The organism is Streptomyces sp. MS19 (assembly GCF_047200595.1).
Lineage (GTDB): Bacteria > Actinomycetota > Actinomycetes > Streptomycetales > Streptomycetaceae > Streptomyces.
This window is the reverse complement of sequence record NZ_JBJZOH010000013.1, coordinates 1-111256: the sequence shown is the minus strand read 5'-3', so window position 1 is coordinate 111256 and position 111256 is coordinate 1. Positions and strand designations below refer to the sequence as shown.

The window sequence follows — 111256 nt, the reverse complement described above, 5'->3', positions numbered from 1 at the left end:
AGACCGCCGCCCTCCCCGGCAGCGCCGACCCCGCGTTCCTCGGCGACGCCGCGCGCTGGAACCCGGAGGAACTCCTCGTCGCCGCCCTCTCCCAGTGCCACATGCTCAGCTACCTCGCCCTCTGCTCGCTGCGGAAGGTCGTCGTCACCTCCTACGAGGACGCGGCGAGCGGCACCATGGACGAGACGGGCGGCGCGGGCGCGTTCACCGAGGTCGTGCTGCGGCCGGTGGTGACGGTCGCCGAGGCGCACATGGCCGAGACGGCGACGCGGCTGCACGGGCCCGCGTCCGAGAGCTGCTTCATCGCCGCGTCCGTCAACTTCCCCGTCCGCCACGAGCCGGAGATCCGGGTCGCCGGGCGGTGACGAGCAGGACCGCCCCGCGCGGCCGGATCGTCCGGGGCGGGCAGGGCGTCGCGCGCACGGCGCCCCAGGCCCGGAGGAACGCGGCGGCCTCGGCGGTCGTCGCGCCGAGCCGCAGCCGCGACGCCAGGGCCGTGACGGCGATCGCCTCGTGGCCCGCGCCGGTCAGGAGCCGCGCGATCCGGTCCCGCCCGGCGGGCGACGGCACGCCGGGCGCGCCGCGGACGTCCACGCGCGGCAGCTCGTTCGCCGCCGGGTCGCCCGGCACGGCGAACGCGGCGGCCGGGCCGGCGGAGACATCACGCCGTCGCGGCTGAGGGTGATGCCGAACCCGCCGTCGGCGAAACGGTGTGTCTGCGCGTCGCCGCGCGCGGACGCCACGTTCCGCACCGCGCGCCGCGCCGCCGTCTCCCGGGTGTGGGCGAACGGGGGCCCGGCGATGTCGGTGCCGACCGCCTCGCCCGCCGGGGCGGCGGCGGACAGCGGCTCGTCGCACCAGCCACCCGCCACCTCGTGACGGGCGTCGTCCGCGACCCGGTCGAAGCTCACCGGGCGCGCGCGGTGGCGGCGTGGGCGAGCAGTTCGTCCACGGACCACTGGTCGGAGGCGTGCGTGCCGTGCTTGGCCGCGACGACCGTGCCGTCCGGGGCGATCAGGAAGTCGCCGGGGAGGCCGAGCCGTCCGCCCTCGGGGCGGGCGACGGGCGGCCGGCGGCGGCCGAGCAGCACCGGGCCGAGGTCCCGCAGCACCCCGTACGCCATGGCGGGCCAGGCGCGCGGGCTGAGCACGGAGCGCGCGCCGCGTTCGATCCCGAACTCGCGGTAGAGCGCCTGCTCCGGATCGGCGACCAGCGGGAACGGCAACCCGTCGGCGTGCGGCGCGAGTTCGGACTCGGGAGAGTGGAAGACCACGACCTCCCGGATGCCCGCGGCGGTGATCTCGCCGTGCCGCGTCGCGATGGACCGCAGGTGCAGGTTGCAGACCGGGCAGCCCGCGAAGCGGCGGAACTGGAGGTGCACCAGCTTCCCGTCCCGCGCCGGGACGGCGATGCTCCCGCCGCCGAGCGCCGTCAGCTCGCGCGGGGCGACGACGGAGCCGGGCCCGGGGGGCGGGGAGGGGTGGAGTGTGGGCATGCGTGATCGGTCCCTTCGCTGGGCACGAGGCGTAAGCGTGCGACGTACGCCTAACGGGACGCTATGAGCGTACGGGGTACGCTGTCAAGGCGATGCCACGACCCCGTTCCCTCACCCCCGCGCAACTCGCCGACGCCGCGCTCGCCGTCCTCGACCGCGACGGCACCGGCGGCCTGACCATGCGCGCCGCCGCCGCCGAACTGGGCATGTCCACGATGGCGGTCTACCGGTACGTCGCCGACCGCGCCGAGCTCGAACGCCTCGTCGTCGACCGCGTCCTGCGGGACATCGACGTGGCGCCGCCGCCCGGCCTGCCGTGGGACCGGCAGGTGGCCGCCCTGATGGAACGGGTGCGGGCCGCGGTGGGCGAGCACCCCGGGGCGGTGCCGCTGCTGGTGACCCACCGGCAGTCCGCGCCGGGCGTGTGGCGCTGGTCGGAGGCGGTCCTCGGCGTGCTGACCGGGACGGGCCTCGGCGGCGTCCGGCGCGTGGCCGCGCTGCGCGCGCTGACGAGCTACCTGGTCGGCGCTCTCCAGAACAACCGGCTCGGCCCGCTCGCGGGACCCGGCACCGGCGTCCTCGCCGCACTGCCCGCGGACCGCTACCCGCTGCTGGCCGCCACGGCCGCCGACGCGGGGCGCCTCCCGGCGGACGAGGAGTTCGCCCGGGGCCTCGACCTGCTCCTGCGCGGCCTGCGCGCCGAGACGGACGACCGGCCCACCTGACCCCGCCGCGCGCCCGGGTACGGCTCCGGCCGCCACAGCGGCCGTGGACTCCAGGCGCGCGGCCGGCCGCCGCGCGGCCTGCCCGCTCGCCGACCGGCGCTGGTTCCTCCCCGGACCGCGCGCCGCGCCGCATCCGAGCCGTCGTCCACCCGTGTCCCGGGCGGCACCGCACGCCGCCGGCGTTCGGTCGCACTGCTCGTCCCCGCCCGCCACGGCGCCGACGCTGTGGGTTCCCGGCACGCGAAGGTCCCGGCCGGTCCCGGCCCGGCTGTCACGCGGCCTGCGCGCCCACCCGGCCTGCCGCCCGCCCGCGCCTGAGCGCAGCCCCGGACAGCTCCTGCGCCCCGCCCGCCACGGCGGCCGAGGACCCCGAGCGCCCGGCGGGCGGCTTCTCCGCCGCGACTGCCTGTACGCGCTGCCGCCCGCCCGCGCCCGAGCGCAGCCGGACGTCCCGGGCATCACGGCTGCGTTGCTCCCGGAGCCGACAGCCTCGCGGCAGACGCCGGAGGGCCTCCGGCACACGAGACTGCCCAGCCGCCTGCGTCTTCACCGGGTACGGCTGTGCTGCGCAGGCACGGGCCCCCGCTCCTCGGCGCCTCCCGCCCGGGTGGCGACTCGTCCGGGCAGGGCGGTGCCGGACGCGGGGCACGTCGCGTCCGTTCACGGACCGGAAAGGATCGCGCCGTTCGATCTTGTGTACGGCCTCGCGGTCGGGCCGCTCGTCTTTCGTCCGCTCGCCGGGGGCGCGGGCCGGTTCCCGTCGGGGGCCCCGGCGGCGGGTCGGCGACGGCGCGTGCCGCGCGGCAGGAACGCGCGCGCGATGCGTCCCGGGCCAGGACGCGGTCACCCGCGCGGCGGCGTACCCTGGAACCCCCCGGTCGGTGCTCCCGCCGGGCTTTCGTGTTGCCCGCTCTGTCCATCTTTTGTCCATTTCCGGGGACGGAAAAGCTCTGATGTCTCTCGCCGGTCTGCTCGCCGCCGTCTCGCACGAGCCGACGCTCGCCGAAGCCGTCGCCGCCACCGGCGACGCCGCCCGCCGCAACGTGGATCTCGTCGGCCCGCCCGCCGCACGGCCCTTCGCCCTCGCCGCGCTCGCCCGCGGCACCGGCCGCACCGTCCTCGCGGTGACCGCCACCGGCCGCGAGGCCGAGGACCTGGCCGCCGCGCTGCGCTCGCTGCTGCCCCCGGACACCGTCGTCGAGTACCCGGCCTGGGAGACCCTGCCGCACGAGCGCCTGTCGCCGCGCGCGGACACGGTCGGCCGCCGCCTCGCCGTCCTGCGGCGCCTGGCCCACCCGCGCGCCGACGACCCGGGCGCCGGTCCCGTCTCGGTGGTCGTCGCCCCGATCCGCTCGGTCATTCAGCCGCAGGTCAAGGGCCTGGGCGACCTCGTCCCCGTCGAGCTGCACACCGGCACGAGCGCCGACCTGCCCGCCGTCACCGAGGCGCTGGCGGCCGCCGCCTACAGCAGGGTCGAACTGGTCGAGAAACGCGGCGAGTTCGCCGTGCGCGGCGGCATCCTCGACGTGTTCCCGCCGACCGAGGAGCACCCCCTCCGGGTGGAGTTCTGGGGCGACGACATCGAGGAGATCCGCTACTTCAAGGTCGCCGACCAGCGGTCCCTCGAAGTGGCCGAGCACGGCCTGTGGGCCCCGCCCTGCCGCGAACTGCTCCTCACCGACGACGTGCGCCGCCGCGCCGCCGAGCTGGCCGTCGCCCACCCCGAACTGGTCGAACTGCTCGGCAGGATCGCCGAGGGCATCGCCGTGGAGGGCATGGAGTCCCTGGCGCCCGTCCTCGTGGACGACATGGAACTGCTCCTCGACGTCCTCCCCGCCCGGTCGATGACGGTCGTCCTCGACCCCGAACGCGTCCGCACCCGGGCCGCCGACCTCGTCGCGACCAGCCAGGAGTTCCTGCACGCCTCCTGGGCCGCCGCCTCGATGAGCGACACCGGCGAGGCGCCGATCGATGTCGGCGCCGCGTCCCTGCGCGGCCTGGCCGACGTGCGCGAGCACGCCGCCGCGCTCGGCATGCCCTGGTGGTCCGTGTCCCCCTTCTCGCAGAGCGTGGACGCGGGCGAGGCCAGCGACCTGCCGCCCGAGCCGGGCGGCGGCGACGACGGCGCGACGGGCGACGACACGCTCCGCCTCGGCCTGCGGGCCGCCGAGAGCTACCGCGGCGACACCGCCCGCGCCCTCGCCGACACCAAGGGCTGGCTCGCCGACGGCTGGCGCGTCGTCTACCTCACCGAGGGGCAGGGCCCGGCCAGCCGCACCGTGGACATCCTCGGCGGCGAGAACATCCCCGCCCGCCTCGACCCGGTGCTGCCCGCCGACCTCGGCCCGTCCGTCGTGCACGTCTCGTGCGGCGCGGTCGAGCACGGCTTCGTCGCCCCGGCGCTGCGGCTCGCCGTCCTCACCGAGACCGACCTCACCGGCCAGCGGGCGGCAGGCCGCGAGGGCGCCAGGATGCCCGCCAGGCGGCGCAAGACCCTGGACCCGCTGACGCTGGAGGCGGGCGACTTCATCGTCCACGAGCAGCACGGCGTGGGCCGCTACATCGAGATGGTCCAGCGGACGGTGCAGGGCGCCACGCGCGAGTACCTCGTCGTGGAGTACGCGCCGGCCAAGCGCGGGCAGCCGGGCGACCGGCTGTTCGTCCCGACGGACCAGCTCGACCTCGTCACCAAGTACGTGGGCGGCGAGGCGCCCTCGCTGCACCGGCTCGGCGGCGCCGACTGGACCAAGACGAAGGCGCGCGCCCGCAAGGCCGTCAAGGAGATCGCGGCCGACCTCATCAAGCTGTACTCGGCGCGCATGGCCGCCCCCGGGCATCCCTTCGGCCCCGACACGCCCTGGCAGCGCGAGCTGGAGGACGCGTTCCCCTGGGCCGAGACGCCCGACCAGCTGACGACCATCGCCGAGGTCAAGGAGGACATGGAGAAGTCGGTCCCCATGGACCGGCTGATCTGCGGCGACGTCGGCTACGGCAAGACGGAGATCGCCGTGCGCGCGGCGTTCAAGGCGGTGCAGGACGGCAAGCAGGTCGCCGTGCTGGTGCCGACGACGCTGCTGGTGCAGCAGCACTTCGGCACGTTCTCCGAGCGCTACGCCCAGTTCCCCGTGAACGTGCGCCCCCTGTCGCGGTTCCAGTCCGAGAGCGACGCGCGGGCGACGCTCGAAGGGCTGCGGGACGGGTCGATCGACGTGGTGATCGGGACGCACCGGCTGTTCTCGTCCGAGGTGAAGTTCAAGGACCTCGGCCTCGTCATCGTGGACGAGGAGCAGCGGTTCGGCGTGGAGCACAAGGAGCAGCTGAAGAAGCTGCGCGCCAACGTGGATGTCCTCACCATGTCCGCCACGCCCATTCCGCGCACGCTGGAGATGGCCGTCACCGGCATCCGCGAGATGTCCACGATCACGACGCCGCCGGAGGAGCGCCACCCGGTCCTCACGTTCGTCGGGCCGTACGAGGAACGGCAGATCGGCGCCGCGATCCGCCGCGAACTGCTGCGCGAGGGCCAGGTCTTCTACATCCACAACCGCGTCGAGTCCATCGACCGGGTCGCCGCGCGCCTGCGGCAGATCGTGCCGGAGGCGCGGATCGCCACCGCGCACGGCCAGATGAGCGAGGGCGCGCTGGAACGGGTCGTCGTGGACTTCTGGGAGAAGCGGTCCGACGTGCTGGTCTCCACGACGATCGTCGAGTCCGGCATCGACATCTCGAACGCGAACACGCTGATCGTCGAGCGCGGCGACATGTTCGGCCTCTCGCAGCTCCACCAGCTGCGCGGCCGCGTCGGGCGCGGCCGGGAGCGCGGCTACGCGTACTTCCTGTACCCGCCGGAGAAGCCGCTGACCGAGACGGCGCACGAGCGGCTCGCCACCATCGCGCAGCACACCGAGATGGGCGCGGGCATGTACGTCGCCATGAAAGACCTGGAGATCCGCGGCGCGGGCAACCTCCTCGGCGGCGAGCAGTCGGGGCACATCGCGGGTGTCGGCTTCGACCTGTACGTCCGCATGGTCGGCGAGGCCGTGGCGGACTACCGCGCGGCGCTGGAGTCGGGCGAGGGCGGCGAGCCCGACGAGACGCTGCTCGAAGTCAAGATCGAGCTGCCCGTCGACGCCCATGTGCCGCACGACTACGCGCCGGGGGAGCGGCTGCGCCTCCAGGCGTACCGCGCCATCGCCGCCGCGAACAGCGAGGAGGACATCCGCGCCGTCCGCGAGGAACTCACCGACCGGTACGGGCCGCTGCCCGAGGCGACGGAGAACCTGCTGCTCGTCGCGGGGCTGCGGATGCTGGCCCGCTCCTGCGGCGTCACGGACGTCACGCTCCAGGGCAGCCGCATCCGCTTCTCGCCGGTGGACCTGCGCGAGTCGCAGGAGCTGCGGCTGAACCGGGTCTACCCCGGCTCGGTCGTCAAGCGGTCCACCCAGCAGGTCCTCGTGCCGAGGCCGACGACCGCCCGCATCGGCGGGAAGCCGCTGACCGGGCGCGACCTCCTCGCGTGGACGGGCGAGTTCCTCACCACCATCCCCGGTTCCTGACCGGGACCTGCCGAGCCGCCCCCCGCCGCCGCGCGCGGGGGCGGTCGCCGTACGCCGGCGGTCCATGGACACCGCCACCCCCCGTGGTCCTTCGCCCTGGTCGTCGGGCTGCTGACGCTCACTCCCGGACTCGGCACCGCCCTCATCCTCCGCACCGCCGGACTCGGACACCGCAGGCGTGCCTGAGGTGTCGTCCCCGGCACAGGGACCGGAACGTTCGCGCGGGGCGCGCTCACGTCGCCCGGCGTGACCCGCGCCGCTCACCGCCTCGCAGGTCGCGTACACCCGCCTGCGCCGGGCAGACGCGGCGTACCTCGTCCGGCTCGGCGTCCGCGGGCACGCCGGCCGGCGGTTTCCGTCAGGGCGCCCTGACGAACCTGCTGAACTCCGAGGCGGGCGTCTTCCACGCCGCCGTCCCGCCGCGGTTCATCCCGCCGGGCACACCCCACTGCCTGATGTACCTGCCGCTCACCTCCGTCCACATCGTCCTCGGCCTGGGCTGGTCGTCCGTGCCGGTCGTCCGTGCCGGTCGTCCGTGCTGGTCGCGTGCGCGCGGGGCCCGCGCCAGGCGCGGCGCTCGACAGGGTCACCGGCTCCGCCATCGCCGCCTTCCGCGTCCGCCTCGCCGCAGGCGGCACCTGACGACCGGCGTGCCCCGCGCCCCCGCGGTCAGTCCGCCTCCTCCGCGGCGACCTCGGCCAGACCGTCGAAGGTGCGGTCGAGTATCGCGCGCCGCTCGGCCCGGTACTCGGGCGTCGGTTCGAGCCCGTCGATCGTCCGCTCCCACACCGCCACGTACCGGCGCCGCCACTCCTCCACCACCGCACGCCCCGGCAGGGCCCCCGCCCCGTACCCCGCACGGGCGAGGACGGTCAGCAACTCCACGTTGCACGGCACGACGACGCCCCCGTACTCGTCCGGCTCGATCCCCACCGGATCGCCCGCCATCGCCGCGACGACCTCGTCCACCAGCCGCCCGATCACCCTGGCCAGATGATCGGCCGCCGTGTCGTTGTCGAAGTTGCCGCTGTCCCACGTGCCCATGACTGCCTCCCCACAGAACGCCGCCGCATGTCCGCACCGGCTCTCCCACGTGCCCCCATGGAAGCAGGTGCCACTGACAACGGCGCCTGACATGCGAGCCGGTCAGGCGGCGCCGAGCGAGCCCGCGAGGGTCCGCAGCCTGGCCGCCTCGGCGGGCGTCACGGCCGGATTGCCCAGCCGCACCGCGACGGCCTCCCGCATCGCCGGGCCCGGATCGGCGCGCGACCCCGCCCGCAGGCCCCGCAGCAGCGCCCGGCGCCCCAGCCGCACACCGCGCCACGGGATGTCGGACGTCCCCACCGTCACCAGCGTCATGGCCAGGTCGGCCGCCGGGTCGCCCGCCGCCGCGTCACGCCAGTCGATCACCACGGGCCCGCGCGGCGTCAGCACGACATTGCCCGGATGGAAGTCCAGGTGCAGCACCCGCTCGTCACCCGCCCCCGCCGCGCCTTCCCGCAGCCACCCCGGGGCGGGTATCCGGTGCAACCGGTCGTGCAGCGCGCCCAGTTCACGCCCCACCGCCCGCGCACGCCACGGCCGCGCCGCCAGCACGTCCAGCATCGTCGGCCCGAAGAGCCGCTCCAGCACCATGTCCGCGCCCGCCACACCGTGCACGCGCGGCACCGGGAAGCCGCACGCCGCCAGGTGCGCCATCACCCGCGCCTCACGCTCGGCCGACCCGCCGCGCCGGTAACGCCGCAGCACGCGCTCCCCGTCCAGCGCGTACACGTCCGCGTCCCGTCCGGCGGCGATCAGTTCCATGCGGGCCAGTATGCGCCCGCGCAGCTCAACGGGTACGGGCCCGCCGCCGCGCCGTCTCGGCCACCGCCGTGTTCACGGCCATCACAGCCGCCAGCACGACCGCCGCCGCCGTGTGCCCCCGCGCGTGCACCCCCCAGGCTCCCCCGCCGAACACCAGCGCCTTCACCGCCAGCACCCCCGCCAGCGGCAGCCGCACCCGCGCCCTCGGCGCCGCGAACAGCCCCCACAACACCACCCCGGCCAGCGGCAGCCCGATCCCGAGCGCCGTACGCGCCACCACGCCGCCGTCCGTCCCGAAGCCCCACCAGGCCAGGCACCCGATCGCCACCAACTCCAGCACGAACGCCAGCACCTCGTTCAGCGTCACGTACCAGGGCCCCTCCAGCACGGGCCCCCCGTCGCGCGCCGTCATGACGGATCCCAGCTGAGCAGCCGCACCTTCGCCACCGTCCGCACATGCCGCCGCATCGCCGTCGCCGCCGGACCGGGCCGCCCCGCCGCGATCGCCTCCCGGATCGTCCGGTGCTGCGCCAGCGAACGCGCCGGACGGCCCGGCTGCCGCAGGGACTCCGTCCTGCTCTCCGCGATCTGCTCGGCGATCGACCGCATGAACTCCGCGAGCAGCGCGCTGTGCGCCGCCGCCGTCACCGCCGCGTGGAACAGCCGGTCGCCCTCCACGCCGTGCCCGCCCCCGGCGATCTCGCGCTCCATGTGGTCGAGCGCCGCCGCCATCGCCGCGAGGTCGTCCTCCGTGCGGCGTTCGGCGGCGAGTTCGGCGAGCTTCGTCTCCAGCGCCTCGCGCGCCTCCAGCACGTCGGGCAGCCGCCTGCGGCGTTCCATCAGCCGCTCCACGGGCTCCGCGTCGAGGCTGTCGCCGACCAGGTACGTGCCCCCGCCGTGCCGCACCTCGACCAGGCCCTGCACCTCCAGGACGACGATGGCCTGCCGCACCGACGCGCGGCTCACGCCGAGGCGCTGCGCCAGCTCGCGTTCGGGCGGGAGCCGGTCGCCCGCGCGCAGTCCGCCGTCCGCGACATGGCTCCGCAGCCGCTCCACCACCTGCTCGTAGAGCCGCGTGCGCGCCATCGGGCGCAGGGAGTCGTCAGTCACCCGGGCAGCGTAACACCGCGTCACAACCCGGGAGGTGGCCGGGTGGCCGGACCAATTCCGTCCCGCGTATTGACGGTGGCGCGCCCGACACCCACTGTGGTTCAGCCACTTGGCCAATTCCGGCCGGAGGGAGAGAGCCGCCGTGTCCCCGGAACTGATCTCGATACTCGTCCTCGCCGTCGTCTTCGCCGTCGCGACCACCCGCTCGATCAACATGGGCGTCCTCGCGTTCGCCGCCGCCTTCGGTGTCGGCGAACTCGTCGCCGACCTCGACGCGGACGGCATCTTCGCCGGATTCCCCGGCGACCTGTTCGTCGTCCTGGTGGGCATCACCTACCTGTTCGCCATCGCCCGCGCCAACGGCACGACGGACTGGCTGGTGCGCGCCGCGATCCGCCTGGTCGGCGGGCGCATCGCCCTCATCCCGTGGGTGATGTTCGTGATCACCGCGGCCCTGACGGGCATCGGCGCGCTGTCCCCGGCCGCCGTCGCCGTCGTCGCGCCGATCGCCCTCGGCTTCGCGCAGCGCTACGGCATCAGCCCGCTCCTGATGGGCGGCATGGTGATCCACGGCGCGCAGGGCGGCGGCTTCTCGCCGATCTCCGTCTACGGCTCGATCGTCAACGGCATCATGGACCGCGAGGGGCTGCCGGGGAACGAGCTGGTCCTCTTCCTCGCCAGCCTCGTCGCCAACCTCCTCATCGCCGGCGTCCTGTTCGTCACCCTCGGCGGCCCCCGCCTGTCAGGACGCGAGGACGACACGCCGCGCGACGCGGACCAGGAGGACGACGGCGCCACCGGCCTCACCCCCGCCCGCGCCGCGACGCTCGCCGCCCTCGCCGCGCTGGTGTTCGCCGTCCTCGTCCTCGACCTGGACGCGGGCCTGACCGCCGTCACCCTGGCCGTGGTCCTCAACATCTTCTGGCCCGACGAAGGGCGCCGCGCCGTCTCCGAGATCGCCTGGTCCACCGTCCTGCTGATCTGCGGCGTCCTCACCTACGTGGGCGTGCTGGAGGAGATGGGCACGATCACCTGGGCCGGCGACGCGGTCGGCGACATCGGCGTCCCCCTGCTCGCCGCCGTCGTGCTGTGCTACATCGGCGCGCTGATCTCGGCGTTCGCGTCGTCCGTCGGCATCATGGGCGCGCTGATCCCGCTGGCCGTGCCGTTCCTCGCGCAGGGCGAGATCGGGGCGGTCGGGATGGTCGCGGCGCTCGCCGTCTCGGCCACCGTCGTGGACGTCAGCCCCTTCTCGACCAACGGCGCCCTCGTCCTGGCCGCCGCGCCCGAGGACCGGCGGGAACGGTTCTTCCGGCAGCTCATGATGTACGGAGGAGCCGTGGTGGCGGTCGTGCCCGCCGCCGCGTGGCTCGTCCTCGTCGTCCCAGGACTCGGCTGATCCCCACCCACGGGAGGAACGAACGTGACCCCGCTGCTGCCCACCCTCTCCGCCGCCGTGCCGCCGGACCGCCCGGCCGCGCGCTTCGACGGCCTGACGCTCAGCCACGCGGCGCTCACCGGGGCCGCGCGCGCCGTCGCGGAGGGGCTCACGCCCGGCAGGCCCGTCGCCGTCTGGGCCACGCCGTCGCCCGAGACGGTCGTCGCCGTCGCCGCCGCGCTGCTGGCCGGGGTGCCCGCCGTGCCGCTCAACCCCAAGTCGGGCGACGCCGAGCTGGCCCACATCCTCGGCGACAGCGCCCCCGCCGCCCTCCTCGCCGCCCCCGGCGCCGGGCTCCCCGGCCCCGCCGCCGCCCTGCCCCGTACGGACGTGGACATCTCCGCCCGCGCGCCCGGCACCCCGTACCCCGAACCCCCCGACGAGGCCCCGGCCCTGATCGTCTACACCTCCGGCACCACCGGCCCGCCCAAGGGCGCCGTCCTGCCCCGCCGCGCGATCCGCGCCAACCTCGACGCCCTCGCCGACGCCTGGCGGTGGACGCGCGACGACGTCCTCGTGCACGCGCTGCCCCTCTTCCACGTCCACGGCCTGATCCTCGGCGTCCTCGGCCCGCTGCGGCGCGGCGCCGCGTTTCACCACCTGGGCCGCTTCTCGCCCGGCGCGGCGGCCGAAGCGCTCGCGGGGGAGGGGACGATGCTGTTCGGCGTCCCCACCATGTACCACCGCATCGCCGCCGAACTGGACGCGGACGAACGCCTCGTCCGCGCCCTCGCCGGCGCCCGCCTGCTCGTCTCCGGCTCCGCCGCGCTGCCCGCTCCCGACCGGGAGGCCATCGCCCGCGCCACCGGACGCCGCGTCGTCGAGCGGTACGGCATGACGGAGACGCTGATGAACACCTCCGTGCGCCTTGACGACGCGGACGCGCCCCCCGGCACGGTCGGCACGCCCCTCGCGGGCGTCGAGCTGCGCCTGGTGGACGACGCGGGGGCCGAACTGCCCCCGGACGACCCGGAGTGCGTCGGCGAGATCCAGCTGCGCGGGCCCAGCCTCTTCACCGGCTACCTGAACCGCCCCGACGCCACCGCCGCCGCGTTCGCCCCCGGCGGCTGGTTCCGCACCGGCGACATGGCCACGCGCGACGCCGACGGCCGCGTCCGCATCGTCGGCCGCCGCGCCACCGACCTCATCAAGAGCGGCGGCCACAAGATCGGCGCCGGGGAGATCGAGAACGCGCTGCTGGGCCATCCCGGCGTCCGCGAGGCCGCCGTCACGGGGGAGCCCGACCCCGACCTCGGCGAGCGGATCGTCGCCTGGATCGTCCCCGCCGACCCCGCCGACCCGCCCGGCGCCGACGCGCTCGCCGGACACGTCGCCGCGCTCCTCGCCCCGCACAAGCGCCCGCGCGTCGTCCGCTATCTGACGGCCCTGCCGCGCAACGACATGGGCAAGATCCTGAAGCGGTCCCTTCATGCCTGAGCCCGGCGCGCGCGCCGCCGCGCACGCCGTCGCGGACGGCTTCCGCGACCTGCCCGCCGCACCACCGCGTACGCCCGGCCCGCCGGACGGCCCGATCGGCTGGGCCGGTTACGACGCGGCCCGCGCCGCCGCCGCGCGCCGCACCGGCGAGGCGGAGTCGGTGGTGTGCGGCACGGCGCGGATCGGCGGGCGTGACGTCGTGCTGGTCTCGTTCGAGTTCGGCTTCCTCGGCGGCTCGCTCGGCGAGCGCACCGGCGACCTGCTGGCCGCCGCGCACCGCACCGCGCGCGAACGCCGCGTCCCCCTCGTCTCGCTGCTCGCGACCGGCGGCAGCCGCATGCAGGAGGGCATGCGCGCGCTGGCGCAACTCCAGCGCCTCACCGCCGAGTCGGCCCGTACGCGCGCCGCCGGGCTGCCGCAGGTCGCCGTCGCGCGCGACCCGACGACGGGCGGCGGCTGGGCCGTCCTCGGCGCGGGTGCGGACGTGGTGCTCGCCGTCGAGGGGGCGCAGATCGGCTTCGCCGGTTCACGGGTGCGGCCGCCCGGCGCGGACCCGGCGGCGTACACGGCGCGCGCCCAGTACGCGGCGGGGCACGTGGACGCCGTCGTCGCGCCGGACGAACTGCCCGCCAGGCTCGGCCGCCTGGTCGCCCTGCTCGCGCCGCCGCATCCGCTCGCCCCCGTGGAACCGCCTGGCTCGGGCACCACCGCGCCCGCCGAACTGCTGCCCCGCAGCGGCTGGGAGGCCGTGACCAGGGCGCGCGCGGCGGGCAGGCCCCGCGCGGACGCGTACCTCGACGCGTACTTCGACGTCCGCGAGCCCGTCAGCGGCGACCGCTGCGGCGGCACCGACCCGGGGATGCTGTGCGGCTTCGGCAGCCGCGCGGGCCGTACGGTCGCCTACGCCGCGCAGCGCGGGACGCGCACCACCCCGGCGGGCTACCGCACCGCCGCCCGCCTGATCCGGCTCGCGGGGCGGCTCGGCGTGCCGGTGCTGACCCTGATCGACACCCCGGGCGCGGCCAACGGGCCCGAGGACGAACGGGCGGGCGCGGGCCCGGCGATCGCCGAGGTGTTCACGGCGGTGGCGACCTCGCCGGTGCCGGTGACGGGGCTGCTGGTCGGCGAGGGCGGCTCGGGCGGGGCGCTGGCGCTGGCGCCGCCGGGCAACACCTGGGCGGTACCGGACAGTTACTTCGCGGTGATCGCGCCGGAGGGCGCGGCGGCCATCCTCAAGCGGACGCCGGACGAGGTTCCCGCGACGGCCGACCAGTTGCGCCCGCGCCCGCAGGACCTGGCGGCGCTCGGCGTCACGCGCGGGACGGTCGGGCCCGTTGTCAGTGCCATGCGCCACGATGGGGCGTATGAATGACGCCGACGCCCCGGACAGCCCGGTGGGGACCGAACCGCTCGTCGCCGCCTGGCGCGGCATCCTCGACGCGCCGGACAAGTCCTGGGCCCTGTTCGCCCACGGCACCTGTGTCGTCCTCGTGCGGCCCGAGGAGGACCTGACGCGCCAGGCCGTCCGGATACTGGGGGAGTTCGGCCCCGTGCAGGTCGGCTCCCCTGCGGCCGACTTCGGAGTGATATCCCTCGGCGAGGGGCGCGGCTGGGTCGTCACCGGCCACCACCCGGACGTCCTCACGTACGTGGCGCCCGACGACGCGGCGACCGGTCCGGACGGCTCGGATCTGAGCATCGGCCTGCACGGCCGCACGCTCCGCGATCTGGACGGTGCCCAACTGCGCCTCATACACGTGGAGGACAACCGCCCGACACCCGGCGTCTGACGCCCTCCGGGGACCCGCCAGCCCGACGACACCCGGCGCGGTACACGGTGACGACCGTTCTGCGCCGACGTACACGGCGGTCGGCGAGCCCGTTCGTCAATGCGGGCCGGGGTCCCGGCCGCTTGCTGCGCGACCTGGGCGGTGCCGAACTGCGCGTCATACAGGGTGGGGGACAACCGCCCGGCACCCGGCGCCCGATCCCTCCGGGACCCCGCCTGCGCCACGACATCCGGCCTGGTCGTTGGCGGAGTGGTGCCCGGCCGTCACGCGGCGGTCGGCGAGGGCCGTTCCGACCCGCGGGTCGGATGGCACGGCCGTTCACCGTGCGACTCGGACGGCGCTGAACTGCGCCTGCTCCGGGCGGGGGACGACTGTCCGACACCTGGACCTGGCGTCTTCCGGAGCCGCTTGCCCGGCGCGCCCGGCGCGTGGCTGTCGGCGCATCCGGTCAACGTGCCGGTGTGCCACCGCGCGGAGGATACGGCGCCTCGCGACGCACGGCGCCCGGTGGCGTGAACCCGCGACGGGATACGCGGACCACCGGTCCGGCGCGTGGCGTCAGCCGCCGCCCGGCGGCTGACGCGGTGCCCCGTGAGGCCCACAGGCGCCCGCGCCCGCGTCCGCGCGCACGGACGCAGGGCGGCGGGACACGGGGGTCCCGCCGCCCTGCGTGGGCCGGTGCCGCCGCGCGGCGCGGCGGTGTTCGGAGCGCGGGGGTCAGAACGTGAGGGTCCAGGTCTCGCCGTTGCTCTCGAAGTCGTCCATGTCCTCGACCAGGACGTTCAGCGCCGCCGCGTCGGCGGGCGCGTCGAAGGCGAACTGCCCGGTGGCCGTCTGACCGGCCGGGAGCGCCCCGCCGAAGCCGGACCCCATGGTCTCATCGAAGATCTCCTCCGCCTCCACGCCGTCGTCACCGGCCCGCGCGGTGACCAACAGCATGTCGGTGTCGTACACCTCGGAACCGGAGTTCTCCACGGTGACCGTCACGGCGTACGCGCTGTTGCCCTCGGTGTGGCCCACGGCGTACTCGTCCGGCGTGTAGGGCTCGGGCGCCGAGACGGTGACGGTCACGTCGCCGTCGAACGGTACGCCCTCGCCCGCGCCGTACGTGCCCCCACCCGCCGGAGCCTCCTCCTCGGCGGCCGCGTCGCCGGTGTCCTCGGCGGCGTCGGCGTCCTCGGAGGTCTCCGCCCCGGCCTGCTCCTCGTCCTCCTGGCCCCCCGACTCCGAGCCCGAAGTCTCCTGCGCAGAAGCGGAGTCGCCGTCGTCCTCGCTGGAGCACGCCGTCAGCGCGCCGCCCATGGTGAGCGCCGCCACGGCGATCGCGGCAACGGCCGTCATCCGCTTCCTGGTCCTGACCATGTCAGGTTCCCTCCCTCAGTCAACGCCGACCCCCTCGGGCCGACGGGTCAATAAAAACATGACCTGTGAACCGAGTCAACGGGCAAGTCTGTGAACGGCCTTCGCCGTGCTGTGTATCGAAAACCCCGGAACTGTGGGTAAGGTCGTCCCACCGCGCAGCCGACAGGAGGCAGTCACGTGCCGGGCCACACCTCGGAGGTCACCGCAGCCGGTATCGCCCGGCTCGCCGGAGTAGGACGGGCGGCGGTGAGCAACTGGCGCCGCCGCTACGACCACTTCCCCCAGCCCGTGGGCGGCACGGAGACCAGCCCCACGTTCGCCCTCCCGGAGGTCGAACGCTGGCTCCGCGCCCACGGCAAGCTCGCCGAGGTCCCCCTGCGTGAACGCCTCTGGCAGCTCGTGGAGTCCGACCGCGACGGGCCGGCCGCCGCCGTCGCCCGCCTCGGCGACCAGCTCCTCCAGCACGGCGACCGCCCCCCGGACGGCGCGGACGAGGCCGCCGACGCCACCGCGCGCCTGGCCGCCGGGACGAGCCCGGCCGAGGCGTTCGACTTCCTGCTGGGCCGCCATCTCGACGCCGCCGCCCGCCAGCTGACGCTCACCCCGCCCGACGTCGCGTCCCTCATGGCGGCCCTCGCCGGCCCCGCCGACTCCGTCTACGACCCCGCCTGCGGCCCCGGCACCCTGCTCGCAGCCGCCCGCTGTGCCGACGGCGCCCCGCCCCCCGAACTGCACGGCCAGGACGCCGATCCGCTCCTCGCCCACCTCTGCGGACTGCGGCTCGCCCTGCACGGCAGCCACAGCGTCCACGTCCGCCCCGGCGACACCCTGCTCGCCGACGCCTTCCCCCGACTCGCCGCCGACGCCGCGCTGTGCCACCCGCCGTTCAACGAACGGCACTGGGGCCACGCCGAGCTGTCCTACGACCCGCGCTGGGAGTACGGCCTCCCCGCCCGCACCGAGTCCGAACTCGCCTGGCTCCAGCACACCCTGGCCCGCCTGCGCCCCGGCGGCACCGCCGTCCTCCTGATGCCGCCCGCCGTCGCCGCCCGCCGTACCGGCCGCCGCCTGCGGTCCACCCTCCTGCGCCGCGGCACCCTGCGCGCCGTCATCGCCCTGCCCACCGGCGCCGCCCCGCCGCACAGCCTGCCCCTGCACCTCTGGGTCCTGCGCAAGCCGGACCCCACGGCCCCCTCCATGGCCGCCGAACCGCGCCTGCTGGTCGTCGAGACCGGCAACGTCACCTCCCGCGCCCCGGGCGCCCGCGCCGGTGACGGCCTCGACTGGCCCGCGCTGCACCGCACGGTCCTCGCCGCCTGGAGCGCCTTCGACCGCGACGGCGACCTCCCCGCGCGCCCCGGTGTGCACCGCGCCCTGCCCGTCATCGACCTGCTGGACGACGAGGTCGACCTCACCCCGGCCCGCCACTTGCCCCCACCCGGGCACACCACCGGCGGCTCCGCCCTCACCGCCGTGCAGCGCGACCTCCAGGAGACCCTGCGCCGCACCCTGGAACTCGCACCGGTGCCCGTACCCCCGGGCGACGTCCCCGTGGGCGCCCCGCACTGGTCGACGGTCACCGTGGGCGAACTGGCCCGCTCCGGCGCCCTCGAACTCCACCCCACCGACCCACCCCCCACCCGCCCCGGCGACATCCTGGTCCCGCTGTTCCACGACGGCAGCGCCGCCCCGTACGTCGTCCCCGACAGCGACGCGGGCACCACCCCCGAACGCCACACCGGCCTGCTGCGCCCCGACCCCACCGCCCTCGACCCGTGGTTCCTCGCCGGATTCCTGCGCGGCAGCGCCAACACACGGCAGGCCAGCAGCTACGCCTCCTCCGCCGGACGCATCGACCTGCGCCGCCTCAAGGTCCCCCGGCTCCCGCTGCCCCTGCAACGCCGCTACGGCAGCCGCTTCGCCGAACTGGCCGCCTTCGAGAACGCCCTCGCCCAGGCCGCCGAACTCGGCCGCCGCCTGGCGCAGGGCACCGTGGACGGACTGACCGAGGGCACCCTCCCACCCGGCGGCGACGGACCCTGAACGGCGCCGGGCGGGGACGGCTATCATCCAGATCCGCGGTGCCCGACATGTCGCACCGCTCGAACGGATACCCGATGGGGGTGCGATGTACGGTCCGCCCACGGCCCCGCCACCGCCCGGCCGGGACGTCCGGGCCGAGGCCCTGCGGTGGATCTTCGCCGCGGTCCCCCTGCTGTCGCTCGGCCTGCTCGCCTGGGTGCCGTTCATCCACCTGGCGAGCCGCCGCGGACGCCGCTCCGACTGGCGGTACGCCGCGCTCTACGGGGCGCTGTCCGTCGGCGAGGTGATCCTGCTGGTGACGATCCCCGACGGTGACGACGGCAACGCCGGCGTCTTCGGCGGCGCCTACGTCATCGCGCTGATCCTGGGCGCCTGCTGCCACGCCGCCGTCACAGGCCACCTGCCCCGCCACACCCCCCACGCGCCGCAGCAGACGCCCCTCCCGGGGCCCTACGGGACGCACCACCCCGCGCCGCCCCCCACCCCCACCCCCGCGACCCCCACGTACCCCCGCATGCACCAGGTCGCCTCCGAACTGGACGAACTGGGCGAGTACCTGCGCCGTCAGGAGGGCCGGTGACCTCCCCCCGCCTCCTCGCGGGCCGCTACGAACTGACCGAGCCCCTCGGCAAGGGCGGCATGGGCGAGGTCTGGTCCGGCCGCGACACCGCCCTGGGCGGACGCCGCATCGCCGTCAAGCTCCTCGACGCCGAACGCCTCGCCGACGGCTCGGGCCACGGCGACGCCGAAAGCCTGCGCCACCGCTTCCTCCGCGAGTGCCGCGCCACCGCCCGCGTGGACCACCCGGGCCTGGTCGTCGTCCACGACGCGGGGCAGGACGGGGCCGAACTCTTCCTCGTCATGCAGCTCGTCGACGGCTCCGACCTCGCCGACCACCTGGCCGAGCACGATCCGTACCCCTGGCCCTGGGCCGTCGCCGTCCTCGCGCAGCTCTGCTCCGCGCTCGCCGCCGTGCACGCCCTCGGCATCGTCCACCGCGACCTCAAGCCGGGCAACGTGATGGTCCGCCCCGACGGCCGGATCACCGTCCTCGACCTGGGCATAGCCGCCGTCACCGACGACACCGACGAGGCGCGCCTCACCCGGACCGGCACCCTCCTCGGCACACCCGTCTACATGGCCCCCGAGCAGGCGGTCGGCGGCAGTCCCGTCGGCCCCGCGGCCGACCTGTACGCGCTCGGCGCCATCGGGTACGAACTGCTGGCCGGCCGCGTCCCGTTCACCGCGCCCAACCCGGCGGGCCTCCTCTACAAGAAGCTGCACGAGGAGCCCGTCCCCCTCGCCGGGCTGCGCCCCGGCCTCCCCGCCGGGCTCGCCAACCTGATCCACCAACTGCTCGCCAAGGACCCCGCCGACCGCCCCCGGAGCGCGGCCGCCCTCTTCGTCCCCCTCGCCGAACTCCTGCACACCGCGGGCCCCGGCACAGGCACAGGCGCGGACAGCCCGCTGGACCCCACACGCCCGCTGCGCCACCCGCTGGCCCCCTGGCCGCCCCGCCACGCCGCGCCCGACCTCGCGGCGAGCCTGGAGGAGATCAAGCAGCTGCTGGCCCAGGCCCGTTACCACGAGGTCGCCGACCTGCTGCGGCGCACGCTCCCGGCCGCCGCGCAGCGCTTCGGCGAGACGTCACCGGTCGTGCGCACCCTGCGCAAGCAGTACGCCGCGACCCTGCTGGACACCGCCCAGTACGAGCGCGCCCTGCCCGAGATACGCCGCCTCGCCGACGACCTGACCGCCGACCGCGGCCCGTACGACCCGCTGGTGCTCCAGCTCAGAGCGGACGAACAGCTCTGCCTGCGCCACCTGGGCCACTGAGGCTCCCCCGCCAGGACTCGAACCTGGACTTACGACACCAAAAATCGCAGTGCTGCCGATTACACCACAGGGGATGGCAACGCCCGCCAGAACGGCCCCAACCACCCGCCGCCCGCCGGACACCCCACACTATGCCAGCCCAGCCCCCCTCCACGCGACGGCCGGACGGCCCCGCCGCGGCCCCGCGCACCCTCCTGAGAACGAGCCGATCCCGCCCGTAGGCTGGTCGGCATGAACACTTCGGGGGAGGAGACCACGGCCGGTGGGGGGTACCGGCTGTGGTGGTGGACGCGGCGCCGCAGCGCGGCGCTCGACATAGGGCTCGCGCTGGCGTCGGCCGCCGAATGCGTCATACAGGGCCTGAACTTCGCACAGCGCACGGGCCTGCCGCCCATACTGGTCGCGCTGTTCGGCATCGTCGCGGGCAGCACGGTCGTCATCCGCCGCAAACGCCCGCTGACCGTCATCCTCGTCGCCATCGCCATCCTCCCCACGACGATGGGCGACGTCCTCACCGTCGTCGGCCTCTACACCCTCGCCACCACGGACGCGCCCCGCCGCCTCGTCGGCGCGCTCGCCGCGGCGGAGGCGGCGGGCTCGTTCGCCGTCACCCTGCTGCTGCTGAAGCAGGACCCGGGCCTGGACGCGCAGCCGATGCCCGCCTGGTTCCGCCCGCTGGTCGCGGGGATCTTCGCCGTCGTCCTCGTCGTGCCGCCCGTGCTGCTCGGCATGTACGTACGGGCCAGGCGGCGGCTCGTCGAGTCCCTGCGCGACCGCGCGGGCGGGCTCGAACGGGAGCTGGTCCTCCTCGCCGAGCGCGCCGAGGAGCGCGCCGAGTGGGCCAGGGGAGAGGAACGCCGCCGCATCGCCCGCGAGATGCACGACGTGGTGGCGCACCGCGTCAGCCTGATGGTGGTGCACGCCGCCGCGGTCGCCGCCGTGGCACCCAGGGACCCGGAGCAGGCCGCGCGCAACGCCACCCTCATCGGTGACATGGGCCGCCAGGCTCTCACCGAACTGCGCACGATGCTCGGCGTCCTGCGCGCCGCGGACAAGCCCCTCGTCGCCGCCCCGCCCCGCCCCGCGCCCACCGACCCGCCCGCGAACCCCGGCCCCCAGGCCGTCCCGCCACCGGAGGGCCCCGCGCTCGACGGGCTCGCCGCGCTGATCGACGAGTCGCGCGCGGCGGGCATGTCCGTGGACCTGTCCGTGGAGGGCGAGCCGCGCGGCTACGCCGAGCCGGTCGAGTCCACGGCCTACCGCGTCGTGCAGGAGGCGCTCACCAACGTCCACAAGCACGCGGCGGGCGCCGTCGCCCGCGTCCGGCTCGCGCACCGCGACGGCGAGGTGGCCGTGCTGGTGCAGAACGACGCCCCGGCCGGCGCGCAGGTCCCCGGCGCGCGCCTGCCGAGCGGCGGGAACGGCCTGCTCGGCATGCGCGAGCGCGTCATGGCGCTCGGCGGCGGCTTCGTCTCGGGACCGACGGACGGCGGCGGCTTCCGCGTCTCGGCCGTCATCCCCGACCGGCGGGAGCCGTCCGGTGCCTGAGCCGCGCTGCCCGGCCGGCGGGGGCGCGCCGCCCGCGCTCTTCGACCCCGCCTTCGCCACCGACCCGTACCCCGCGTACGCCTGGCTGCGCGCGCACGCGCCGGTGCACCGGGCGACGCTGCCGAGCGGTGTCGAGGCCTGGCTGGTGACGCGCTACGCCGACGCCCGCCGCGCGCTCGCCGACCCGCGGCTCAGCAAGAACCCGGCGGCGCACACCGCAGAGGCCCACGCCAGGGGCCGCGTCGGCATCCCGGGCGAACGCGGCGCCGGCGTCATGACGCACCTGCTCAACATCGACCCGCCCGACCACACGCGGCTGCGGCGCCTGGTGTCCGCCGCGTTCACGCCCCGGCGCGTGGCGGCGTTCGAGCCCCGCGTGCGCGAGCTGACGCACGCCCTGATCGACGGGTTCGCCGCGCGCGGCTCCGCCGACCTGATCGACGACTTCGCCTTCCCGCTGCCCATCCTCGCGATCTGCGACCTGCTGGGCGTCCCGCGCGAGGACCAGGACGACTTCCGCGCGTGGGCCGGGATGATGCTGCACACCACCGGCAGGCGCGGCGGCGTCGGCCGCGCCGTGAAGCGGATGCGCGCGTACCTGGCCGAGCTGATCCACCGCAAGCGCGCCGGCCTCGGCGACGACCTGATCTCCGGGCTCATCCGCGCCTCGGACGACGGCGAGCAGCTCACGGAGGAGGAGGCCGCGGCCATGGCGTTCATCCTCCTGTTCGCCGGCTTCGAGACGACGGTCAACCTCATCGGCAACGGGCTGCACACCCTGCTGCGCGCGCCGGGCCGACTCGACGCGATGCGCGGCCTGTTCGCGGCGGACGCGGCCGACGGCGGCGACCGCGCCGCGCGCGCCGTCGAGGAACTGCTGCGCTACGACGGGCCGGTCGAGCTGGCCACCTGGCGGTTCGCCGACGAGCCGCTGACGCTCGGCGGGCAGGCGGTGGAACGCGGCGACCCCGTCCTCGTCGTCCTCGCCGCGGCCGACCGCGACCCGGCGCGCTTCACCGACCCCGACCGCCTCGACCTCACCCGCGCCGACAACCCGCACCTCGGCTACGGGCACGGCATCCACTACTGCCTGGGCGCGCCCCTGGCCCGCCTGGAGGCCCGTACGGCGTTCGAGATCCTGCTCGCGCGGCTGCCCGACCTGCGCCCCGGCGGAGACTGGTCGGCGCTGCGCTGGCGCGGCGGCCTCATCATGCGCGGACTCCGTTCCCTGCCCGTGGAGTTCGGACCGGCGGGAATGACCCCGCGTCAATAGTGTGATCCGCGCGTGATCTCTGTGGGATCGGCTTGTGATCGAGTGGTGGGGAGGGCTAGGTTCCCCTCAGCCGCAACAGTGTTCGTACATGTTCGTTCAGGGAGGCCCTACAAAATGCGCTCGGGGACTGGTCGTCAGCGACGTCCGTGGCAGGTCAGGGACGGCGGTGCCGGGGCGGCGGCAGCCGGGAGGGCGGGCGCCCGGCGGTTCGCCGCGCGGGCCGGTCTCCGGCCGGAGTACCGGGAGGACTACGGCGACGACGTCGACTGGGCCGAGGAGGCCGAGGAGGCACAGGCCGAGGAGGAGATGGGCGGTCCCGAGGAGTCGGCCGCGCCCGTCTCCGCGCACGGGCGCCGCGCGCTGCGGGGGGCCGTCCTCCCGTTCCGCCGTGGCGCGGCCGCCCGTCACAAATCAGACATGGGAGGCGATACCGTCGCCATCTCCCCGCGTCGCCGGACGTACTTGAGGTCCGCCGCGGCCTGAACGGCGCGCTGCCCGGGGCGGGGTCCGTGGGGGCGTGCGGGGTGTGAGCATCGTCTCTCCCGCCTTCCATTCCGCCCCTCTCGTCCCACCTGTCCGATTGCCGCATGACCTGCGCGGATTCAGGGTGTTCGCGGTCGCGACGCGGTATTGCGGCGATCTTTACCGATCTCGGACGATCTTGATCGTTCTTGAATCGTTAGGCGACGTGTGTTTAGTGTCCTGCGCCCGGTTCACCGCCGGGCGCCCGGACCGACCACGCCGAATCCTGCCCCGGTCCGGGGGACCACCACCGCACCACCGCGGGCAGGAGCGGGGGACCCGAACCCGCGACCCGGCGGCCGTCATGGCCGGGCCGCGGACGCCGCGCCGTACGCGCACCGTACGGAACGGCTCGGGGTGAAGTCCCGGACGCCGCAGGGCATCCGGGGCCGGGCACTCACCAGCCCGAACCCGACAGCTCACCTCGCAGGCGTCGGTGAGAAGGAACGTCATGCGCTTCTCCTCCGCAAAGGGCCGCCACCGCCGTCCGGGCAGGCCCGTACGGTTCGCCGCCGCCGCCGGTGTGACCGGCGCGGCCCTCGCCGTGCCGCTGATCGGCGCCACCGGCGCCAGCGCCGCCTCCGTCGACACCTGGGACGCCGTCGCCCAGTGCGAGTCCGGCGGCGACTGGTCCATCAACACGGGCAACGGCTACTACGGCGGCCTTCAGTTCTCCGCGTCCAGCTGGGCGGCGGCCGGTGGCACGCAGTACGCCGCCAGCGCCGACCAGGCCACCAAGGAGCAGCAGATCGCCGCCGCCGAGAACCTGCTCGCCATGCAGGGCCCCGGCGCCTGGCCGGTCTGCGGCGCCCAGGCCGGGCTGTCCGCGGGCGGTCCCGCCCCCGAGCTGGGCGGCAGCGAGCCGGCCCCGGCCGAGGAGGCCCCCGCGCCCGTCGAGGAAGCGCCCGTCGAGGAAGCCCCCGTCGTGCGGCAGGCCGCCCCCGCCGCCACCGGCGACTACACGGTCGAGCCGGGCGACACCCTGTCGGCCATCGCCGCCGCCCACGACACGACCTGGCGTCAGATCTACGCCGACAACCAGGACGTGATCGGCGACGACCCGGACCTGATCCTCCCGGGCCAGCAGTTCGTGCTCTGAGCCGTCCGCCGCGCGCGGAGGGTACAGGCCCGGTGCCCGGGGGGCGCGCGACCCCCGGGCACCGGGTTTTCTTCACTGGATAAACAAAAAGCTGGCGCCCCCGTTGAGCTGCGAATTCGTCGGATGTTCAGCCGGGCCTGGCGAGCTGAGGGGCGGTGGCGGCCCACGGGCCGGTTAGGCTCAGAGGGCTCGGGCGCCGAGAAGCCCCGCGCCCAGCAGCCGCACCAGGCCCCGTGACAGAAGGAGACCCACGTGCCGTCCATCGACGTCGTCGTCGCCCGCGAGATCCTGGACTCGCGAGGCAATCCCACGGTCGAGGTCGAGGTCGGCCTCGACGACGGCAGCACCGGCCGCGCAGCGGTGCCCTCCGGTGCCTCCACCGGCGCCTTCGAGGCCCTCGAACTGCGGGACGGCGACCAGAGCCGCTACCTCGGCAAGGGCGTCGAGAAGGCCGTCCTCGCCGTCATCGAGCAGATCGGCCCCGAGCTGGTCGGCTACGACGCCACCGAGCAACGCCTCATCGACCAGGCCATGTTCGACCTGGACGCCACCGCCGACAAGTCGTCCCTCGGCGCCAACGCCATCCTCGGCGTCTCCCTCGCCGTCGCGCACGCCGCGTCCGAGTCCCGCGACCTGCCGCTCTTCCGCTACCTCGGCGGCCCCAACGCGCACCAGCTCCCGGTGCCGATGATGAACATCCTGAACGGCGGCGCGCACGCCGACTCCAACGTGGACATCCAGGAGTTCATGATCGCCCCGATCGGCGCGGAGTCGTTCTCCGAGGCCGTCCGCTGGGGCGCCGAGACCTACCACACGCTGAAGAAGGTCCTCAAGGAGCGCGGCCTCGGCACCGGCCTCGGCGACGAGGGCGGCTTCGCGCCGAGCCTCAGCTCCAACCGCGAGGCGCTCGACCTCATCGTCGAGGCCATCCAGAAGGCCGGCTACACCCCCGGCCAGGACATCGCGCTCGCCCTCGACGTGGCCGCCACCGAGTTCTTCTCCGACGGCGTCTACACCTTCGAGGGCAAGGCCTACACCGCCGAGGAGCTGACCGCCTACTACGCGGAGCTGGTCGACGCGTACCCCCTCGTCTCCATCGAGGACCCGCTGAGCGAGGAGGACTGGGACGGCTGGCAGGCCCTCACCGCAACCCTGGGCCACAAGGTCCAGATCGTCGGCGACGACCTGTTCGTCACCAACCCCGAGCGCCTCCAGCGCGGCATCGACGCGGGCTCCGCCAACGCGCTGCTCGTCAAGGTGAACCAGATCGGCTCCCTCACCGAGACCCTCGACGCCGTCGAGCTGGCCCAGCGCAACGGCTTCAAGTGCATGATGTCCCACCGCTCCGGCGAGACCGAGGACGTCACCATCGCCGACCTCGCCGTCGCCACCAACTGCGGCCAGATCAAGACCGGCGCGCCCGCCCGTTCCGAGCGCGTCGCCAAGTACAACCAGCTGATGCGCATCGAGGAGATCCTCGACGACGCCGCCGTGTACGCGGGCCGCACCGCCTTCCCGCGCTTCCGCGGCTGACCCGTACGGCACCCGGCGGGCACGACATACGCCCGCCACCACCCGTCCCCAGCGCCCCTCCCCGCCCTCCGTCCCGTACGGTGGCGGGGACGGACGCACGGACGAGACGGCGACACGGCAGGGCCGGGACGGGAGGCGACGTGGCCGCGGAGCGCGACCGGTTCTCCACCGCCACCAGACTGCGGGCGCTCGGCGAACAGGCCGCCGCCCGCGTCTACCAGGCGCAGACCCGCAGGCTGACCCCCCGGCCCCGCCGTGTACGCCTCACCGGCCGCGCGGCCGTCCTCGCGCTGGTGATCTGCTCCCTCGTCGTCGCCCTCGCGTACCCGCTGCGGCAGTACATCCAGCAGCGCTCCGAGATCGCCGACCAGCGCCGCCAGGCCGAGGAGGCGCGCGACCGCGTCGCCGAGCTGCGCGACGAGAAGGCACGCTGGCAGGACGACGCGTACGTCCAGCGGCAGGCCAGGGAACGCCTCCTGTTCGTCCTGCCAGGCGAGGTCGGCTACGTCATCCCCGACCCGGGCGACACCGCCGGGGCGGACGAGGGCGAGCGCCTGGAGAACAGGGGCGCCGCCGGGGAGCGGCCGTGGCACGAGAAGATGTGGGAAGGACTCGACCGCGCCGACGGCGCGGACGCCACACCGTGACCGCCGCGCGCGGCACGGCGGGACGGGTCCGCGCCCCCGACGAGCCGTGACCGGAGAGTTCCCCGTGGAGACGACACCCACCGCCCCCGACGCCGCCGACACCGCCGTCGTGCGCGCCCAGCTCGACCGCCCCCCGCGCGGGCTGCGGGCCGTCGCCCACCGCTGCCCCTGCGGCAACCCCGATGTCGTCGAGACCGCCCCCCGGCTGCCCGACGGCACCCCGTTCCCCACCACGTACTACCTGACGTGCCCCCGCGCCGCGTCCGCCATCGGCACGCTGGAGGCGGGCGGCGTGATGAGGGAGATGACGGCCAGGCTCGCCGAGGACCCGGAGCTGGCCGCCGCCTACCGCGCCGCCCACGAGGACTACATCGCCCGGCGCGACGCCATCGGGGTCCTCCCCGGCTTCCCCAGCGCCGGGGGCATGCCCGACCGCGTGAAGTGCCTGCACGTCCTCGTCGCGCACTCCCTGGCCGCCGGGCCAGGCGTCAACCCGCTGGGCGACGAGGCGCTGGCGATGCTGCCCGAGTGGTGGCGCAAGGGGCCCTGCGTCCCGCGTGGGGCCGCCGACAGCAGCAGCACGGGTACAGGAGAGGACCTTCCCGCATGACGTCCGTCGCCGCCATCGACTGCGGCACCAACTCGATCCGCCTCCTCGTCGCCCGCACCGACCGGGACACCGGACTGCTCACCGACCTGGACCGGCGCATGGAGATCGTGCGCCTCGGCCAGGGCGTGGACCGCACCGGGCGGCTCGCCCCGGAGGCGCTGGAGCGTACGTTCGCCGCCTGCCGCGCGTACGCCGACGCGATCCGGGCGCACGGCGTGCCGCCCGAGCGGGTCCGCTTCGTCGCCACCTCGGCGACGCGCGACGCGGCCAACCGCGACGACTTCACGCGCGGCGTGCGGGAGATCCTCGGCGTCACGCCCGAGGTCGTCACGGGCGACGAGGAGGCCGCCCTGTCGTTCACCGGCGCCACCCGCGAACTCGCCCGGGACACCTACCTGGTGACGGACATCGGCGGCGGCTCCACCGAGTTCGTCCTCGGCGCGGGCGGCGTACGGGCGGCGCGCAGCGTGGACATCGGCTGCGTCCGGCTCACCGAGCGCCACCTCACCGGGGACGACGGCGCCGTCGCCGACCCGCCGTCCGCCGCGCAGGCCGCCGCCATGACGGCCGACATCGACGCCGCCCTCGACCTGGCCGCCGAGCGGGTGCCGCTCACCGAGGCGGGCACGCTGGTGGGCCTCGCCGGGTCGGTCACCACGGTCGCCGCGATCGCCCTCGGCCTGACCGCGTACGACCCGGGCGCCATCCACCACGCGCGCATCGGCGTCGGCCAGGTCGGCGAGACCACCGACCGGCTGCTCGCCGCCACGCACGCGGAGCGCGCGGCGATCCCCGTGATGCACCCGGGCCGCGTGGACGTCATCGGCGCGGGCGCGCTGATCCTGCGCCGCGTCATGGAGCGCACGGGCGCCTCGGAGGTCGTGGTGAGCGAGCACGACATCCTGGACGGCATCGCCTACGGCGTGGCCGACCGCGCCTGACGCGCGGCCGGCGTCACCGGCCCGCGTTCAGAGTCCCCGGTACGCATCGCGCCGGCCGCCCACCTTGACGTCCAGGACGAGGAGTTCGTCGTCCTGGACGCGGTAGGCCACCCGGTAGGCGCCGACGCGGAGCCGGTAGAGGCCCGAGGGGCCGGCGAGTCTCTTGATGTCCGCGTCGGCACGGCGCGGGTCGTCGCCGAGCGCGGTCAGCGAGGTCAGGATGCGCATGGCGTCGAGCCGGTCGACCGCTCGGAGCTGCCGCTGGGCCGCCGGTGTGAACCGGAGGGTGTACTTCACGCCGCGTCGTCGCCGGTGCGCTCGGCGAACAGCTCTGCCAGTAGCTCTGCCATGGACACGGTGGGCTCTCCGGCGGCGAGCTCGGCCTCCGCTTCCCGGGCCAGCAAGAGGTCGGCCGCCTCCTCGACGGCGTCGAAGTCGGCGATCGGCACCAGCGCCGCCACCGGCACGCCATTGCGCGTGATCACCGTCGGGGTCCCCTGCTCGGCCAGGTTGATGTGGTCGGCCAGGTGGGCGCGGGCTTCCCGGACAGTCGCGGTGTTGTCTGCCATGCAGCAAGTGTACGCATCATTGTGTACACGCAGGTGACGGCCGTGGAGCGTGGAAGCCGACCGCTTCGGTCGGGGATGCGGGCTCGCCCCCCCTCGTATGGCGCGCTCCGGAGGCATGGCCGCAGGTCGGAAGCCGGTTGGTGGGCGAGCGCGGCCCGGAGCGCGGAGGGGAGTGCCGACACCGGGCGGCCGCCCCGCCGAAAGGTTCGTGAACTTTTTCACATGGGATCGACCCCACAAGGGTGGTGAAGGGGTCGCAGGCGGGTCCCGGTGGCCGGAAACCGCCGCTGGGTGGGCCGGTTCCCTCCCCGGGCCGCCGGACCGCGCGCGGGGCGGCGGGGGAGCGCCGACTGCCCCGGTGCGCCTGGCGCACCGGCCGCGAGCTGCGGCGTTCGTCCGGTTACGGCCGCACGCGCGCCCCCTGCCCCGCCGCCGTCGACCGCCTGGCGCGGATGGCGGGCGGAAAAGGGGGCGCAGTGTAGCAGAACGACACCCCATGCTTGTGAAGCCCCTCACGAGCTACCCCCCTGGGCCGGGTGGATACTCGATGGCATGAGCACCACGGAGCGTCCCCGAATTCTCGTCGTAGGCGGCGGGTACGTCGGTCTGTACGCAGCCCGCCGGATCTTGAAGAAGATGCGGTACGGCGAGGCGACCGTCACCGTCGTCGATCCGCGTTCCTACATGACGTACCAGCCCTTCCTCCCCGAAGCGGCAGCAGGAAGCATCTCCCCGCGTCACGTTGTGGTGCCGCTGCGCCGGGTGCTCCCCAAGGCCGAGGTCCTCACCGGCCGTGTCACCTCCATCGACCAGGACCGCAAGGTCGCCTCCGTGGCGCCGCTCGTCGGCCGGCCGTACGAGGTCCCGTTCGACTACCTGGTGGTCGCGCTCGGCGCGGTCTCCCGTACGTTCCCCATCCCCGGGCTCGCCGAGCAGGGGATCGGGATGAAGGGCGTGGAGGAGGCCATCGGCCTGCGCAACCACGTCCTGGAGCAGCTCGACAAGGCCGACTCCACCACCGATCCCGAGATCCGGCGCAAGGCGCTGACGTTCGTCTTCGTCGGCGGCGGTTTCGCCGGCGCGGAGACGATCGGCGAGGTCGAGGACATGGCGCGCGACGCCGCCAGGTACTACCCGGGCATCACCCGCGAGGACATGCGGTTCGTGCTCGTGGACGTCGCGGACAAGATCCTCCCCGAGGTCGGCCCGAAGCTCGGCGAGTGGGGCCTGGAGCACCTCGCCGCGCGCGGCATCGAGATCCACCTCAAGACGTCGGTCAACTCCTGCGTGGACGGCCACGTCGAGCTGAGCAACGGCGTCACCGCCGACTCGAACACCATCGTCTGGACGGCCGGGGTCAAGCCCAACCCGGTGCTCGCCCGCTACGGCCTCCCGCTCGGCCCGCGCGGCCACGTGGACACCGAGCCGACGCTCCAGGTGAAGGGCACCGACTCCATCTGGTCGGCCGGCGACAACGCCCAGGTCCCCGACCTCGCGGCCCGCGCCGCCGGTGTCGAGAACGCCTGGTGCCCGCCGAACGCCCAGCACGCCCTGCGGCAGGCCAAGGTCCTCGGTGACAACGTCATCTCGGGGATGCGCGGCTTCCCGCAGAAGGACTACAAGCACGCGAGCATGGGCGCGGTCGCCGGTCTGGGCCTGCACAAGGGCGTCGCCGCGATCAAGCTCGGCAAGCTGACCTTCCGCTTCCGCGGGCGGCTCGGCTGGTACATGCACCGCGGCTACCACGGCCTGGCCGTGCCGACGTGGAACCGCAAGATCCGCGTCTTCGCGGACTGGACGCTCGGCCTGTTCCTCAAGCGCGAGGTCGTCTCGCTCGGCGCGATGGAGCGGCCGCGCGAGGAGTTCCACGAGGCCGCGGCGCCGGTGACGGCCGCCGCCGAGCAGAAGCGGCTGGCCGCAGCGCCGGCCGAGGCCGACGCGAAGTCCACCGTCAAGGCGGGCTGACCAGGCGTCAGAACGACCCGGGAGGGGGCGGTACGGCGGAAGCCGGACCGCCCCCTCCGCCGTGCGCGCCTCCACGGCGACGGGCGCTTTTCCTACTTTTTACCCTCCCCTTGTGCCACGTTTTGTACCGCTTTATTACGCCTCGGGCGTTAATACCTGCGGAATGCACCTGCCTCCCCGGGCGTTTCTGGATCGCCTGACTCTCCGGGCTGAACAGAATCAGACTGTTCCCTTTTCTGGAGGTGTGTCCGTATGCCCGCTGCTCAACGGCTGGCCGCACTCATCGAACAGGTACTCGGCGGCCCACTCCCCGTCCGCCTGCGCGCCTGGGACGGCAGCGAGGCCGGGCCGCCCGGGACCACGGGACCCGTCCTCGTCGTACGGCACCGGCGGGCCCTGCGCCGCCTCCTCTACCGGCCGGGCGAACTGGGCCTGGCGCGCGCCTGGGTCGCGGGCGAACTGGACGTCGAGGGCGACCTGTACGAGGCGCTCGACCGCCTGACCTCGCTCGCCGCGCGGCGCCCTCCGCTCGCCCCCGCCGCCCGACTCGCCCTCGCCCGCGACCTCGTCCGCCTGATCGGCCCGGTCGTCCCCGTCCCGCTGCCCCCGCCGCCCGAGGAGGTGTCCCGGCGCGGCGGGCCGATGCACTCCCTGCGCCGCGACCGCGCCGCCATCAGCCACCACTACGACGTGGGGAACGACTTCTACGAGCTGGTGCTCGGCCCCTCGATGGTCTACTCGTGCGCCGTCTTCGGCACGGAGGACACCACCCTGGAGGAGGCCCAGGCCGCCAAGCTCGACCTCGTCTGCCGCAAGCTCGCCCTGCGCGAGGGGCAGCGGCTGCTCGACGTCGGCTGCGGCTGGGGCTCGATGGCGATCCACGCGGCGCGCGAGTACGGGGTGCGGGTCGTCGGCATCACCCTCTCGGAGGAGCAGGCCGCCTACGCGCGGGAACGCGCCCTCAAGGAGGGCCTGGAGGACCGTGTCGAGATCCGCGTCCAGGACTACCGCGAGACGGCGGACGGGCCGTTCGACGCCATCTCCTCCATCGGGATGGCGGAGCACGTGGGCGCCGCGCGCTACCAGGAGTACGCCACGCGCCTGTTCGGCCTCCTGCGCGAGGGCGGGCGGCTCCTCAACCACCAGATCGCCCGCCGCCCGTGGCAGGACGAGGGCGCCTACCGCATCGACCCGTTCATCGACGCGTACGTCTTCCCGGACGGCGAGCTGGCGCCGGTCGGCACGACGGCCGGGCTGCTGGAACGCGCGGGCTTCGAGGTCAGGGACGCCGAGGCGCTGCGCGAGCACTACGCCCTGACGCTGCGGCAGTGGGTGCGCAACCTGGAGGCGGGCTGGGGCGAGGCCGTGCGCCTGACGAGCGCCGGGCGGGCGCGCGTCTGGCGGCTGTACATGGCGGCCTCCGCGCTCGCCTTCGAACGGGGGCGGATCGGCGTGAACCAGATCCTCGCCGTGCGTCCCCCGGCGGACGGCGCGTCGTCACTGCCACTGCGCCCCCGCGCCTGGGTGGAACGCGCCGCCTGACCGGCTGCCCGACGGGGACGGCGCGGCCCGGCCGCGCCGTCCCCTCCGTCCTGGCGGTCAGTCGGCCTTGATGGCCTCCAGCATGTTGAGCCGCGCGGCGCGGCGGGCGGGCCACAGGGCGGCCAGGACGCCCACCAGCCCGGCCAGCAGCAGGAAGACCGCCATGCGGCCCCAGGGCAGGACCATCTCGTACGTCGACATCGCGTCGCCTATCAGCCGGCCCACGGCCCAGCCGAAGAAGACGCCGAGCGCCAGGCCGAGCACGCCGCCGAACAGCGCGATGGTGATCGACTCCAGCCGGACCATGCGCTTGGTGGAGCGCCTGTCGAGGCCGATCGCCCGCAGCATGCCGATCTCCTGGCGCCGCTCGAAGACCGACATGGCGAGGGTGTTGATGACGCCGAGGACGGCGACGACCACCGCCATCGCGAGCAGCCCGTAGAGCATGTTGAGCATCAGCGTGAAGAGGTAGGCGATGTCCTCGGAGATGTCCTCCTCGTCCTGGACGAGGATCGCCGGGTTGTCGCCGAGCGCGCTCTCCAGCCGGTCCTTGGCGGCGTCGGAGGCACCCGCGTCGAGGCGCAGCATCACCTGGAAGTCCTGCACGCGGCTCATGTGCGGGTCGAGCGTCGCGCTGTCGAGCATGATGCCGCTGATCAGCTCGTTGCCCTCGTAGACGCCCGTGACCGTGAGGCTGCCGGTCCCCTGGTCCTCCCAGGTGACGTCGACGGTGTCGCCGAGCCCCCAGCCGTACTCGTCGGCCATGTTCTCGTCCACGACGGCGTTCCGCCCGGTGAGCCCGTCGAACGACCCGGCGGTGAAGCGGACGTTCACCAGCTCGGGTATCGCCTCGCCGTCCACGCCGGTGAGGTACTGCACGTCCGGGTCGTCGGCGACGAGGACGGGCGAGGCCCGCAGCCCGCTGATGGCCGTGACGCCGGGCTGCTCGGCGAGCGTGCTCCCGACCTCGGGCGACAGCGGCGCGAAGTTGGCCATCGAGACGACGTAGTCGGACGTCATCGACTCGGCGGCCAGCCGGTCGATGGCCTTGGCGAGCGAGTCGGCGATCACCGTCATGCCCGTGATCAGGGTGAGGCCGATCATCAGCGCGGACGCGGTGGCGGCGGTCCTGCGCGGGTTGCGCACCGCGTTGAGCCGCGCCAGCTTGCCCGAGACGCCGAACGGCCGCATCAGCGGGGACGCGAGCGCGATCACCGGCCGGGACAGCAGGGGGGTGAGGACGAAGACGCCGATCACGAGCAGGGCGGCGCCGAGGCCCATCGTGGCCCCGCTGTCGTCCGCGCCGATGCCCGCCAGGACGAGCGCGCCGCCCGCCGCGGCGAACAGGGCGCCGATCGCGTTGCGCACCAGCAGGCCGCGTGTGGTGGGCACCGCGTGCAGGCTGCTCATCGCCGCCACCGGCGGGATCTTCGCCGCGCGCCGCGCGGGCAGCCAGGCGGCCAGCACGGTGATGACGACGCCCACCAGCAGCGGGGTGGCTATGGACGAGGCCGAGACGACCAGCGGCCCGTCCGGGACGGTGATGCCGGTCGCCGACATGACGCCGCGCAGCCCGGCCGCGATGCCGATGCCGGCGGCGAGCCCGGCCGCGCCCGCGACGGCGCCGACCGCCAGCGCCTCGACGAGGACCGAGCGCGTCACCTGCCGCCTGCTGGCGCCGACCGCGCGCAGCAGCGCCAGCTCACGCGTGCGCTGGGCCACCAGCATGGTGAACGTGTTGGCGATGATGAAGACGCCGACGAACAGGGCGATCCCGGCGAAGCCGAGCAGCGCCGTCCGCATGCCGCTGGTGGCCGCCTCGATGCTCTCCGCCTGGTCCCGGGCCGCCTGCTCGCCGGTGACGGCCTCGGCGTCGTCGGGCAGCAGCGGCGCGACGGCCGCCCGCAGCGCGTCCTGCGAGGTGCCGGACTCCGCCGCCACGACGATCTCGGTCCAGCCGCCGTCCGAGGTGTACAGCTCCTGGGCGGTCGCGGTGTCGAACAGGACGAGCGAGCCGCCCGCCGCCACGGCGCCGTCGTCGGTCGTGAAGACGCCGGTGACGGTCTCCTCGCGCACGGGGCCGTCCACGGACAGGCGCGCCGTGTCGCCCACGGCGTAGCCGGTGCGCTCCGCCGTCTTCGCGTCGACGGCTATCTCGCCGTCGCGCTCGGGGGCGCGGCCCTCGGCCAGCGGGTAGCGCGTGTCGGTGCCCGAACCGTCGGCGCCGGCGAAGTAGTTGGCGCCCGTCGTGTCCCAGCCGTCGCCGACGAGGTCGCCGTCCTTGTCGGCGAGCGCGGCGAAGCCGGAGACGTCGCCGGTGGCCGAGGCGACGCCGGGCAGGGCGGCCACGGCGTCGAGCAGTTCCGGCGGCAGGTCGGCGGCGCCACCCGGGGTCTCCTCGGCGGCGTCGCTGTCGTCGTCGGGCCTGATGGCCACGTCCACGTCGGCGAGGCCGTCCTCCGCGCTGCGCTCGAAGGCTTCGGAGAGGGTGGCGGTGAACACGAGGGTGCCCGCGACGAACGCCACGCCGAGCAGGACGGCGAGGGTCGTCATGAGCAAGCGCGCCTTGTGCGCGAAGACGTTGCGCAGGGCGGTTCTGAGCATGCTGGATTCCCGGGAACGGTGTCGGGTGAGGTCGGTCTGTGCGGTACCGGTGGAGCGGCGGTCGCGTCAGCTGGTGCGGCCCTTGGCGTCGTACCGCTTCATGTGTTCGAGCACCCGCTCGGCGGTCGGGTCCGCCATGTCGTCGACGACGCGCCCGTCGGCGAGGAAGACCACGCGGTCCGCGTAGGACGCCGCGACCGGGTCGTGGGTGACCATCACGACCGTCTGGCCGAGGTCGCGCACCGACTCCCGCAGGAAGCCCAGGACTTCGGCGCCCGCGCGGGAGTCGAGGTTGCCCGTGGGCTCGTCGCCGAAGATGATGTCCGGCCGGCTCGCGAGGGCGCGTGCGACGGCGACGCGCTGCTGCTGGCCGCCGGAGAGCTGGGCCGGGCGGTGCCTGAGCCGGTCGGCCAGCCCGACGGTGGATATGACGCGGTCCAGCCACTCCTTGTCGGGCTTGCGCCCGGCGATGTCCATGGGCAGCGTGATGTTCTCCAGGCCGTTCAGCGTCGGCAGCAGGTTGAACGCCTGGAAGATGAAGCCCACGCGGTCACGGCGCAGCTGGGTCAGCTTCTTGTCCTTCAGCCCCGTGATCTCCGTCTCGCCGATGTGCGCCGAGCCGCCGGAGACGGTGTCGAGACCCGCCATGCAGTGCATCAGCGTGGACTTGCCCGAGCCGGACGGCCCCATGATCGCGGTGAACTCGGCCTGCCGGAACTCGACGGACACGTGGTCCAGGGCGACGACCTGGGTCTCACCGGTGCCGTAGACCTTCGTCAGGTCGGTGGCGCGTGCGGCCACCGGCGTGGTAGGGGCGGCCGGGGAGGCGTCGGCAAACGTGGACACGGGAGCGCTCCTGGGAAGTGGGTGACTGACGGTGCTCCGCCATCCTCTGCCACGCCGCCCGGCGGGCGCGATCCGTCATCGTGCTTGTTCTCTGTTCTCTTCAGGGGTATGCCGCGTCTCCCGGCGTCATCCTTGAGGAGGACGGCACCCCTGTGTGCCCGTGAGGATGCGGAGGGTTGATTTGCGTCAATCCTCGTCCGCCGCGTCCCTCGTGTGACGGAGTCAAAACGGCACGTGGCCGCCCGGTGCCGGTCTGATGAGCCATCAGGGGCTCATAAAATCAGACAACATCGGCCTGGGGCACCGGTGTTCAGCCGAATCGGCCGGATAAGCTCGGTAGAGGCCCTGGCGCGCACGTGCCCGGTACGGCTTGGGGATCTGTGCCCGGATGGTGGAATGCAGACACGGCGAGCTTAAAACTCGCTGGCCTTCGGGCCGTGCCGGTTCAAGTCCGGCTCCGGGCATCCCTGGGCTCGAACCGGTGACCGGGGACGGTGCACCGGAGAGCAGACGTCCACCCCCGCCCGGCCGCGTACCGAGTCCGTACGGGAACACAAACCCCCTTCCGCTCGTTTCCCCGACTGCACTACCGTGCGTTCTTTGCGAACGCATTACTCTGGTGGTCAAGGCCGTGCCGTGCGGCCATGGAGGAGTGAGATGAGGAGTAGCAACCCGGTCCTCACGCGTCGGGGGTTCAGTCGGGACGGTGGTTACGCCGGCTTCAACGCCGGACCGCAGCCGCAGACCGGGAACCCCTACGCGGGCGGCCCGAGCACCCCGTACGCGCAGCCGGGCAACCCGTACGCCCAGCCCGCGAACCCCTACGCCCAGCCGCAGACCGGCCACGCCGGCGGTGCCGTGCCCCCGGCCGCGCCGCAGCGCGCCGGTGTGATGACGATCGACTCGGTCGTCTCCCGCACCACGCTCACCCTGGGCACCGTCGTCCTCGCGGCCGCCGCCGCCTGGATCGGCGACCTGCCGGTCGCCCTCGGCGTCGGCGCGGCCCTGGTCGCCTTCGTCCTGGCCATGGTGCAGAGCTTCAAGCGCGAGGCCTCGCCCGCGCTGATCCTGGCCTACGCCGTCTTCGAGGGCCTGTTCCTCGGCACGATCAGCGCGGCGATCAACCAGGCGGCGCCCGGCGCCGCGATGCAGGCCGTGATCGGCACGATGGCGGTCTTCGCCGGTGTGCTGTTCATGTACAAGCAGCGCATCATCCGGGTGACGCAGCGGTTCACGCAGTTCGTGCTGGCCGCCGCCGTCGGCTTCGTCCTCCTGGCCATGGTCAACCTGGTCGTCGCCCTGATCGGTGACGGCAACGGCCTCGGCCTGCGCGACGGTGCCCTCGGCGTCGTCTTCGGCCTGATCGGCATCGTCCTCGGCGCCTGCTTCCTCGCCCTCGACTTCAAGATGGTCGAGGACGGCATCGCCTACGGTGCCCCGGAGCGCGAGTCGTGGCTGGCGGCGTTCGGCCTGACCCTGACGCTGGTGTGGATCTACCTGGAGTTCCTGCGGCTCATCGCGATCCTGCAAGGTGACTGACGCGGGCGGGCACGGGTGTGACATACCGTCCGCGGGCCCCGGCGGGAGACCTCCCGCCGGGGCCCGCGTGTGTACGGCGGCGGCCGGGTGTCTGAGGGGTCCCGGCGCCCGCCTCGGAAGAGGCGGCCCTGCCCGCGCCTTCCGCCCTGGGCGCGCCCGGAAAGCGGCCCTCCGCGCGGACACGTACGTGACCACGGCGCGCCCGCCCGCCGGCACCGCCGTGCGGGTGGCGGCGCTCTTCCGTCCCGAACTGGTCGTGGGAGCCGGGGCGCTGGCCCTGGTCGGGGAGACGTCCGGCTGATGCCCACCGTGGCCAGGTCATGCCAGGCCGGGACAGCGTGGGGTCAGCGCGTAGTTCCCCTCCGGCCGCAGCACCGCCGTGGTGACCCCGTACGCCTCGACGCGCGGCGGACGCCCGGCGCGGACGGTGGCGGGCCGCCTCCGCATCCCCCGGCCGCGCATGCCCGCCGCGTCGCCCGAGTACACCCGGTGGAGGTGCCCGCGGTGCCTCCGGTGCCTCGCGACCTGTTCGCACCTGGGCGCGGAGCGAGCGGCGGGGTGCCTGAGCGGCTTCGCTGCCTGTCCGGAAAACGGGCCCTCCCGCCTCCGCCTCCCCCCAGGGCGCGTCTTCCGGGCCCTCTTGCGCCTGGGGGAGTCTCGCCGCGTCGTCGCCTCGCGAGGCACCGCCTCGGACAACGCGGCCTGACCCGACAGGATCAGCAAGATCAGGAAGACGCGCGCCGCGTCGCCCGCGTGCGCCCGGTGCCTCGCGGCCCGCGGAGCCCGTCTGCCAAAACTTCCGGGGACCGTGCCGCCGGACGGTGGCCCCGCCGCGTCACCGCGTCGCGCGAGTACCGGCGCCGCGTCCGGCGACCAGGCCGGGATCAGGAGCGCGAGTCCTGGAAAGCCCGCAGGAGGCCGAGCGCCGCCGCCAGCTCGGCGTCGGCCGCCGGGCCGGGCGGAGCGGCGCGCAGGGCGTGCGCCAGGTCGTGGCCCGCGACGGCGATCTGGTCGCCGACGACGTACAGCCCGTCGTCCGGCAGCTCCCGCGGCGGCGCGTCCGGTCGTTCCACCAGCTGCGCGCGCCGGGCCAGCTCGCGGGCCAGCGCGAGCCCCCGGGCGCCGGTGCCGCGCCGCAGCGCGCTCTCCGGCATCGGCCGCACGCGGTCGGCGACGCGGTCCACGGCGGCGTCGAGGGCGGCGGGGTCGGGGCGCTCGGTCACGTACGGCTACTCGTTCGGCTCGTTGAGGTAGGACGAGGCGACCACGCGGTCCGCCAGCAGGTAGACGCTGTCGTCGCCGCAGGAGAACGTGAGGGCGTACGCCCCCGAGACTCCCGAGCCGCCCATCAGCACCGGCGGCTCCCCCGACCGTACCGCCTCGGCCAGCCGCCCGGCGGCCTCCTGGTGGCTGGGGGAGAGGCACAGCGTGGTGCCGTCCGTGAACAGGAAGACGTCCAGCGTGCCCAGCGGCCCCGGGCGCACGTCCGCCAGCGGCGTCCGCGCCTCGGCGAGCCGCGCGAGCCGCTCGGCCGTGCGCCGGTGCTCGTCGCGGGCCGCGCGCTCCGCCGCCGTGGAGCGGTCCACCGGCTCGCCGGACAGGGTGTAGCCCGGGTGCGAGGGGTGGCGGCGGCGGGCGGCCGCCAGCTCGGGTGACTCGCCGCCGTCCTGGGGGTCCTGCTCGGCGCCGGCCGCGGCACCGGCCGGGTCCTCGTCCATCGCTTCCGCCGACTGGCGCGGGATGAGCGGCGCCCCGTCGCGCCCCGGCCCGGGAAGTCCTGAGTCGCTGAGGAGGTAGCGCTCCAGGAGCGCGTCGAGCAGTTCCTCGTCCGCGTCCGCCACGTCGTGGCCGAGGCCGCCGCGTCCCGAGAGCAGCCCGCCGGGGACACCGTGCTCGGCCGCGTCCTGCTCCGCCCAGTACGCGCGGGCCTCCGCCAGCTCGCGGTCCCGCTCGTCCGCCAGCGCGGCCGCGACGGCGCGGCGGATCTCCTCCGGCGGCGCGGGCCGCGTGCCCGGCACCCGGTGCGCGGCCAGCTCCGCGCGCAGGGCGGCCAGGTCGGCACGCAGCCCGCGCGCGGTGATCAGGGCTCCCGCGCCCAGGGCGACGGCGGTGCCTGCGGTCACCAGCAGGATGACGGATATGGCGCTCACGGACTCGCTCCCAGTGTTCTTGTCCCTGACTTCTTATCCCAGGTTTCCGGGGCGAGGCCACGGCGTGCAGTGCACAACGTCATCCACCGGACAGGTCCTTCGTCCGGGGCGTTCCGCGCGCACCGCTGTGAGCTGCGCTTTTCCGTCCGTTTCCGCCCTGCATCACATCCCGGGGGCGCTTCGGTATCGCCCGTATATACCGGGTGACGGATGTCACTTCAGCCTCCCCCGTCCCGCGGAGCGCCTCCCGCGCTCCGGACGCGCCCCTGGGCTCCGGGGACCCGCGGGGCCCGCCTAGCTCAGGCGCTCAAGCACCAGGGCCATGCCCTGGCCGCCGCCGACGCACATGGTCTCCAGACCGAACTGCTTGTCGTGCCATCGCAGCGCGTTGATCAGCGTAGTCGTGATACGCGCCCCCGTCATGCCGAACGGGTGGCCGACCGCGATGGCGCCGCCGTTCACGTTCAGCCGCTCCGGGTCCACGCCCAACTCCCGGTAGGACGGGATCACCTGGGCCGCGAACGCCTCGTTGATCTCCACGAGGTCCATGTCCCCGACGCCCATCCCCGCGCGGGCGAGCGCCTGGCGGCTCGCCTCCACCGGGCCGAGTCCCATGATCTCCGGCGAGAGGGCCGACACCCCCGTGGCGACGATCCTGGCGAGCGGCGTGACGCCGAGGTCGCGCGCCTTGGTGTCGGACATCACGACGAGCGCCGCCGCTCCGTCGTTGAGCGGGCAGCAGTTGCCCGCCGTGACCAGGCCGTCCGGGCGGAAGACGGGCTTCAGGCCGCGTACGCCGTCGAGGGTCACGCCTGGCCTGGGGCCGTCGTCGGCCGCGACGACCGTGCCGTCCGGCGTGGTCACGGGGGTGATCTCGCGCGCCCAGAAGCCGTCCGCGACGGCGCGTTCCGCCAGGTTCTGCGAGCGGACGCCGAACGCGTCCATCTCCTCGCGCGTCACGCCCTTGAGACGCGCCAGGTTCTCGGCGGTCTGCCCCATCGCGATGTAGACGTCCGGCAGTCCGCCGTCCTCGCGCGGGTCGTGCCAGCCCTCGCCGCCCCGTTCGGCGCGGGTGGCCGTACGCTCCCCGGCGGCGGCGAAGAGCGGGTTGCGCGTGCCGGGCTGGCCGTCGGAGGAGCCGAAGCGGTGCCGTGAGACCGTCTCCACGCCCGCCGAGACGAAGACGTCGCCCTCGCCCGCCCTGATCGCGTGGAACGCCATCCGCGTCGTCTGGAGGGACGAGGCGCAGTAGCGCGTCACCGTGCAGGCCGGGAGCCGGTCGAGGCCGAGCTGCACGGCGACGACCCGCCCGAGGTTGTGCCCCTGTTCGCCGCCCGGCATGCCGCAGCCGAGCATCAGGTCGTCGATGTCGGCGGGGTCGAGCGCGGGCACCTGGTCCAGCGCGGCGCGGACGATCGCGGCGGTCAGGTCGTCCGGCCGCATGTCCTTCAGCGAGCCCTTGACGGCGCGTCCGATGGGGGAGCGTGCGGCGGCGACGATCACTGCTTCAGGCATGTCCCTGGCCTCTCTGGGAGGTGCCGCGGCGGGTGCCGCGGCCCGTACCCTGAAGTTACTCGCAGGTAGTATCGGCTGTCACGTCCCGCTCCCGGCGACCGGATCGCGCTCCTCCTCCGGCAGCCGCCGCCTGCGCCGCAGCCGCAGCAGCGCCCGCGGCGCGCGCTGCCCGGCCGCGCCCCGGGCGCCGTCCGGGCCGTCGGCCGCGCTCACCTCCGAGCCGCCCTCGGACACGGCGCGCGCCGCCGCCTTGTCCACCGGCAGGACGCGTTCGCGCCGCTGCGACGGCGCGCGTTCCTCCAGCGGCCACACCCCGACCGCGTCGCACAGCGTCGGCAGGATCGCCATCGCGGCGGTGGCGTAGCCCTCGGCGGAGGGGTGGTAGCGGTCCGGGCCGAAGAGTTCCCTCGGGTGCGCGGCGAACTCGGGCCCGAGCAGCGCCCCCAGCGACACGGTCCTGCCGCCCAGTTCCACCACGGCGATCGTCTGCGCCGCGGCCAGCTGCCGGCACAGCCGCCGCGCCAGCCAGCGCAGGGGCTGCGCCACGGGCTCCACCGAGCCGAGGTCGGGGCAGGTGCCGACGACGACTTCGCAGCCCGCGGTGCGCAGCCGCGCCACCGCCTCCGACAGGTACTTCACCGAACGGGCGGGCGAGACGCGGCCGGTGATGTCGTTCGCCCCGATCATCAGCACGCACACGTCGGGCACGGGCGCGCGGCCCGGTTCCGTGAGCAGCAGCGACACCTGGCGTTCGAGGTCGGAGGAACGGGCGCCGGACAGCGCGACGTTGTGCAGCTCGACGGGGCGCTCGGAGACGGCCGCGAGCCCCGCAGCGAGCAGCGCGCCGGGTGTCTGCCCCGCGCGCGGTACGCCCTGCCCCGCGGCCGTCGAGTCGCCCAGCAGCGCCAGGCGCAGCGGCGGTCCCGGGGCGTCGGCGAACGCGGCACCGTACAGCCCGTCCGCCACCGGCGGTTCACGGTCGCCGCCCCCGCTCAGCCGCCGCCGCGCGTACCGCACCTCGGTGAGCAGCAGCCCCACCGCCGCGCCCCCCAGCACACTGATGCCGCCGCCGCCCAGCGCCGCCGCGGTCGCGATCCTCCGTGCCACCCGCGCCCTTGACGACATGGCAAGCCTCACGCCTCCCGTCCGTCCCGTCCCGACCCGTCTCCTCACCTGTGTGGTGCCCAGCGCGGCGCGCCGCGCAACGCAATACAGTGCTGCCGGTGGGGCGGAAGAACCCGCTCCCGCGCCCCGGACGTGCGGAGACCCAGGTGCAGTATCACGAGTCGATGATCGACCTTGTCGGCAACACCCCGCTGGTGAAGCTCAATACGGTGACGGCCGGAATCCGGGCGACCGTGCTCGCCAAGGTCGAGTACTTCAACCCCGGCGGTTCGGTGAAGGACCGCATCGCGCTGCGGATGATCGAGGCGGCCGAGGCGTCGGGCGAACTGCGTCCCGGCGGCGTCATCGTCGAGCCCACGTCGGGCAACACCGGCGTCGGCCTGGCCATCGTGGCCCAGCGCAAGGGGTACCGCTGCGTCTTCGTCTGCCCGGACAAGGTCTCGACGGACAAGATCAACGTGCTGCGCGCGTACGGCGCCGAGGTCGTCGTCTGCCCGACGGCCGTCGATCCCGAGCACCCGGACTCGTACTACAACGTGTCCGACCGCCTCGTGCGCGAGACGCCGGGCGCCTGGAAGCCCGACCAGTACAGCAACCCGAACAACCCGCTGTCCCACTACGAGACCACCGGCCCCGAGCTGTGGCGGCAGACGGACGGGCGGATCACGCACTTCGTCGCGGGCGTCGGCACGGGCGGCACCATCTCGGGCACCGGCCGCTACCTCAAGGAGGTCAGCGACGGGCGCGTGCGCGTGATCGGCGCCGACCCGGAGGGGTCGGTGTACTCGGGCGGCAGCGGGCGGCCTTACCTGGTGGAGGGCGTCGGCGAGGACTTCTGGCCCGACGCCTACGACCGGAAGATCGCCGACGAGATCGTGGCCGTCTCGGACAAGGACTCCTTCCGGATGACGCGGCGCCTGGCGCGCGAGGAGGGGCTGCTCGTCGGCGGCTCGTGCGGCATGGCCGTGGTCGGCGCCCTTGAGGTCGCGCGGCGCCTCGGCCCTGACGACGTGGTCGTCGTGCTGCTGCCGGACGGCGGGCGCGGCTACCTCAGCAAGATCTTCAACGACGAGTGGATGGCCGACTACGGCTTCCTGGAGGGCGGCGAGCCCACCGCGCGCGTCGGGGACGTGCTGCGGGCCAAGGAGGGCGACATGCCCTCGCTCGTCCACATGCACCCGGACGAGACGGTCGGCGAGGCCATCGAGGTGCTGCGCGAGTACGGCGTCTCGCAGATGCCCGTCGTCAAGCCGGGCGCGGGGCACCCGGACGTCATGGCCGCCGAGATCGTCGGCTCGGTCGTCGAACGGGAGTTGCTCGACGCCCTGTACACGCAGCGCGCCGCCCTCGCCGACCGGCTGGAGCCCCATGTCAGCCCGCCGCTGCCGCACGTCGGCTCGGGCGAGCCGGTCGCCGACCTGATGCAGGTGCTGCGCGAGGCCGACGCGGCGGTCGTCCTGGTGGACGGCAAGCCGACCGGGGTGGTCAGCAGGCAGGACCTGCTGGCCTATCTCGCGGGCGGGCGCTGAGCCGCCGGCTCCGGAGCGTCGCGGAAGGACCGGACAAGAGATCCCGAAGTGTCACGGCCGGGCAACGCGTCGTTAACACCGGCCCGGCAGAGTAGCGGTTGTCGGCACCAAGGACCTCCGGAGCGGCTCCCGGACCTCCCTGGTCGCCAGGACGCCAGGCCCCGACCCGGCCGGCGTCCCCGCGGGGACCGCCGTCGTCCCGCCCCTGGTGATGCGCTCACCGGGGTGCGGCGGTCCCCGCCAACCTCTTCCTCCGCGCACTCCTCACCCGCCCGCCCCCCGGCCTGCGGGCGACGGACGCGCGCGAATCCGTCTGCGCACCGGCGTTCGTGCTCGGCCCGCCGCGGGAGAAGGCCGTGCGCAGCGGTCGCCCTTGACCAGCGGCAGGCTCGCCCGCCCCGCCGCCCGCGGAGGGGCGCCGGACCAGGCGAACCGCACACGGTGGCGCGGGAGTTCACGTCTGCCGGCGGCGGTGGCCCCAGCCCTCTCGCCTGGCGGAACCGCCGCCACGCGGGAACTGCGAGCGGGGACGCGGGAGCGCCCGCACAACCGTCCACGGGCGGGCGTCACGCCTGGTCGGCGTCGCGCCCTTCCCGGGCGCGGCCCGCCCGCGGCGAACGTCCCGCGGTCAGTCGTCCTCGCCGCGGTGGGCGCCGCGCCGCAGGACGTAGCAGGCGTTCACGGCGACGATCCCGGCCCAGCAGGTGAGCAGGCCCTCCATGTCGGCCAGGTTCGCGGCGATCGCCGACAGCGGGATGGCGAGCACCAGTGACATCGACGCGAGGATGAACTCGGTGCCGGGCCCCCTGACCTCCCCGGGCGTCCTGGTCCGGCCGCCCCTGGCGATCACCATCTGCTGCTCGGCCAGCTGCCGCCGGACGCGCTTCTCCACCGCCGCGTCCACGCGCTGCTCGACCTTCTCCAGGAACGCGTCGACCAGCTCCGCCTCGTACGCCGGGCCCAGTTCCTTCCGGGTCTGCAACGCGGCGTCGAGATCCGCCCGGAGTTCCGCGTCACGCTCGAAGCCGCGGTCACTGCCACTCATCATGCGGTCCACGCTACGGGGGCGGACCGGCCGGTGCCATTAGGGGTAGCCCCCCTCTCGCCGGTTCCCCTGGGCCCCCGGAGCGCCCGGCTCATCCGCCGGGCGCAGCGCGGTCGGCTATCGGGCGCTGGCCCACGCCCCCTGGATTCCCGAACGCCTCCGCCAGCGACATGACGACCGGGACACCGGGCCGCCGCTCACCCCAGCGCGCCACCCCCCACCCCTCGCCGCCCCGGGGGACCTGGACCTGCTGCCTGTACGTGTCCTGCCGCGTCTCGTTCATGCGCCCGACTGTAGGGGAGGGCACTGACAACCCGTCAGTGAAGGAGGCACCGACCGGTGAACCGGTCGAAGCCGGTGCGACAACGGTCGGAAACGTTCTGCCCGGCCCACCCGCGACCAATTCCGGTCAAGCCGGTGACGTGCCGCCGGACCTGGCCGTCCCCGGCGGCCGGGCGTGTGCCACGATCCTCGGCGGCGGGACCGGCCGTCCCGCCGCCGGACCGCACAACCCCAGGGGGCCCGCCACCATGCCGCACGCCACCGCCCCGGACGGCACGCGCATCGCCTACCAGGCCGAGGGCACGGGCGCGCCGCTCGTCCTGCTCGCCGGGCAGGCCAACACCCACCGCTGGTGGGACCCCGTCCGCGCCGACTTCCACGCCGCACGCCGCACCGTCACACTCGACTACCGCGGCACGGGGGACAGCGACAAGCCGCGCGACGAGTACAGCACCCGGCAGTTCGCGGACGACACCGTCGCCGTCCTCGACGACCTCGGCGTGGACCGCGCCGACGTGTACGGCACCTCCATGGGCGGCCGCGTGGCCCAGTGGATCGCGGTCCGCCACCCGGACCGCGTACGGCGCCTCGTCCTCGGCTGCACCACACCGGGCGGCCCGCACAGCGTCCCGCGCGACGAGGCCGTCAGCCGCTCCCTGGCGCGCGCCACGCCCCGGGAGGCAGCGCGCATCCTGCTCGACCTCATGTACACCCCGGCATGGCTGGAAGGCCGCCACGGCCCGTGGACCACCATCGGCGACCCGGACATGCCGGTGTACGCCCGGCGGCGGCACTTCACCGCCAGCGAGCGGCACGACGCCTGGGACGCGCTGCCCCGCATCACCGCGCCGACCCTCGTCGTCCACGGCACCGACGACACGTTCAACCCGGCGGCCAACGCGCCCCTGCTCGCCGACCGCATACCGGGCGCGCGGCTCCACCTCCTGCCGGGCGCGCGGCACGCCTACTTCGAGGAGTTCCACGCCGTCGCGAGCCCCCTGGTGCTCGGCTTCCTCGACGCGCCGGCGGATGCCTGACCTGCCGCGCCCCGCCGTACGGGCGGGCCGGGCGGCGTCCGGCGGGCCCAGGGGGCGTCCGGTGCGGGGTTGTTGACTCGGATTGCTCAGCCCCTACAGTCGGAGGGGTCGGTGCGCGCGTATGGCACGGTCCGTCCTCACCGGGGAGGCACGCATGGCAGGTCCGGCAGGACCCCGGCCCGTCCGGGCACCGCGCGGTGGCGCGCTGACGGCCAGGGGCTGGCCCCAGGAGGCGGCCCTGCGGATGCTCCAGAACAACCTCGACCCCGACGTCGCCGAACACCCCGACCGGCTCGTCGTCTACGGCGGCAGCGGCAAGGCGGCGCGCGACTGGGCCGCGTTCGACGCCATGGTCCGCACCCTCCGCACGCTCGGCCCCGACGAGACGATGCTCGTCCAGTCGGGCCGCCCGGTCGGCGTCATGACCACCCACGAGTGGGCCCCGCGCGTCCTGATCGCCAACAGCAACCTGGTCGGCGACTGGGCGAACTGGGACGAGTTCCGCCGCCTCGAACACCTCGGCCTCACCATGTACGGCCAGATGACCGCCGGATCGTGGATCTACATCGGCACCCAGGGCATCCTCCAGGGCACCTACGAGACGTTCGCCGCCGTCGCCGCCAAGCGCTTCGGCGGCACCCTGGCGGGCACCCTCACCCTGACCGCGGGGCTCGGCGGCATGGGCGGCGCACAGCCTCTCGCGGTGACGATGAACGGCGGCGTGGCCCTGTGCGTGGACTGCGACCCGCGCGCCCTCGCCCGCCGCGTCGCCCACGGTTACCTGGACGTGGCCGCCGACTCCCTGGACGACGCCCTGCGCCAGGCGGAACGCGCCCGCCGCGAGCGCCGCCCGCTGTCCGTCGGCGTCCTGGGCAACGCCGCCGAGGTCGTCCCCGCGCTCCTCGCGCGCGGCGCGCCCGTGGACGTCGTCACCGACCAGACCAGCGCCCACGACCCCCTCGCCTACCTGCCCCTCGGCATCGGCTTCGCCGACATGGCCGCCTACGCCGCCGAACGTCCTGAGGACTTCGTCCGCCGCGCCCGCGAGTCGATGGCGCGGCATGTGGCTGCCATGGTCGGCTTCCAGGACGCGGGCGCCGAGGTGTTCGACTACGGCAACTCGCTGCGCGGCGAGGCACGGCTCGCGGGCTACGAGCGAGCCTTCGACTACCCCGGCTTCGTCCCCGCCTACATCCGGCCGCTGTTCTGCGAGGGCAAGGGGCCCTTCCGGTGGGCCGCGCTCAGCGGCGACCCCAGGGACATCGCCGCCACCGACCGCGCCGTCCTCGACCTCTTCCCGGAGAACGAGCCGCTGGCCCGCTGGCTGCGCCTGGCGGGGGAGCGGGTGCGCTTCCAGGGGCTCCCCGCCCGCATCTGCTGGCTCGGCTACGGGGAGCGCGACCGCGCGGGGGAGCGGTTCAACGACATGGTGGCGTCCGGAGAGCTGTCCGCGCCCGTCGTCATCGGACGCGACCACCTGGACTGCGGATCGGTCGCCTCCCCCTACCGCGAGACGGAGGCGATGCGCGACGGTTCGGACGCCATCGCCGACTGGCCGCTGCTCAACGCCATGGTGAACGTCGCTTCCGGCGCCTCCTGGGTCTCGGTCCACCACGGCGGCGGCGTCGGCATGGGCCGCTCCCTGCACGCGGGGCAGGTCACCGTCGCGGACGGCACCCCGCTCGCCGGGGAGAAGATCCGCCGCGTCCTCACCAACGACCCGGGCACCGGCGTGATCCGGCACGTGGACGCCGGGTACGAGCGTGCCGAGGCCGTCGCGGAGGAGCACGGCGTCCGTGTGCCGATGCGGGAGACCGCGTGACCACCGCGCCGCACCCGGCCGCCGCCGCCTCGTTCCGCACGATGTGGGAACGGCTGCTGCCCATCGGCCGCGCCCCCGCCACCGGCGGGTACCGCCGCTACGCCTGGACGGCCGCGGACATCGAGCTGCGCGCCTGGTTCCGCACCGAGGCCGACGCGCGCGGCCTGCGCCACGAGACCGACCGCAACGGCAACCAGTGGGCCTGGCAGGGCGACCCGGCCGCCGGGGACGCCGTCGTCACCGGGTCGCACCTCGACTCGGTGCCGGACGGCGGCGCGTTCGACGGGCCGCTCGGCGTCGTCTCCGCCTTCGCCGCGCTGGACGGGCTGCGCGCCCGGGGACGCCCGGTCCGGCGCCCCCTGGGCGTCGTGGCGTTCGCCGACGAGGAGGGCGCCCGCTTCGGCGTGGCCTGCGCCGGATCGCGGCTCGCCACCGGGCAGCTCGACCCCAGGCGGGCGCGCGCCCTGCGCGACGCGGACGGCGTCCCCCTGTACCGCGCCCTGGCCGGGGCCGGCATCGACCCGGACGGCCTCGGCCCCGATCCCGGACGTCTCGCGCGCATCGGCGCGTTCGTCGAACTGCACATCGAGCAGGGCCGCGCCCTGGCCGGCACGCCCCACGCGGTCGGCGTCGGCTCGGTCATCTGGCCGCACGGCCGCTGGCGCCTCGACTTCGGCGGCGAGGCCAACCACGCGGGCACCACCCGCGTCGAGGACCGCCGCGACCCGATGCTCACATACGCCCACACCGTCCTGGCCGCCAGGAAGCGGGCCAGGCTCGCGGGCGCCCTCGCCACCTTCGGCAAGGTCGCGGCGGAACCCGGCGGGGTGAACGCGGTGCCGTCCCGCGTCCGCGGCTGGCTCGACTGCCGCGCCCCCGACCAGACCGCGCTCGACGGCCTTGTCACCGCCATCGCCGACAGCGCCGCCCAGCGCGGCGAACGGGACGGCGTGACCGTCGATGTCACGCGCGAGTCCGTCACGGCCGCCGTCCACTTCGACAGCGCGCTGCGCGGCCTCGTCGCCTCCCGTGTCGGCGGCGATCCCCCCGCCCTGCCGACAGGGGCGGGGCACGACGCGGGCGTCCTCGCCGCCGCCGTCCCCACGGCCATGCTGTACGTGCGCAACCCCACAGGCGTCTCGCACGCCCCCGCCGAGCACGCCGACGAGGCCGACTGCCTGGCCGGTGTCGCCGCGCTCACCCGCGTACTGGAGGGCCTCGCGTGTCCCTGACCGCGCAGCTCTACTGGGCCGAACTCGCCTGGCTCGACGGGACGGTCGAGCCCGGTGTCGCCGTCGCCACCGACGCGTCCGGCCGCATCACGGAGGTGCGCCCCGGTCTCGCCGCGCCCCCGGTCGGCGCCGTGGCCCTGCCGGGGCTGACCGTCCCCGGCTTCGCCAACGCCCACAGCCATGCCTTCCACCGGGCGCTGCGCGGCCTCTCCCAGGTCGGCGGCGCGACCTTCTGGACCTGGCGCGAGGGCATGTACGACATCGCGGCCCGGCTGACCCCCGCCTCGTACGCCACCCTCGCCCGCGCCGTCTTCGCGGAGATGGCACTGGCGGGCTTCACGTCCGTCGGCGAGTTCCACTACGTCCACCACCACCCGGACGGCCCCCCCTACGACGAGCCCAACGCCATGGGTCTCGCCCTCGCCACCGCCGCCCGGGACGCCGGCCTGCGCCTCACCCTTCTCGACACCTGCTACCTGGCCGCCGGATTCGGCCGCCCACCCGGCCCCCGCCAGCTGCGCTTCAGCGACGGCACCGCGGACGCCTGGGCGGACCGGGCCGCCGCCCTGCACGACCAGCTGTCCGGTCCCGCCGTCCGCGTCGGCGCGGCCGTCCACTCCGTCCGCGCCGTGCCCGCCGCCGCGCTGGCCACCGTCGCCCGCTGGGCCGCCGACCGGGACGCCCCGCTGCACCTGCACCTCTCCGAGCAGCCCGCCGAGAACGACGACTGCCGCCGCGCCCACGGCGTCACCCCCACCCGCCTCGCCGCCGACCACGGGCTGCTCGGCCCCCGGACGACCGCCGTGCACGCCACGCATCTCACGGACGAGGACATCGGCCTGCTCGCCGACTCCGGCACCGCGGTCTGCCTCTGCCCGACGACCGAACGCGACCTGGCGGACGGCATCGGGCCCGCCGCCCGGCTCCGCGACGCGGGCAGCCCGCTGTGCCTCGGCACGGACAGCCACACGGTCATCGACCCGCTCGCCGAGGCCCGCGCCCTCGAAGGCGGCGAACGGCTGCGCACCGGCAGACGCGGCCACTTCACCCCCGGCGAACTGCTGCTGGCCGCCGGGGCCGCCGGGCACGCCGCACTGGGCCGCCCCGACGGCGGACGGCTGGCCACGGGCGCGCTCGCCGACTTCACCACCCTCGCCCTCGACACGGTCCGCACCACCGGCTGCCCGCCCTCCCTCGCCGTGGAGGCCGCGCTCGCCGCCGGTACCGCCGCCGATGTCCGGCACACCGTCGTCGCGGGCCGGCACATCGTCCGCGACGGCGTGCACCAGCTCATGCCCGACGTCCCCCGGCTCCTGGACCGCGCCATCACCGCCCTGCACCGCGCCGCCTGACCCCCGTCCGCCCGCACCACCCGCCGGGAGACCGCAGCCGATGCCGACCGCCGACACCAGCCCAGCGAGCAGCCGCAGCACGCTCATCACGAACATCAGCACCCTCGTCACCAACGACCCCTCCCTCGGCCCCGGTCCGCTCGGCCCCGTCCACGACGCCGCCCTCGCCCTCGAAGGCGACCGCGTCGTCTGGACCGGCACCACCAGTGAAGCACCAGCCACTGACAGTCACCTCGACGCGGGCGGCCGCACCGTCATCCCGGGCTTCGTCGACTCACACGCCCACCTCCTGTACGCCGGTGACCGCACCGACGAGTTCACCGCGCGGATGGCGGGCCGCCCGTACACGGCCGGAGGCATCCGGCGCACCGTCGCCGCCACCCGCCGCGCCACCGACGCCGATCTCGCCGACCGCCTGGCCGCCCACCTCCGCGAGATGCTCCGGCAGGGCACCACCACCGCCGAGACGAAGTCCGGCTACGGCCTCACCGTCACCGACGAGGCCCGCGCCCTCCGCATCGCACGCGGCATGACCGACGAGGTCACCTACCTCGGCGCACACGTCGTCCCGCCCGAGTACGCCGACGCGCCCGACGCCTACGTCGCCCTGGTCACCGGCCCGATGCTCGACGCCGCCGCCCCGTACGCCCGCTGGATCGACGCCTTCTGCGAACGCGGCGCCTTCGACGCCGACCAGGCCCGTGCCGTCCTGACGGCGGGCGCGGCGAGGGGACTGACGCCGCGCCTGCACGCCAACCAGCTGGGGCCCGGCCCCGGCGTCCGGCTCGCCGTGGAACTGGGCGCCGCCTCGGCCGACCACTGCACCCACCTGACCGCCGCCGACATCGCGGCCCTCGCCGACAGCGGCGGCCGGACCGTCGCGACCCTCCTGCCCGGCTGCGAGTTCTCCACCCGCTCGCCCTACCCGGACGCCCGCGGCCTCCTCGCGGCCGGAGCAGTCGTCGCCCTCGCCACCGACTGCAACCCCGGCTCGTCCTACACCAGTTCGCTCCCGTTCTGCATCGCCGTCGCGGTCCGGGAGATGGGCATGACGCCGGACGAGGCCCTCTGGTCCGCCACCGCGGGCGGCGCCGCCGCGCTGCGCCGCGCCGACATCGGCCGTCTCACGGCCGGCGCCCGCGCCGACCTCGTCCTCCTCGACGCCCCGTCACCCGTCCACCTCGCCTACCGGCCCGGCGTCCCCCTCGTCGCAGCGGTCTGGCGCGCCGGACGGCGCGCCGTCTAGGGTCGCGACCGTGCCGGGCGAACTCCGGACCGGCCGGGAAAGAGAACAGCAGATGGCGAAGGACACCCAGGGACGGGCCACCGGCGGCGAGGGCGCCGCCCCGCCACCCCACCCGTCAGGAACGGTCGCCGACCCGGCCGCGCCCCTGCCTGGCCCCCCGGCCCCGCCGGCGCCCGCCACCGGACTCGGCTCGCGCTTCCTGCGCCTGTGGGCGGCCGTCACGTTCGCCAACCTCGGCCAGGGCGCCGGCGCCATCGCCTTCCCCTGGCTCGCGACGACCCTGACCGGCAACCCGCTCGCCATCGCCCTCGTCGGCGCCGCGGTCCGCCTGCCCTGGCTGCTGTTCAGCCTCCCGGCCGGTGTGCTCGCCGACCGCCTCGACCGCCGCCGCATCATGCTCGCGATGAGCGCCGCGCGCGCCGTCGTCGTCGGGACCGTCGCGCTGCTCGTGGCGCTCGACGTGATGTCCCTGCCGCTGCTGTACGTGTGCGCGCTGGTCCTGGGCTTCGCCGAGGTCCTCTTCGACAACACCTCGCAGGTCCTGCTGCCCTCGCTGGTGGACCGCGACCGCCTCGCCGCCGCCAACGGGCGGCTGATGGCGGGCCAGGTCGTCACCGAGGACTTCTTCGCCCGCCCGCTCGGCGGCTTCCTGATCGGCGTCGCCGTCGCCGTGCCGTTCGCCTTCGACGCGCTCACCGCCGTGGTCGCCGGCGTCCTGCTGCTCACGCTGCGCGGCACCTTCCGCGCAGTGCGGGTGCCCACTCAGCCGGGGCCGGCCGAGGCTCCCGCCGCCCGGCGGCGGATGCGCGCCGAGATCGCCGAGGGCGTCCGCCACCTGTGGGGCCACCTGCTGCTGCGCCCGCTCGCCATCTCGCTCGCCGTCCTCAACATGGTGGGGCAGGGCGCCATGGCGACCTACGTCCTGTACGCGCAGGAGATCCTGGGCCTCGGCGCGCTCGGCTTCGCCGTCCTCACGTCCGTGGGCGGCGTCGGGGGCCTGCTCGGCGGTCTGCTCGCGTCGCGGCTGACGCGCCGTATCGGCGAGGCGCGGTCCCTCTTCTGCCTGCTCGCCATCGAGTGCGTGGCCTACGGGACGGCCGCCCTGTCGTCGAACGCCTACGCGGTAGGCGCCGCGATGAGCATCTCCGGCTTCGGCGTGGTGATGTGGAACGTCGTGACCGTCTCGCTGCGGCAGACCCTCATCCCCGACCACCTGCTGGGCCGCGTCAACAGCGTCTACCGCCTCCTCGGCTGGGGCACCATGCCGCTGGGCATGGCGGCCGTCGGCGGCCTGGCCGTGGCGGTGGAGGCACTCGTGAGCCGGGAGGCCGGCCTGCGCGCCCCGTACGCCGTCGCGCTCCTGGGGATCGCCGCGCTGTCGCTCTACATGCGGCGGCACCTGCGCCAGCGCGGCATCGACGCCGCGCTGGGCACGCGTCCCTGAGGTACCCGCCCCGGTCAGGCGGGGTCGGGCACGGGGGCGTCCGCCGCCCCGTCCGGCGTCGCGGGCAGGCCCGCCCACGCGCGGGCCCGCGCCCGTTCGCGCGAGTGCAGCGCGTCCCCGGCGGCGATCACCCGCGGGCGCAGCTCCGGCGCCGTGGTCATGGCCCGGAAGAGGAACATCGACGAGACCTCGTGATCGGGCCGGTGCAGCACCTCGATGCCGTCGCCCGCGCACACCGGCCCGGGGACGAGCACCCGGAAGTAGACCCCGGAACGCGCCTCCGCGGTGAACCGCTTGATCCAGCCGCGCTCACCGAGCCATGTGGCGAAGGTCCGGCACGGGATACGGGGAGCCGACGCCTCCAGCACCAGCCCGCCGCCGACGCGCCACCGCTCCCCGATCCGCACGTCCGACAGGTCGGCGCCGACCGTCGTCAGGTTCTCGCCGAAGACGCCGTTGGCGAGCGGGCGCCCGAGCAGCGCCTCCCAGCGGTCCAGGTCCTCCCGCGCGTACGCGTACACCGCCTGGTCGTCGCCGCCGTGGAACCGCAGGTCGCACACCGTGTCCCCGGCGAGCCCGCTACCGCCCACACCGCGCGGTCCCGGGGCGCTGACGGCGACCGGCCCGGCGACCGGACGCTTGTCGATCCCGGTCAGTCCCGACGGCGCGTCGGTCGTCGCCACCGCTCCGGCGCCGCCGACGTTGACGGTCAGCACGGTCGGAACCATCGGGGCGTCCAGGGGCGCGGTGTCGTCCCGCACGGTGGGGTCCGGCGCGGTCTCGCCCGGCACAGAGGTCTCTCGCACGGTGCCGAGGATACGGCCGCCCCCACGTCCTCAACCCCCCGCGGCGGAGGTGACCTCAAGCACCGCCTTCCCCGTCACGCGTCCCTCGCCCAGCGCCGCGACCGCCTCACCGGTGCGGTCCCAGGAGCCGCGCCAGCCGATCTGCGGGTCCAGCTCACCCCGCGCCACCAGTCCGGCCAGCCAGCTCAGGTCCGCACCGAGCCCGACGCCGTCGTTCAGCAGGAAGTACGTCGTCACGGCGCGGTCGTGCCCCAGGGGGCCGAACATCGCGCCGAAGGGGAACGACTCGCCCCGTCCCTCCGTGTGCCCCACCGCCACCAGCGTCCCGTGCGACGCCAGCGCGCCGAAGGCCGCCACCAGATGACCACCGCCCACCGTGTCCAGCACGCCGTGCACCGGCGCGGTCAGCCCGTCCGTGATGCCGTCCACGCCGACGACCACCTCGTCCGCGCCCAGCGCGCGCAGCGCCTCCTCGTTGGCGGCGTCCCGCGTCGTGGCGATCACATGGGCACCGCCACGCGCGGCCAGCTGGAGCGCGAACCGCCCGACCCCGCCGCCCGCACCCGTCACCAGCACACGGCGGCCGAGCAGCGGCCCCACGCGGTGCAGCGCCCGCAGCGCCGTCCCCGCGGCGACCGGCAGGGTGCTGACCGCGCCGGGGTCGGCCCCCTCCGGTATCGCGCCGAGCCAGTCCGTCCGCACACTGCGCAGCTCCGCCCAGGCACCGCCCTCGCCGAGCCCGACCACCGGGGTGCCCGCCGGTGGTCCCGAACCGTCCGCAGCCGCCCGGACGACGACGCCCGCCGCGTCCCAGCCGGGCACGGTGCCGGCCTCGCCCTCGGGCACGGCGTGCGTGACCTCGCCGTGGTTCAGCGAGAAGGCGGAGACACGGATCAGCGCCTCGTCGGGCCGCGGCTCGGGGTCGGGCACCTCGGCGGGCGCGAGATGGCCGGGAGCCGAGTGGTCGATGGTCCAGGCACGCATGGCGCGTCACCTTTCTCTCTCTGTCGGGCACGCAGCAGTCGGGCCGCGCCGGTGGGGACCGAGGTCCCCGACCGGGCGACGGACAGATAGTGCCAGTCACCAGCACATGCGCGCAACAGGCTTTTGGATGTCACCGGCGACGGGTAGACTCCGCCGCATGACGGACACCGGACTGACGCTGCGGGAGCGCAAGAAGCTGCGCACCCGGCACGCGCTGGTGGACGAGGCGCTGCGGTTGTTCACCGAGAAGGGCTTCGCCGCCGCGACGCTGGACGAACTCGTGGACGCCGTGGAGATCTCCCAGCGGACGTTCTTCCGCATGTTCGCCTCGAAGGAGGATGTCGCGCTCGCGCCGGAGAAGGAGCTGTGGGCGGCGTACCTCGCCCACGTCGGACAGCACCCGCCGGGCCCGTCCCCGCTGCCCGGCCACGTCGCGGCGCTCCACGCGGCGCTCGACGCGATGGCCGACGGGTGGGAGACCCGGTTCCTGGCCAGCAGGGCGCTGTGCGACCGCACGCCCGTCCTCGTCGCGCACAGCCTGCGCCACTGTGCCGACGTCACCGACCGCGTCGTCGCCGTCAGCCTGCCGCCCGGCCGCTCCGAACTGGAACTGCGCCTGCTGCTCGAACTCTTCCTGACCGCCTGGCGCTGGGCACTGGCCCGCTGGTCCGAGAGCGGCACGCCCGACCGCGCCGCGCTCAAGGCGAGGACGCGCGAGTCCTTCGCCACCCTCCCGGACATCGCCCCGCTGCTCGGCACCGTCTGAGCCGCCCGGCCGTCACGCCCGTCACGCCCGCCGCGCGCGCACGCGAAAGAGGCCCTCCGGGGCATCCACGCACGTGAAGGTCGTGAATGCCCCGGCGGGCCCCTGCGGTGCCAGGACGGCGCCTGGCGGGAGTGCGGGACGCCACCGCCCCGCGCCCGGTGTCAGTCCTCGGCCAGCAGCCCCCGCCGCAGCCGCGCCAGCGTCCGCGTCAGCAGCCGCGACACGTGCATCTGCGAGATGCCCAGCTCCTCGCCGATCTCCGACTGCGTCATGTTCGCGACGAACCGCAGCGACAGGATCGTGCGGTCACGCGGCGCCAGACCGGCGATCAGCGGCTTCAGCGACTCGATGTACTCGATGCCTTCGAGGTCGTGGTCCTCGTAGCCGAGCCGGTCGGCCAGCGCGCCCTCGCTGTCGTCGTCCTCCGGCTGCGCGTCCAGCGAGCTGGCGGTGTACGCGTTGGACGCCGTCAGTCCCTCGACGACCTCGTCCTCCGGCACGCCGAGCCGCGCGGACAGCTCCGCGACGGTCGGCGCGCGGTCCAGCTGCTGCGTCAGCTCGTCGCCCGCCTTGGCGAGGTCGAGCCGCAGCTCCTGGAGGCGGCGCGGCACCCGCACCGACCACGAGGTGTCGCGGAAGAACCGCTTGATCTCCCCGATGATCGTCGGCATCGCGAATGTGGGGAACTCCACACCGCGCTCCGCGTCGAACCGGTCGATCGCCTTGATCAGCCCGATCGTGCCGGCCTGGACGATGTCCTCCATGGGTTCGCTGCGGGAGCGGAAGCGCGAGGCGGCGAAGCGGACCAGCGCCAGGTTGAGCTCCACCAGCGTGTTGCGGACGTACGCGTGGGCGTGGGTGCCCTCCTCCAGCGCCGCCAGGCGGGCGAAGAGGGACTTCGACAGGGCGCGCGCGTCGGGCGGCGCCACGTCCTCGAACGGGGGCAGCTCGGCCAGGGACGCGAACAGGTCGTCCTCCGTGACCCGGAACTGCGCCGGCACGAACGCCGTGGCGGCCGGTTCCAGGACCGGGTCCGCCGCCGGGAAAGCGTGCGGTCGAGGGGCGGGTGACATAACGGTGTCCTCCGTAAGTATCTCGGCGTATGGCTGCCGAAGCCGTGACGTGCACTGCGAGGTGCGGCGCCTCCAAGCCGGCCGTTTCGGAATCCTTCAGCCCCTACGCCTATCGGGGATCGGGCCGCCCTGGCAAGTTCGCTCCGTCCGGAACCGGACGGATGCCCGATTCGTTCGGCTGTCGGGACAAGAGGGCACGGGCTAAGGTTTCGAACCTAGCCAGTGAGGGCTCGGAGGAGAAGAGGGGGCTGCATGGACCGCGGGACACCGGACAGCGCGCACCGGAAGCAGCTGACGATCGACGTGCGGCGCAACGGGCCTGGCGCCGTGGTCACCCCGGCAGGTGAGCTGGACCACCACTCGGCCGACGCGTTGCGCGGCGCCCTGGAGCAGTGCATCGCGGACGGCTGCCGCCGTATCGTCATCGACTGCTCGGCGCTCGAATTCTGCGACTCGACCGGACTCAACGTGCTGCTGGCCACGCGGCTGGAGGCGGAGGCGGTCGGTGGCGAGATCCACCTGGCGGCGATGCGGCCCATCGTCGCCCGGGTCTTCGAGATAACCGGTGCCGGCTCGGTCTTCACCGTGCACAGCACCCTTGCCGACGCCCTCGCGGCGCTCCCGGCGGACTGAGTGACGGGCGGCGATACGCGCCGGACCGCCACGGGCGCGCGCGTCACACGATTGCCGGGATGGGGTGGGTGTGGCGACCCGCCCTCCGGGCAGGAGAGCACACAGACCGATGTGTCCCCGGCGTTCCCAGGACGCCGGCGGACGAACGTTTCAGCAGCGTGGGGATGCGGTGAGGGGAGGCGTGGGCATGAATGCGACCCGGCCGTTCCCGGCAGGCAGCGGTGACCCCGGGCCGGAGCCACAGAGCCCGGCCACCGTCGGCGAGAACGGATACGGCGCCGCCGGCTACGGGGACGTGGCGGGCGCGGAGGCCGTGGGCGAGACCGGCACGGACGTGCGGGAGCACGACGCCCCGCCGGTGACGGCGGACACGGCGGAGGGCGGAAGCCCGCGCGCCGAGCCGATGCGGCAGATCAGACGGCTGCGGCTGGTGGGGACCGCCGGTGTCGTCGCACGGTCGCGCGAGTTCCTGCGCGGGGCCCTGCACGACTGGGGCTGGCTCCCCTCCGAGACGGAGGAGCAGCGCGCCACCGCCGAGGACGCCCTGCTCGTCGTCTCCGAGCTGGTCACGAACGCCTGCCTCCACGCCGGAGGCCCCGAGGAGCTGCGCGTCGGCCATGCCGCGAAGGTCCTGCGCATCGAGGTCGTGGACGGCGGCGAGGGCGACCCCGCCCTGCGCACCACCCGCCGCGCCGGCCGGCCCGGCGGCCATGGCATGTTCATCGTGGAACGGCTCTGCCTCGACTGGGGCGTCGCGCACGACACCGCGTCCGGCGGCAAGACCGTCTGGGCCGAGGTGGCCGCCCCGCCCGGCCTCGCCTGACCCGCGGGGCCCGCCCGCCCCTCTTGGCTCCCACGCGTCCTCCCCCGTCCGCCGGGATCGCCCGGTGACACCGGCACGGCGTCGCGGGGCGTCTACCATCGCCCCATGACCCGAGTACTGCTCGCAGAGGACGACGCATCCATCTCGGAGCCGCTGGCACGTGCCCTGCGCCGCGAGGGCTACGAGGTGGACGTGCGGGAGGACGGCCCCGCGGCTCTGCGCGCCGGACTGCGCGGCGACGTGGACCTCGTCGTCCTCGACCTCGGCCTGCCGGGCATGGACGGCCTGGAGGTCTGCCGGCGCCTGCGCACCGAGGGTCTGACCCTGCCGGTGCTGGTCCTGACGGCCCGCGCGGACGAGGTGGACACCGTCGTCGGGCTCGACGCGGGCGCCGACGACTACGTGACGAAGCCGTTCCGCCTGGCGGAGCTGCTCGCCCGCGTCCGGGCCCTGCTGCGCCGCGGCACGACGGAGGCCGCCCCCGCGCCCGCCGTCCACGGCATCCGGATCGACGTCGAGTCGCACCGCGCGTGGATGGGCGAGGAGGAGCTGCACCTGACCGCCAAGGAGTTCGACCTGCTGCGCGTGCTCGTGCGGGACGCGGGTCGCGTCGTGACGCGCGAGCAGCTGATGCGCGAGGTGTGGGACACGACCTGGTGGTCCTCCACGAAAACCCTCGACATGCACATCTCGTGGCTGCGCAAGAAGCTCGGCGACGACGCGGCCAATCCCCGCTACATCGCCACGGTCCGCGGCGTGGGGTTCCGCTTCGAGAAGAGCTGACGGACCTCCGCCGTGCGCCGCCGCCTGATCAACTCGACCCTGGCCGTCGTCCTCGTCGTCCTCGCGGTCTTCGGCTTTTCGCTCTTCCTGGTGGAGGCCAGGTCCATCGAGTCGACCGCCCGCGACCGGCTGGACGCGGAGGCGGCCCGCGTGCTGGCGGACGTGGAGAGCCGGATCGCGTCCGGCGACCCGGTCACGGCCGAGGAGCTGCGCGCGTCGGTGCCGGCCGACCGGTTCGTGGAGATCGAGCTGGCGGAGGGGGAGCCGGTCCTGATCGGCGAGGAGCCGTCGGGCGAGGACATGACGGCCGTGGAGACCGGCGTGCACGGCGAGCGGGTGACCGTGGCGCAGCCGCGCAGCGTGGTCAGCGACGAGATCGGCCGCATGGTGACGATCACGCTGGTCGTCTCGCTGCTCGCGGTCGGCGCCGCCGTGCTGCTGGCGGTCCGGCAGGCGAACCGGGTGTCCGCGCCGCTGACCGATCTCGCCGAGGCGGCGGAACGGCTGGGCTCGGGCGATCCGCGCCCCCGCCACCGCCGCTACGGCGTCCCGGAGCTGGACCGCGTCGCCGACGTCCTGGACGCCAGCGCCGAGCGGATCGCCCGCATGCTGACGGCGGAACGCCGCCTCGCCGCCGACGCCTCCCACCAGCTGCGCACCCCGCTGACGGCCCTGTCGATGCGGCTTGAGGAGATCATCGTCACCGAGGACCGCGACACGGTCCAGGAGGAGGCGGCGATCGCCCTGGCGCAGGTGGAACGGCTCACCGACGTCGTCCAGCGGCTGCTGACGAACTCCCGGGACCCCCGGCTCGGCTCCGCCGTCGCCTTCGACATCGACGAGGTCGTCGTCCAGCAGATCGAGGAGTGGAAGCCCGCCTACCGCAGCGAGGGCCGGGCGATAGTGCACTCGGGCCGGGCGGGCCTGCGCGCGGTGGGCACGCCAGGCGCCGTCTCGCAGGTCCTCGCCTGCCTGATCGAGAACGCGCTGATGCACGGCGCGGGCACGGTCGCGCTGCGCACCCGTACGACGGGCAACCAGGTGGTCGTCGAGGTCACCGACCAGGGCCCCGGCGTCCCCTCGGAGCTGGGCGCCCGGGTGTTCGAACGCACGGTCAGTGGCCGTAACTCCACGGGTCTCGGCCTCGCGGTGGCGCGCGACCTGGCGGAGGCGGACGGGGGGCGTCTCGAACTGCTCCAGGCGCGGCCGCCGGTCTTCGCGCTGTTCCTGAGCCGGGAGGCCGCCGAGCAGGGCGGCGGGGGATCAGACCGCGTCTGACGGGCCGGTCCGCAGTTCCGCCTGGGGGGCGGGCGCGGCGGGCGCGGCGCGGAAGACCCACGTCCGGTAGGACCAGAAGCGGAAGAGCGAGCCGATGCCGAGGCCGAGGACGTTCTTCGCGAGGTTGTCGGCGAGGGGCGAGGTGAAGCCGAGGCCGTAGTGCGAGAGCGCGAGCAGCCCGTTCTCGATGACCATGCCCGCGCCGGAGAAGAGCAGGAAGAGTCCGGCCTCCCGGCTCCTGCCGGTCTTGTCGCGGTGGCGGTAGGTCCAGTAGCGGTTGCCGGCGTAGTTGGTGCAGATCGCGGCCGAGGTGGCGATCACGCCGGAGCGCACGGGGGCGAGGTCCGCCGCCTGCGTACACAGGTTGAAGACCACGACGTTGACGAGGAAACCGAACGCCCCGACGGTGCCGAACTTGGCCGCCTCCCGCGCGACCCCGCGCAGCCGGTCGCGGAGTGTGAGCGGCTCGGTCATGGCAGCCATGGTAACCAGGCGCCTCCCTGCGTCCCCCGGGGGCGTGGCGGATACGCTGTGTGCGTGACATTTCCCGTGGTCGGCATGGTCGGCGGGGGGCAGCTCGCCCGTATGACCCACGAGGCGGGCATCCCGCTCGGCATCAGATTCAGGCTGCTCAGCGACACGCGGCAGGACTCCGCCGCGCAGGCGGTGCAGGACGTCGTGATCGGCGACTACCGCGATCTCGCGACGCTTCGCGCGTTCGCGAAGGGCTGTGATGTGATCACTTTCGATCACGAACACGTCCCGACCGAACACCTGCGGGCCCTGGAGGCGGACGGCGTGCCCGTCCGCCCCGGCCCGGACGCGCTGGTGCACGCGCAGGACAAGGGCGTGATGCGCGCCCGGCTCACCGAGCTGGGCGTCCCCTGCCCGCGCCACCGCGTCGTGGCCGACCCGGACGACGTGGTGCGCTTCGCCGCCGAGACCGGCGGGTTCCCCGTGGTGCTGAAGACGGTGCGCGGCGGGTACGACGGCAAGGGCGTGTGGGTCGTGCCGGACGCCGCGTCCGCCGCCGCGACCACCGCGCCGTTCCGCGCCGGGGTCGCCGTGCTGGCCGAGGAGAAGGTGGACTTCGCCCGCGAACTGGCGGCGAACGTGGTGCGCTCCCCGCACGGCCAGGCCGTCGCGTACCCCGTCGTGGAGTCCGTGCAGGCCGGCGGCGTCTGCGACACCGTGATCGCCCCCGCGCCCGACCTGCCGGACGACCTCGCCCTCGCGGCCCAGCAGCTCGCGCTGCGCGTCGCGGCCGACCTGGACGTCACCGGCCACCTGGCCGTCGAGCTGTTCGAGACCAGGGACGGACGGGTCCTCGTCAACGAACTGGCGATGCGCCCGCACAACTCAGGCCACTGGACGCAGGACGGCGCCGTCACCTCCCAGTTCGCCAACCACCTGCGGGCCGTGCTCGACCTGCCGCTCGGCGACCCGCGCCCCCGCGCGCGCTGGACGGTGATGGCCAACGTCCTCGGCGGCGACTTCCCCGACATGTACCAGGGCTACCTGCACTGCATGGCGCGCGACCCGAAGCTGAAGATCCACATGTACGGCAAGGACGTGAAGCCGGGCCGCAAGGTCGGCCACGTCACCACCTACGGCGACGACCTGGACGACGTCAGGGAGCGCGCCCGGCACGCGGCCGACTACCTCAGAGGAGTCATCACCGAATGAGCCCGCAGGACACCGCAGGACGCCCGCCCCTGGTCGGCATCGTGATGGGATCGGACTCCGACTGGCCGGTGATGCGGGCCGCCGCCGAGGCGCTGGACGAGTTCGGCGTCCCGCACGAGGTGGACGTCGTCTCCGCGCACCGGATGCCGCACGAGATGCTCGCGTACGGCGAGGAGGCGGCCGGGCGCGGCCTGAAGGCGGTCATCGCGGGCGCGGGCGGCGCGGCGCACCTGCCGGGCATGCTCGCCGCGCTGACGCCGCTGCCGGTGATCGGCGTGCCGGTGCCGCTGAAGCACCTGGACGGCATGGACTCGCTGCTGTCCATCGTGCAGATGCCCGCCGGCGTGCCCGTCGCGACGGTGTCCATCGGCGGCGCGCGCAACGCGGGGCTCCTCGCCGTACGGCTGCTGGCCGCGCACGACGAGGCGCTGCTGGTGCGGATGCGGGAGTTCCAGCTCTCCCTGCGCGAGCAGGCCACCGAGAAGGGCCGCCGCCTGCGCGCCGCCCGTGCGGAAGGGCCCTCCGCGTGACCGACAGCCTCGCCGCGGCCCGCGCGCTGCTCGCGGAACACCCCGTCGTGGACGGGCACAACGACCTGCCGTGGGCCCTGCGCGAGCAGGCGGGCTACGACCTGGACCGCCTCGACATCGCCGCCGACCAGAGCGCCAGCTTGCACACTGACCTCGCCCGGCTGCGGGCGGGCGGCGTGGGCGGCCAGTTCTGGTCGGTGTACGTGGCGGCCGAGTACGCGGGGGACCGCGCTGTGAGCGCCGTCCTGGAGCAGATCGACGTGGTCGCCGCGCTGCTCGCCCGTTACCCCGAGTCGCTGCGCCGCGCGCTGACCGCCGACGACCTGGAGGCCGCACGAGCCGAGGGCCGTATCGCGTCGCTGATGGGCGCGGAGGGCGGGCACAGCATCGCCAATTCCCTGGCGGCTCTCCGTGCACTCCACACCCTGGGCGTCCGCTACATGACGCTCACGCACAACCTCACGATCGACTGGGCCGACTCCGCCACCGACGCGCCCCGCCACGACGGCCTGTCCGCGTTCGGCGAGGAGGTCGTGCGCGAAATGAACCGGCTCGGCATGCTCGTGGACCTGTCGCACGTGGCGCCCAGCACCATGCGCGACGCGCTGCGGGTGACGGAAGCGCCGGTCCTGTTCTCCCACTCGTCGGCGCGCGCTGTCTGCGACCACCCGCGCAACATCCCGGACGACGTGCTGGAGCGGCTGCCCGCCAACGGCGGGGTGGCGATGGCGACGTTCGTGCCGCAGTTCGTGCTGCCCGCCGCGTACGAGTGGTTCACCGGCGCCGCCGACCACATGCGCGCCCACGGCTTCCGGCCGCTGGACCACACGCCGGAGGCCATGCGCCTGCTCGCCGCTTACGAGGCCGCCCATCCCCGGCCGCACGCCACGGTGGCCACCGTCGCCGACCACCTCGACCACATGCGGGACGTCGCGGGCGTGGACCACATCGGCCTCGGCGGCGACTTCGACGGGACGGCGTACCTGCCGGACGGGCTCGACAGCGTCGCGTGCTACCCGAACCTGGTCGCCGAGCTGCTCGACCGGCGCTGGTCGGAGGCCGACCTCGCGAAGCTGACGTGGCGGAACGCGGTGCGCGTCCTGCGGGACGCCGAGGCGGTCGCCCGGGACGTGGCCGGACGGCGCGGGCCGTCGCTCGCGACCCTCGCGCAGCTCGACGGCTGACCCCGCGAACGAAACGGGCATCTGCCGCATAGCGGAGCCAAGTGGACGTCGGTTGCCTCCTGGTGACCGAGTTCACTCGGCCCGCTGTCCGTTCACCCTGTGAACGTGACGCGCGTCAACCGCCGTCCGCCGATCAACGGCCGGACCAGGGTCGTTGACGGTGCGTCACCGCCACCGGTTCTCGCCCTCCGTGCCGGACCAGACGCGCGGCGTGACGGACGCCTCGTCCGGGTATCGCCGGTCACACTCCTTCTGCGCCCTGTTTCTTGTGTCGCCCGAATTCATCGGCTTAACGTATCGCCGCGCCGCGTCTCCGCGGCGCACCGCCCCCGGACGCCGAGTCCTGTCACCGGAGGCGGGGACACAGAGCTTTCCGTGTGACAGGAGCGGGGGACCCAATTCCGCCGGTGCCGACCCCAGGGGACGCGCCGGCTCGGGGTGAAGCCGACGCCGTGCACCGGGCATCCGTGTGCCCGGAAGCACCGTCGGCCGGGCAGTCTCCGGCCCGAACCCGACAGCTGACCTCGCAGGCGTCGGAGAGGAGCACACGCATGCCCGCACACGGACGTCACCGTCGCCGGCGAGCCGGCCGCATCTCCCGCGTCTCCCTGCTGCTCACCGCCGGCGGCGCCGGCGTGGCCCTGCCCCTCGTCGCGGCGGGCGGGGCGAACGCCGCGACGCCCGACACGTACGAGGTCCAGCCCGGCGACAGCCTGGCGAAGATCGCCGCCGCCCAGGGCATCGACGGCGGCTGGGAGGCGCTGTACGGCGCCAACAGGGACGTCGTCGGCACCGACCCCGGTCTCATCCACCCCGGCGAGACCCTGACGCTCGACGGCATCTCCGTCACCACCCAGGCCGCCGCCCCCGCGCCCGCCGAGGAGCCCGCCGCACAGCCGGCGACCGGCTCGTACGTCGCCCCCGTCGCGGGCGTCCACGGCAGCGGCTACGGCACGGCCGGGTCCCTGTGGGCCTCCGGCCACCACACCGGCGCCGACTTCCCGGTCGGCAGCGGCACGCCGGTCGCCGCCATCACGGACGGCGAGGTCATCACGGCCGGCTCCGGCGGCTCGTACGGCAACCAGGTCGTCATCAGGCACGCCGACGGCCACTACAGCCAGTACGCCCACCTGTCGTCGATCTCCGTCAGCGTCGGCCAGAGCGTCGCCACGGGCCAGCAGATCGGCCTGTCCGGCTCCACCGGGAACTCCACCGGCCCGCACCTGCACTTCGAGGTGCGCACCGGCCCCGACTACGGCTCGGACATCGACCCGATCGCCTACCTGGCGCAGCACGGCGTGACCGCCTGACGGCCCACCCCGTCCCCAACACGCGGGGGCAGGACCCGGTTCTCCGGGCCCTGCCCCCCGCGCGCCGTCTCCCGGCCGGGTCAGCGGCTGAGCGCCTGGTAGCGGCGCACGGCCAGCGGCGCGAAGACCGCCGTCAGCACGACCGGCCACGCCACGGCGAGCAGCAGCGCGTTGTCCGAGGCCCAGCCGCCGCCGCTGTCGCCCGGATTGCCGAACAGGTCGCGCAGTGCGGTGACGGTCGCGGACAGCGGGTTCCACTCCGAGACGACGCGGAGCCAGCCGGGCATCAGCTCGGGGGAGGTGAAGACGTTGGACACGGCGGTCAGCGGGAAGGCCAGCGGGAAGACGATGCCGCCCACGGCGTCCTCGTTGCGCACCACCAGTCCGAGGTAGATGCCGATCCAGGTGATGGCCAGGCGCAGCAGGAGCACGAGCAGCAGGGCCAGCGCCGCGCGCCCAATGCCCCGGTGCCAGTCCCAGCCGACCAGCAGACCGCATACGAGGACGACCGTCAGTTCCACCAGCGCGCGCAGCAGGTCGGCCGTGCACCGGCCCATCAGCAGCGCGGGCCGGGAGATCGGCATCGAGCGGAAGCGGTCGACGACACCGCGCCGTACGTCCACGGCGATGGCGCTGCCGCTCGCGCCCATGCCGTACAGCATCGTCATCGCGAAGACACCGGGCACCAGGAACTCCCGGTAGTTCCCGCCGCCCGCGACCGACATGCCGCTGCCGAAGACGTAGCCGAAGACCAGGACGAACATGATCGGCAGCGCGAAGTACAGCGCCGCCTCCTCGGGAACCCGTACGAGGTGCGCCATGTGCCGGCGCGTCATCGTCAGGCTGTCCGCGACGATCCCTCGCCGCCGCGCCGGGGCGTACCCCTCGTGCACCGTGCCCGCGCTCATGCGGCACGCTCCTTCCCGGCGTCCGTGGTGTGTCCGGTGAGGTGCAGGAACGCCTCGTCCAGCGTCGGCCGCCGTGTGCCGATGTCCTCCACCGTGATCCCTGCCTCGTGCAACGCCCGCGCCACCCCGGTGAGCGCCGCCACGTGATCACTGACGGGTACGGACGCCCGCCGCGTGTCGGGGTCCGACTCCGTCCGCGCCCCCGGCCCGGCCACCCGGGCGAGCAACTGCGTCACACCCGCCAGGTCGGCGAAGTCACGCACGACGACCTCGATCCGCGCGCCGCCGAGCCGCGCCTTCAGCTCGTCCGCCGTGCCCTCCGCCGCGATCCGCCCGGCGTCGATCACGGAGATACGGTCCGCCAGCTGGTCGGCCTCCTCCAGGTACTGCGTGGTCAGCAGCACGGTCGTCCCCCCGGCGACGAGGGACCTGACCGTGTCCCACACCTGGTTGCGGCTGCGGGGGTCGAGCCCGGTGGTGGGCTCGTCCAGGAAGAGGACGCGCGGTACGCGCACCATGCTCGCCGCGAGGTCGAGACGCCTGCGCATGCCGCCCGAGTACTGCCCCGCGTTGCGCCCGGCCGCCTCGGTGAGGCCGAAGCGCTCCAGCAGCTCGTCCGCCCGCCGCCGCGCCCCGCGCCGGCCGAGGCCGTGGAAGGTGCCGAACATGACGAGGTTCTGCCGTCCGCTGAGCTGCTCGTCCACGGCGGCGTACTGCCCGGTGAGCCCGATGAGGCCGCGTACCTCGTCCGGCCGCCGCGCGACGTCGAGGCCGCAGATCTCCGCGCGGCCCTCGTCGTAGCGCAGCAGTGTCGTGAGGGCGCGGACGGCGGTGGTCTTGCCCGCGCCGTTCGGGCCGAGCAGCCCGTGGACCGTCCCGGCGGGCACGGTCAGGCCGAAGCCGTCCAGCGCCAGCTTGCCGCCGCCGCCCGGGTCGCCGAACCGTTTCCGCAGCCCGTCGGCCGCTATGGCGTGGTCTGCCGCCATGGGAACCCCCTGAGTGTCACGAAACTCTCTACGGCGCAAACTGTTTACACTGTAGATTTCGTTGTACACCATACACAGTTCTAGGATGACGTCAACCGGCGGGCGGGCCGGACCGAGGGAACGGGAGAACGGGCATGGCCACCGAGCCGAAAGGCGGCGGACGGGACCCGCAGTACCTGCTCGACCTGCTCTGGCGGCGGCAGCGCCCGGGTACGCGCGGCCCGCGCGGCAGCCTGACCCTGGACCAGATCGTCGGCGCGGCCATCGAGATCGCGGACGCCGAGGGCGTCGACGGCGTGTCCATGCGCAAGGTCGCGCAGAAGGTGGGCGTCACGACGATGTCGCTCTACCGCTACGTACCGGGCAAGGACGACCTGCTCGACCTGATGTTCGAGGTGGGCACCGGGCGGCCGGACACGACCGGCTGGCCCGAGGACTGGTACGGCCGCCTGCTCGCCTACGGGAAGGGCGTGCGCCGCCTCATGATCGCGCGGCCCTGGATGGTCGACATCCCCATCAGCGGCCCTCCGATGGGACCCAACAACATCGCGTGGATGGAGGTCCTGCTCGACTCGCTGGCCGGTACGCGGATGAGCGAGGAGACGAAGCTCGGCGTGCTGATGGTCGTCTCCGGCTTCGTCCTCAGCGAGGTGCGCCAGGAGGTCTCGATCATGCGCGCCGCCCCGCGCACCGGCGTGGGGTACGCGGAGTGGGGCCGCGCGTACCAGCGGATGCTGGAGTTCGTGGTGGACGACCCGGCCTATCCGGCCGTGGCACGCCTGGTGAGGTCGGGCGTCTTCGCCGACGACCGGACCACGGCCGAGGAGGACTTCCTCTACAACCTGCGCTTCGTCCTCGACGGCATCGCCGCGCTCCTGGAGCGGCGAGCCCGCACCGCGGCGGAGGACGGCGCGGTGTGACGGCGGCGCGGCAGCTGACGTACGCCGCCGCGCCGCGCGGGGGGTCAGGGGAGGTTGCGGGCCATGACGATCCGCTGGACCTGGTTCGTGCCCTCGTAGATCTGCGTGATCTTCGCGTCCCGCATCATGCGCTCGACCGGGTAGTCCCGCGTGTAGCCGTAGCCGCCGAGGAGCTGCACCGCGTCCGTGGTGATCTCCATCGCGGCGTCCGACGCGTAGCACTTGGCCGCCGCGCCGAAGAACGTCAGGTCGCCGTCGCCCCGCTCCGACCGCGCCGCCGCGGCGTACGTGAGCTGCCGCGCCGCCTCCAGCTTCATCGCCATGTCGGCCAGCATGAACTGCACGCCCTGGAAGTCCCCCACGGGCTTTCCGAACTGCTTGCGCTCCCGCACGTACCCCTTCGCGTAGTCCAGCGCGCCCTGCGCGATGCCGAGCGCCTGCGCCGCGATGGTGATCCGGGTGTGGTCGAGCGTCCGCATGGCTGTGGTGAAGCCGGTGCCCTCGTCGCCGATCATCCGGTCGGCGGGGACGCGCACGTTGTCGAGGTACACCTCGCGCGTCGGCGAGCCCTTGATGCCGAGCTTCTTCTCCGGCGCGCCGAACGACACGCCCTCGTCGCCCTTCTCCACGACGAACGCCGAGATCCCGCCGCGCGTGCGCTTGTCCGGGTCGGTGACGGCCATCACCGTGTAGTACTCGGACACCCCGGCGTTGGTGATCCAGCGCTTCACGCCGTTCAGCACGTACGCGTCGCCGTCGCGCACCGCGCGCGTGCGCATGCCGCCCGCGTCCGAGCCCGCGTCCGGCTCGGAGAGGCAGTACGAGAACATCGCGTCGCCCTTCGCCAGGGGCGTCAGGTACTTGGCGCGCAGCCCGGGTGAGCCGGACAGCATCACCGGCAGGGAGCCCAGCTTGTTCACGGCCGGGATCAGGGACGACGAGGCGCACACCCGCGCGACCTCCTCGATGACGATCACCGTCGCCAGCGCGTCGGCGCCCGCGCCGCCGTACTCCTCGGGGACGTGCACGGCGTGCAGGTCGTTGGCCACCAGCGCGTCCAGCGCCTCCTGCGGGAAGCGGCCCGCCTCGTCCACCTCGGCGGCGTACGGCGCGATCTTCGCCTCGGCCAGCGCGCGGACCGAGTCGCGGAGCATCTCGTGCTCCTCGGCGGGGCGGTAGAGATCGAAGTCTGCGGCTCGGACCACGGGTCCCAACTCCTTGCTGACGGCTGCGGCGATGCTAACGACTGTTAAGTAACTAAAGCGCACCGTCGCCGTCCGGGGCAACGGGCGCCGGTGCTCGCGGCCCGCTGTCGGTCGCGGGGGCTATGCTCTGGACCCGTGAACAGCCCGACGAAGATCACGGTCATCGGCCTCGGCTATCTCGGCGCCACCCACGCGGCGGCCATGGCGGAGCTGGGCTTCGACGTCCTCGGCCTCGACATCGTGCCGGAGAAGATCCAGAAGCTGGCCAGAGGACACGCGCCGATCTACGAACCCGGGCTCGACGAACTGCTCGGCCGGCACGTCGCCGGGCTGCCCGGCTCGACCGGGCGGCTGTCGTTCACCACCTCGTTCGAGGACCTGGCCGCCTTCGGCGACATCCACTTCATCTGCGTCAACACCCCCCAGCGGCCCGGCGAATACGCGTGCGACATGTCGTACGTCGACGCCGCCGTGGACGCGCTCGCCCCGCACCTCGACCGGCCCGCCCTCGTCGTCGGCAAGTCCACCGTGCCGGTCGGCAGCGCCGCACGCCTCGCCCGGCGCATCGCCGAGCTGGCCCCGGCGGGGGAGGAGGCCGAGCTGGCGTGGAACCCCGAGTTCCTCCGCGAGGGCTTCGCCGTCGAGGACACGCTCAGCCCGGACCGCATCGTCGCCGGCGTGGCCGGCGAGCGCGCCGAGGCGGCCCTGCGCGAGGTGTACGCCACACCCGTCGCCGCCGGATCGCCGTTCCTCGTCACCGACCTGCCCACCGCCGAGCTGGTCAAGTCGGCTGCCAACGCGTTCCTCTCCACCAAGATCTCCTTCATCAACGCGATGGCCGAGATCTGCGAGACCGCCGACGGCGACGTGGTGAAGCTCGCCGAGGCGCTGGGGCACGACGACCGCATCGGCCGCAAGTTCCTGCGCGCGGGCATCGGCTTCGGCGGCGGCTGCCTCCCGAAGGACATCCGCGCCCTGATGGCGCGCGCGGGCGAGCTGGGCGCGGCGGAGGCCGTCGGCTTCCTCCGCGAAATCGACGCGATCAACATGCGCCGCCGCGCCGCCATGGTCGAACTGACCCGCGAGTCGCTCGACGGCTCGCTGCTCGGCAGGCGCGTCGCCGTCCTCGGCGCCGCCTTCAAGCCGGACTCCGACGACGTCCGCGACTCGCCCGCCCTCAACATCGCCGGCCAACTGCACCTCCAGGGCGCCCAGGTGACGGTCTACGACCCCAAGGCCACCGAGAACGCCCGCCGCGTCTTCCCCACCCTCGCCTACGCCCCGTCCGCCCTGGAGGCCGCCCAGTCGGCCGACGCCGTGCTGCACCTCACGGAGTGGCGCGAGTTCCGCGAGGTCGATCCCGCCGCCATGGGCGAGGTGGTCGCCGCCCGCCGCATCCTCGACGGACGCAACACCCTCGATCCCGCGCTGTGGCGCAAGGCGGGCTGGACGTACCGCGCCCTCGGGCGGCCCACGGCCTGACGCCCGTTCACCACCCGCCCGCTCGCCACGGACAGTCACCGCAAGCGCACCATTTCTCCCGCTTTGTGACGGGTGTGGTGCGCTAGGGTCCGGGCATGCCAGAGACCATGGGGAATCCAGCCACCCCGCCGGCACCGGCGGAACCGATCGAACTCAAGCGGGTCATGGGCCCTGGCCTCCTCCTGCTCTTCATCATCGGCGACATCCTCGGCACCGGCGTCTACGCGCTGACCGGCACCGTCGCGGCCGAGGTCGGCGGGGCGGTCTGGCTCCCCTTCCTGTGCGCCTTCGTCGTCGCCATGCTGACGGCCACCAGCTATCTGGAACTCGTCACGAAGTACCCCCGCGCCGGGGGCGCCGCCGCGTACTCCCACCGCGCGTTCGGCATCCACTTCCTGACGTTCCTCGTCACCTTCGCGGTCATGGCGTCCGGCCTCACCTCGGCGTCCAGCGCGTCCAAGGCGTTCGCCGCGAACCTGCTGTCCGCGCTCGACGTGGACGGCAGCCACGGCCGTGTCACCCTCACCATCGCCCTCGCGTTCATGGTCCTCATCAGCCTGGTGAACCTGCGCGGCGTCGGCGAGAGCGTGAAGGCGAACGTCGCGCTGACCGCCGTCGAACTCTCCGGGCTGCTGATCGTCATCGGCGTCGGCGTCTGGGCGGTCGTCCAGGGCCAGGGCGAGTTCGGCCGCGTCACCGAGTTCGAGACGGGCGGCGGCGAGACCGCGTTCGGCGCCGTCAGCGCGGCGACCGCCCTCGCGTTCTTCGCCATGGTCGGCTTCGAGGACTCGGTGAACATGGCGGAGGAGACGAAGGACCCGGTCCGCACGTTCCCGCGCATCATGCTCATCGGCCTGACGGTCACCGGCGTCATCTACGTCCTGGTCGCCATCGCGAGCGTCGCGCTCGTCACCCCGGCCGACCTCGGTGAGGGCGACACCCCGTTGCTGAAGGTCGTCCAGGCGGGCGCGCCCGGCTTCCCCATCGACCTCTTCGCGTGGATCACGATGTTCGCCGTCTCCAACTCCGCGCTGATCAACATGCTGATGGCCAGCCGTCTGCTGTACGGCATGTCCCGCGAACGCGCGCTCCCCGCGCCGCTCGGCCGCCTCCTGCCCCGGCGGCGCACCCCCTGGGTCGCCATCGTGTTCACGACGCTGCTCGCGTTCCTCCTCATCGGCTACGCCGACCTCGCCGCGCTCGGTGGCACGACGTCGCTCCTGCTGCTGTGCGTCTTCGCCATCGTCAACGTGGCGGTCCTCGTGCTGCGCCGCAGCCCCGTCGAGCACAAGCACTTCCGCGCCCCCACCGCGCTGCCGGTCATCGGCGCCGTGCTCTGCGTCTACCTGGCGACGCCGCTGTCCGGCCGCGCCGGCGACGACTACGAGGTGGCGGGCTGGCTGATGCTGATCGGTGTCGGGTTGTGGGCCTGCGTGTGGGTGGGCAACCGGCTGCTGGGCGGGCGCCGGGGCGGCCCCGGCGACGGCCCGGACGGCGGCGCCACCGGCGAGACCCCCGCCCCGGCGGCGACGCCCACGCCGTGACGCCCGTGCGTGCGCGACCCCTTGCCGTGCGTGCCCGTTGCCCCTAGATTCCACGGCCGTATCGCCTTGGGAGCGCTCCCCCCGAACGCACATACCGTCCGAAGGGAGCAACATGAGCACCACATCCGTCCGCACGGGCACGCGAGGCGCGCGGTCCCGGTTCCGCGGCGCGGTGGTCGCGGTCCTGGCCGCCGTCGCCTCCGTCGCGGGCCTGCTGACCGCCACGCCGACCGCCGGGGCCGCCGGGCCCATCGGCGCGGACGCCGTCATCTGCGACCAGTACGGCTCCACCACCATCCAGGGCCGCTACACGGTCCAGAACAACCGCTGGGGCACGAGCGCGACGCAGTGCATCGACGTCTCGGGCAGCGGCTTCCGCATCACCCAGGCGGACGGCAGCGTGCCCACGAACGGCGCGCCCAAGTCGTACCCGTCCGTCTACTTCGGCTGCCACTACGGGAACTGCTCGCCCGGCACCAACCTGCCCCGCCAGATCAGCTCGATCGGCAGCGCGCAGAGCAGCATCTCGTACCAGTACACCGGCAACGCCGTGTACAACGCGTCGTACGACATCTGGCTCGACCCGACGCCCAAGCGGACAGGTGTCAACCAGACCGAGATCATGATCTGGCTCAACCGCGTCGGCCCGATCCAGCCGATCGGGTCCCAGTCCGGCACGGCGACCGTGGCCGGCCGCAGCTGGCAGGTCTGGACCGGCAGCAACGGCGCGAACCAGGTCATCTCCTTCGTCGCGCCGTCCGCCATCGGCTCGCTCAGCTTCGACGTGATGGACTTCGTGGACGTCACGGTGAGCCGCGGGCTGGCGAACCCGTCCTGGTACCTGACGAGCGTCCAGGCCGGTTTCGAGCCCTGGCAGGGCGGCGCGGGTCTCGGCGTCAACTCGTTCTCGGCGAATGTGAACTGACCGTCACCCCGGTCGAAATCGGATGCGGGGTGCGCGGAACCGGTCACAGAATGGGCCATGCTGATCGACCACTGGCCTGTCCTGGGCATCCGGCTGCGCACCCCGCGTCTGCTGCTCCGCCTCCCCACGGACGAGGAACTGGCCGGCCTCGCCGACCTCGTCCTCCCCGGCGTCCATCCCCCGGACGAGATGCCCTTCCTCGTCCCCTGGACCGACCTGCCCCCGGCCGACCGCGCCCGCTCGGTCGTCCAGTACCACTGGCGTCAACTGGGCGCCTGGACACCCGAGTCGTGGTCGATGGGCCTCGTGGCGTTCCTGGACGACCGGCCCGTGGGCTACCAGTCGCTGGGCGCCGACGGGTTCGCCGTCCTGCGCCAGGCCACCAGCGGCTCGTGGCTCGGCCGCGCCCACCAGGGGCGGGGCTTCGGCACGGAGATGCGGGCCGCCGTGCTGGAGCTGGCGTTCGCGGGCCTGGGGGCGGCCGAGGCCGTCTCGGGCGCGATGGCGCACAACACCGCGTCGCTGCGCGTGTCGGAGAAGCTGGGCTACGAGCGCGACGGCCTCGCGCGGGTCGTCGTACGCGGCGCACCGGCCACCGAGCACCGCCTGCGCCTGTCGCGCGAGCGCTGGGAGAAGCACCGCACCGTGCCCGTGACCCTCACCGGCCTGACGACCGACTGCCTCCCCCTTTTCGGCGCCGCCTGACGCGGCGAAGCTATCACCCGTTCGGGTGTGGACAGAGAGTGAAGCCATGGGTACCGTGTGCCAAGGTGCTCGGTGGGAACGAGGGCTGGGGGCAGAGCCATCGCCGCGGGGGCGGCGCGAGGGGCGGAGGGGGAGCCATGTCGTTCGACGACGAGTGGCGCGCGATCCAGGCCGAGGCGGCACGCGCCACGCGGGACCTGGCGGTGCACCAGGACGACCTGGGACGCGTCGGCTCGGCCGCGTACGAACTGCACGGCCGGCTCGCCACCGACGCCGACCACGCGCGTGCCGCCACAGCCGAGGCCGCGACGGGGCTGACCGCCGACGGCCTCGTCACCGGCGCCGCCCTGGCGACCCTCCTGGAGACCTGGGCCGGCCAGACGACGACGCTGCTGGACGCCTGCGCGCACATCTCCAACCACCTCGACCACTCCGCCGCGGCCCACCAGCAGGACGAGGCCGACATCGCCGCATCCCTCTCGATCACGGAGATCGACCGCCGTCTGTCCGGTGAGCGGTGAGCACGGATGACCCTGACCTTCGCGCAGGTGTGGCACGCGTCGCTCGGCGGGCTCAAGGCGGCGCTCGACGACTGGTCGGCCATGGCGGGCAGGCTGGAGGACCTGGCCCAGGACGCGCGGGACACACTGCTGGCCCGTTCCGAGCAGGCACGCTGGGAGGGTGTCAACGCCTCGGTCACCCGGGCATTCGTGGCGAAAAGCGTTCGGGAGTCCGGTGACGCGGCCTCAGCCGCCCGGGGAATGGGGCAACTCCTCGACGACGGCTACGCCACTCTGAAGGCGGCGCAGGACGGACTGCACCAACTCGTCGAGATCGAGGCCCCGGCCGCGTCACTGACGGTGTCGGAAGCCGGCGGGGTCGCCGCGCTGCGCTCGGTGACCGAGGACCCGGCGCGCCAGTTGTTCGACCCCGAGTACAGCGCCCACTTCGCGGCCGAGCGTGAGGCCGTGGCGGCGATGCAGCGGCGCGTGGACGTGCTGGTGGAAAGGTTCGACGACGCGGACCGCACGCTGGCCCGCGCGCTGCTGGCCGACGCCGACGAGGACCGGCACGACTTCGGCGCACCCGTGTACACCACGCTCGACCAGGAGGAGCTGGCCCAGGCGTTGCTGCTCGCCCGGGAGGGCGACCGGATGACGTCGCGCGAGCTGGAGCAGTTCAACGAGCTGCTGGCGGACAACCGCGACTCCCCGGAGTTCACCACAGGGCTGTTCCGGGAACTCGGCGCCGAGGGGACGCTCACTCTCTTCGGTTCCCTGAGCATGAGCACCATGGGGGAGGGCTACGAGGTGGACGAGCACCGGCTCGAACAGGTGCAGGCGCTGCAACGCAACCTCGGTCTCGGCCTGGCCACCGCCACCGATCCGGACAACGGACACCACCTGCCCGCCTCGTTCGGCGAAGAGCTCAGGCGGCTGGGCACCGAGCGACTGCCACTGACCGCGCACGCCGTCGAGGGGCCCTACGGCTACCAGTTGCTCGGCGGCATCCTCCGGTACGGCGCGTACGACCCCGCGTTCCTCACCCCCATCGCCGAGCACGTCGTGCAACTGCACGCGGACGACCCGCTGCGTTTCGCCGACGCCAGACAGGGCGGTGCCGGTCCCGAGCACCCGTTCAACCCGGTGGGCGCGAACGGCGCGGGCTACGATCCGGTGCTCGGCGTCCTGGAGGCATTGGGGCACAGTCCCGAGGCTGCCACGCAGTTCTTCTCCACCACCCCGACCGCGTACCGCGAGGACGGCAGCCTCGATCCGGACGGCCACGCGGGAATCCTGCGCGGCGGCGACAGCCCGGTCGCCGGCTACCTCGACTACTTCCTCCAAGAGGGCTACACCCAGTTCCCCGACGTCAACTCGCACGACCCGGCCGCCGCCGCCGGTCAGTCCGCCGATCACCTGTCGGACGCACTCGGCCACGCGCTGGAAGCCGCGACGCTGGGCCACGCCTGGGACGAGACGTCGGTCGAGGTCACCAGGTCCGAGGCCGGGGCGGGCGTCATGGAGGACATCGCCGACCGCTTCTCGCGGGACCCCGGCCTCTCCCACCGTTTCTCCGCCCTCACCGACAGCCTGGGGAACATGGCGGCCGGCTACGTGGACGACATCAACTGGGCGCTCGACGGAGGGGAGGGCAGCGCGGGACCCTTCGCCCCCGAGTGGAACGACGTCTCCTTGCACGCCCGGTTCGGGAACGACGTGCAGCCTTTTCTCAGCGTTCTCGGACAGCATCCGGACTCCTACGCGACCCTCTCGCAGGCCGAGCGCATCTACACCGCCAGTGTGCTGGACGCCCAGGTCGGCGCGGACGGGACGGTCGAAGAGGGACCGGCGCGCAATGTGGTCCGGATCACGGCTCAGGCGCAGGGCTTCCTCGACCAGGCGCGTGCCGACCAGGTGCGGGCCGAGGGGCTGGCGAGCGACGAGGCGTTCAACCGCGCCCTGGACGAGCGGTCCGGCTGGCTGAAGTACGGCGCGGCGACGGCGGTGGCAGGCGGTGCCGCGTTCCTGCCCGCCGCGGCGGCGGGTGCGATCGTCGTTCCACTGGCTGTCACGGCGGGGAGCGGCGCGGTCAACGAATGGCTGGGCCAACTCGTGGGCGACTGGACGAGATCCGACCAGCAGAGTTCTCAGGACGAGATACAGGAAGCAGGCGCCAGGATTTACAGCTCCGGGTACAACAACCTTGCCACACCGTTGGTCGATTTCATGCTGCGGCAGCATGTCAACGCGCAGGGCGATCTGGGGCAAAGCCTCCGGGAGAGCCTGGACATCGGATATAACTTCGGAACATCAGGGGAAGGGCAAGTGGGCATTGACGCCCAAGTCGGCGGAGGGGGTGGCAGGTGAAGGAGCCGGGCAGGTGGAAGGCGGTGTCCACCGCGCTGCTTCTGTGCGGGTGTCTGACCGCTTGCAGCGCGGGCGACGAGCCGCCTGATGGGGCGGAGCCGACGACGACTGAAACAGGCCTCACGGACGAATGCGGCAACATATTCACTCCGGTTGTCGCGTCCGCCGCAGAGGAGATCACCGGCAGCACCGAGGCCGTCGCCTACAAGGTGCTGACTCCGGCCGAGATTGCCGAAAAGCTCATACATGAGGCATACGGGCCCGAGCAGATATATGAGGTCGGCGGTTACGATCTATGTCAGATCTGGCCTTCGGCAAGTAGCTTTTTCGAGTCCTTGACTATTTCGCACAGTACCGCTCGTCAGTTTGAACTGGAAGATGTCGATCTTCCGGACGGCTCCCTCGTGTTCCCCATCGGTCGCCGGGCGTACGCGACATCGGAAACGGCGGTGATCTATTTCGACTGCGTGATTCCCTCGGCCGGCGGCAGGTCCACCACCGTGACCACGGTGGCCTCCCGCATGGGCCTCCATCCCGAGCCGGGGCAAGAGAGCACTGTGATGAGGCTCGCCCATGCTGCCGCCTTCGACCTGGCGGGTGAGATGGGCTGCGAGGACGACGGCGGGTTGACGGAGGAGCCGGATCTGCGGCCCGTGGAGTAGCCGGCGCTGCTACTCCGCCTCAGCCGCCGTCCACGGCGTCACCGTCAGCAGGTCGGTCGTGCCGAGGTCGAGGCCGCCGTCCGGGAAGACGGACTGCGTCGCGCCGTCCTCGGAGGTGAGGAAGGACAGCTCGGCGCCGAGGGTCGCCGGGCGCGTCACGTCGGTCACCGTGTTGCGCCACTCCAGCACGGTGTACGCCGCCCCGCCCGGCGGGAGGACGACCTCGGCGGGGGGTTCGGCCGCCGTGGCGCTCCGTTCCTGCTCGACGTCGAGAAGCGCGGCGTCCTCGCCGAGCACGGTGAAGACGGGGTAGCCCCCGACGGTGTACGGCTCGGTCCCGCAGTTCGTCAGCGTCACCCGCATGCCACGCGCGCCCAGGGCCGCGTCCACCGGCCCGGGGGCCAGCCGTACGCCCTCCGGCGGGCAGGTCCGCCCGGCCCCGGCCGGCTCGTCCGGCGCGTTGCCCCGCACCGGCTCCTGCCCGTCCTGCTCCAGCGGGCTCGGCGTGACCGAGGGCGCCGGCGCCGCGCGGGGGTCCGCCTGTCCGGGCGCGCACGCGGCGGCGAGCAGGACCGCCGGTATCAGCAGCAGCGGGGCACGGCGGCCAGCGGTGACAAGCAGAGGCATGAGCTGATCATCGCATCACGCCTTCGTCAGGTTCCCGGCAGCGTCTCCTGCTCCACCGGGTGCTCCGGCGGCAGCGGCGCCACACGCACCGCGAGCTTCGCCCGGCACTCCGGGCCGAGTCCCCACATCCGCGCCTCGCGCCCGTACAGCCGCCGCCCGCACAGGCGGCAGGTGACGGGCGGCCGCCGCCCGCCGTCGGGCAGCGGGAGCAGCGCCGGTTCGTCAGCGTCCATGCGGCAGGTCTACCAGGAGGGGGAACAGGCGCGCCACGGCGGCGACCGGAGCGGCGCCCTCCGGCCGCCCGTGCCGGTCGCGGTACGGGGCGAGCACGGCGCGGATCGCGGCGGCGACCTCGTCCAGCTCGTCCGGCGTCAGGTGCAGGACCTCGCTGAACGCCGCGTCGCGCCGCCACTCCCCGGGCGCCCGGCCGCGGTTCTCCAGCCAGTGACGGTAACTCTCGTCCTCCAGCGCCCTGTTGAGCGTCCCGTCGCCCGCGGCGGCCTCCGGCGCGTCCGGCGCCTCCGTACGCAGCCGCCACGGCCGTACGCGCCCGCCGCCCCGGTGCGGCGCCTCCTCGATCAGCCGGTGCCTGGCCAGCTGCCGCAGGTGGAACGAGCACAGCCCCGAGCTGACGCCGAGCCGCCGCGCGGCCTCGGTCGAGGTCACGGTGTCCAGCTCGGCGAACAGGCGGAGGAGGGCGTCGCGTACGGGGTGCGGGGGGAGCGGCGCAAGGGCCCGTTCGTCGTTTTCGGTCACTTTGCAAAGTCTGGTACTTTGCAAAGCGCCCGTCAAGCAGGGGCATCCGCCGAGCAGTGAGGAGCGTGCCGGGATGGCCGTACTCGTCCAGGGACAACCCGTCGAGGGGTATCCGGCCCCGTCGCCCGAGGCCGTCCGCGGCACACCGCGGCGCGTCACCGTCATCGGCGAGGAGATCCTGCACCGCGCCCTGCGCCCCGTCACGGATTTCGGCGGCGCGGAACTGGCCGCGCTGATCGACGACATGTTCGCCACGCTCGACGTCGCCGAGGGCGCGGGGCTCGCCGCCAACCAGATCGGCGTCGATCTGCGCCTGTTCGTCTGGGACATGACCGACGAGTGGGGCACCCGTCACGTCGGCCACATCGCCAACCCCGTGCTCGACGACCTGCCCGCCGGGGACCGCAGCCTCCTGGAGGAGCCCGAGGGCTGCCTGTCCGTACCGGGACCCTACGTGCCCCTCGCGCGCCCCGGCCGCGCCGTCGTGCGCGGGGCGGACAAGGACGGCCGCCCGCTCGTCGTCGAGGGCCGCGGCTACTTCGCCCGCTGCCTCCAGCACGAGACGGACCACCTGAACGGGCAGCTGTACGTGGACCGCCTCGCCGCCCGCGACCGCAAGGCCGCCCTCCGGGAGATGGGCGCGCTGCACGACCGCGTCCTCGCCCGCCGCGCCGCGCGGGAGGCGGCCCGTACGCGCTGACCCCGTATCGCGCTCGCGGTTTCCGGACAGGCTGACGGAAGATGACCCCCACGGCCCGTCCGGGCCACCGACCACCGAGGAGCTGAGACGCACATGGCCATCGCCACCATGGGAGTGACCGTGCTGGACTGTCCCGACCCGCGCGCGCTCGCCGCGTTCTACGCCGCCGTGCTCGACTGGCGGGTGTCGGACAAGGACGACAACGGCGGCGAGTGGGTCGAGCTGAACGGCCCCCACGGGCGGCAGCTCGCGTTCCAGCGCTCCGAGGGCTACCGGCCGCCCGAGTGGCCAGGCACCGAGCACGGCCAGCAGCTCCATCTCGACCTGGACGTGCCCGCCGACCGGATGGACGAGGCGGAGCGGCAGGTGATCGCGCTCGGCGCGAAGCTCCTGGAGGACGACCACGGCGGCACCCGCGACTGGCGCGTCTTCGCCGACCCGGTGGGCCACCCGTTCTGCCTCTGCGTCCGGTGACGCGACCGCCCGCCGGGACCGGCGCGCTGCCGGTCCCGGCGGGCGGCCGGGCGTAAGGAGAAGGGGCGCGCCGCTACTCGTCCACGCCCACGGTGACGCGCTCGTCGCCCCGCAGCTGCTCCATCAGCAGCGCCGTCTGCTCCTCGTCCCACAGCACCGCCGAGCCCTCCGACGTGGCGTAGCCGGGGTCGGAGACCGGGATGTTCATCCGGTGCGCGCCGCGCATGGCCCAGAACATCGACCGCAGGTCCCACAGCGACATGTCCTCGTCCACGATCAGCGCGTCCAGGCTCGCCCCGAGGACCGGGTAGAGGCGGAACGGGTTGAGGATCGTGGAGGGCGACGCCGCCTGGTTGGCCAGCGTGCTCAGGAACTCCTGCTGGTTCTGCGTCCTGCCGAGGTCGCCCTCGGCCTCCTGGTACCGCTGCCGGTTGAACGCGAGGGCCTCCCGCCCGTCGAGCTGCTGGCAGCCCGCCGCGAAGTCGGCGCCCGAGTTCTCGTCCTGGATCGGCTCGTCGAAGCACATCTCGACGCCGCCGAGGGCGTCCACGACGCTGGCGAAGCCGCCGAAGCCGATCTCGACGTAGTGGTCGATGCGGATGTCCAGGTTGTGCTCGATGGTGCGGGCCAGCAGCCACGGGCCCTCGATCGCGTACGCCGCGTTGAGCTTGCGCTGCTGCTCGGGTATGCGGTTGCCGCTCTCGGAGCCGGTGAACTCGGGGATCGTCACCCAGGAGTCACGCGGCAGGCTCACCATCGTGTTCCCGTTGCTGCCGACGTGCAGCAGCATCATCGTGTCCGTGCGCTTGCCCTCGGCGTTGCCCGTGTGCAGGTCCTGCTGCTGCTCGCGCGTCAGGCCCTCGCGGCTGTCCGAGCCGACGATCAGGTAATTGGTGCCCTCGCCCGCCTCCGGCCGGTCCTCCAGGGCGGAGAGGTCCACCTCGCGGCGCAGCTTGCCGTCCGCCCAGAAGTACGTGCCCACGCCCGTGACCAGCAGGACGAGCACGAGGCCCAGCGCCGAGAAGCCGACGATCCGGCCCCAGCGGCGGCGCGGCCGCGGGCCGTGGTCGGGCGGCTGCGGTCCCGGCGCGACGGGCGGCGGGCCCTGCCGGTGGCCGGAGCCCCGGTAGATCTGCCCGTCGCTGTACCCGGAGTCGTACGGGGAGCCGCCCTGCGGAGCGCCGTTCCCCTGGCCCGCGTCGTACGGGGTCCGCTGGCGCGGCGGGCGCTGCGCCCGGCCAGGCGGGACGTGCGGCATGACCCGGGCGCCCTCGGGGCGTGCGTCCGCGCTGCCGCGCCCATATCTGCTGCGGTTGCCCTGCTCGTCCGTCCACCCGTCCGGCCAGTCGCTCATAACGAGGAGTCTGCCCCGCGTCGGCCGTACGGCAAAAACGCGCTACAGGGACTGTGGCGAAGCTGATGCAAAGGCCCCTGCCTACCCTGACCCCCATGACCGAACTGCCACAGGACCTGTCCGGAAAACCCACCGCCGCGTCCCGCACCACGCTGTCGCACATCATGACGCAGAACGACGTGAACCTCCTGGGTACCGTCCACGGTGGTGTGATCATGAAACTCGTGGACGACGCCGCGGGCGCCGTGGCCGGGCGCCATTCCGGGGGCCCGGCGGTGACCGCCGCCATGGACGAGATGGTCTTCCTGGAACCGGTCAGGGTCGGCGACCTCGTCCACGTCCGCGCCCAGTGCAACTGGACCGGCAGGACCTCGATGGAGATCGGCGCCCTCGTCCTCGCCGAGCGGTGGAACGAGGCGGCGCCCGCCACCCGCGTCGCCACCGCCTACCTCGTCTTCGCCGCGGTGGACGAGGACGGCAGGCCGCGCCCGGTGCCGCCGGTGCTGCCGGGCAGCGAGCGGGACAAGCGCCGCTTCCAGGAGGCGCAGATCCGCCGCACGCACCGGCTCGCCAGACGCCGCGAGATCACCGCACTCCGCGCGGGCCGCCCCTTCCCGCCCGACGCCCCGGCCGCCTAGGTGTATTGATCACGAGCGTTGTTGACACGTGCCGGTGCTTGATCATGGTGAAGACCTCCGGTGTGGTGGAGCTGTCTAGGTGTTCTGTCCACGGAGGTTGGTGACAGGTTTCACGGCGGGGTGATCTTGAGTGAGTGAGGGCCTTCCGGGTTCGGTGTGGATTGCGACATTCACCCGAACGACCAGAGGGCCCTCATGCCCCACCGTAATGCGCCCCTGACCAAGACCGGACGTCCGCGTCCGGCCCGCTGCGTCGTGGACGACGGCCGGCCGCCGGGCCGGCGGGGGAGCGTCGCGAGCAGGGCGACCCCTCGGAGGACGGGCCCTCCCGTCGCCCGGGGGTGGCCCGTACGGGCCGGCGCCCCGCCGGCCGGGCCGGACGGCGTCAGCCGAGCGCCTGCCCGTAGAACTCGGCGGGGTCGGCCGCCAGCGACGCCTTGACGTGGGCGCTCCACTCGTCGACGACGACTTCGACGCGCCCCCGCTCCACACCGTCGAGCACGGCACGGGCGACATCGGCGGGGTCGGTGAGGGGACCGTCGTAGGCGGCGCCCGCCATCATGTCGGTGTCGGCCGCCCCCAGCACGACGCCCGTGACGAGGGTCTTCTGCTCCGCCAGTTCCAGACGGATGCCGTTGGTCATGCTCCACTCCGCCGCCTTGGCTACCGCGTAGGCGTTGCTGCCGTCGTACGAGAACCACGACAGGGCGGAAAGCATGTTCACGATCGCGCCTCCGCCGTTCGCGGCGAGGACGGGGGCGAAGGCGCGGACCATGGCGAGGGTGCCCCAGAAGTGGGTGTCGAGTTCGCGTCCGATGGCGTCGGTCCCGCTGCCGATGAGGTTGGTGCCGGTGGAGATCCCGGCGTTGTTCACCAGCAGATCGACGTCCGGCGCCGCCGCGGCGGCGGCCGCGACGGACTCCGGGTCCGTGACGTCGAGCCGGAGGACCTCGACGCCCGGGAGGTCGATGCTGCCGGGTCTGCGGGCGGTCGCGTACACCTTGGCGCCCCGCTCGGCGAGCTGCGCCGCGAGGTGGCGTCCGATTCCGCGGTTCGCGCCGGTCACCAGCGCGGTCGCTCCGGAGAGGTTCATCCACGTGCCCTTTCGGCATGGCCGGCCCGGGGTGGGGCCGGTGTGCTGATCCGCGCGGTTCCCGGCGGTACCGTCAACGTAGAACCTGACACCGGCGTGAGGTTCAAGGGCAGGGAAAGTGACCTGCGTCATACGCGCCGGGCAGTTGTCGAAGTCCCGCCCGCGGGGGCCCACCGCCCGTCCACGACACCCCCGTCCACGCGCCGGCCGGAAGCAGGGCCGACTCCGACGTGCTCTCCACGCCCACGCCCACGTCCGCGCCGGGCGCCGCCGCCCGGCGGCACCTCGGCGGGCTCGACCGGCTCACCCAGGAGCGCGACCGCATCTCCGGGCGCGTCCGGAACGTCGGGACCGCCGCGTGACGTCGCACGCGTCGTCCGGCCGCAGGGGAGACCCGGGGCGGTCAGAGCCGGGCGATCCGGGCGTGACGCTGGCGCGGCGCCCGGCGTGCGGGGACGACACCGGACAGCAGGATCAGCCGTGTCGCCCGGTAGCGCTGTCCGGCGTAGGGGGCCAGCAGCTCCAGCATCCGGGCGTCGTCGGCCTCGCGCTCCCCGGCCAGCGCGTGGCCGACGACGCCCGGCAGGTGCAGGTCGCCCACGGTGACGGCGTCCGGATCGCCGTTGCTGCGCTGGAGGGTCTCGGCGGCGGTCCACGGGCCGATGCCGGGGACGGCCTGGAGCCGCGCCAGCGCCGCGGGCAGCGGCAGACGCGCCGCCTCCTCCATCCGCCTGGCCAGCCGTACGGCGCGGACCACCGCGGCCGAACGCTTCGGGTCCACGCCCACCCGGTGCCACTCCCAGGACGGGAGCAGGGCGAACGTCCTCGGCTCCGGCATCACCCACAGCTCGGGGGCCGCCTCGCCGCCCGGCCCCGGCGCGGGCTCGCCGAAGCGCCGCAGCAGCAGCCGCCAGGCGCGGTAGGCCTCCTCCGTGGTCACCCGCTGTTCGAGGATGGTCGGGATGAGGGACTCCAGCACGAGCCCCGTCCTGATCAGCCGCACCCCGCCGTGGCGGCGGTGCGCCTCGGCGACCAGCGGATGGCACGCGGTGAACGCGTCCGGCGCGTCGTCCGCCCCCAGCAGCGCGGGCAGCCGGTCGAGCACCCAGCCGGCGCCCGGCCCCCAGGCCGTCGCGCGCACCGGGCGGCCCGGCAGCAGCCGCACCGTCGCCGGACCCAGCGGGGTCCGCGTCGCCCGCCACACCGCACCGTCGCGTGTCTCACGGAACGCCGGGTCGTACGGCCCGCGCCGCAGCACGAGCATGCTGCGGCGCAGGTCGTACGGTTCGGGCGGCGCCCAGCTTCGGTCCGGCACGACCGGCAAGGCTATCCGCCCCGGTCACCTGCCCTGGAGGCGGGCGGCGGTGGAGCGGATGGTGCCGAGCGACGCGTACAGCTCGCCACCGGGGCAGTCCGTGCTGTACGCGTCGCGGTGGCCCGAGACGTTCTTCAGCTTGATCGTGGTGCCGGCCGCGTGCTTGCCGCCCGAGGACGTGCGGTTGCGCGTGCCCTGCGGGTCGCCGCCGTGCAGGCCGAGCTTCCAGGCGGTGAGCAGGGACAGGTTGTCGGTGATGTCCTTGTTCGGCTTGGTGCTGGAATAGGTCCCGAGGACGGCCACGCCCATGCTGTTGTGGTTGAAGCCCAGCGTGTGGGCGCCCTGGACCGGTTCGGCGACACCGCCGGCCCGCCCCTCGTAGATGGTGCCGCAGCGGTCGACGAAGAAGTTGTAGCCGACGTCGCGCCACCCCTGACTCTCCACGTGGTAGCGGTAGATGCCGCGCAGGATCGACGGCGCCTCCGAGCAGGAGTAGTCGTTCGTTCCCGCCGTGTGGTGCACGAAGACGGTCTTGACCGTGTCGGTGTACACGAAGCCGCTCTCCCGCAGGCTCTCGTCGGCGCCCCAGCCGGAGCGGATGACGATCGGCGGGCGCGGCCCCTCGTGCGCCCCCGCCGCCGCCGCGGGCGCGACCGCCTGCGGTTGGGTGACCGCCTCGGGCGCCGCGTCCTGCCCGGTGTCGATCAGTTCGAGCCGCAGCCCGTCCGGCAGGCCCTCCGCCGCCGCCCCGTCGTCCGGCAGCACGCGGACCTGCACCCCGTCCGAAGGGCCGACCCACAGCGGGGCGGTCCCGCCGCGCACCCCCGGGTCCGCGGCCTCGGCCGAGTCCGGGTCCGGCGTGTGGGCGGGGTCGGCCTCCAGGTCCCGCCAGGGCGACCACTCCTCCCCGCCGTCCTCGCCGTCCCCACCCGCCTCGTCCGTCCCGCCGTCGCCGATCGCCCGCGTCCTCACCTGCGCCCGCCCGTGCAGTTCGGCGTCCGCGTCGGTCCAGACGATGCCCAGCAGGGAGAACGGCTCCGTGGCCGTGGCCGGAAGCCCCTGGCCCGCGGCGGAGCCGGACCCGCCCGCCGCGCCCTCCGCCGCGTCGCCGGCCGCCCCACCACCCGCGTCGAGGGGCTGGAGGGCTTTGAGCGGCTGGAGGGGCAGGGACTGGAGGCCGCCCGCCGGGACGTCCGCCGCCTGGGCGGCGCTCCCGGGCAGGAGGACGAGGGGCACCGCCAGGGCGGCCGAGCAGGCGGCCCCGACGGTCGCCATGAAGGGCGAGGCGAACCGGGAGGCGGCGAAGGGGGAAGCAGTGAATGCACGCATACAGCTGATCTTGCGTACAAGCGGCAAATCTGTCTATTCATGGCGTACTCCTTTCGCTACACAGCGTAACCATTGCCGCTTGTCGCAGGTCAAGGGAGTTTTCCCGCTGTAGCCCGAAAGAGGTTCCGTACCGCCCCCGCGGGCCGCCGTTGCCCGCGGCTACGCTGACGGCGATGAATTCCACCGAACGCGTCCCCGCCGACCTCCTGCGTTCAGCGCTCGCCGCGGACCCCGCGCGCCCGCTGCTGACGTACTACGACGACGCCACCGGCGAGCGCGTCGAACTGTCCGCCACCACCCTCGCCAACTGGGTGGCCAAGACCGCCAACCTCCTCCAGGACGAGCTGTCCGCGGCACGCGGCGACCGCCTCGCCCTCCTCCTCCCCGCCCACTGGCAGACCGCCGCCTGGCTCCTCGCCTGCGCCGCCACCGGCGTCATCGCCGACGTCGGCGGCGACCCCCGCGACGCCGACCTGGTCGTCTCCGGCCCCGACCGGCTCGCCGAGGCGCGCGCCTGCGCGGGCGAGCGCGTCGCCCTCAGCCTCCGCCCCCTCGGCGCCCGCTTCACCGACCCCCCGGCCGGTTTCACGGACTACGCCGTCGCCGTCCCCGCGCAGCCGGACGCCTTCGACGCGTACGACCCGCCGGGGCCCGACGACGTCGCCCTGAGCGTCGGCGGCCGCGACCTCACCGGCGCCCAGGTCCTCGCGCTGGCGCACGCCGACGCCGCCGAGCGCGGCCTCGGCCCCGGCAGCCGCCTCCTCTCCCAGGCCGGCTACGGCACCTGGCCCGGACTGTCCGCCGGTCTCTTCGCCCCGCTCGCCGCCGGCTCGTCCCTCGTCCTGTGCCGCAACGCCGACCGTCTCGACGCCGCCGCCAGGGCCGCCCGGCGGGAGAGTGAGCGCGTCACCCACTTCGCCGAGTGACAGTGGCCGCCCGGCGGCGGCGCCCGCAGGATCGTCCCCATGAGGGTGCCGCGACAACCTGCCTACCACCCGCCCGCCGGACCAGCGGCCGAGCCGCCGGAGCCACCGCGGCGGCGCCGTCCGCGCGGCCTGCGCTGGATCGCGCTGGGGGCGGCGGTCCTGGTGCTCGCCGGCGCGCTGGCAGGCTGGCTGTCCCTGCGCGGGTTCGACGGCAGGCTCACCACCGACACCACCACCGCACGTGAGCTGGACCGGCACCGCGCGGAACGCCCCGCCCGCGCCCCCGGCAAGGCGGAGAACGTCCTGCTGATCCGGTCCGACGCGACACCCGACGGCTCCCCCCGCCGTGCCGAGTCCCTGGTCCTCCTGCACCTCGCGGGCGACGGCCGCAGCGCCACCGCGCTCGGCGTCCCCCGCGACCTGACCACCCAGATCCCCGCCTGCACGGGCGCCGACGGCACGGACCTCGCCGCCCGCCGCGGCCCCCTCGCCCTCTCCTTCGAGAGCGGCGGCACGGCCTGCGCCATCCGCACCCTGGAACGCCTCACGGGCATCCGCATCGATCATCATCTGATCGTCGATTTCACCGCCCTGCGGAAGGTCGCGGACGCGGTGGGCGGCGTCAGGACCTGCACCCTCGACGCCCTCGCCCGCAAAGTCTCCAGCAGCGGCGTCCTGCTCAACCCCGCGAAACTTTTGCCGGTCCTTGACGCACTCACCTCGTCCATCACATCCGACACGGAACTCGACTCCCTTGTCGAACTGTACGAACTCGTCCGCCAGGTCCGCGCCGTCCCGGACGACGGCCTCCGCTTCCTCACCGTGCCGCTCGACAACGGCCTTCCGGCCCAGCCGGACGCCAATTCTTTGTTCACCGCCCTGCGCGCCGACACGGAAGTCGATCCGGAATGGGGCGGCGACAACTCCGTCCGCCCCACGGGCGCCGACGACGCCGCTTTGTGCGGACGATAGGGAAATCTGAGGATTGCCGGGGGGAAGAGGTGACGCGTCCGACCCCGGGCGCGCGCCGGTCCGCCTCGAAAGGGGTGGAATGCGTCACCGAGATCCCCCGTGCCTGAAACCGCCCGCTAGTGTGTGCCGTCTGATCCTCTAGAAGGCACACGGAGGGCAAGCCGAAACGTGGACGGGCAGGGACGTGGGGGCGCGGGCGACATCGACCCCGCGGATCAGTGGGTGTTCAACCCGGACACCGGCAGTTACGAACTGCGACTGCCGGGGGCGCGGCAGCCGGCACCGGCCGACCGCCCCCCGGCGGACCGGGGGACGGGCACACCCCGTAACGCGCCGCCACGGCAGCGTCGCGCCCCGTCCGTCGAGAGCACCGGGGACCGCTCCGCCCCGACGACCAGCGGCACCGGCAGCGGCCCCGCGACCGGCCCCCGCCCGGCCCGCCGCCCCGGCGGCGACACCCCGGCCGAACGGGTCGGCACCGCGCCGCCCGGCGGCCGCCGCGCCGCCCGCGGCCGCCGCAAGGCCAAGCCGCGGCGCTCCCGCACCAGGAAGGTCCTCCTGTGGGTCGGCGGCTCGACCGCCTTCGTGGTCGTCGTCGCCGCGGGTCTCGCCTGGTACGCGTGGGACCGCCTCAACGGCAACATCGACAAGGTCGACACGGGCATAGACAACCCGTTCTCCCACGACGAGGCCGTCAACCTTCTGATCATCGGCACGGACACCCGCACCGGCGACGGCAACGACTCGTACGGCGGCGAGGCCAGCGAGGGCAACGACACCACGATCCTGATCCACTTCTCCAAGAACCGCGAGCACGCCACCGCCCTCAGCATCCCGCGCGACCTCGTCACCGACATACCCGAGTGCCAGGTCACCCACGAGGACGGCAGCAAGGAGACGATCGCCGCCACCTACGGCCAGCGCTTCAACACCAGCATGGGCGCGTTCGGCCGCGACCCCGGCTGCGTCTGGCGGTCGGTCGAGCAGCTCACCGGCGTCTCGATCAACCACTTCATGATGGCGGACTTCGACGCCGTCAAGGACCTCTCCACCGCCGTCGGCGGCGTCCCGGTCTGCGTGAGCGAGCACATCGTGGACGAGAAGTCCGGCCTCGACCTGACGCCCGGCGACCACATCCTTCAGGGCGAGGACGCCCTGTCCTTCGTCCGTACCCGCTACGGCGTCGGCAACAGCAGCGACCTCGACCGCATCCGGCTCCAGCAGCAGTTCCTCGCCTCCATGGCCCGCCAGGTCACCGACTCCGACGTGCTCTCCAGCCTCACCGACTTCTGGGACCTCGCCGACACCGCCACCAAGGCGCTGACCGTGGACACCGGCATCGGCAACATCGAGCGCCTCTACGACCTCGCCTCCGACATCGGCCGCATCCCCATGTCGGATGTCAACTTCGTCACTCTCCCGGTGCGCGACAACCCGGACGAGGCCCCGGACGAACGCGCCACCGTCGTCCTGGACGAGGAGCGCGCCGCGCCGATCTTCCGGATGCTCCAGGAGGACATCGACCCGGACCGGGCCGCCGAGGAGGAGGCCGCGGCCGAGGCGGCGGCCGAGGAGGCGAACCGCGCCGCCCCCGAGGACGTCCGCGTGGACGTCTACAACGGCGGCGGCGTCATCGGCGCGGCCCAGGACACCCTGACCTGGTTGCAGAACGAGCACGGCATGCGCCTCGCGACCAACAAGAGCAACGCCCCGGAGCCCCAGGAGACCACCACTCTGGAGTACCGTGCGGACCAGGCCGACCAGGCCGCCACCCTCGCCGCCGTCATGGGCCTGCCTGACTCGGCGCTCCAGGAGCTGCCGGGCGAGTCGGGCGAGCGCGAGGCGATGGTCCTGGTCCTGGGTGACGACTTCAGGGGCGCCGGTGAGCCCATCGAGGTTCCCGCCGAGATCCCCGAGGGCGTGGACAGCATCCAGGCGGACGAGGATGTCTGCGCCTCCTGAGACGAGCGGCGCCACCCCCGTGGCCCGCGCCCCGCGACCGGAGAAGAGTGGAGGTACCCGTGCGGCGAGGCGGAATGCGCGGCGACGATGACGGCGGGTCCTCCGCCGGCTCCGCCCACGCGGCGGAACGCGGCTGGGACGAGGACCTCCACCGCGACCAGGGCACGGTCCCGCTCCAGCGGGCCGCCCCGGACGCCCGGCCGGGCGGCGCCCCGCCGTCCCCGGCCCCGGCCACCGGCGGGCGGGCGCAGCGCCGCCGCAAGAAGCCCAAGCCGCGCTGGCGCCGCGTCCTCGTCTGGGTCGCGGGCTCGCTGGCGTTCGTCGTCCTGGCCGTCGCCGTGGGCGCGTACCTCTACATACGCCACCTCAACGGCAACCTGGACAAGGAGGAGCTGAACCTCGGCAACAGCCAGGTCGAGCGCTCCCGGCCCAACGCCGCCGGCCAGACGCCGCTGAACATCCTGCTGCTCGGCTCCGACTCCCGCGAGGGTGCCGAGAACGCCGCGCTCGGCGGCGGTGGCGACGGCGGTCAGCGCGCCGACGTCCAGATCCTCATGCACGCCTCGGCCGACCGCAGCAACGTGACGCTGATCAGCATCCCGCGCGACACCATGGTCTCCATACCCGAGTGCACCGACCCGGAGACCGGCGAGGTGTACCCGGCCGTGACGAAGGCCGCCATCAACTCCTCCCTCGGCCACGGCGGCCCCGGCTGCACCGTCGCCACCTGGGAGGAACTGACCGGCATACCCATCGACCACTTCATGATGCTCGACTTCGCGGGCGTCGTGAGCATGGCCGACGCGGTGGGCGGCGTCCCCGTCTGCGTGGACAAGAACATCGCCGACCCCGACTCCCACCTCCGCCTCCCCGCCGGGGAGAGCGTCGTGGAGGGCGAGCAGGCCCTCCAGTGGCTGCGCACCCGCCACGCGTTCGGCGACGGCAGCGACGTCGGCCGCACCAAGGCCCAGCAGATGTACCTGAGCAACATGGTGGACGAGCTCCAGGGCAGCACCTCGCTCACCAACACCGGGCAGCTCATGGACCTCGCCGAGGCGGCGACGAACGCCCTGACCGTCGACCACGGCCTCGGCAGCGTCCAGAAGCTCTACGACCTCGGCCAGGACCTGCGCGCCGTGCCCGGCGACCGCATGAACAGCGTCACCCTCCCGTGGCTCCCCGACCCGGACGACGAGAACCGGATCATCCCCGATCTGGCGGAGGCCGAGGCGCTCTTCGCCCTCGTCCGCGACGACATCCCGCTCGACGACCAGGACGCCGCCCCCGCCGAGCCCGACGCGGACGCCTCGGCCGAGGCCACCGCCGACCCCGAGGACACCATCCCCGTCGCCGTGCGCAACGGCACGGGCGCCGACGGCCAGGTCCCGGTGGACGGCCGCGCCGCCGTCATCACCGACCACCTCCTGAGCCTCGGCTTCACCCAGGCCGCCACGGACGCGACGATGTCGAGCGAGGTCACCTCCCGCGTCCTGTACGCCGACGAGGCCGACAAGCCGAACGCCCAGGCCGTCGCGGAGGCCCTCGGCCTGCCGGGCAGCGCGGTGCGGATCTCCACGAGCGTGGACCAGGTGACCCTCATCATCGGCGCCGACTGGCGCGAGGGAACGGAGTTCGTCCCGCCGTCCGAGGCGCCGGCCCCGGACGGCGGCAGCGGTGACGGCGGCAGCGGGGGCGAGGCGAGCGGCGGCGGTCAGGCCGTCGACGAGGAGGACATCCTCTCCGGCGCCGACTCGGACACGTGCATGGAGGTCAACCCGCTGCCGATGTACACCTGGTGACGCCCCGCGCTCCCGCCGCGACGCGATGACCTCGTGTGCCGGGTCAGCGGGGTCGGCCTGGGACGGACACGCGCCCCCGGCCCGTCGGTACGGGACCCCGCCGTGACCGCCGTGTCAGCGCGATTCCCATGACGGGACCGGCGACGGGTCGCCATGCGGCGCCGACGCCCGTGGCCCGGGTAGCGCTTGGCCGGGTCCGGGCCGGGCCGGTACGGCACCGGCAGCTCCCGCGAGAGCGGACGCGGCGGTCCGGTTCCCCGTCCCGCGCGCGGGCCGGCTCCTCGTCGCGGCGGCCTTGTCGCTGCCGCTCCGACCGGCGGAAGACGCCCCGGGCACGGAACGCCGCGTTCCGCACGCCGACGCGACCGTGCCCGGCACCTCCGGCAGCCCCGTTCCGCCCGCCCGCCCCGAAGCGCCACGGCACGCCGACCGTCGCGTCGAGCCGGGCGCGGGTGCGGCGGCCCGTCCCCGGCGCGACCGGTCGTGCGGCGATTCCGCCCGCCCGCTCCCGCGAACGGGCGAACCCGGCGCGCGCCGCCCCGGTCGGTAGATCGTATGGCCATACCGTGACGTCGGGAGGTGGTGCACCATGCCGGCACGACGCACCCGCCGCCGGGCCCTGCGCGCCGCCGCCGGCCTGGCCGCCCTCGTCCTCGCCACCAGCGGCGTCGGCCACAGCGTGGTCGGCACGGTCACCGGCGGCGTGCACCGCGTCGATCCGTTCGACGACCTGGCGGGCCGCCCCGAGGCGGGCCGGGGCCTGAACATCCTCCTCGTCGGCACCGACACCCGCGAGGGCCTCACCGACGAGGAACGCCGCGCCTACCACCTCGGCAGCACCGCCTGCCACTGCGCCGACGCCGTCCTCCTGCTCCACGTCTCCGCCGACCGCGACCGCGTGGACCTCATCGGCCTCCCCCGCGACTCGTACGCCGAACTGCCCGCCCACACCTTCGCCGTCACGGGCGACCGGCACCCGGCCCACCCCGACAAGCTGAACGCCGCGCTCTCCCACGGTGGCCCCGGCCTGCTCGTCCGCACGGTCGAGGACCTCACCGGCGTCCGCGTGGACCACTACCTGGAGGTCAGCTTCGTCAGCTTCATGCGGGCCGTGGACGTCGTCGGCGGCGTCCGCGTCTGCGCGGAGCGCCCGCTGAAGGACGACTACGCGGGCCTCGACCTGCCCGCCGGGACGAGCACCCTCGACGGCGCCGAGGCCCTCGCGTACGTCCGGGCGCGCCACGTGGACGGCGCCTCCGACCTCGGCCGGATGGAGCGCCAGCAGCGCTTCCTCGCCGCCTTCCTCGACCAGGCGCTCGGCAGCGGCACGCTCCTCAACCCAGGACGCCTGTCCGACACGGTCGACGCCCTCATCGGCTCGGTCAGCGCCGACCGCGGCTTCGGCGCCGAGGAGATGCTGACGCTGGCCCGCGCCATGGGCAGGCTCACGACCGCCGACACCCGCTTCGGCTCCGTCCCCATCGCCGACACCGCCCGCGACGTCCCCGGCCTCGGCTCCACGGTCGTCTGGGACGGAACGGCGGCCGACCGCCTGTTCGACGCCGTACGCGAGGACGAGCCGCTGCCCGACGAGCCGGGACGCACCGGCGCGCGCGACAAGAACGACGGCGCGCCCCCCGCAGGTCACGCCCCGCCCACCACCACGGCCGACGACGTCCTGTGCTGACTCACCTGACCTCGACGAACGCCGCCACGTCCCGCGCCGGCCGCGCCTTCGCCTGCCCCGCGGCGTACCCCACCGCGACCGCGCCCATCGGGTCCCAGTCGTCCGGCAGCCCCAGCTCCGTCCGTACCGCAGCCCGGCAGAACATCGTGGACGACACCCACGCCGAGCCGAGGCCCTCGCCCGCGAGCGCGACCAGCAGGTTCTGCACCCCGGCGCCCATCGCCACGACGAACATCTCCCGCTCCGCCGCCGCCCGCCGCTCGTCCGGGTAGGCGTGCGCCCCCTCGGCGACCAGGCACGGCACCACCAGGTACGGCGCCGCACGCAGCACCTCACCACGCCGCACGCGCCGGGCGACGCTCTCCTCGGACTTCCCGTCCCGCCGCAGGTCCGCGACCCACGCGTCCCGCATCACGTCGAGCAGCCGCTTGCGCGCCCCCGCCGACTCCAGCAGCACGAAGCGCCAGGGCGTCGTGTGGTGCGGCGCGGGCGCGGTCACCGCGGCGGCCACCGCCCGCCGCACCGCCGCCGGGTCCACCGGCTCGTCGGTGAACTCGCGCACGGTCCGCCGCAGCGTCACCGCCTCCCGCACGGCCTCCGACGTCCCCAGCCGGAACATGTCCCCGGCCGCGTCCCTGATCAGGTCGCGCGCCGTCTGCCCGGTCTCCCCGACCCGGTTCCCGAGCCCGCGCAGGACGGCGACGGGCAGCCCGGCCGTCTTCCCCTTCACGAGGTCACCGGCCCCTGCCAGCTCGTCCGCGAGCGCCGTCACGGTGACGCCGAGCGGGTTGCCGTACGGGTCGGTGCCGCCCCGCAGGTCGTCCACGACCTCGATCCCGGCCGCGCCGATCGCTACATCCGTCTGCCCCTCGCGCCACGGCCTGCCGAACGTGTCGGTGACCACGACACCGACCTCGACGCCCAGCAGCTCCCGCAGCCCCCGCCGGATGCGCTCGGCCGACGCGTCCGGGTCCTCCGGCAGCAACAGCACCGTACCCACCGGGGTGTTGGACGCGTCCACCCCGGCCGCGGCCATGATGAACCCCTGCCGCGACTCCACGATCCTGGCCTGCCCGCGCCGCGCGACGACCCGTACGGTCTCCTCGTCGATCGCCGCCTGCCGGTCGTCGGCCTGCCGCAGCCGCCCCTCCGCCTTGCTCACGATCTTCGACGTCACGATGACGACGTCCCCGTCGGCGAGGCCGGGCAGCCCCGCCCCCGACGCCGCGTCGGCGACCAGCCGCGCCACGTCGTCCCCGGCCCGCACCTCGGGGATGCCGGGCAGCGCCCAGACCGCGTACGAGGGCGCGTCCCCCGCCGGCTGTCCCTCGCCTGTCATGGGTTCACGACCTCCCCGGCCAGTGCCAGCGCCGCCCGCGCCATGTCGGTGGTGGCGTCGAGGTCCGTCATCAGCAGCGGCACGGCGCGGCAGCGGATGCCGTCCTCCTCCACCGCCCCGACCGCGTCCGCGTCCACCGTGTCCACGAGCCAGCCGTCCAGCAGGCCGGACCCGTAGTGCCGGGCGACGGCCGCCGCCGTCGGCTCCACGCCCACGGCCGCCAGCACCTTGTCCGCCATGCCGCGCACCGGCGCACCGCCGATCACGGGGGACAGGCCCACGACCGGGACCCCCGCGCCGGCGATCGCCTCGCGCATGCCGGGGACGGCCAGGATCGTGCCGATGCTCACCACGGGGTTCGACGGCGGGAAGAGCACCACGTCCGCCGCCCCGATCGCCTCCAGCACGCCGGGCGCGGGCTCGGCCTGCTCGGCGCCGACCGGCACGATCGCGTGTGCGGGCACCTCGGCGCGCAGCCGCACCCAGTACTCCTGGAAGTGGATGGCCTTGCGCCCGCCGTCGCCGTCGTCGGTCAGCACGTGCGTCTCGACGCGGTCGTCCGTCATGGGCAGCAGGCGCACGCCCGGCTCCCACCGGCGGCACAACGCCTCGGTGACGGCGCTGAGCGGGTAGCCGGCCGCGAGCATCTGCGTCCGCACGATGTGCGTGGCGAAGTCGCGGTCGCCGAGCCCGAACCACTCGGGCCCGACGCCGTACGCGGCCAGTTCCTCCTTGACGGCGAACGTCTCCCCGGCCCGGCCCCACCCCTGCTCCTCGTGGATGCCGCCGCCCAGGGTGTACATCACCGTGTCGAGATCGGGGCAGACCTTGAGGCCGAACAGGTGGATGTCGTCGCCGGTGTTGCCGATGACGGTGATGTCCGCTTCGGGGGCGGCACGGCGCAGGCCCCGCAGGAAGCGGGCCCCGCCGATGCCGCCGGAGAGAGCCACGATACGTCGCATGCGTGCCAGTCTGTCAGCAGCCCAGGGCGGCCCGTGAGACGGGTGCGGCGGCCTCCCGGGGGTACATCCGCATCTCCGTCAGGCCGGGGAAGTAGATGTGGAGGCTGACGGCCGGTTCCAGCGACGCGTTGACCATCTCGTGCACGTAGCCGGGGCCGAAGACGCGCAGCGAACCGGGCGTCAGGACCCGTGCGCCGCGCGCTCCCGCGTCCTCGGTGAGCGCCCCCGACAGGACGGCGCACACGCCGCTGGACGCGCCGTGGTCGTGCCGCCCGCTGCCCTGCCCGGGGACCCAGCTCAGCAGCCACACCTCGTACCCGGGACCCGTCCGCAGCCGGTGGTACCAGCGGCTCACCGCGTCGTACCGCACCAGCGGCGCCCAACACTCCCGGTCCCCGGCCAGGGCACCGGCGAGGCCGGCGAACTGGGCGACGGTGGTGGGGTGCCCCGTGACGGGCGGCAGCAGGTGGGGGATCGCCAGCGGGTCGCCGGCGATCGCGTTGTCGTTGTCCATGGAGTGCGGTGCGCCTCTGGGTGCTCGGTTGCTCGGGTCGCTCGGACGGCTGGGCTGTTCTGACGTCGGGAAAGATGAACGGCCGCCTGGCCGGGAAGCGTCGGACCGGACCCGGCCGGACGGGACCGGCGGGTACGCGCGGACGCGCGCGTCCGCGTACGTCCCGGTCAACGGGGTACACGGCCACGGGCATTGTTTCATCACTTCCGGTCCGGCTGGATGCGGAAAGGTTTATGCGCGGCGGGTCCGGGACAGGTGCCCCGTTGCTCATCCGTGATGCGGCTGTGATCCCTGTCGCTGTCGTACGCCGGTGGCAACGCACCGGCGCGCGCGGTCGTCCTTCTTTGCACAAGGAGACCCGAAGTGAATGAGATCGACCGGGTTGGGAGACCGGTGGTGGGGTGGGCGAGCATAGTTTGTGCCGATTTGAACACTTTCCGTATGGCTGTGGTGCCGCAGGGTGAATCATCTGGTGAATGGCAGACCGTGGCTTGACTGCCGCAGAGCCCCACACTTGTAATTTCACTCATGTCGTTCGAGCGGGATCGATAACGACGGCATCACGGGGACGCAAAGAAGACGAGGGGCGCGCATATGACCGAGCTGTTCCAACAACTGCTCGTCGAAGAGGCGGACGAAGAACTCGGCTGGCAGGAGCGCGCGCTGTGCGCCCAGACCGATCCCGAGTCGTTCTTCCCCGAGAAGGGCGGTTCCACACGCGAGGCGAAGAAGGTGTGCCTCGCCTGCGAGGTCCGCTCGGAATGTCTCGAATACGCCCTCGCCAACGACGAACGTTTCGGTATCTGGGGCGGATTGTCCGAGCGGGAACGCCGCCGTCTGAAGAAGGCGGCCGTCTGACGCGGCCGGCGCGCCGACCGGCGGGACGGGCCCGCCGGACAGGAGGGGCAGGCCGTTCCCAGCCGCTAGTGTGGTGCGACGTCCACCACCGTCCAGCGAACCGGGGCCCGCCCTCGATGTCCGTGCAAAGCCATCCCGAATTCCCGCGGCACGTCGTCACCGCTGTGCTCGTCTCGCACGACGGCGAACGCTGGCTCCCCGAGGTTCTGCGGGGACTGCTCGGCCAGGACCGGCCGGTCCAGGACGTCATCGCAGCCGACACCGGCAGCGCCGACTCCTCCGCCACCCTGGTCACCGAAGCCCTCGGCGCCGAGCGTGTGCTGCACCTCGCCCGCCGCACCGGCTTCGGCGCCGCTGTCGCCGAAGCGACCCGCACCGCACCCGTCCTCACGCCGGACGAACTGCCCTACCTCAAGCGGCCACCCGCCTGGGACCCCGTCACCCGCACCTGGGACAACAGCACCTACGACCTGCCCGAGTTCCCCCACGGCGAACCGGTCCACTGGCTGTGGCTGCTGCACGACGACTCGGCCCCGGCGCCCGACGCCCTCCTCGAACTGCTCCGCCAGGCCGACGCCGGCCCCTCGGCCACCGTCATCGGCGCCAAGCTCCGTGGCTGGTACGACCGCAGGCAGCTCCTGGAGACCGGCGCGAGCGTCGCCAACAGCGGACGCCGCTGGACCGGCCTCGACCGCCGCGAGCAGGACCAGGGCCAGCACGACCAGGTCAGGCCCGTCCTGTCCGTGTCCAGCGCGGGCATGCTCATCCGCCGCGACGTGTACGAGCAGCTCGGCGGATTCGACCGCCGCCTGCCGCTGATGCGCGACGACCTCGACCTGTGCTGGCGCGCCCACGCCGCCGGACACCAGGTCCTGGTCGCCCCGGCCGCCGTCGTCCGCCACGCCGAGGCGGCCGCGCGCGAACGCCGCTCCATCGACTGCGCGGGACGGCTCGGCGGCAGCCCGCACCGGGTGGACAAGGCAGCCGCCGCCTACGCGCTCCTCGTCAACGCGCCAGGACGCACCCTGCCCTGGGTCGTCTTCCGTCTCGTCCTCGGCACCCTCCTGCGCGTCCTCGGCTATCTCGTCGGAAAGCTCCCCGGCCGCGCCCTCGACGAAACCGCGGGACTGCTCAGCACCTTCCTGCGGCCGGAACGCATCCTCGCCGCGCGCCGCAACCGCAAGCGCGCCACGGCCCCCGGCTTCGACCCGCGCGAACTGCGCCCCCTCTTCCCCCCGGCCGGCGCCACTCTCCGCACCACCGCCGAACAGGTCGTCAGCAACTTCGGGGGACGCAACGACCCGGCCGCCTCCTCCGGCGGACGCCACGGCGCCGTCGAGTCGGGCCCGACCGACGACGACGCCGAGGACCTCCAGGTCGAGCAGTTCGCCCGCGTGCGCCGCCTCGCGCGGCGCCCGGGACCGATGCTCTTCCTCGGCCTCCTCCTCGCCTCGCTGCTCGCCTGCCGCGACCTGATCGGCGGCGGCGCCCTCACCGGCGGCGCCCTCCTGCCCGCCCCCGCCGAGGCCGCGGCCCTGTGGGACCGCTACCTGGAGACCTGGCAGCCCGTCGGCACCGGCGGCACCGAGAACGCCCCCCCGTACCTCGCGCTGTTCGGCCTGCTCTCCACGCTGCTGCTCGGCAGTCCGGGCGGCGCCGTCAGCCTGCTGCTCGTCGCCTCCGTCCCCCTGGCGGGCGCCAGCGCCTACTTCGCGTCCCGGCCGCTCGTCATGTCCCGCCTCCTGCGCGCCTGGGGCAGCATCGCGTACGCCTTCCTGCCCGCCGTCACCGGCGCGCTCGCCGGCGGCCGCATCGGCACGGCGGTCCTCGCCGTCCTGCTGCCCCTGATGGCACGCTGCGCCGTCCTCGCCGCGGGGCACACCAGCGGCGGGCGCGGACCCTGGCGCGCGGTGTGGGCGTACGCGCTCCTCCTGACGGTCACCACCGCGTTCACGCCCGTCGTCTGGCCGCTCACGCTGCTGCTCGCCGTCGTCGCGCTCGTCCTCCCGCTGCGCCCCGCGCCCGGCGTGCTGAAGGCGAAGGCGCTGCGGGCGGCGGCCGTGCTCCTGACCCCCGCTGTGCTGCTCGGCCCGTGGTCGTGGTCGGTGCTGCTGAGCCCGGCCGAGTTCCTCCACGAGGCGGGGCTGCCGTTCGACACCGGCCGGCCGGGCGCTGCGCAGCTGCTGAACGCCAACCCGGGCGGCCCCGGCACCCCCGGCACCTGGCTGCTGATCGGCGTCGTCCTCGCCGCGCTCGGCGCCCTCCTGCGCGCCGAGCGCCGCCCCGCCATCCTCACGGCCTGGACGGTGGCGCTCGCCGGCCTGCTCTTCGCGGTCTGGTCGAGTGGCGAGACCTGGTCCGGGCCCGCGACGCTCGTCTACGGCCTCGCGCTGCTGTGCGCGGGCGTCCTCGGCGCGGACGGCGCCCGTTACCGCGTCGCCGCGCAGAGCTTCGGCTGGCGGCAGCCGCTCGCTGTGGCCGTTGCGGGCACGGCGGCGGCCGGTCCGCTGCTGGTCGCCGCGGGCTGGGCGCTCGGCGGTGCCGACGGGCCCCTGGAACGCGGCAACGCCGTGCAGGTGCCCGCGTTCGTCGCCGCCGAGAGCACCACCCGCGACCAGGCCAGGACCCTCGTCCTCGCCGGACGCCCCGGCGGCGACGCCGAACCGGCGGGACACGTCACGTACACCCTCGTCCGCGGCTCGGGCGCCCGCCTGGGCGACGCCGACCTCGCCGACGCCCTCGGCGCCAACGACACCCTGGGCCAGGCGGTCGGCGAACTCGTCGCGGGCTCGGGCGCCGACCAGACGGCCGTGCTCGCCGGATACGCGGTGCGGTACGTGCTCGTGCAGGACGGCTCGCCCGAGGAACTGCGGCGCGTGCTCGACACCACCCCGGGACTCCAGCGGCTCAGCCAGGAGGACGGCACGTCCCTGTGGCGCGTCGACCGCGAGGTGGCCCGCGCCATGGTCCTGCCCGCGGGGGCGGACGCCCCGGACGCCGACGCGGTCCCCGTCCCGGCGGACTCCGTCGAGATCCACACCGACCTGCCCGACGGGCCGGAGGGCCGCACGCTGCGGCTCGCCGACAGCGCCTCGGACGCGTGGCAGGCCACGCTGGACGGGCGGGCCCTCACGCCGGTCACGCTGGACGGCTGGGCCCAGGGCTTCGAACTCCCGGCGGGCGGCGGGCGGCTCGACGTCGTCCACGAGACGCCGTTCACCCACACGGTGTGGGTGTGGGCGCAGGGCTTCTGCCTGCTGGTGCTGTGCGTGCTCGCCCTGCCGGGCCGCCGCCGCGAGCTGGACGACGACCTGCCGGAGGCCGAGGAGCAGGCGGAGCCCGCCCAGGGCCGCAGGGCACGCCGTACGGCGACCGTCCCGGCCCAGCAGGGCCCGGACACCGACCTCACCCCCGACGCAGTGCCCGGCGCGCCGGCGCACGAGCCGGAGCCCGAGGCGGAACAGCAGCCCGACCCCGCGCTCGCGTACGCCCCGGAGCCCGACTACGCCCCCGACCCGTACGGGCAGGGCGCGTACGGCGACCCGTACGCGCAGCAGGGCCCCTACTACCAGGACGGCGGCTACCAGGACGGCGGCGCCATCCCGCAGCAGCAGGACGGCAGCTGGAACGGCCAGGAGCGCTACGGCCAGGACGGGTACGACGGCAGTCCCTACGACCCCCAGCACGTCAGGCCGTACGACTACCCGGCCGACTACGGTGACGGGAGCAACCAGCGGTGAACCGCACCCTCATGTCCCTCGTCGCGGTCGTCGCCGCCATCGGCGCGATCACCGGCGCGGCCGCGCTGCGCCCGGCGGACGGCGAGGCGGCGGCCCTGCCGACCGAGCCCCGCCCGGTCGAACGGTCCACGCTCGCCTGCCCCCGCCCCACGGCCGCGGAGTCGGCGACGACCTGGTACACCGCGTACACCCCGCCGCTCCCCGGGGAGTCGGCGCCCGACGTGCCCGACGGCGAAGCGGAGGAGCAGCAGGAGAGCCTGGCGGCGCTCGTCCCCGCGCCGGAGTACGCCCCCGGCACCGAGGAGGACGCCGGGGAGACCGAGGAGTCGGAGGAGTCGGAGGAGCCCGACCCCGTCCTCCCGCTGGCCGCCCCCGGCATCCCCGTCACCGGCCGCGTCACCGGCCCCGACCACCCCGCGCTGACCGGCACCGCCGAGGAGGCCCTCGCCCCCGGCTGGACTGTCCAGCAGACCACCAGGACGGAGGGCGACAGCGGCGACGCCCTCCTCGGCACCGCCTGCCAGGCCCCCGACACGGACTTCTGGTTCGCGGGCGCGAGCACGAGCGCCGCCCGCCACGACTACGTCCACCTGACCAACCCCGACCCGGCCGCCACCGTCGTGGACATCGAGCTGTACGGCCCCGAGGGCGCGGTCGAGAGCGAGGCGGGCCAGAACATCGCCGTCCCCGGCGGCAGCAGCGTCCCCGTCCGCCTCGCGACACTGACCGCCGAGGAGATCCCGGCCCTCGCCGTCCACGTGACGGCGCGCAGCGGGCGCATCGGCGCGCAGATCGAGGCGGTCGACACGGCGGGCGGCGCCGACTGGCTGCCCCCGTCCGCCGCCCCCGACGGCGCGCTCGTCCTCCCCGGCATCCCGGCGGGGGCGCGCAGCGTCCGGCTGTTCGCCTTCACGCCGGGTGACGCGGATGTCGTCCTCGACGTCGGCCTCGCGGGCGGCGGCGGCACGATCACCCCGGCCGGCCACGAGACGGTGGACGTCACGGCGGGCGCCGTCACCGCGGTCGACCTCGGCGGCCTGACGCAGGACGAGCCCGGCTCGCTGGTCCTCACCCGCGCGGCGGGCACCGGGACAGGGCCGGTCTTCGCCGCGCTCCAGGTGATCATGGGCGGCGACGACGAGGACGCCCCGCCGGAGACGGCGTTCATCCCGGTCACCGCCCCCGTCGGACACCGCGCCACCGCGACCGGCAACACGGCGTCCGGCACCCTCCTCGCCCTCACCGCCCCCGAGGGCGCGGTCGATGTGTCGGTGACCGTCTCGGCGGGAACGGACGGCGGCGAGCCCGTCACGGAGCAGTACACCGTGGACGGCACGACGACGTTCGCCCTCGCCCCCGAGCTGCCCGACGGCACCGAGGCGCCGTACTCCCTCACGGTCGAGACGGACGGCGGCCCGCTCCACGCCGCCCGCATCCTCACGATGGGCGGGGGCGACGCGCCGCTCGTCACCGTCCAGACGCTGCCCGACGACCGCTCCACGGTCGCCGTGCCCGGGACGGAGCAGGACCTGTCCATCCTCACGGACTGAACGCGGACCGTACGGGCGGGGCCGGACCTCCGGGTTCAGTCCTGCCCGTACCTCGGGTCCACGGACTCGGGCGCGAGCCCCAGCAGTTCGGCCGCCTGCTCCACCACGACGTCGTGCACGAGCTGCGCGCACTCGTCACGGTCCCTGCTGCGCAGTTCCACCGGCCGCCGGTACACGACGATCCGGTCCGGCCGCGTGCCCTTCCCGCGCAGCACCCCGCCCAGCGGTACGGCGTCCGGCGTCACCCCCCGCGTACCGCCCTCGCCCTCCGGCGGCAGCAGCGGGACGTCCAGGACGGCGAACACCACGTCGTCCAGCTCCGGCAGCCGCCGCCGCAGCCGTTCGGCCGAGTCGTGCACCAGCGAGTCGAACGTGTCCGCCCTGCTCACCGCGAGCGGCACCTGCGGCGGCGCCACGGGTCCGCGCATGCCGCGGCCGTGCCTGTCCCGGTGCCGGTGCCTGCCCGCCGGACCCGGGGGAGCCGGGGATGCGCCGCTGGAATCGTCCATCAACGTCCGACCATAGATGACGGGGCGCCAGATGGTGAGCACACGGTGCGGTACCGTCCCGGGGGAGGACAACACCGAACCTCCGGGCGAATCCGTACAGGCCGGACGCCCCTAGGGCGACACGGCGGGGTGACGCCGCCCCGAGTCGTCGCGGCCCGCTCAGGAGTGCGGTACGGTCCAACATCGTGAGTCCCGTCCGCCGCTGTTCGCGCACCGCGTGCGCCCGCCCCGCCGTGGCGACCCTGACCTATGTCTACGCGGACTCCACCGCAGTCCTCGGCCCCCTGGCCACCTATGCCGAGCCGCACTGCTACGACCTGTGCGCCGAGCACTCCGAGCGGCTCACCGCGCCGCGCGGCTGGGAGGTCGTCAGGCTCGCCGTGGACCCGGCGGCGGTCCGGCCCAGCGGGGACGACCTCGAAGCGCTCGCCGACGCCGTCCGCGAGGCCGCCCGCACCCCGCCGCCCCGTCAGGACCCGCCCCCCGGGCCCCCGCCGCGCGGCGCGGACCCGGTTGAGGTCGCCCGCCGCGGGCATCTGCGCATTCTGCGTTCCCCGGAGCAGTGATCGGCGGCCGGTACATTGAACGGTGGAGCGCTCCCGACCGGACCGTCCGCCGAACGCCCCGTCAGCGGACCACAGGACGGCCCGGACACCGCCCATGAAGCCACCGCCAGACAAGGGGTTAGCTGTGCCGGACCTGTCACAGATCGTGAAGGCATACGACGTACGCGGTGTGGTCCCCGATCAGTGGGACGAGCGGCTCGCCGAGCTGTTCGGCGCCGCGTTCGCCGAGATCACCGGCGCCACCGCCATCGTCATCGGACACGACATGCGTCCGTCGTCCCCCGGTCTCTCCCGCGCCTTCGGCAAGGGCGCCGCCGGGCGCGGCGCCGACGTCACCGAGATCGGCCTGTGCTCCACCGACGAGCTGTACTACGCCAGCGGCGCCCTGGACGTGCCGGGCGCCATGTTCACCGCGAGCCACAACCCGGCGCAGTACAACGGCATCAAGATGTGCCGCGCCGGAGCCGCCCCCGTGGGGCAGGACAGCGGCCTCGCCGACATCCGCGCGCTCGTCGAGCGCTGGGCCGCCGACGGCGCGCCCGACCCGGTCACCGAGCCGGGCGCCATCGGGCAGCGCGACGTCCTCGGCGACTACGCGGCCCATCTCCGCACCCTCGTGGACCTGTCGGGCATCCGCCCGCTGAAGGTCGTCGTCGACGCGGGCAACGGCATGGGCGGCCACACCGTCCCGACCGTCCTCGCCGACCTGCCCGTCGAACTGGTCCCGCTGTACTTCGAGCTGGACGGCACCTTCCCGAACCACGAGGCCAACCCCATCGATCCCGCCAACATCGTGGACCTCCAGGCGAAGGTCCGCGAGACGGGCGCCGACATCGGCCTCGCCTTCGACGGCGACGCGGACCGCTGCTTCGTCGTGGACGAACGCGGCGAGCCCGTCCCCCCGTCCGCCATCACCGCCCTGGTCGCCGCCCGCGAGCTGGGCAAGACGCCGGGCGGCACGGTCATCCACAACCTCATCACGTCGTGGACCGTCCCCGAGGTCGTCAGGGAGAACGGCGGCACGCCCGTCCGCACCCGCGTCGGACACTCGTTCATCAAGGGCGAGATGGCCCGCACCGGCGCCATCTTCGGCGGCGAGCACTCGGCGCACTACTACTTCCGCGACTTCTGGAACGCCGACACCGGCATGCTCGCCGCCCTGCACGTCCTCGCCGCGCTCGGGCAGCAGGAGGGACCGCTCTCCGGCCTCGTCTCGGCCTACGACCGGTACGCCGCCTCGGGCGAGATCAACAGCCGCGTGGACGACCAGGAAGGCCGCACCGCCGCCGTCAGGGCCGCGTTCGCCGACCGCGAGGGCGTCACGCTCGACGAGCTGGACGGTCTCACCGTCACCGCCGCGGACTGGTGGTTCAACATCAGGCCGTCCAACACCGAGCCGCTGCTGCGCCTCAACGTCGAGGCCCGCGACGCCGGCACCGTCGAGAAGGTCCGCGACGAGGTCCTCGCCCTCGTCCGCGCCTGACCGCGTCACCCGCCGCCCCGGCTCGCCGCGCCGGGGCGGCGGACCTGCGGGTAGGGTGATCCGCGACAACAGCGACACCATCCGACACCACCCGCGTACGGGCCTCCCGCCCGCACCGCACAGCCGCAGGGGAGACGCCATGCCGCTCGTCGAGGCCGCTCTGCTGGAGATCCTGGCCTGCCCCGCCTGCCACGCGCCGCTGCGCGAGGAGGCCGAGGAGGGCACCGGGGACGGCGAGTCCGGCGAACTCGTCTGCACGGGCGACACCTGCGCACTGGCCTACCCCGTCCAGGACGGCATCCCCGTCCTCCTGGAGGACGAGGCCCGCAGGACCGGCTGACCCCGGCCCGACACGCACGCCGCACGGCGACCGGAGAGAGCTCCCGCATGATCGACGAATCGCTGCTCGACGCCCCGGACGAACTGCTCCGCGCCGACCCGCACGGCATGCTCCGCGCCGTCGCCGCGTCCGGCGCCCAGGTGCGCACCGCCGCCAGGGGAGCGGAGGAGTCCGACCTCGGCCGCCTCACCCCGCAGGGCCGCCCGGGGACGCTCCTCGTGGCGGGCACGGGACCGGCCACCCCGCTCACCGCGGGACTGCTCACCGCCCTGGCGGGCGACTCCGTCCGCGTCACCCACCTGCGCCCCACCGGCCCCCTGGCCGCGCACGGTGCCCTCACCTGGCCGCTGCCCCGCTGGGTGGGCTCACTGGACCTGCTGCTCCTGACCACGTCCGACGGCTCCGAGCCCGGCCTCGCGCTGCTCGTCGAGGCCGCCTTCCGCCGTGGCTGCGCGGTCGCCGTCATCGCCCCGGCGGACAGCCCTCTGGCGGGCGTCGCCGCGCACCGGCGCAGCCCCGTCATCCCCCTCACCCCGGCGCCCTACCTGGAGACGGGCGGCCCCGCCGCCACCCCTGGCCACGCCTGGGCCCTCGTCACCCCGGCCCTGATGCTCGCCGACCGCCTCGGCCTGCTCGACCCGCCGCCTGGCGCGGGCCCCGACGAGGACCCCCACGCGAGCCCGGCCGCCCTCCAACTCCTCGCCGACCGCCTGGACTCCGTCGCCGAACGCTGCGGACCCACCGTCCGCATGACCGACAACCCCGCGAAGACCCTCGCCACAAGCTTCGCCGACACCCTCCCGCTCCTGTGGAGCGAAGGGCCCGTCGCGGGCGCCGCCGCCCGCCACGCCGCCGCCATCCTCGCCTCCCTCGCCGGACGCCCCGCCCTCACGGCCGAGCTGCCCGAGGCGCTCCTCACCCACCGCGCGCTGCTGTCCGGCAACCTCGCCGCCTCCACCGGCGACCCCGACGACTTCTTCCGGGACCGCGTGGACGAGCCGGCGCCCCTCCACGCCCGCGTCCTGCTGCTCCGCAGCCCACTCCCGGCGACCGACGAGGGCACCGGCAGCGCCGCCGACACCGCCCGCGACCTGGCACAGGCACACGGCATCGCCTTCGGCGAACCGGCGATCGCCGAGGGCGGCGGCCTCCTCGCCACCGCCGCCGAGCTGATCGCCCAGCTCGACTTCGCCGCCGTCTACCTCGCCCTCACCTCAGGCGCCCGCGGCTGACCGAGCCCGCCGCGCCACCGGCAGAACCGCAAAGGAACGACGCACACGTGGACCGCCTCACCAACACCGTCCGGCCCTACGCCTGGGGTTCCCTCACCGACATACCCCGCCTCCTGGGTACCGAGCCCACCGGCGAGCCCCAGGCCGAACTGTGGATGGGCGCGCACCCGGGCGCCCCTTCCCGCCTCGAACGCCCCGGCGGCCCGCTCTCCCTGGCCGACGCCATCGCCGCCGACCCCGAGGGCCAGCTCGGCGAGGACACCGTGCACCGCTTCGGCCCGTCGCTGCCGTTCCTCCTCAAGGTCCTGGCCGCCGGGTCACCGCTCTCCCTCCAGGTCCACCCGGACCGCGCCCAGGCCCAGGCAGGCTACGCGGCCGAGGAGGCGCGCGGCGTCCCCGCGGACGCGCCGGAGCGCACGTACAAGGACGCCAACCACAAGCCCGAACTGATCTGCGCCCTCACCCCGTTCGACGGCCTCTGCGGCTTCCGCGACCCCGCCGCGACCGCCGGCCTCCTCGACGGCCTCGGCGTGGACAGCCTCAAGCCGTACGCCGACCTGCTGCGCGCCCGCCCCGCGACCGACGCCCTGCGCGAGGTCCTCACCGCCGTCCTGACGGCCGACCGCGACGCCATCGCCGCCTCGGCCACTCAGGCCGCGGAGGCCGCCGCACGCCTCGGCGCCGACGACCCCGAGGGCCCGTACGCCGCCTACGCCGACATCGCCCGCCACTACCCCGGCGACCCCGGCGTCATCGCCGCGATGCTGCTCAACCACGTACGGCTCCAGCCAGGCCAGGCGCTCTACCTCGCCGCCGGCGTCCCGCACGCCTACCTCAAGGGCCTCGGCGTCGAGATCATGGCCAACTCCGACAACGTCCTGCGCTGCGGCCTCACGCCCAAGCACATCGACGTGCCCGAACTCCTGCGCATCGTCCGCTTCGAGCCGACGGACCCGGGCGTCATCGGCCCCGCCGGCGACCCGGCCGACCGCGCGGACCACACGTACGACGTGCCCATCGACGAGTTCCGCCTCTCGCGCCACCTCCTCACCGACGGCGCACCCCCGCGCGCCCTGCCGCACGGCGGCCCGCAGATCCTGCTGTGCACCGAAGGACACGCCGACCTGCGCACCGCCGACGGCACCACCCTCACCCTCGCCCCCGGCAGGTCCGCCTGGGCCACCGCCGCCGACCGCGTGGAGGTCTCCGGCGCCGGAACGCTCTTCCGCGCCGCCGTCGCCCCCTGACCCCACCACCCCGGGACGGCGGAACGCGCCGCCCCGGCGCGACGTGTGGCCGGTATCGACCGCCGGGCCTTGAGTCACCCCGGGGGCCGCGGTGTAGATTCGGCGGCGGAGTCACAGTCGATGCTGATGGCAGTCGGGCGGTCGCACACCGCCCGGCCGAGGGGTAAGAAGGCCCTCCGACGGACCGCGGAAGCACGGTCGCGCCCTCCCGCGCGCCCGACGCCGCACCCTGTCCGCCATCCGCTCACCTCCACAGGAGCAGACGTCATGACGTCGAACACCTCCGGCGACTTCAAGGTCGCCGACCTCTCCCTCGCCGAGTTCGGCCGCAAGGAGATCACCCTCGCCGAGCACGAGATGCCGGGCCTGATGGCCCTGCGCGAGGAGTACGGAGCCGCCCAGCCGCTCGCCGGCGCCCGCATCACCGGCTCCCTGCACATGACCGTGCAGACCGCCGTCCTCATCGAGACTCTGGTCGCTCTCGGTGCCCGTGTGCGTTGGGCTTCGTGCAACATCTTCTCCACCCAGGATCACGCCGCCGCCGCGATCGCCGCAGCCGGCATCCCCGTCTTCGCGTGGAAGGGCGAGACGCTGGAGGAGTACTGGTGGTGCACCGAGCAGGCCCTCACCTGGGCCGACGCGCCGACCGGCGGCCCCAACGCCATTCTCGACGACGGCGGCGACGCCACCCTCCTCGTCCACAAGGGCGTCGAGTACGAGAAGGACGGCAAGGTCCCCGACCCGTCCACCGCCGAGAACGACGAGCACCGCGTCATCCTCGAACTGCTGACCCGCACCGTCGCCGAGAGCCCGCAGAAGTGGACCCAGGCGGCCTCCGAGATCCGCGGCGTCACCGAGGAGACCACCACCGGCGTCCACCGCCTCTACGAGATGTTCCGCGAGGGCACTCTGCTGTTCCCCGCGATCAATGTGAACGACTCCGTGACCAAGTCGAAGTTCGACAACAAGTACGGTGTCCGTCACTCCCTGATCGACGGCATCAACCGCGGCACGGATGTCCTCATCGGCGGGAAGACCGCTGTCGTCTGCGGCTACGGCGACGTCGGCAAGGGCTGCGCCGAGTCCCTGCGCGGCCAGGGCGCCCGGGTCATCGTGACCGAGGTGGACCCCATCTGCGCCCTCCAGGCCGCGATGGACGGCTACCAGGTCGCCCGCCTGGACGACGTGGTGGAGACGGCTGACATCTTCGTCACCGCCACCGGCAACCGCGACGTCATCATGGCGGCGGACATGAGCCGTATGAAGCATCAGGCGATCGTGGGCAACATCGGGCACTTCGACAACGAGATCGACATGGCCGGTCTCGCCCGCATCCCCGGCGTCGTGAAGGACGAGATCAAGCCGCAGGTCCACACCTGGACCTTCCCGGACGGACACACCATCATCGTCCTGTCCGAGGGGCGTCTGCTGAACCTGGGCAACGCCACCGGCCACCCGTCGTTCGTGATGTCCAACAGCTTCGCGAACCAGACGATCGCCCAGATCGAGATCTACACCCGGACCGACGAGTACCCGACCGGCGTCTACACGCTGCCCAAGCACCTGGACGAGAAGGTCGCCCGCCTCCACCTGGACGCGCTCGACGCGCGCCTCACCGTGCTGCGCCCCGAGCAGGCGTCGTACATCGGCGTCCAGGTTGAGGGCCCGTACAAGCCCGAGCACTACCGCTACTGACCAGCCGTCCCAGTGCCCGGCCCCGTCCGCGGGGCCGGGCACACCGGCACCCCACCCCATGCCCAGAGGCCGCTACCGCCTGCACGACCCCGACGACCGCACCCCTCCGGCCGACGAGCACTTCCAGTGCGCGCCCGGCCCGACCGGATGGCGGTACGTCTCCCGGCGCACGACCGGGACCGGCGCCCCCACGGGCTCCGTGGACCTCACCCTCGACGCGCTCGGCCGCCCCGTACGCCTCGAACTGGCCGCCGCCCACTGGCGCGTACGCGGCGCCGCCCTCGACGGCCTGACCTGGGTCCGCATGGGCGCGGACGGCACGGACGCCGACGAGCAGCGCACCCCCGGCGCCCGCGCGTTCTCCGGCGAGTCCCCGGCCTTCCTCATCGCCACCGCCCGCCTGCTGCGCCTCACCCCGGAAGCCCCCACGGCACGCGTCCGCACGGTCGCCTTCACCGCACCGCACCTCGCGCCCCGCACACTCGACCAGGGCTGGACGCTCCTCGGCTCCGAGGACCACGCCACCGACACCGGCACGCTCACCGTCGACCACTACCAGCTGGACGACCTGGAGACGGGCGCGCGCGGCACGGTCCACCTCGCGGGCGACGTCGTCCTCGCCGCACCGGGCGTCGAACTGGCGGCACTCGACTCACCTCCGTCCGTCCTCACCCAGGCGGAGTGAACCCACCCCCGGACGGCGGCTCCTGCACCGGTATCTCCCGCGGCCCGGCCACGGGCTGCGCCTGCGCCTGCTGCTGGGGCTGGAAGTACGGCTGCTGCGGCGCGTACTGCGGCGCCGCGTACTGCTGTTGCGGGTACTGCTGCTGGGGGTACTGCGCCTGCGGCCACTGCTGTACGTGCTGCACGTGCTGCCCTGCGGCGTACATCCGCGCCGCCTCACGCCGCTGCCGCTCGGCCATCACCGCGGACAGGTAGTCCACCGGCTGCACCCCTGCGGGCGCCGCGACACCGACACGCGCCATCAGCTCCTGCGACAGCCGCACCCCCATCGACCAGGCCACGGTCCGGTCCAGCTGCGGCAGCCTGGTGAGGAACTGCCGTACGGACAGCCACAGATCGTCGGGCACCCGGGACAGGTCGAGTTCGGTGAAGTGGCCCGCGAGCCAGTGCGGCGCGGGCGGCACGGGCCGCGACGCCGCCCCCGGCAGCCGCTCGCGCACCACCAGCGCGCCCGCGAAGACGTCCCCGAGCCGCCGCCCCTCCGCCGACACGAGCGACGCGATGACACCGACCGTCCCGAGGGTCAGGAGCAGCTCCACCACCCCGACCGCCCCGCGGACCAGCGCGTGCCGGAAGCGGATGGGCCCGCCGTCGGTCCGCACCACCCGCAGCCCGAACGCCGCCTTCCCCACCGAGCGCCCCCCGCTCAGCGTCTCCACCGCGATGGGGGCACCGACCAGCAGGAGGACGAAGAGGGCGACCTGCACGGCCGCCGTCGCGGCCGTGCCGAGGGAGAACACGGAGCTGAGGAGCAGCATCGAGACCAGCAGATAGGCGCTGAAGACGATCAGCAGATCGAGCAGCACGGCCATCGCCCGGCTCGGCAGACGCGCGGGCTGGAGCCCCAGGACGACCGCGTCCCCCGTCACCAGTTGACTCATCGTGACCCCCTTCCTCTGGACAGTGTGGCATTCCCGTCTGACAAGCTCTGTCCCATGGACCTGGACGTCTTCGTCGCCACCCACCGGGCGGAATGGGAACGCCTCGAAGCCCTGCTGCGCACGCCCAGGGGCAGGCTCGGCGGCGCGCAGGCCGACGAGTTGGTCACGCTCTACCAGCGCACGGCCACCCATCTCTCCCAGCTGCGGTCGACGGCCCCCGACCCGGCGCTCATCAGCCGGCTCACGACGCTCGTCGCCCGCGCCCGCAGCACCGTCGTGGGCACCCGCCGCGCGACCTGGCGGGACGCGCTCGGCTTCTTCACCTCCGCCTTTCCCGCGGCCTGCTACCGCACGTGGCGCTGGTGGCTGCCCGCCGCACTGGTCAGTGTCCTGGTCATCGCCGTGACCGGCTGGTGGATCGCCGGGAACCCGGACGTCCAGGCCGCTCTCGGCGCCCCGGAGGACCTCCGCGAGATGACGCGGCCAGGCGGCCAGTACGAGACGTACTACTCCAGCAGTCCGGCCGCCGCCTTCTCGGCCCAGGTCTGGACGAACAACGCCCAAGTAGCCGCGATGTGTCTCGCCTTCGGCGCGTTGCTCGGCATCCCGGTCCTGTGGGTGCTCCTCCAGAACGCGGTGAACGTCGGCATCGGCGTGGGCCTGATGGGCTCGGCCGGCCGTCTCGACGTCTTCTTCGGCCTGATCCTGCCGCACGGCCTGCTGGAGCTGACGGCCGTCTTCCTCGCGGCCGGGGTCGGCCTGCGCCTGGGCTGGACGGTGATCGACCCGGGCCCGCGGACGCGCGTGACCGCCCTGGCACAGGAGGGCAGGGCCGCCCTCGGCATGGCCGTCGGGCTGGCCGTGGTCCTGCTGGTCTCCGGACTGATCGAGGGCTTCGTGACACCCTCGGGTCTGCCGACCTGGGCGCGGATCGCCATCGGCGTGGTCGCGGAGGGGCTGTTCCTCCTCTATGTCTTCGTGGTCGGCAGGCGTGCCGCCGTGGCGGGGGAGACGGGTGACGTGGTGGCCGCCGACCGCGAGGCGGAGGTCCCCGTGGCCGCCTGAACAGCCGGTTTGACGCGCCCGCCACAGCGGCGTAACGTTCTCCGAGCTGCCACCGAGCCGCCGTGTACAACGGTGATTCCGGTAAGCGGCTTCCGCCACTGAAGTGGCACTCTCTCGCTCGACCTCTCGAAACCCGCAAGGGTCTTGTTCGGCATGGCCCGAATAGACCGCGCGGGGGCCGATTTGGAAAAGCCGGGGAATGCCTCTAAAGTAGTGGACAC

At 74.2% G+C, this 111256-nt stretch carries 102 protein-coding genes, 2 tRNA genes, 1 pseudogene and 2 riboswitches (1 of these 107 cut by a window edge); of the genes and pseudogenes, 68 read left to right on the top strand and 37 right to left on the bottom strand.

Annotated elements, in window-relative coordinates:
* The 3 genes in view from ACL02R_RS15755 to ACL02R_RS15745 are tightly spaced (at most 5 nt apart) and all read left to right on the top strand, a layout consistent with a single transcriptional unit that may run on beyond the window.
* On the top strand, positions 1-365 hold the 3' portion of the coding sequence (locus ACL02R_RS15755) for an OsmC family protein (protein WP_412797525.1). It extends 118 nt beyond the left edge of the window; 365 of the gene's 483 nt are visible here — the last part of the coding sequence; its start codon lies beyond the left edge, outside the window; the stop codon is at positions 363-365.
* A complete protein-coding gene (locus tag ACL02R_RS15750) occupies positions 362-679 on the top strand; it encodes a hypothetical protein (protein ID WP_412797524.1) in 318 nt (105 codons plus the stop codon). The genes ACL02R_RS15755 and ACL02R_RS15750 overlap by 4 nt, the downstream gene beginning before the upstream one ends.
* Positions 680-684: 5 nt before the next feature.
* The gene (locus tag ACL02R_RS15745; protein ID WP_412797523.1) at positions 685-879 is read left to right on the top strand and encodes a hypothetical protein; all 195 of its coding nucleotides are present in this window, start codon (positions 685-687) and stop codon (positions 877-879) included.
* A gap of 28 nt (positions 880-907) precedes the next feature.
* Here ACL02R_RS15745 and ACL02R_RS15740 read toward each other — a convergent pair whose 3' ends face one another.
* Positions 908-1495, bottom strand: a complete 588-nt coding sequence (locus tag ACL02R_RS15740; protein WP_412797522.1) for a peroxiredoxin-like family protein — start codon at positions 1493-1495, stop codon at positions 908-910.
* 92 nt (positions 1496-1587) lie between these two features.
* Between ACL02R_RS15740 and ACL02R_RS15735 the strand changes: the two genes are divergently transcribed.
* Both ACL02R_RS15735 and mfd read left to right on the top strand, forming a co-directional pair.
* The gene (locus ACL02R_RS15735) at positions 1588-2220 is read left to right on the top strand and encodes a TetR/AcrR family transcriptional regulator (protein ID WP_412797521.1); all 633 of its coding nucleotides are present in this window, start codon (positions 1588-1590) and stop codon (positions 2218-2220) included.
* A gap of 953 nt (positions 2221-3173) precedes the next feature.
* On the top strand, positions 3174-6776 hold the full coding sequence (gene mfd, locus ACL02R_RS15730) for a transcription-repair coupling factor (protein ID WP_412797520.1): 3603 nt from the start codon (positions 3174-3176) through the stop codon (positions 6774-6776).
* A 669-nt stretch (positions 6777-7445) separates the two neighbouring features.
* Here mfd and ACL02R_RS15725 read toward each other — a convergent pair.
* The 4 genes from ACL02R_RS15725 to ACL02R_RS15710 form a co-directional block, all read right to left on the bottom strand.
* The gene (locus ACL02R_RS15725) at positions 7446-7820 is read right to left on the bottom strand and encodes a DUF4259 domain-containing protein (protein WP_412797519.1); all 375 of its coding nucleotides are present in this window, start codon (positions 7818-7820) and stop codon (positions 7446-7448) included.
* 102 nt (positions 7821-7922) lie between these two features.
* Positions 7923-8582 carry a phosphotransferase gene (locus tag ACL02R_RS15720; protein ID WP_412797518.1) on the bottom strand — a complete coding sequence of 220 codons (660 nt, stop codon included), beginning with the start codon at positions 8580-8582 and terminating at the stop codon, positions 7923-7925.
* A 25-nt stretch (positions 8583-8607) separates the two neighbouring features.
* On the bottom strand, positions 8608-8994 hold the full coding sequence (locus tag ACL02R_RS15715) for a YrdB family protein (RefSeq protein WP_412797517.1): 387 nt from the start codon (positions 8992-8994) through the stop codon (positions 8608-8610).
* On the bottom strand, positions 8991-9668 hold the full coding sequence (locus ACL02R_RS15710; RefSeq protein WP_412797560.1) for a FadR/GntR family transcriptional regulator: 678 nt from the start codon (positions 9666-9668) through the stop codon (positions 8991-8993). Before ACL02R_RS15710 ends, ACL02R_RS15715 begins: the two co-directional genes overlap by 4 nt.
* Before the next feature lie 166 nt (positions 9669-9834).
* Between ACL02R_RS15710 and ACL02R_RS15705 the strand changes: the two genes are divergently transcribed.
* From ACL02R_RS15705 to ACL02R_RS15690, 4 genes are read left to right on the top strand one after another with little or no spacing between them, the layout of a single operon-like run.
* A complete protein-coding gene (locus ACL02R_RS15705; protein ID WP_412797516.1) occupies positions 9835-11091 on the top strand; it encodes an SLC13 family permease in 1257 nt (418 codons plus the stop codon).
* Positions 11092-11115: 24 nt separating this feature from the next.
* Complete coding sequence (locus tag ACL02R_RS15700; RefSeq protein WP_412797515.1) at positions 11116-12567, top strand: acyl-CoA synthetase; 1452 nt, start codon at positions 11116-11118, stop codon at positions 12565-12567.
* Positions 12560-13939, top strand: a complete 1380-nt coding sequence (locus ACL02R_RS15695; protein ID WP_412797514.1) for a carboxyl transferase domain-containing protein — start codon at positions 12560-12562, stop codon at positions 13937-13939. Before ACL02R_RS15700 ends, ACL02R_RS15695 begins: the two co-directional genes overlap by 8 nt.
* The gene (locus ACL02R_RS15690) at positions 13932-14357 is read left to right on the top strand and encodes a hypothetical protein (RefSeq protein ID WP_412797513.1); all 426 of its coding nucleotides are present in this window, start codon (positions 13932-13934) and stop codon (positions 14355-14357) included. The genes ACL02R_RS15695 and ACL02R_RS15690 overlap by 8 nt, the downstream gene beginning before the upstream one ends.
* 717 nt (positions 14358-15074) lie before the next feature.
* Here ACL02R_RS15690 and ACL02R_RS15685 read toward each other — a convergent pair.
* Positions 15075-15719: a DUF4352 domain-containing protein gene (locus tag ACL02R_RS15685; RefSeq protein ID WP_412797512.1), complete on the bottom strand. Its 645-nt coding sequence runs from the start codon at positions 15717-15719 to the stop codon at positions 15075-15077.
* 177 nt (positions 15720-15896) lie between these two features.
* Here ACL02R_RS15685 and ACL02R_RS15680 point away from each other — a divergent pair, with 177 nt between their 5' ends.
* The 3 genes from ACL02R_RS15680 to ACL02R_RS15670 all read left to right on the top strand — a co-directional run bounded on the left by ACL02R_RS15680 (position 15897) and on the right by ACL02R_RS15670 (position 19598).
* Entirely contained in the window at positions 15897-17762 is a 1866-nt protein-coding gene (locus ACL02R_RS15680) for an N-6 DNA methylase (protein ID WP_412797511.1), read from the top strand.
* An 85-nt stretch (positions 17763-17847) separates the two neighbouring features.
* Positions 17848-18342 (top strand): hypothetical protein, encoded by a 495-nt coding sequence (locus tag ACL02R_RS15675; protein WP_412797510.1) that lies wholly within the window; start codon positions 17848-17850, stop codon positions 18340-18342.
* On the top strand, positions 18339-19598 hold the full coding sequence (locus ACL02R_RS15670) for a serine/threonine-protein kinase (RefSeq protein ID WP_412797509.1): 1260 nt from the start codon (positions 18339-18341) through the stop codon (positions 19596-19598). The genes ACL02R_RS15675 and ACL02R_RS15670 overlap by 4 nt, the downstream gene beginning before the upstream one ends.
* Before the next feature lie 2 nt (positions 19599-19600).
* Here ACL02R_RS15670 and ACL02R_RS15665 read toward each other — a convergent pair.
* Positions 19601-19672 (bottom strand) — tRNA-Gln (locus ACL02R_RS15665).
* Between the two features lie 157 nt (positions 19673-19829).
* Between ACL02R_RS15665 and ACL02R_RS15660 the strand changes: the two genes are divergently transcribed.
* The 8 genes from ACL02R_RS15660 (at position 19830) to ACL02R_RS15625 (ending at position 27771) form a co-directional block, all read left to right on the top strand.
* The gene (locus ACL02R_RS15660; protein ID WP_412797508.1) at positions 19830-21146 is read left to right on the top strand and encodes a sensor histidine kinase; all 1317 of its coding nucleotides are present in this window, start codon (positions 19830-19832) and stop codon (positions 21144-21146) included.
* A complete protein-coding gene (locus ACL02R_RS15655) occupies positions 21139-22419 on the top strand; it encodes a cytochrome P450 family protein (protein ID WP_412797507.1) in 1281 nt (426 codons plus the stop codon). Before ACL02R_RS15660 ends, ACL02R_RS15655 begins: the two co-directional genes overlap by 8 nt.
* Before the next feature lie 114 nt (positions 22420-22533).
* Positions 22534-22902: a hypothetical protein gene (locus ACL02R_RS15650; RefSeq protein ID WP_412797506.1), complete on the top strand. Its 369-nt coding sequence runs from the start codon at positions 22534-22536 to the stop codon at positions 22900-22902.
* A gap of 354 nt (positions 22903-23256) precedes the next feature.
* A riboswitch (cyclic di-AMP (ydaO/yuaA leader) is annotated at positions 23257-23389 on the top strand.
* 3 nt (positions 23390-23392) lie between these two features.
* Positions 23393-24040 carry a transglycosylase family protein gene (locus ACL02R_RS15645; RefSeq protein WP_412797505.1) on the top strand — a complete coding sequence of 216 codons (648 nt, stop codon included), beginning with the start codon at positions 23393-23395 and terminating at the stop codon, positions 24038-24040.
* Positions 24041-24292: 252 nt separating this feature from the next.
* Positions 24293-25573: a phosphopyruvate hydratase gene (gene eno / locus ACL02R_RS15640; protein ID WP_362957892.1), complete on the top strand. Its 1281-nt coding sequence runs from the start codon at positions 24293-24295 to the stop codon at positions 25571-25573.
* 140 nt (positions 25574-25713) lie between these two features.
* Positions 25714-26220 carry an FtsB family cell division protein gene (locus ACL02R_RS15635; protein WP_412797504.1) on the top strand — a complete coding sequence of 169 codons (507 nt, stop codon included), beginning with the start codon at positions 25714-25716 and terminating at the stop codon, positions 26218-26220.
* A 46-nt stretch (positions 26221-26266) separates the two neighbouring features.
* The gene (locus ACL02R_RS15630) at positions 26267-26830 is read left to right on the top strand and encodes a DUF501 domain-containing protein (protein WP_412797503.1); all 564 of its coding nucleotides are present in this window, start codon (positions 26267-26269) and stop codon (positions 26828-26830) included.
* A complete protein-coding gene (locus tag ACL02R_RS15625; protein WP_412797502.1) occupies positions 26827-27771 on the top strand; it encodes an exopolyphosphatase in 945 nt (314 codons plus the stop codon). The genes ACL02R_RS15630 and ACL02R_RS15625 overlap by 4 nt, the downstream gene beginning before the upstream one ends.
* A 27-nt stretch (positions 27772-27798) precedes the next feature.
* Here the strand turns inward: ACL02R_RS15625 and ACL02R_RS15620 are convergent, their stop codons facing one another.
* Both ACL02R_RS15620 and ACL02R_RS15615 read right to left on the bottom strand, forming a co-directional pair.
* Positions 27799-28068 (bottom strand): type II toxin-antitoxin system RelE family toxin, encoded by a 270-nt coding sequence (locus ACL02R_RS15620; RefSeq protein ID WP_412797501.1) that lies wholly within the window; start codon positions 28066-28068, stop codon positions 27799-27801.
* On the bottom strand, positions 28065-28340 hold the full coding sequence (locus ACL02R_RS15615) for a type II toxin-antitoxin system Phd/YefM family antitoxin (protein ID WP_412797500.1): 276 nt from the start codon (positions 28338-28340) through the stop codon (positions 28065-28067). Before ACL02R_RS15615 ends, ACL02R_RS15620 begins: the two co-directional genes overlap by 4 nt.
* Positions 28341-28892: 552 nt before the next feature.
* Between ACL02R_RS15615 and ACL02R_RS15610 the strand changes: the two genes are divergently transcribed.
* Complete coding sequence (locus ACL02R_RS15610; protein WP_412797499.1) at positions 28893-30305, top strand: NAD(P)/FAD-dependent oxidoreductase; 1413 nt, start codon at positions 28893-28895, stop codon at positions 30303-30305.
* Positions 30306-30557: 252 nt separating this feature from the next.
* Positions 30558-31847 carry a class I SAM-dependent methyltransferase gene (locus tag ACL02R_RS15605; protein ID WP_412797498.1) on the top strand — a complete coding sequence of 430 codons (1290 nt, stop codon included), beginning with the start codon at positions 30558-30560 and terminating at the stop codon, positions 31845-31847.
* A gap of 57 nt (positions 31848-31904) precedes the next feature.
* On the opposite strand, the gene ACL02R_RS15600 is transcribed toward ACL02R_RS15605, so the two are convergent.
* Together ACL02R_RS15600 and ACL02R_RS15595 are read right to left on the bottom strand one after the other, a co-directional pair.
* On the bottom strand, positions 31905-34451 hold the full coding sequence (locus tag ACL02R_RS15600) for an ABC transporter permease (RefSeq protein WP_412797497.1): 2547 nt from the start codon (positions 34449-34451) through the stop codon (positions 31905-31907).
* Between the two features lie 66 nt (positions 34452-34517).
* Positions 34518-35297, bottom strand: a complete 780-nt coding sequence (locus ACL02R_RS15595; protein ID WP_412797496.1) for an ABC transporter ATP-binding protein — start codon at positions 35295-35297, stop codon at positions 34518-34520.
* 382 nt (positions 35298-35679) lie between these two features.
* Here ACL02R_RS15595 and ACL02R_RS15590 point away from each other — a divergent pair.
* Positions 35680-35761, top strand: a tRNA-Leu gene (locus ACL02R_RS15590).
* Between the two features lie 193 nt (positions 35762-35954).
* Entirely contained in the window at positions 35955-36836 is an 882-nt protein-coding gene (locus tag ACL02R_RS15585; protein WP_412797495.1) for a Bax inhibitor-1/YccA family membrane protein, read from the top strand.
* A gap of 318 nt (positions 36837-37154) precedes the next feature.
* Here ACL02R_RS15585 and ACL02R_RS15580 read toward each other — a convergent pair whose 3' ends face one another.
* The 5 genes from ACL02R_RS15580 to ACL02R_RS15560 form a co-directional block, all read right to left on the bottom strand.
* Positions 37155-37322 (bottom strand): hypothetical protein, encoded by a 168-nt coding sequence (locus ACL02R_RS15580; protein ID WP_412797494.1) that lies wholly within the window; start codon positions 37320-37322, stop codon positions 37155-37157.
* Positions 37323-37720: 398 nt separating this feature from the next.
* Complete coding sequence (locus tag ACL02R_RS15575; protein ID WP_412797493.1) at positions 37721-38059, bottom strand: hypothetical protein; 339 nt, start codon at positions 38057-38059, stop codon at positions 37721-37723.
* Positions 38060-38065: 6 nt separating this feature from the next.
* Entirely contained in the window at positions 38066-38986 is a 921-nt protein-coding gene (locus tag ACL02R_RS15570; protein WP_412797492.1) for a hypothetical protein, read from the bottom strand.
* Between the two features lie 294 nt (positions 38987-39280).
* Positions 39281-40501, bottom strand: a complete 1221-nt coding sequence (locus ACL02R_RS15565; RefSeq protein WP_412797491.1) for an acetyl-CoA C-acetyltransferase — start codon at positions 40499-40501, stop codon at positions 39281-39283.
* Between the two features lie 78 nt (positions 40502-40579).
* A complete protein-coding gene (locus ACL02R_RS15560) occupies positions 40580-41608 on the bottom strand; it encodes an SGNH/GDSL hydrolase family protein (RefSeq protein WP_412797490.1) in 1029 nt (342 codons plus the stop codon).
* Between the two features lie 164 nt (positions 41609-41772).
* On the opposite strand from ACL02R_RS15560, the gene ACL02R_RS15555 reads away from it, so the two are divergent.
* Complete coding sequence (locus ACL02R_RS15555; RefSeq protein WP_412797489.1) at positions 41773-43155, top strand: cystathionine beta-synthase; 1383 nt, start codon at positions 41773-41775, stop codon at positions 43153-43155.
* A gap of 628 nt (positions 43156-43783) precedes the next feature.
* Here the strand turns inward: ACL02R_RS15555 and ACL02R_RS15550 are convergent.
* Positions 43784-44203 (bottom strand): hypothetical protein, encoded by a 420-nt coding sequence (locus tag ACL02R_RS15550; RefSeq protein WP_362957851.1) that lies wholly within the window; start codon positions 44201-44203, stop codon positions 43784-43786.
* An 88-nt stretch (positions 44204-44291) separates the two neighbouring features.
* Positions 44292-44483, bottom strand: a complete 192-nt coding sequence (locus tag ACL02R_RS15545) for a hypothetical protein (protein WP_412797488.1) — start codon at positions 44481-44483, stop codon at positions 44292-44294.
* 247 nt (positions 44484-44730) lie between these two features.
* Here ACL02R_RS15545 and ACL02R_RS15540 point away from each other — a divergent pair, with 247 nt between their 5' ends.
* The 6 genes from ACL02R_RS15540 to ACL02R_RS15515 all read left to right on the top strand — a co-directional run bounded on the left by ACL02R_RS15540 (position 44731) and on the right by ACL02R_RS15515 (position 52615).
* Complete coding sequence (locus tag ACL02R_RS15540; protein ID WP_412797559.1) at positions 44731-45519, top strand: alpha/beta fold hydrolase; 789 nt, start codon at positions 44731-44733, stop codon at positions 45517-45519.
* A 154-nt stretch (positions 45520-45673) separates the two neighbouring features.
* Positions 45674-47341, top strand: coding sequence for a urocanate hydratase (hutU, locus tag ACL02R_RS15535; protein WP_412797487.1), 1668 nt, complete (start codon positions 45674-45676; stop codon positions 47339-47341).
* A gap of 41 nt (positions 47342-47382) precedes the next feature.
* The gene (locus ACL02R_RS15530) at positions 47383-48573 is read left to right on the top strand and encodes an allantoate amidohydrolase (protein ID WP_412797558.1); all 1191 of its coding nucleotides are present in this window, start codon (positions 47383-47385) and stop codon (positions 48571-48573) included.
* Entirely contained in the window at positions 48564-49925 is a 1362-nt protein-coding gene (locus tag ACL02R_RS15525) for a formimidoylglutamate deiminase (RefSeq protein ID WP_412797486.1), read from the top strand. Before ACL02R_RS15530 ends, ACL02R_RS15525 begins: the two co-directional genes overlap by 10 nt.
* Before the next feature lie 40 nt (positions 49926-49965).
* Entirely contained in the window at positions 49966-51171 is a 1206-nt protein-coding gene (gene hutI / locus ACL02R_RS15520) for an imidazolonepropionase (protein ID WP_412797485.1), read from the top strand.
* A gap of 10 nt (positions 51172-51181) precedes the next feature.
* Positions 51182-52615 carry an MFS transporter gene (locus ACL02R_RS15515; protein ID WP_412797484.1) on the top strand — a complete coding sequence of 478 codons (1434 nt, stop codon included), beginning with the start codon at positions 51182-51184 and terminating at the stop codon, positions 52613-52615.
* Positions 52616-52629: 14 nt separating this feature from the next.
* On the opposite strand, the gene ACL02R_RS15510 is transcribed toward ACL02R_RS15515, so the two are convergent.
* Entirely contained in the window at positions 52630-53343 is a 714-nt protein-coding gene (locus ACL02R_RS15510; protein ID WP_412797557.1) for an MOSC domain-containing protein, read from the bottom strand.
* Positions 53344-53451: 108 nt separating this feature from the next.
* Complete coding sequence (locus ACL02R_RS15505; protein WP_412797483.1) at positions 53452-54405, bottom strand: zinc-binding dehydrogenase; 954 nt, start codon at positions 54403-54405, stop codon at positions 53452-53454.
* Between the two features lie 157 nt (positions 54406-54562).
* Between ACL02R_RS15505 and ACL02R_RS15500 the strand changes: the two genes are divergently transcribed.
* The gene (locus ACL02R_RS15500) at positions 54563-55171 is read left to right on the top strand and encodes a TetR/AcrR family transcriptional regulator (protein ID WP_412797482.1); all 609 of its coding nucleotides are present in this window, start codon (positions 54563-54565) and stop codon (positions 55169-55171) included.
* Positions 55172-55332: 161 nt separating this feature from the next.
* Here ACL02R_RS15500 and ACL02R_RS15495 read toward each other — a convergent pair whose 3' ends face one another.
* Entirely contained in the window at positions 55333-56244 is a 912-nt protein-coding gene (locus ACL02R_RS15495) for an RNA polymerase sigma factor SigF (protein ID WP_412797481.1), read from the bottom strand.
* Between the two features lie 252 nt (positions 56245-56496).
* Between ACL02R_RS15495 and ACL02R_RS15490 the strand changes: the two genes are divergently transcribed.
* The 4 genes from ACL02R_RS15490 (at position 56497) to ACL02R_RS15475 (ending at position 59761) form a co-directional block, all read left to right on the top strand.
* Complete coding sequence (locus tag ACL02R_RS15490) at positions 56497-56877, top strand: STAS domain-containing protein (protein WP_412797480.1); 381 nt, start codon at positions 56497-56499, stop codon at positions 56875-56877.
* Between the two features lie 187 nt (positions 56878-57064).
* Positions 57065-57700 carry an ATP-binding protein gene (locus ACL02R_RS15485; RefSeq protein WP_412797479.1) on the top strand — a complete coding sequence of 212 codons (636 nt, stop codon included), beginning with the start codon at positions 57065-57067 and terminating at the stop codon, positions 57698-57700.
* Between the two features lie 105 nt (positions 57701-57805).
* Positions 57806-58483 (top strand): response regulator transcription factor, encoded by a 678-nt coding sequence (locus ACL02R_RS15480; RefSeq protein WP_412797478.1) that lies wholly within the window; start codon positions 57806-57808, stop codon positions 58481-58483.
* Positions 58484-58495: 12 nt separating this feature from the next.
* Positions 58496-59761: an ATP-binding protein gene (locus ACL02R_RS15475; protein ID WP_412797477.1), complete on the top strand. Its 1266-nt coding sequence runs from the start codon at positions 58496-58498 to the stop codon at positions 59759-59761.
* Here the strand turns inward: ACL02R_RS15475 and ACL02R_RS15470 are convergent.
* Positions 59747-60235, bottom strand: a complete 489-nt coding sequence (locus ACL02R_RS15470; protein WP_412797476.1) for a GtrA family protein — start codon at positions 60233-60235, stop codon at positions 59747-59749. The genes ACL02R_RS15475 and ACL02R_RS15470 overlap by 15 nt on opposite strands.
* A 63-nt stretch (positions 60236-60298) precedes the next feature.
* Here ACL02R_RS15470 and ACL02R_RS15465 point away from each other — a divergent pair, with 63 nt between their 5' ends.
* The 4 genes from ACL02R_RS15465 (at position 60299) to ACL02R_RS15450 (ending at position 64471) form a co-directional block, all read left to right on the top strand.
* A complete protein-coding gene (locus ACL02R_RS15465; RefSeq protein ID WP_412797475.1) occupies positions 60299-61447 on the top strand; it encodes a 5-(carboxyamino)imidazole ribonucleotide synthase in 1149 nt (382 codons plus the stop codon).
* Positions 61444-61977, top strand: coding sequence for a 5-(carboxyamino)imidazole ribonucleotide mutase (purE, locus tag ACL02R_RS15460; RefSeq protein ID WP_412797474.1), 534 nt, complete (start codon positions 61444-61446; stop codon positions 61975-61977). Before ACL02R_RS15465 ends, purE begins: the two co-directional genes overlap by 4 nt.
* The gene (locus ACL02R_RS15455; RefSeq protein WP_412797473.1) at positions 61974-63161 is read left to right on the top strand and encodes a dipeptidase; all 1188 of its coding nucleotides are present in this window, start codon (positions 61974-61976) and stop codon (positions 63159-63161) included. The genes purE and ACL02R_RS15455 overlap by 4 nt, the downstream gene beginning before the upstream one ends.
* 357 nt (positions 63162-63518) lie before the next feature.
* Positions 63519-63709, top strand: a riboswitch (cyclic di-AMP (ydaO/yuaA leader).
* A gap of 3 nt (positions 63710-63712) precedes the next feature.
* A complete protein-coding gene (locus tag ACL02R_RS15450) occupies positions 63713-64471 on the top strand; it encodes a M23 family metallopeptidase (protein ID WP_412797472.1) in 759 nt (252 codons plus the stop codon).
* An 80-nt stretch (positions 64472-64551) separates the two neighbouring features.
* Here ACL02R_RS15450 and ACL02R_RS15445 read toward each other — a convergent pair whose 3' ends face one another.
* Together ACL02R_RS15445 and ACL02R_RS15440 are read right to left on the bottom strand one after the other, a co-directional pair.
* Positions 64552-65379 (bottom strand): ABC transporter permease, encoded by an 828-nt coding sequence (locus ACL02R_RS15445; RefSeq protein WP_412797471.1) that lies wholly within the window; start codon positions 65377-65379, stop codon positions 64552-64554.
* Positions 65376-66365 (bottom strand): ATP-binding cassette domain-containing protein, encoded by a 990-nt coding sequence (locus tag ACL02R_RS15440; protein ID WP_412797470.1) that lies wholly within the window; start codon positions 66363-66365, stop codon positions 65376-65378. The genes ACL02R_RS15445 and ACL02R_RS15440 overlap by 4 nt, the downstream gene beginning before the upstream one ends.
* A 134-nt stretch (positions 66366-66499) precedes the next feature.
* Here ACL02R_RS15440 and ACL02R_RS15435 point away from each other — a divergent pair, with 134 nt between their 5' ends.
* Complete coding sequence (locus ACL02R_RS15435; protein ID WP_412797469.1) at positions 66500-67285, top strand: TetR/AcrR family transcriptional regulator; 786 nt, start codon at positions 66500-66502, stop codon at positions 67283-67285.
* Between the two features lie 44 nt (positions 67286-67329).
* Here the strand turns inward: ACL02R_RS15435 and ACL02R_RS15430 are convergent, their stop codons facing one another.
* On the bottom strand, positions 67330-68439 hold the full coding sequence (locus ACL02R_RS15430) for an acyl-CoA dehydrogenase family protein (RefSeq protein WP_412797556.1): 1110 nt from the start codon (positions 68437-68439) through the stop codon (positions 67330-67332).
* Between the two features lie 186 nt (positions 68440-68625).
* On the opposite strand from ACL02R_RS15430, the gene ACL02R_RS15425 reads away from it, so the two are divergent.
* The 7 genes and pseudogenes from ACL02R_RS15425 (at position 68626) to ACL02R_RS15395 (ending at position 76678) form a co-directional block, all read left to right on the top strand.
* Positions 68626-69972, top strand: coding sequence for a UDP-glucose dehydrogenase family protein (locus ACL02R_RS15425; RefSeq protein ID WP_412797468.1), 1347 nt, complete (start codon positions 68626-68628; stop codon positions 69970-69972).
* Between the two features lie 95 nt (positions 69973-70067).
* On the top strand, positions 70068-71516 hold the full coding sequence (locus ACL02R_RS15420) for an APC family permease (RefSeq protein ID WP_412797467.1): 1449 nt from the start codon (positions 70068-70070) through the stop codon (positions 71514-71516).
* A gap of 112 nt (positions 71517-71628) precedes the next feature.
* Positions 71629-72438: pseudogene (locus tag ACL02R_RS15415) on the top strand (GH12 family glycosyl hydrolase domain-containing protein); the annotation flags it as partial.
* 60 nt (positions 72439-72498) lie between these two features.
* Entirely contained in the window at positions 72499-73146 is a 648-nt protein-coding gene (locus ACL02R_RS15410; protein WP_412797466.1) for a GNAT family N-acetyltransferase, read from the top strand.
* 137 nt (positions 73147-73283) lie between these two features.
* Positions 73284-73667 (top strand): hypothetical protein, encoded by a 384-nt coding sequence (locus ACL02R_RS15405; protein ID WP_412797465.1) that lies wholly within the window; start codon positions 73284-73286, stop codon positions 73665-73667.
* Between the two features lie 6 nt (positions 73668-73673).
* Positions 73674-76016 carry a hypothetical protein gene (locus ACL02R_RS15400; RefSeq protein WP_412797464.1) on the top strand — a complete coding sequence of 781 codons (2343 nt, stop codon included), beginning with the start codon at positions 73674-73676 and terminating at the stop codon, positions 76014-76016.
* 23 nt (positions 76017-76039) lie between these two features.
* Positions 76040-76678: a hypothetical protein gene (locus ACL02R_RS15395; RefSeq protein ID WP_412797463.1), complete on the top strand. Its 639-nt coding sequence runs from the start codon at positions 76040-76042 to the stop codon at positions 76676-76678.
* A gap of 9 nt (positions 76679-76687) precedes the next feature.
* Here the strand turns inward: ACL02R_RS15395 and ACL02R_RS15390 are convergent, their stop codons facing one another.
* From ACL02R_RS15390 to ACL02R_RS15380, 3 genes are read right to left on the bottom strand one after another with little or no spacing between them, the layout of a single operon-like run.
* Positions 76688-77305, bottom strand: a complete 618-nt coding sequence (locus ACL02R_RS15390) for a DUF4232 domain-containing protein (RefSeq protein WP_412797462.1) — start codon at positions 77303-77305, stop codon at positions 76688-76690.
* Between the two features lie 26 nt (positions 77306-77331).
* Positions 77332-77538 carry a DUF6011 domain-containing protein gene (locus ACL02R_RS15385; protein ID WP_362957772.1) on the bottom strand — a complete coding sequence of 69 codons (207 nt, stop codon included), beginning with the start codon at positions 77536-77538 and terminating at the stop codon, positions 77332-77334.
* Entirely contained in the window at positions 77528-78061 is a 534-nt protein-coding gene (locus ACL02R_RS15380; RefSeq protein ID WP_412797461.1) for a winged helix-turn-helix domain-containing protein, read from the bottom strand. Before ACL02R_RS15380 ends, ACL02R_RS15385 begins: the two co-directional genes overlap by 11 nt.
* Before the next feature lie 73 nt (positions 78062-78134).
* Between ACL02R_RS15380 and def the strand changes: the two genes are divergently transcribed.
* Positions 78135-78761, top strand: coding sequence for a peptide deformylase (gene def / locus ACL02R_RS15375; protein ID WP_412797460.1), 627 nt, complete (start codon positions 78135-78137; stop codon positions 78759-78761).
* A 93-nt stretch (positions 78762-78854) separates the two neighbouring features.
* Positions 78855-79235, top strand: coding sequence for a VOC family protein (locus ACL02R_RS15370; RefSeq protein WP_412797459.1), 381 nt, complete (start codon positions 78855-78857; stop codon positions 79233-79235).
* Between the two features lie 73 nt (positions 79236-79308).
* On the opposite strand, the gene ACL02R_RS15365 is transcribed toward ACL02R_RS15370, so the two are convergent.
* Positions 79309-80589 carry an LCP family protein gene (locus tag ACL02R_RS15365; protein WP_412797458.1) on the bottom strand — a complete coding sequence of 427 codons (1281 nt, stop codon included), beginning with the start codon at positions 80587-80589 and terminating at the stop codon, positions 79309-79311.
* A gap of 95 nt (positions 80590-80684) precedes the next feature.
* Here ACL02R_RS15365 and ACL02R_RS15360 point away from each other — a divergent pair, with 95 nt between their 5' ends.
* A complete protein-coding gene (locus tag ACL02R_RS15360) occupies positions 80685-81227 on the top strand; it encodes an acyl-CoA thioesterase (protein WP_412797457.1) in 543 nt (180 codons plus the stop codon).
* 385 nt (positions 81228-81612) lie between these two features.
* On the opposite strand, the gene ACL02R_RS15355 is transcribed toward ACL02R_RS15360, so the two are convergent.
* On the bottom strand, positions 81613-82320 hold the full coding sequence (locus ACL02R_RS15355; RefSeq protein ID WP_412797456.1) for an SDR family oxidoreductase: 708 nt from the start codon (positions 82318-82320) through the stop codon (positions 81613-81615).
* 230 nt (positions 82321-82550) lie between these two features.
* Here ACL02R_RS15355 and ACL02R_RS15350 point away from each other — a divergent pair, with 230 nt between their 5' ends.
* Entirely contained in the window at positions 82551-82682 is a 132-nt protein-coding gene (locus tag ACL02R_RS15350) for a hypothetical protein (RefSeq protein ID WP_412797455.1), read from the top strand.
* A gap of 41 nt (positions 82683-82723) precedes the next feature.
* Here the strand turns inward: ACL02R_RS15350 and ACL02R_RS15345 are convergent, their stop codons facing one another.
* Together ACL02R_RS15345 and ACL02R_RS15340 are read right to left on the bottom strand one after the other, a co-directional pair.
* Positions 82724-83584, bottom strand: coding sequence for a DNA-3-methyladenine glycosylase family protein (locus ACL02R_RS15345; RefSeq protein ID WP_412797555.1), 861 nt, complete (start codon positions 83582-83584; stop codon positions 82724-82726).
* A 75-nt stretch (positions 83585-83659) separates the two neighbouring features.
* Complete coding sequence (locus ACL02R_RS15340; RefSeq protein ID WP_412797454.1) at positions 83660-84964, bottom strand: peptidoglycan recognition protein; 1305 nt, start codon at positions 84962-84964, stop codon at positions 83660-83662.
* Positions 84965-85137: 173 nt separating this feature from the next.
* Between ACL02R_RS15340 and ACL02R_RS15335 the strand changes: the two genes are divergently transcribed.
* From ACL02R_RS15335 to ACL02R_RS15315, 5 genes are all read left to right on the top strand, one after another.
* Positions 85138-85890, top strand: coding sequence for a TIGR03089 family protein (locus tag ACL02R_RS15335; RefSeq protein WP_412797453.1), 753 nt, complete (start codon positions 85138-85140; stop codon positions 85888-85890).
* A gap of 39 nt (positions 85891-85929) precedes the next feature.
* Positions 85930-86862 (top strand): LCP family protein, encoded by a 933-nt coding sequence (locus ACL02R_RS15330; protein WP_412797452.1) that lies wholly within the window; start codon positions 85930-85932, stop codon positions 86860-86862.
* Between the two features lie 168 nt (positions 86863-87030).
* Positions 87031-88824, top strand: a complete 1794-nt coding sequence (locus ACL02R_RS15325; RefSeq protein ID WP_412797451.1) for an LCP family protein — start codon at positions 87031-87033, stop codon at positions 88822-88824.
* Positions 88825-88898: 74 nt separating this feature from the next.
* Positions 88899-90623, top strand: coding sequence for an LCP family protein (locus ACL02R_RS15320; protein ID WP_412797450.1), 1725 nt, complete (start codon positions 88899-88901; stop codon positions 90621-90623).
* A gap of 589 nt (positions 90624-91212) precedes the next feature.
* Entirely contained in the window at positions 91213-92310 is a 1098-nt protein-coding gene (locus ACL02R_RS15315; RefSeq protein ID WP_412797449.1) for an LCP family protein, read from the top strand.
* 1 nt (position 92311) lies between these two features.
* Here the strand turns inward: ACL02R_RS15315 and ACL02R_RS15310 are convergent, their stop codons facing one another.
* From ACL02R_RS15310 to ACL02R_RS15300, 3 genes are read right to left on the bottom strand one after another with little or no spacing between them, the layout of a single operon-like run.
* Positions 92312-93649, bottom strand: coding sequence for a coenzyme F420-0:L-glutamate ligase (locus tag ACL02R_RS15310; RefSeq protein ID WP_412797448.1), 1338 nt, complete (start codon positions 93647-93649; stop codon positions 92312-92314).
* Positions 93646-94611 carry a 2-phospho-L-lactate transferase gene (cofD, locus tag ACL02R_RS15305; protein WP_412797447.1) on the bottom strand — a complete coding sequence of 322 codons (966 nt, stop codon included), beginning with the start codon at positions 94609-94611 and terminating at the stop codon, positions 93646-93648. Before cofD ends, ACL02R_RS15310 begins: the two co-directional genes overlap by 4 nt.
* Before the next feature lie 13 nt (positions 94612-94624).
* Complete coding sequence (locus ACL02R_RS15300; protein WP_412797446.1) at positions 94625-95125, bottom strand: cysteine dioxygenase; 501 nt, start codon at positions 95123-95125, stop codon at positions 94625-94627.
* Positions 95126-95719: 594 nt separating this feature from the next.
* On the opposite strand from ACL02R_RS15300, the gene ACL02R_RS15295 reads away from it, so the two are divergent.
* From ACL02R_RS15295 to ACL02R_RS15285, 3 genes are all read left to right on the top strand, one after another.
* Complete coding sequence (locus tag ACL02R_RS15295) at positions 95720-95983, top strand: WhiB family transcriptional regulator (RefSeq protein WP_004952403.1); 264 nt, start codon at positions 95720-95722, stop codon at positions 95981-95983.
* A gap of 116 nt (positions 95984-96099) precedes the next feature.
* A complete protein-coding gene (locus tag ACL02R_RS15290; protein WP_412797445.1) occupies positions 96100-99723 on the top strand; it encodes a glycosyltransferase in 3624 nt (1207 codons plus the stop codon).
* Positions 99720-101273, top strand: coding sequence for a DUF5719 family protein (locus ACL02R_RS15285; protein ID WP_412797444.1), 1554 nt, complete (start codon positions 99720-99722; stop codon positions 101271-101273). The genes ACL02R_RS15290 and ACL02R_RS15285 overlap by 4 nt, the downstream gene beginning before the upstream one ends.
* 35 nt (positions 101274-101308) lie before the next feature.
* Here ACL02R_RS15285 and ACL02R_RS15280 read toward each other — a convergent pair whose 3' ends face one another.
* On the bottom strand, positions 101309-101701 hold the full coding sequence (locus ACL02R_RS15280) for a metallopeptidase family protein (RefSeq protein ID WP_412797443.1): 393 nt from the start codon (positions 101699-101701) through the stop codon (positions 101309-101311).
* 266 nt (positions 101702-101967) lie between these two features.
* On the opposite strand from ACL02R_RS15280, the gene ACL02R_RS15275 reads away from it, so the two are divergent.
* The 7 genes from ACL02R_RS15275 (at position 101968) to ACL02R_RS15245 (ending at position 109030) form a co-directional block, all read left to right on the top strand.
* Positions 101968-102348, top strand: coding sequence for a DUF3499 domain-containing protein (locus ACL02R_RS15275; RefSeq protein WP_412797442.1), 381 nt, complete (start codon positions 101968-101970; stop codon positions 102346-102348).
* 124 nt (positions 102349-102472) lie between these two features.
* Positions 102473-103831, top strand: coding sequence for a phosphomannomutase/phosphoglucomutase (locus ACL02R_RS15270; protein WP_412797441.1), 1359 nt, complete (start codon positions 102473-102475; stop codon positions 103829-103831).
* Between the two features lie 139 nt (positions 103832-103970).
* Positions 103971-104171, top strand: a complete 201-nt coding sequence (locus ACL02R_RS15265; RefSeq protein WP_412797440.1) for a Trm112 family protein — start codon at positions 103971-103973, stop codon at positions 104169-104171.
* 47 nt (positions 104172-104218) lie between these two features.
* Positions 104219-105403 carry an SIS domain-containing protein gene (locus tag ACL02R_RS15260; RefSeq protein WP_412797439.1) on the top strand — a complete coding sequence of 395 codons (1185 nt, stop codon included), beginning with the start codon at positions 104219-104221 and terminating at the stop codon, positions 105401-105403.
* 47 nt (positions 105404-105450) lie between these two features.
* Positions 105451-106650 (top strand): mannose-6-phosphate isomerase, class I, encoded by a 1200-nt coding sequence (gene manA, locus ACL02R_RS15255; RefSeq protein WP_412797438.1) that lies wholly within the window; start codon positions 105451-105453, stop codon positions 106648-106650.
* Between the two features lie 267 nt (positions 106651-106917).
* Entirely contained in the window at positions 106918-108345 is a 1428-nt protein-coding gene (gene ahcY / locus ACL02R_RS15250; protein ID WP_412797437.1) for an adenosylhomocysteinase, read from the top strand.
* A gap of 58 nt (positions 108346-108403) precedes the next feature.
* Positions 108404-109030, top strand: coding sequence for a hypothetical protein (locus ACL02R_RS15245; RefSeq protein ID WP_412797436.1), 627 nt, complete (start codon positions 108404-108406; stop codon positions 109028-109030).
* On the opposite strand, the gene ACL02R_RS15240 is transcribed toward ACL02R_RS15245, so the two are convergent.
* Positions 109014-109970: an RDD family protein gene (locus ACL02R_RS15240; protein WP_412797435.1), complete on the bottom strand. Its 957-nt coding sequence runs from the start codon at positions 109968-109970 to the stop codon at positions 109014-109016. The two genes, ACL02R_RS15245 and ACL02R_RS15240, sit on opposite strands and share 17 nt — an antisense overlap.
* A 54-nt stretch (positions 109971-110024) precedes the next feature.
* Between ACL02R_RS15240 and ACL02R_RS15235 the strand changes: the two genes are divergently transcribed.
* Entirely contained in the window at positions 110025-111035 is a 1011-nt protein-coding gene (locus ACL02R_RS15235) for a stage II sporulation protein M (RefSeq protein WP_412797434.1), read from the top strand.
* The last annotated feature ends 221 nt before the right edge of the window (positions 111036-111256 follow it).

Excerpts from the sequence above, each read along its gene's own strand:
- ACL02R_RS15365 (WP_412797458.1), bottom strand. The coding sequence starts at position 80,589 with ATGAGCGACTGGCCGGACGGGTGGACGGACGAGCAGGGCAACCGCAGC.
- ACL02R_RS15720 (WP_412797518.1), bottom strand. The coding sequence starts at position 8,582 with ATGGAACTGATCGCCGCCGGACGGGACGCGGACGTGTACGCGCTGGAC.
- hutI (WP_412797485.1), top strand. The coding sequence starts at position 49,966 with ATGCCGACCGCCGACACCAGCCCAGCGAGCAGCCGCAGCACGCTCATC.
- ACL02R_RS15400 (WP_412797464.1), top strand. The coding sequence starts at position 73,674 with ATGACCCTGACCTTCGCGCAGGTGTGGCACGCGTCGCTCGGCGGGCTC.
- ACL02R_RS15490 (WP_412797480.1), top strand. The coding sequence starts at position 56,497 with ATGGACCGCGGGACACCGGACAGCGCGCACCGGAAGCAGCTGACGATC.
- ACL02R_RS15290 (WP_412797445.1), top strand. The coding sequence starts at position 96,100 with ATGTCCGTGCAAAGCCATCCCGAATTCCCGCGGCACGTCGTCACCGCT.
- purE (WP_412797474.1), top strand. The coding sequence starts at position 61,444 with ATGAGCCCGCAGGACACCGCAGGACGCCCGCCCCTGGTCGGCATCGTG.
- ACL02R_RS15495 (WP_412797481.1), bottom strand. The coding sequence starts at position 56,244 with ATGTCACCCGCCCCTCGACCGCACGCTTTCCCGGCGGCGGACCCGGTC.
- ACL02R_RS15440 (WP_412797470.1), bottom strand. The coding sequence starts at position 66,365 with ATGGCGGCAGACCACGCCATAGCGGCCGACGGGCTGCGGAAACGGTTC.
- ACL02R_RS15445 (WP_412797471.1), bottom strand. The coding sequence starts at position 65,379 with ATGAGCGCGGGCACGGTGCACGAGGGGTACGCCCCGGCGCGGCGGCGA.
- ACL02R_RS15450 (WP_412797472.1), top strand. The coding sequence starts at position 63,713 with ATGCCCGCACACGGACGTCACCGTCGCCGGCGAGCCGGCCGCATCTCC.
- ACL02R_RS15235 (WP_412797434.1), top strand. The coding sequence starts at position 110,025 with ATGGACCTGGACGTCTTCGTCGCCACCCACCGGGCGGAATGGGAACGC.
- ACL02R_RS15405 (WP_412797465.1), top strand. The coding sequence starts at position 73,284 with ATGTCGTTCGACGACGAGTGGCGCGCGATCCAGGCCGAGGCGGCACGC.
- ACL02R_RS15690 (WP_412797513.1), top strand. The coding sequence starts at position 13,932 with ATGAATGACGCCGACGCCCCGGACAGCCCGGTGGGGACCGAACCGCTC.
- ACL02R_RS15585 (WP_412797495.1), top strand. The coding sequence starts at position 35,955 with ATGAGGAGTAGCAACCCGGTCCTCACGCGTCGGGGGTTCAGTCGGGAC.
- ACL02R_RS15505 (WP_412797483.1), bottom strand. The coding sequence starts at position 54,405 with ATGCGTGCCTGGACCATCGACCACTCGGCTCCCGGCCATCTCGCGCCC.
- ACL02R_RS15735 (WP_412797521.1), top strand. The coding sequence starts at position 1,588 with ATGCCACGACCCCGTTCCCTCACCCCCGCGCAACTCGCCGACGCCGCG.
- ACL02R_RS15300 (WP_412797446.1), bottom strand. The coding sequence starts at position 95,125 with ATGGACAACGACAACGCGATCGCCGGCGACCCGCTGGCGATCCCCCAC.
- hutU (WP_412797487.1), top strand. The coding sequence starts at position 45,674 with ATGGCAGGTCCGGCAGGACCCCGGCCCGTCCGGGCACCGCGCGGTGGC.
- ACL02R_RS15435 (WP_412797469.1), top strand. The coding sequence starts at position 66,500 with ATGGCCACCGAGCCGAAAGGCGGCGGACGGGACCCGCAGTACCTGCTC.
- ACL02R_RS15360 (WP_412797457.1), top strand. The coding sequence starts at position 80,685 with ATGACCGAACTGCCACAGGACCTGTCCGGAAAACCCACCGCCGCGTCC.
- ACL02R_RS15685 (WP_412797512.1), bottom strand. The coding sequence starts at position 15,719 with ATGGTCAGGACCAGGAAGCGGATGACGGCCGTTGCCGCGATCGCCGTG.
- ACL02R_RS15410 (WP_412797466.1), top strand. The coding sequence starts at position 72,499 with ATGCTGATCGACCACTGGCCTGTCCTGGGCATCCGGCTGCGCACCCCG.
- ACL02R_RS15710 (WP_412797560.1), bottom strand. The coding sequence starts at position 9,668 with ATGGCGCGCACGCGGCTCTACGAGCAGGTGGTGGAGCGGCTGCGGAGC.
- ACL02R_RS15500 (WP_412797482.1), top strand. The coding sequence starts at position 54,563 with ATGACGGACACCGGACTGACGCTGCGGGAGCGCAAGAAGCTGCGCACC.
- ACL02R_RS15330 (WP_412797452.1), top strand. The coding sequence starts at position 85,930 with ATGAGGGTGCCGCGACAACCTGCCTACCACCCGCCCGCCGGACCAGCG.
- ACL02R_RS15470 (WP_412797476.1), bottom strand. The coding sequence starts at position 60,235 with ATGACCGAGCCGCTCACACTCCGCGACCGGCTGCGCGGGGTCGCGCGG.
- ACL02R_RS15345 (WP_412797555.1), bottom strand. The coding sequence starts at position 83,584 with ATGCTCGTGCTGCGGCGCGGGCCGTACGACCCGGCGTTCCGTGAGACA.
- ACL02R_RS15355 (WP_412797456.1), bottom strand. The coding sequence starts at position 82,320 with ATGAACCTCTCCGGAGCGACCGCGCTGGTGACCGGCGCGAACCGCGGA.
- mfd (WP_412797520.1), top strand. The coding sequence starts at position 3,174 with ATGTCTCTCGCCGGTCTGCTCGCCGCCGTCTCGCACGAGCCGACGCTC.
- ACL02R_RS15430 (WP_412797556.1), bottom strand. The coding sequence starts at position 68,439 with ATGCTCCGCGACTCGGTCCGCGCGCTGGCCGAGGCGAAGATCGCGCCG.
- ACL02R_RS15480 (WP_412797478.1), top strand. The coding sequence starts at position 57,806 with ATGACCCGAGTACTGCTCGCAGAGGACGACGCATCCATCTCGGAGCCG.
- ACL02R_RS15385 (WP_362957772.1), bottom strand. The coding sequence starts at position 77,538 with ATGGACGCTGACGAACCGGCGCTGCTCCCGCTGCCCGACGGCGGGCGG.
- ACL02R_RS15610 (WP_412797499.1), top strand. The coding sequence starts at position 28,893 with ATGAGCACCACGGAGCGTCCCCGAATTCTCGTCGTAGGCGGCGGGTAC.
- ACL02R_RS15545 (WP_412797488.1), bottom strand. The coding sequence starts at position 44,483 with ATGAACGAGACGCGGCAGGACACGTACAGGCAGCAGGTCCAGGTCCCC.
- ACL02R_RS15265 (WP_412797440.1), top strand. The coding sequence starts at position 103,971 with ATGCCGCTCGTCGAGGCCGCTCTGCTGGAGATCCTGGCCTGCCCCGCC.
- ACL02R_RS15725 (WP_412797519.1), bottom strand. The coding sequence starts at position 7,820 with ATGGGCACGTGGGACAGCGGCAACTTCGACAACGACACGGCGGCCGAT.
- ACL02R_RS15650 (WP_412797506.1), top strand. The coding sequence starts at position 22,534 with ATGCGCTCGGGGACTGGTCGTCAGCGACGTCCGTGGCAGGTCAGGGAC.
- ACL02R_RS15370 (WP_412797459.1), top strand. The coding sequence starts at position 78,855 with ATGGCCATCGCCACCATGGGAGTGACCGTGCTGGACTGTCCCGACCCG.
- ACL02R_RS15550 (WP_362957851.1), bottom strand. The coding sequence starts at position 44,203 with ATGATGAGTGGCAGTGACCGCGGCTTCGAGCGTGACGCGGAACTCCGG.
- ACL02R_RS15340 (WP_412797454.1), bottom strand. The coding sequence starts at position 84,964 with ATGCGTGCATTCACTGCTTCCCCCTTCGCCGCCTCCCGGTTCGCCTCG.
- ACL02R_RS15745 (WP_412797523.1), top strand. The coding sequence starts at position 685 with ATGCCGAACCCGCCGTCGGCGAAACGGTGTGTCTGCGCGTCGCCGCGC.
- cofD (WP_412797447.1), bottom strand. The coding sequence starts at position 94,611 with ATGCGACGTATCGTGGCTCTCTCCGGCGGCATCGGCGGGGCCCGCTTC.
- ACL02R_RS15240 (WP_412797435.1), bottom strand. The coding sequence starts at position 109,970 with ATGAGTCAACTGGTGACGGGGGACGCGGTCGTCCTGGGGCTCCAGCCC.
- ahcY (WP_412797437.1), top strand. The coding sequence starts at position 106,918 with ATGACGTCGAACACCTCCGGCGACTTCAAGGTCGCCGACCTCTCCCTC.
- ACL02R_RS15390 (WP_412797462.1), bottom strand. The coding sequence starts at position 77,305 with ATGCCTCTGCTTGTCACCGCTGGCCGCCGTGCCCCGCTGCTGCTGATA.
- ACL02R_RS15335 (WP_412797453.1), top strand. The coding sequence starts at position 85,138 with ATGAATTCCACCGAACGCGTCCCCGCCGACCTCCTGCGTTCAGCGCTC.
- ACL02R_RS15485 (WP_412797479.1), top strand. The coding sequence starts at position 57,065 with ATGAATGCGACCCGGCCGTTCCCGGCAGGCAGCGGTGACCCCGGGCCG.
- ACL02R_RS15715 (WP_412797517.1), bottom strand. The coding sequence starts at position 8,994 with ATGACGGCGCGCGACGGGGGGCCCGTGCTGGAGGGGCCCTGGTACGTG.
- ACL02R_RS15510 (WP_412797557.1), bottom strand. The coding sequence starts at position 53,343 with ATGGTTCCGACCGTGCTGACCGTCAACGTCGGCGGCGCCGGAGCGGTG.
- ACL02R_RS15540 (WP_412797559.1), top strand. The coding sequence starts at position 44,731 with ATGCCGCACGCCACCGCCCCGGACGGCACGCGCATCGCCTACCAGGCC.
- ACL02R_RS15260 (WP_412797439.1), top strand. The coding sequence starts at position 104,219 with ATGATCGACGAATCGCTGCTCGACGCCCCGGACGAACTGCTCCGCGCC.
- ACL02R_RS15615 (WP_412797500.1), bottom strand. The coding sequence starts at position 28,340 with ATGGCAGACAACACCGCGACTGTCCGGGAAGCCCGCGCCCACCTGGCC.
- ACL02R_RS15695 (WP_412797514.1), top strand. The coding sequence starts at position 12,560 with ATGCCTGAGCCCGGCGCGCGCGCCGCCGCGCACGCCGTCGCGGACGGC.
- ACL02R_RS15420 (WP_412797467.1), top strand. The coding sequence starts at position 70,068 with ATGCCAGAGACCATGGGGAATCCAGCCACCCCGCCGGCACCGGCGGAA.
- ACL02R_RS15605 (WP_412797498.1), top strand. The coding sequence starts at position 30,558 with ATGCCCGCTGCTCAACGGCTGGCCGCACTCATCGAACAGGTACTCGGC.
- ACL02R_RS15315 (WP_412797449.1), top strand. The coding sequence starts at position 91,213 with ATGCCGGCACGACGCACCCGCCGCCGGGCCCTGCGCGCCGCCGCCGGC.
- ACL02R_RS15530 (WP_412797558.1), top strand. The coding sequence starts at position 47,383 with ATGTGGGAACGGCTGCTGCCCATCGGCCGCGCCCCCGCCACCGGCGGG.
- ACL02R_RS15295 (WP_004952403.1), top strand. The coding sequence starts at position 95,720 with ATGACCGAGCTGTTCCAACAACTGCTCGTCGAAGAGGCGGACGAAGAA.
- ACL02R_RS15645 (WP_412797505.1), top strand. The coding sequence starts at position 23,393 with ATGCGCTTCTCCTCCGCAAAGGGCCGCCACCGCCGTCCGGGCAGGCCC.
- ACL02R_RS15565 (WP_412797491.1), bottom strand. The coding sequence starts at position 40,501 with ATGCCTGAAGCAGTGATCGTCGCCGCCGCACGCTCCCCCATCGGACGC.
- ACL02R_RS15625 (WP_412797502.1), top strand. The coding sequence starts at position 26,827 with ATGACGTCCGTCGCCGCCATCGACTGCGGCACCAACTCGATCCGCCTC.
- ACL02R_RS15245 (WP_412797436.1), top strand. The coding sequence starts at position 108,404 with ATGCCCAGAGGCCGCTACCGCCTGCACGACCCCGACGACCGCACCCCT.
- ACL02R_RS15320 (WP_412797450.1), top strand. The coding sequence starts at position 88,899 with ATGCGCGGCGACGATGACGGCGGGTCCTCCGCCGGCTCCGCCCACGCG.
- def (WP_412797460.1), top strand. The coding sequence starts at position 78,135 with ATGGCCGTACTCGTCCAGGGACAACCCGTCGAGGGGTATCCGGCCCCG.
- ACL02R_RS15675 (WP_412797510.1), top strand. The coding sequence starts at position 17,848 with ATGTACGGTCCGCCCACGGCCCCGCCACCGCCCGGCCGGGACGTCCGG.
- ACL02R_RS15310 (WP_412797448.1), bottom strand. The coding sequence starts at position 93,649 with ATGACAGGCGAGGGACAGCCGGCGGGGGACGCGCCCTCGTACGCGGTC.
- ACL02R_RS15280 (WP_412797443.1), bottom strand. The coding sequence starts at position 101,701 with ATGCGCGGACCCGTGGCGCCGCCGCAGGTGCCGCTCGCGGTGAGCAGG.
- ACL02R_RS15600 (WP_412797497.1), bottom strand. The coding sequence starts at position 34,451 with ATGCTCAGAACCGCCCTGCGCAACGTCTTCGCGCACAAGGCGCGCTTG.
- ACL02R_RS15660 (WP_412797508.1), top strand. The coding sequence starts at position 19,830 with ATGAACACTTCGGGGGAGGAGACCACGGCCGGTGGGGGGTACCGGCTG.
- ACL02R_RS15740 (WP_412797522.1), bottom strand. The coding sequence starts at position 1,495 with ATGCCCACACTCCACCCCTCCCCGCCCCCCGGGCCCGGCTCCGTCGTC.